We start from the raw sequence: 109,700 nt of genomic DNA, 5'->3' as shown, positions 1-109,700 counted from the left end.
CGACCACTTCAGATCAGAAGCGACACCCTGCAGATCGCGCTTCAGGTCCTGCACTGGTTTGTTGAGTCCCATCATCACCCCTTACAAGTCCCCACAACACTAATCCGATATTCAGTCCGCCAGAGCGATTCTCAGTGCTACCGCAGTTTCCAGCAGCTTATTCGCCTGGGCCGAGACGGCTACAGCCAGGTCTTCTTCCCCTGCATCTCTAAGCGTTGCTGCCAAATCGAGCAGCTTCCCTACCTCTGCCTCGATGGTACGGACGGATTCGCCTATCTGGTATCGAAGTGAGTGCGCCATGCCATCTACCCTCAAGCCAGATCTAGTACAAATCCACGCCGCGCCAAATTACTCCGGCTTCGCTCGCACAATCCTTCCAGCCTTCACTGCTCTTGGTTGGGTTTGGTGAGAGGCCTGGAGCCTCCTGAAAATCTTTGGCGTGTCAGATATTAGCTGCGGGAAAACCATTTCTTGATCGTCAGCAGCACTGAGGATCGGGATGGCTTGTGATCGCTCACCAATCTATCAAGTGCGACAGTAGCTTTCAGGGTTCGCTCCCTTAGCGTGCTGAGTCGAGTATGCAGCTCTTTCTTCAGGCGCTTTCGTTCGTCGGGCGGGGACAGCTCTATCAGCTTGTGAGCCATGAAAAAATTCAGCTCCATCTGCTGGTCTAGAGCATCGGTGATTTCCTTGATCGCATCTTTCATCCGAAGTCCACTCAGTCGCTACATTACTCACGCTTTGGGGCGTTACACCAGGTGAGCGTTCCACACCAGAAGCACTCTCGCCTGAATGTACGTTTCATCTCGCGGGATCGGTTCAGGCGGGTGGTTAGTGTTATCGGAGATCATCTTGAAATGATCGGTACCTTGCATCTGGAGACGCTTGATGTATAGGTGATCGCCCCATGAAAAGAGATAGATCCCATCCCCGACAAATTCCCGAATGCTCACGTCTACCAAAAGAGGATCGCGGTGCTTGATCGTTGGAGACATTGATTGACCCCATCCCGTGACAACCTTCAGGTGGTAGTGTTCACTGAACTCCACTCCCAATTCCCTGAGGTGCTTAGGGTTAACTCGCACATCCTGCAGCATCTCGGGGTAGTCATGCGGAACTTGCCCGCCACCCATTGCTGCTCGGACGTCGTAGTGGGCTATCCACACTTCGTCGCCGACCTGTCCGGGGCGAGAGAAGTCACCCGCGATGACATTTTCTGTTTCAACTACGCCGTTGTCCGTCTCTTCGGCGACTGCCAGAAGGCGACGGCGCGCCTGCTCCGTAAGGCTCTTTCCCTGCTTGGCAAGCATCTGGCGGACCAAGTCAGCAGCTGAATTAACCGGCGTTGAAGCATCCGCTTGATCTTCTCTTCTGGGAGGAGACACAAGAGCGCCCGCTGTAAGGCCGATTTTATCTTCGAGGTTAGCTGCAGCCTTTTCGCCAAGGTTCCTATGCCCATTGAGAATTTGGGAAAGGTACGAGGCGTCTAGGCCGTACTGATTGGCAAAGTCTTTTTGGGAAGCTCCCGCCATTACGGCTTTGAGAGCTTCGACCCTAATTTGGTTGATATCCATCAGGCAATCATCTCTTTCAGTTAGTAATCAGTAAATTACGCTCTGCTACTGCCTGATAGATTAGCAGTTGCTAATCTGCAAGGTGATTTAGGAGGTGCACTCATGAATCTGCACGACTACATCAAGTCTTTCGACAAACAAACCCTAGAAAGCTTTGCGGCTAGCTGCAGAACAACGGTGGGTTAACTCAAACAGGTTGCGTATGGCTACCGGCGTCCTGGCGCTGCTCTCGCTATCAGCATAGAGCGGGAGTCCTCTCGCTCGGTTACAGACCAACATCATGGTGAGCTGAACTGTTCAATGCTCTGGATTGATCTGTCAGTACCAGCTACTTTGAGATTTCACGCAAGGAGTTCGGACATGGCAGATAAATATGTTGGAAAAATAGTTGGGGTTGGTACGGATAACTTGGACTACGTGATTAACATCTATCAGGATGAGACCATTGAGCGCTCGCCAAACGGCATGGTTCGACATGAAGGCCTGAAGCATTTCGAAATGCAATCTGGTGGTGACGTGAAAAAGATTTCTGAGACTGAGTACGAGATTGTGGCTACGGGAGTGAGGGTGACCGTGCATGATGCTCAAAGCTAAGAAAGTCGGTTTGTCATGTGAGCACTTGAATGAGAGTGCCGCATGGTAGGTCGAAGCAATCTCCCGTTCGCCACCATATGAAAACAAGTGTGGCCAAGGGGGATCGGCTCTGAGGATTCGCCTAAACCTTTGCCTCAAACCACTGCGTTAATCCTTAACCTGCGGGGAATGAATCAGTTTTCCGTCATAGCTCTGACTCCTTCGTTGAATTAATCCCCGCCAGTATCCGTAGCCACGCCACCATTTCAAACATCTGAGTACACCCATGACAATCAAGCAACCCGACAGGGAGGCGATCGAACGAGCCTTCCGGGCCGGGTCGCTTTCGGTGCGAGCAATCGCCGAGCAGAACGACATCACCGATACAGCCATCCGCAAGCGGGCCAAGAAGGAAGGCTGGCTTGCTGGCTATCACAAGTCGCAACGCCGAGGCCGTGATACGCACCGCGATTCAGCACGTCGCCGGCCAGGCGCGAAATCAGTTCGCCAAACAAAACAGCGACATCCTGAGGGGCGTGAAGATCATCGCCACGCTGGATGGCCGAACCACAGCATATTGCCGAGCGGCGGACGGTACCGAATACGCACTGGGCGAGGGGCTGCGACCGCCATTCCACATCCGCTGCCGGACCAGCTTCATTCTGCTGCTCAAGGATGCACCCTCGCTGGGCGCGCTTGCTGACCGATCGAGCATGAACGGCCAGATCAAGGCGGACACCAGTTACTACGAATGGATCAAGACGCAGCCGGCATCCTTTCAGGACGCGGTCATCGGGAAGTCCCGGGCGAAGCTGTTTCGCGATGGCGGTATGACTCCCGAACAGTTCGCTGACCTGCAGATCGGCAACAACTTCAAGCCCCGCACGCTGGAGCAACCGGCGGTGCTACCCACTATTACGCGACCACTATGCCGAAACCACCGGCCTGGGTTAAAGGCGCCAAACAGACGCTGGCGCTCGGTCACCATGTGTTCTTCAAGGAGGTGCCATGACCGCCTTCAGCAGATTGTCTCGTGTATTGGCCACTGCCGAGGAGGGCAGCCTTTGGTTCGAATGCCTTGGCTGTAAGATGATGCATCGAGTCATGCACGGCTCAGGGCCAGGTCGATTGCATTCTGTAGCCACGCTGGCGCTTTCTCCCTGATGGCCTTCAGACCTTCGACGGTGTGGCGTTTGCGCTGTTTCTTCTCGATGCGGTTGATCGTGCTGGCCGCCGGGTTGTCCGGGCACAGCCCCTTTGTCGCGGCGTGGTTGAAAATGTCGATGAGCAGCGCACGACACTGGTTTGCCGTGCGCGGGGTGAGGGCGTCCAGCATTTCCGCGACCATGCGGATCGTGATCTGGTCGACAGCCTTGCCTTCGAAGTGCTTGCGAAAGCGCCGGAAATGCACGGCATACAAGCTGACCCGACCGAGCGCTACTCAATTTGCCAGCTACCTGCAGCGAAGAGGGCCGTTCGCAACAAGGGCTTGAAATTACTCCAAGAGCTTTCTCGTAATTTTCAACACATATTGCTCATTGAGGACGTGTGAAGGAAGAACGTTGAGGCGACTGTATTCGCCAAGGAACTCATTGGAGACGGCCGCGGCAGTGCGCTCAAGGATTTTTTCCTTAACGCTCACGGGGCAATTGGTTTTGTACTTGTAGCCAACGAAGTCGCGAATGTGATTCGTCATAACGATATCAAGTGCAGATGGCTTGTTTATCACAGCATTCCTTGGCATTCCAATCCCTATTAAGCACTCATTGAGAGCTCGTTACGTTGATGAAAATCCATTTAATTGTCTAATTCTACAAGAAATATACAAATGTGAGGGGCTCATGGTTTATGGAGGAGCGCGCCAGACTTGACCCAGCGAATGCTCAACGAATTACCGGAATCACCGACGCCGGCGATGAAGGACTGATTGCGTTGCAGGCGTGCCAGACCTACGTCAAAGCGCTCGCGCCTACACATTTCGAATGAGTTCGCGGGGATTTCGCGGAGATTACCGGGCGGGAATGGAAATCAGCTGTTGATTGGCTGGTGAATCTCTGTGGCCGATGTCTGTGCTGCTGCGTACTCGTCAGCCAAAAACCGAGTTGAGTCGGTATTGCCGAGCTGTACTTTCTCACGACGAACTCGCTCCTTTGCGCGGAGCGTCGAAAGCACAGGGAAGAAAAGCATCAGGCTGACCGGCCAAGCCAATATCGCGCAAATGATGAGCAGGCTATGAGTGAGCCTGTCACCGTAATTGAGGGCAAAAAAATCCAATACACGATCCAGAACTGGATTGTTCTGGATTGGATCAGCGCTATCGTTGATCCAGTTCCGGAGAATTTGAAGAAGCTGATGGCGGCTTCTAGGGCGAGTTGGTTTTCGTTGAGCTTGTATGGCAGGGAAGGGAGCAGATCAGAGTTTGGCATCGCGAAATACTCCGTGGAGATTTCAGCGTAGCAGTCGTCAATCGTAGGGGAGGGAAGAAAGGTAGGGGCTACAGGACGCCGGGGAGGGGCCGAAAATGGCACAGATCCTCTTGAGCGTCGGCAAGCACGCCGGCGTTTTTGCACCTGTCCTCAACACGGCCCTGCGCAGTTTTTTATGCCTGGCGCAAAGCATGGGAGAGCGACGCACTTAGCGTCGAAGACGTATTTTCTGCCAGTTGTCTTCACTGGTAAACGTTCCTGTATCGCCCCAAAAAATAAAGCGGGTCGCTCGATACAGTGCTGTTGGGCGCGAACAGTGCAGCCCGCGTAGTTTGTGATAAGCCCATTTCCATCCGTGCTTTGATGCGCTGCTCATATTTTTCCCTAGATCAATATGATCCATTTGCCTGATGGCATCCGGTAGATAATTAACGGCCAACAGTTGCTTTACGACGTAAAAAAAATGCTCATCCTGGGCGAGGGCGTTTCCCTCCTCCAAAATTGCTCCCCCTTAGTCAACATCAGAAAGATTTAGATCCCCCGACGCCGGTTTAATTGCCGGTTTTTTTTCGCCCGGAGAAAAGTGAATGCCCATCACCAATCAGCTGCTGCTGCAGATCCTCCCGAACGCCGGCCCAGTTGCCGGCGTTTTTGTGTCCGCGCTGAATGATGCGATGGCACGCTTCAAGATCGACACTCGCCTGCGCGTGGCGGCTTTTCTCGCTCAGGTCGGGCATGAGTCCGGCCAACTGCGCACTCTGGTCGAAAACCTGAACTACAGCGCTGAGGGCTTAATCCGGACCTGGCCGAAGCGCTTCAACCTGCTGACGGCTACCGCTGCCGCCCGCAAACCCGAGCAGATCGCGAACATCGTCTACGCCTCGTGCCTGGGCAACGGGCCGGCCGTGACGGGCGACGGCTGGCGGTACCGGGGCATGGGATTGATTCAGGTCACTGGCTGGGTCAACTATCAGGCATGTGGATCAGCCCTGAGCCTGGACCTGCTGACCAAGCCAGAATTGCCGGAGCAGCCGATCTATGCTGCGCTATCTGCCGTCTGGTTCTGGGCGAGCAATGGCCTGAGTGAGCTGGCGGACGCCGGAAGGTTCGGGGCGATCACCCGGAAGGTAAATGGTGGCTTGAATGGCCAGGCCGATCGGCTGGCTATTTATGAGCGTGCATTGAAAGTGTTGCCTATATAAAGGAAGGAATTGTGTTCGGTCGGCAGGGCGCCTCGGATGGGGGCGGTACTGTAGAAATATACAACGCTAAGTTATTGATTTTTATAGGGTGATGTTGCGGTTTTGCGGTCCATTAAAAACGCCATATATTCCTTGTAGATCAATTGCTTACGTCGGTTTCTGGATCACCTTGACATAGTGGGGGTCTAAGCGACCGGCGCCCAAGGATTAGGTGCAGGCAGACATTGCAATTACTTGCTTTTTGGAGGCCAACTGCTGCGGGCGCCGCCAGATTTTTCCCTGTGGCGCTGGGTCCATTTATGAGATCAGGGGCTTTAGCTCCGCCTGCTTCCAACACACTATAATTACTGCAATACCCTTAATCCCTAACCGCCCTCAGGGATTATCCTTTCAAAGGAGCATGATCGTGAAACAGCTCCTGGCCTTAGTCCTCGCGACCTCCATCAGCCTGCCTCTGATGGCTGCTGAGACCGCCCCTGCGGCCAGCGCCGCAGTGCCCAGCGCTACCTCAAGCCTGACGCTGTCGACTCCACTCGTCGGTGGCGTAACGGTTGGCACTGGCCTGGCAATTAGCGCCGGTGTTATCGCTGCTGGTGTCGCCATCTCCAGCGGCGGCGGTAGTGGTGGCAACGACGCCACCCCGGGCACCGGCGGCACTTCAGGTACCAGCGGAACTACTGGCACCACCGGCACCACCCGGTAACAGCCCCCTTGTTGATGTCGCATGGCGTTAACTGACTCGGTCAGTTGCAATTGGGGGTTCCAAAGGTCTGTATCGGTGGCGCGCAGAGCACATCATATGTGGCGAGGGGGATCGCGATCAGCTCGGCTCCTACGAAAATAACCTACTGCCGGCGCCCAAGGATTAGGCGCCGCATTGGGAGTCAGGTTGTTCGTTCGGCAGGACGCCGGAGAGGGGGAGGCACGCTGACATAAAGCTGTCATTGCATAGCCAAACTGAGCCATACAAACCCCAAAGAGGGTTTTTTGAGGGCCTGAAAGCCGTAGCCTGCGCGGCCCTCAGGGTTGCCCTTCAAGATGATGAACCTGGATCGCTTCGATCTGGCGTGATCCAAAAAGCCTGACATTGCCGCGACCTGAGTGAGATCGGGTCGCGGTCACTTCATCTGCACGTTGCGGTCAGTGTTCGATGTCCGCGTCTTCTACCGTTTTTTCGGCGCTGGCAGGCCAGGCATTAATCACCGATTGCAGGAACTGCTCCGATAATCGAGGGTTGTCCAAGGCTCTGGCGATCAGTATGGCCCCGGTGATCGATGACAGGATGCGCAAGGCTTCCTGGTGCTTTTCATCATCGGTTTCGCCGTCGACCAATGGCATCAGCGTTTCGATCAGGGTCTGCACGCCTTGGGTGAACGAGTGGCTGACGGCACCGCCGTTGCGCGCGACATCGGCCCCCAGGGCAGGGATCGGGCAGCCTTCGGTCCAGTTGCTCAAGTGGCTTTGAGTCAAGTAACCCTTGAGCAGTTCGGGGATGGATTTAGCCGCTCGCCAGTCTTCGATGTTGGTTTCGAACGTGCGGCTGACCGCCTCTGACGCCAACTGCTCCTTGCCACCGGGGAACTGGCCGTAGAAGCCGCCGTGGGTCAGGCCCACCGAGCGGGAAAGTTCGCCGATACCGATGCCATCAATGCCTTTTTCCCGGTACATCTTCGAGGCCGCGCCGAGGATCGCTTCCTTGTTGGCCGCAGCCTGGTCTTTCGTCACTTTCATGAGTGGGTCCTGTCATCCGATGAGCGCCCTGGCAAATTTTTGCCGGGGGGGTAGTAATTATGATGATCATAATATAAATTCGCGGCAATGGTTTTGCAGGCCCCGAGACCGTGGCTCAAGTCAAAACACCTCACAGGGTGCCGACCCATGAAACGTAATGATCTGCGCAATATCGACCTTAATTTGCTGGTGGTTTTCGAGGCGCTTATTCAGGAGCGCAATGTCACTCGGGCTGCAGAAAGGCTTGCCCTGGGCCAACCCGCGGTCAGCGGCGCATTGAGTCGATTGCGTACGCTGTTCAACGACCCTCTGTTTAAACGCATTGGCCACAAAATGGAACCGACCACCCGAGCCTTGCAGGTGGCGCAAACGCTTGGGCCCGCATTGGACTCCATTTGTTCCGTCGTCAGTCTGACGGACTCCAATAAAAACCCTGTTAATTCATAGGCCTGATCTGAACATTCGTTTTTTTTGCCCTTAAACATGATAGTCATCATTAATGATGATAGCCAAGTTCACTCCGTTCAATTCGTCGCTGCCCCCTGTGCGGCCGAGAATTATCCAACCCCTAAACCGTCAGGCGGACACTACCCATGGAACAGTCACTCAAACCTTTGCGTTATCCCCTTGCTGTCCTGACCCTGGCGGCCATCACGGCCTGCGGTCACGCACCCGATGCCGCCCAGGCTCCGGGTGCGCCGCCTGTCACGGTCGCCAAAGTGCTTGAGCAACCCATCACTGAATGGGATGAGGTCACCGCCCGTCTGGAAGCGCCGGAAACCGTCGTGGTTCGCCCGCGGGTTTCGGGGCAGATCGATCGTGTCGCTTTCACTGACGGCGAGTCGGTAAAGAAAGGGGATTTGCTGTTCCAGATTGATCCACGTCCGTTCGAACATGAAGTGCATCGCCTCGAAGCGCAGTTGCAGCAAACGCGCGCCACGCTGGTTCGAACTGGCAATGAAGCACAGCGTGGCCAGCGTCTGCTGAGCAGCAATGCCATCTCTGCAGAACTGGCCGACACGCGCACCACCACCGCCCAGGAAGCCAAGGCTGCCGTCGATGCCGTGCAGGCACAACTCGATCTGGCACGCCTGAACCTGAGTTTCACCCGCGTCACCGCGCCGATCAGCGGCCGGGTCAGCCGTGCCGAAATCACCGCCGGTAACATCGTCACCGCCGACACTTCGGCGCTGACCAGCGTGGTCTCCACCGACAAGGTCTACGCCTATTTCGACGCCGACGAACGCCTGTTCCTCAAGTACGGCCAGCTCTCCCGTCAAGGCCGGCGCAGTCAATCCACGCCGGTGTACATGGGCTTGTCGAACGAGGAGGGCAATAGCCACCTGGGGCAGATGAACTTCGTCGACAACCAGGTCAATCCCAAGACCGGCACCATCCGTGGCCGCGCGGTGTTCGATAACGCCGATGGCCAATACACCCCGGGGCTGTACGCCCGATTGAAACTGGTGGGCAGCGCAGCCTATGCCGGCCTGCTGATCAAGGACGAGGCCGTGGGCACCGACCTGGGCAAGAGGTTCGTGCTGGTGATCGACCAGGACAACAAGGCCGTGTACCGCAGCGTCGATCTGGGGCCGAAGCTCGAAGGCTTGCGCATCGTGCGCAGCGGTTTGCAGAAAGAAGACCGCATCGTCATCAACGGTCTGCAACGGGTTCGTCCCGGCGCGGTGGTCGCGCCTCAGGATGCGCCGATGGCCGATGCGCAAACCGTTGCCACCCTGGCCCGTCAACGTCAGGCCATCGAGGCGGGTAATCAGCCCGTCGCTCCGTCCCCGGCACTGGTGAAAACGGATGCAACCGTTTCGCCTCGCGGATAAAGGAACACCGTCATGAAGTTCTCCCAGTTCTTTATCACGCGGCCAATCTTCGCCGCAGTGCTGTCGCTGCTGATCCTGATCGCCGGTGCGATCGCGCTGTTCCAGTTGCCGATCAGCGAATACCCCGAGGTGGTGCCACCGACCGTCGTCATCCACGCCAACTACCCGGGTGCCAACCCCAAGGTGATTGGCGAAACCGTTGCCGCGCCACTCGAGCAAGCCATCACCGGCGTCGAGAACATGCTGTACATGTATTCGCAGTCCACCGCCGATGGCCGGCTCACGCTGACCGTGACCTTCGCCCTCGGCACCGACCTGGACAACGCCCAGGTGCAGGTGCAAAACCGTGTCACGCGCACCGAGCCGAAACTTCCCGAAGAAGTGACGCGCATCGGTATCACCGTGGACAAGGCGTCGCCCGAGTTGACGATGGTGGTGCACCTGACCTCGCCGGACAAGCGCTACGACATGCTGTACCTGTCCAACTACGCGATCCTCAACGTCAAGGATGAGCTGTCGCGCCTGAACGGTATCGGTGACGTGAAGATGTTCGGTATCGGCGACTACTCGCTGCGTATCTGGCTCGATCCGAACAAGACCGCTTCACGCAACCTGACCGCGACTGACGTGGTCAACGCGGTCCGTGAACAGAACCGTCAGGTCGCTGCTGGCCAACTGGGCGCACCGCCTGCGCCCAACGCCACGAGTTTCCAGATGTCGATCAACTCCCAGGGGCGACTGGTCACCGAGGAGGAGTTCGAGAACGTGATTGTCCGCAGTGGTCCGGACGGCGAGATCACTCGCCTCAAGGACATTGCGCGGATTGAACTCGGCTCCAACCAGTACGCCCTGCGTGCCTTGCTCAATAACCAGGAAGCGGTGGCGATGCCGATCTTCCAGCGCCCGGGTTCCAATGCGATCGACGTCTCCGATCAGGTGCGGGCGAAGATGGCCGAGCTGAAGAAGAACTTCCCGGAAGGCATGGACTACGAGATCGTCTACGACCCGACCATCTTCGTGCGCAGTTCGATCGAGGCGGTGGTTCACACGCTGTTCGAAGCGCTGATTCTGGTGGTGCTGGTGGTGATCCTGTTCCTGCAAACCTGGCGCGCTTCGATCATTCCACTGGTTGCCGTACCGGTGTCGTTGATCGGCACCTTTGCCGTGATGCACCTGTTCGGTTTCTCGCTCAATGCCCTGTCGCTGTTCGGTCTGGTGCTGGCCATCGGGATCGTGGTCGATGATGCGATCGTGGTGGTGGAGAACGTCGAGCGCAACATCGAATTGGGCCTCGAGCCGATCGAGGCCACCAAGAAAGCCATGGGCGAGGTGACCGGGCCGATCATCGCCACCGCGTTGGTGTTGTGCGCGGTGTTCGTGCCCGCAGCATTTATCTCCGGTTTGACGGGCCAGTTCTACAAGCAATTCGCCCTGACCATTGCCATCTCGACGGTGATCTCGGCGTTCAACTCCTTGACCCTGTCGCCGGCATTGGCCGCGGTATTGCTCAAGGCCCATGGCGCGCCGAAAGACCGGTTCTCCAAAGTGCTGGATCGCCTGTTCGGTGGCTGGCTGTTCAAACCCTTCAACCGCGTATTCGAAAAGGCCAGCCACGGCTATGTGGTTGCCGTCGCCAAGGTCATTCGTGGCAGCAGCGTGGCCTTGCTGGTGTATGCCGGGCTGATCGCCATGACGTACATGGGCTTCAGCACCACGCCGACCGGTTTCGTGCCGACCCAGGATAAAAAATACCTGGTGACCTTCGCGCAACTGCCGGACGCCGCCAGCCTTGATCGCTCGGAGTCGGTGATCCGGCGCATGAGCAGCATCGCCATGAACGAGCCAGGCTTTGACAGCGCGGTGGCATTCCCGGGGCTGTCGATCAATGGCTTCACCAACAGCCCGAACGCCGGTATCGCCTTCATCGGTTTGCGGCCCTTCGATGAGCGCAAAGACCCGAGTCTGTCGGCAAAGGCGATTTCCGCTTCACTGAACGCCAAGTTCGGCAGCATTCAGGACGCCTACATCGCCGTGTTCCCGCCACCGCCCGTTCAAGGCTTGGGCACCATCGGTGGTTTCAAACTGCAGATCGAAGACCGCGGCAACCTGGGCTATGAAGCCCTGTACAAAGAGACTATGAACGTCATCGCCAAGAGCCGCAGCGTTCCGGAGCTGGCCAATCTGTTCACCAGCTTCACGGTGAACGTACCGCAGGTCGACGCCGCTATCGACCGGGAAAAAGCCAAGACCCACGGCGTGGCCGTCAGCGATATTTTCGATACGTTACAGGTGTACCTGGGCTCGTTGTATGCCAACGACTTCAACCGTTTCGGCCGCACCTATCAGGTCAACGTTCAGGCTGACCAGCAATTCCGCCTGGAACCGGAGCAGATCGGCCAGTTGAAGGTGCGTAACGACCATGGAGAAATGATTCCGCTCGCCACGTTCATCAAGGTCAGCCCGACGTCGGGGCCTGATCGGGTCATGCACTACAACGGCTTCATCAGTGCGGAAATCAACGGTGCGGCGGCTCCCGGCTTCAGCTCCGGCCAGGCCCAGAAAGCCATCGAGAAACTGCTCAAGGAAGAACTGCCCAACGGCATGACCTACGAGTGGACCGACCTGACCTACCAGCAGATCTTGTCCGGCGACACCGCGTTGCTGGTGTTCCCGCTCTGCGTCCTGTTGGCGTTCCTGGTACTGGCCGCGTTGTATGAAAGCTGGAGCCTGCCACTGGCGGTGATCCTGATCGTACCGATGACCCTGTTGTCGGCAATTGCCGGGGTGATCCTTTCCAAGGGCGACAACAACATCTTCACCCAAATCGGCCTGATCGTGCTGGTGGGCCTGGCGTGCAAGAACGCGATCCTGATCGTCGAGTTCGCCAAGGACCGGCAGGACCAGGGCCTGTCACCGCTGGATGCGGTGCTCGACGCTTGCCGCATGCGTCTGCGACCGATCCTGATGACCTCGATCGCTTTCATCATGGGCGTGATTCCGTTGGTGACTTCCACCGGAGCCGGTTCGGAAATGCGTCGTGCCATGGGCGTCGCGGTGTTCTCCGGAATGCTCGGGGTGACCTTCTTCGGCTTGCTGCTGACGCCGGTGTTCTTCGTCCTCATTCGTCGCTACATCGAACGTAAAACCGCGCGCAAGGCGGCCCGGGTTCACGCGCTCAACGTTATTGATTCGGAGGCACACTGATGAACGCTTACAAGCTGTTTTTACCGAGTCTGTTGGTCACCGCGTTGGCGGCATGCACAGTCGGGCCGGATTATAAAACCCCGGACACGGCACCTGCCCATGTTGTCTCGGCACAAGGGGTCAACTACGATCGGACTCGTTTCGAAACGGTGTGGTGGCAGCAGTTCGATGACCCCACGCTGAACCAGTTGGTCGGCAAAGCGCTCAATGGCAACCGCGATTTGCGTGTGGCCTTCGCCCGCTGGAAAGCCGCCCGGGCCATCCGCGATGACATCAGCAACGACAATTTGCCGGTGGTCACCAGCCGGGTCAGCAGCCAGCAGGGCAAGGCTCAAGTGCCGGGGCAAACCGTGAATCGGGTCAACACCGAACGCTACGATCTGGGCCTGGACATGGCCTGGGAGATCGACCTGTTCGGGCGCATCCAGCGCGAACTGGAATCCAGCGATGCCCGGGAGGACGCCGCGGCGGCGGATCTGTATCAACTGCGGGTGACCATGATCGCCGAACTGGTGGATGCCTATGGTCAGCTGCGTGGTGCGCAACTGCGGGAAAAAATCGCCCTGGCCAACCTCAAGAACCAAAGCGAATCGCGCGCCGTGACGGTGAGCCTGCGTGACGCTGGCGTGGGCAACGAACTCGACGTGGTGCGTGCCGATGCCCGGTTGGCGGCCGTCGAGGCGAGCGTGCCACAACTGCAGGCGGAACAGGTACGCGACAAAAACCGCATCGCCACGCTGCTGGGCGAACGCCCGGACACGCTGAGCATCGACTTGAGTCCAAAGGATTTGCCGGCCATCGCCAAGTCGTTGCCGATTGGCGATCCCGGCGAACTGTTGCACCGGCGTCCGGATGTGCTCGCGGCGGAGCGCCGGTTGGCGGCTTCAACCGCCGATGTCGGCGTGGCCACCGCCGACCTGTTTCCACGGGTGAGTTTGAGTGGGTTCCTGGGGTTCATAGCGGGGCGTGGTTCGCAAATCGGTTCCAGTGCCGCCCGCGCCTGGAGCCTGGGGCCGAGCATCACCTGGGCCGCGTTTGACCTGGGCAGTGTGCGGGCGCGCATTCGTGGCGCGGATGCCGACGCCGAGGGTGCATTGGCGACCTATGAGCAACAGGTGTTGCTCGCCCTGGAAGAATCGGAAAACGCCTTCAGCGACTACGGCAAACGCCAGCAACGCCTGCTGTCGCTGATCAAGCAAAGTGAGTCGAGTCGAGCCGCGGCCGATCTGGCGGCGACGCAATACAAGGAAGGGGTGGTGGACTATCTGGTGTTGCTGGACGCACAACGTGAGCGCCTGAACGCCGAGGATGCCCAGGCGCTGGGTGAAACCGATCAGTACCGCGCCATTGTGGCGATCTACAAATCCTTGGGTGGCGGATGGGACAGCGGCGATACCCGGCTGGCGAAAAATAGCTGATGGACCCGGTGTTGTTGTAGGAGCGAGCTTGCTCGCGATGGTCGTTAACGAAAACGCGTGCTTGCTGGCTAAGCGCGGTGCCCTTGAGTCCATCGCGAGCAAGCTCGCTCCTACAGTTGTCGGTATGCCTTTTTTACTGCCCGTCCACAATGCACGGCAACCCCAAAGGATTACCCTCGCGCAGAGGCTCCGGCAGCAGGGCATCCGGAAATCCCTGGTAAGCCACCGGGCGCAGGAAGCGCTCGATGGCAGTCATGCCCACCGAAGTAAAACGACTGTCCGAAGTGGCCGGAAACGGTCCGCCATGCACGGTGGCGAAACACACTTCCTGCGGATGGGCGAAGGCATTGACCACGATGCGCCCGGTGCGTCGCTCCAGGGTTGGCAGCACGCGACGGGTCAGCGGCAAATCGTCCTGTTCAAGATGCAGGGTCGCGCTGAGTTGCCCCTTGAATGAGCGCGCGACCATCAACAATTCTTCTTCATCCCTGACCTTCACCAGCAGCGCGGACGGGCCGAATACCTCCTGTGCAAGCAACGGTTCGGCGAGAAAACGTTGGCCATCGACCTCGAACAGCGCCGAGCGGCCATCGACTTCTGCGGTGGATGTCGAGCCAATGGCGACGAGGCGGGCGCCGGCGTTTTCCATTGTGCACAGACCCTTCAGGTAAGCCCCATGGATGCCCGGTGTCAGCATCGTGCGTGCCGGTGCTTCGCTCACGCGTTTGCTCATGGCGTGGCGCAGTGCTTCAAACCCTGCACCTTCGACGGCAATCAGAATGGCCGGTTTGAGGCAGGCCTGCCCGACATTGACCAGCATGCGCTCAACAAAGCCATCGCCAATCTGCGCGCCGCGTTCGGCGAGTGCCTTTGGCAGGATGAAGGTCGGGTTGACGCTGGTCATTTCGGCGAAGACCGGAATCGGCTCGGGACGTAACTGCGCACGCCGATACAGCGCCATGCCACCTTGTTCGGAACCAGTGAAGGTCACAGCCTTGATCAGCGAATGATCGACCAGTGCTTCGCCAATGGCATTGCCGGAGCCACGCACCATCGAGAACACGCCTTCGGGCAATCCGCTGTCTTGCACCGCTTGGCGGATGGCGCGGGCCTGGATTTCCGAGGCGCCGGGATGCGCGTTGTGCGCCTTGAGAATCACGGTCGCGCCAGCCGCCAGCGCCGACGCGGTATCGCCGCCGGCCACCGAGTAGGCGATGGGGAAGTTGCTCGCGCCGAAGATCGCCACCGGGCCGATGGCGATTTTTTGCAGGCGATGGTCCATGCGCGGGCGTGGCTGGCGCTCCGGTTGTGCAGGATCGATGGCCAATTGCAGGAAACGCCCCGTGCGCACCACATCGGCGAATTGGCGAAACTGGGTGGCCGCTTTGATTGCCTCGCCTTCCAGTTGCGCTTGCGGCAGGCCGGTTTCCAGGGCCGCCCGTGCCGCCAGCGCTTCGCGAACGCTGTCGAGGTTGTCGGCGATGCGTTCGAGAAACGCCGCACGCACGGCGAGCGAGGTATGGCTGTAATCATCGATTGCTTCATCGGCCAGGGTCGCAGCCCGGTCGACGTCGGCCACGCTACCCAGCGCAAACGGCGGTTCAATCGCTTGGTTTGTCGCGGGATTGAGCGCCTTCAGGGTGCCTTCGCGGGCGGCGACATCGCTGGCGCCGATCAGCAGTTTGCCGGTCAACTGCATCACTCACCTCCCTGTGCCAGCGCGGCAACCAGTTCGTCGGTGGTCAGGATGGCATGAGCGAAAGTCGGGCCGTTCAACTCATGGGCCGAATGCATCATTTCCGGTTTGAAGGCGGCGGTCGCATCCCGTACCAGGGTGACGTGATAGCCGAGTTCCTGAGCGTAACGAGCGGTTGCCTCGATGCAGGTATTGGCCAGCAGGCCGACGATGATGACGTGGGTGATACCTTTCTGCTTGAGGCGGAAATCGAGGTCGGTATTGGCAAAACCGCTCGACCCCCAATGCTCCTGGACGACGATGTCGCCGTCCTTCGGCGCGAAGTCAGGGTGCCATTCACCGCCCCATTCCCCGCGTGCGAAGTGGTGCATATGCATGACCTTGCACTGGGTGGGACTCGGGTGATCCCAGTTTTCGTAGTCGCCTTTTTCCCAGCGGCGGTGCGGTACGATGACCACGGGGATGTTGAGCGCGCGAATGGTGCGATCAAGCGTACGCAGGTTGTCGAGCAGGCCGACTCGCTTGGCAATGGGCTCGATCAAGGGATAGATTTTTCCGCCATCCGACAGAAAGTCGTTGTAAGGGTCGACCAGCAGGTAGGCAGTCCGGTCAAGAGGGTAGGTGGCGTTGGGCATGGCGGTTCTCCGCAAGACAATCCGTGGATGGTGAAGTGTAGTTGCTCAGGATTTACGTTGATATGATAATCATAGTAACTAGGAAAGAGGCAATGCCGCATGTCGGTGAAAACAACCGTTTCTGAAACCCTGTGTCCGATTTCCCGGGCCGAAGCCGTCGTGGGCGACCGCTGGACGGTGTTGGTGCTGCGCGAGTTGTTCATGGGCAGTCATCGCTTTGACGACATCCAGGCGCAGACCGGCGGTACGCCGCAAATGGTCGCGGCGCGTTTGAAGAGCATGGAAGCGGACGGGCTCGTAGAGCGCCGCGCTTATAGCGAACGGCCAAAACGCTACGAATATCACCTCACGGAAAAAGGCGAGGCGTTCTACTCGGTGGTCCTGGCGCTGCGGGCCTGGGGTGAAACCTGGTGCAAGTCGCCTGAGGAAGGCCTGGCGGTGGTGTATACCCACCGCAGTTGTGGCGAGCCGGCCGGACTCGGGCCGCTTTGTGCGCATTGCGGGCAGCCCTTGCACCGCGCAGACCTGATCAGTGAACCGAGTGCCGCCTATGTCGCTGAACGCAGCGCCCGGCGCGACGCGTTCAAGGGCAGTCGCGGGGCGACGGGGGAATAAGGTCAACGACGTGCCCGCAGATGCGGGTTTGTATCCGCAGGTATCCGCAACGCCCGCCGTTACCCGGGCATACAAAACCGCCGTTTCCCGACACCCGGGCGATACACGGCGGCCTTCCAATGGAACCACCGGCATCGCGCCACTTTCGGCGCGGCCTGGCGTGGTTCAACTGGAGGAAAGACAATGTTGCGTACCCACACCCGTCACACCATCGGCAAGCTTGGTCTGGTTCTGGCCGCCGCCGGGCTCGCCACCTTCGCGAGCCTCTCTCAAGCCCAGGAAACACAGCCGGCCCCGGCAATGAAAAGCTGGCAGCAGGGCCTGCACCGCACGGACCTGGTACGCGAAGATTTGGGCGCCGCCGATCGCGAAGTCCTCCAGGTGCTCGTGGACTTCGATCCGGGTGTGACTTCGCCCAAACATGCTCACCCGGGTGTAGAGGTGGCGCACGTGATCAGCGGCACCTTTGAGTATCAGCTGGAAGGGCGGGCACCGGTGACGCTCAAGGCCGGCGATTCGTTGTACATCCCTGAAGGCGTCGCCCATGTGGCGAAGAACGTGGGCCAGGGCAAGGCCTCGGAGCTGGCGACCTACATCGTGAAGAAAGGCGAGTCGCTGCTGATCCTGAAGGAGTAGGCGAGGGCCGCCGGATCATTGCGAACTGCAAACCTCCCACACACAGCCGCGCAGCCAACGATGCGCCGGGTCGGCGTCCATGCGCGGGTGCCACAGCATCGAAACCGTGATCGGCGGCGTCGGGAACGGCAGGGCAAAGCAATGCATCCCCTGGCACAGGTTGCCGACGTGCCGCTGCGGTACGCTGGCGACCAGGTCTGAAGCCCGCGCCAATGCAATCGCCGAAGAGAAACCGGCGACGATGGTGATGATGTCCCGCTTCAGCCCCAGCTCATTCAAGGCGTCGTCCATGACGCCTTTTTCGTGGCCCCGGCGCGAAACCAGAATGTGCCGGGCCTCGGCATAACGAACAGGTGTCATCTCGCCTCGAGCCAGTGGATGGCCCTTGCGCACAACGCCAATGAACCGGTCACGAAACAGCATCCGGGTTCGCACTTCCGGGCTGGTCGATTCGCCGATCACACCGGTTTCCAGATCCACCGCGCCTTCGCGCAGCAGGGTGCTGTCCTTGTTCAGCTTCTGCACGAAATTCAGGCGGACACCGGGTGCCTCCTGGTGGATGCGGGCGATCAGTGGCGGTCCGAAATTTTCCACGAAGCCATCGCTGGTGCGCAGGGTGAAGGTGCGCGCCAGTTGATTGAGGTCGAGTGCCTCGGCGGGGCGCAGGATGGCTTCGGCGTCCTGCACGAGCACGCCGACCCGTTCACGCAGTTCCAGTGCCCGGGGCGTGGGAACGAGTCCGCGACCGGCACGCACCAAAAGTGGATCGCCCGTGGTTTCGCGCAACCGCGCCAGCGCCCGGCTCATGGCCGACGGGCTCAGGCGCAAACGCTGTGCGGCGCGGGCCACGCTGCCTTCTTCGAGCAACACGTTCAGGGTGATCAACAGATTCAGGTCTGGCATCAGAAATACCTGTGGGTAGATGGCGTTATATGCACGTATAAAGTGCAAATGCTGCGTCTTCCGCCATGTTATGGCTGGGCTTAGGCTCGGGACAACCTATTTGCGGAGTCGCGAGAAAATGAAGTCCATATCGATTCGGGGAGCCTTGGCCAGCCTGTCGTTATCCATGCTGCTGTCGTCCCTGGGCACCAGCATTGCCAATGTTGGGTTGCCGACACTGGCCGAGGCGTTTTCAGCGTCGTTCCAGGCTGTGCAGTGGGTGGTGCTCGCCTACTTGCTGAGCATCACGGCGCTGATCGTCAGCGTTGGCCGGCTCGGCGACCTAATGGGCCGGCGGCGATTGCTGCTGATCGGCATTGCCGTGTTTACCGTCGCCTCGATCCTGTGCGCCCTGGCCTCCAGTCTGTGGTTGCTGATTGCCGCCCGGGCCTTACAGGGCGTCGGCGCGGCCACCATGATGGCGCTGACCATGGCGCTGGTGAGCGAGGCGGTGCCCAAGGAAAAAATGGGCAGCGCGATGGGCGTGCTCGGCACGATGTCGGCGATGGGCACTTGCCTGGGGCCGACGCTTGGCGGCGTGTTGATTGCCCAGGTGGGCTGGCAGGGGATTTTTCTGCTCAACGTTCCGTTGGGTGTGTTGGCCATGGGACTGGCCTGGCACTTTTTGCCGGTTGATCGCCGCGAGATGAAAGCCACTCGGCCAGGCTTCGACGTACTCGGCACGCTGGTGTTGGTCCTGACGTTGTTGGCTTACGCACTGGCTATGACCCTCGGACGCGGCAGCTTCGGCCCGCTCAATACGGCGCTGCTGCTGGTCGCGGTGATCGGGCTGATTCTGTTCGTGTTCGTCGAGCAGACGGCCGCGTCGCCGCTGGTCAAACTGGCGATGTTGCGCACTCCGCTGCTGAGCGCAGGGTTCGCCATGAGCACCCTGGTGACCACGGTGGTCATGGCCACCCTGGTGGTCGGCCCGTTCTATCTGTCGGGTGCACTGGGTTTGAGCACGGCGAGTGTCGGACTGGCGATGTCGGCCGGCCCGCTGGTGGCGGCATTGGCCGGTGTGCCCTGCGGGCGGCTGGTCGACCGACTGGGAGCGCAGCGTTCAAGCGCTGTCGGGCTGATCGCCATGTTGACCGGCGCCTCCATCCTTCCTGCTGTGCCGATGAGCGTCGGCGTACTTGGCTACCTCATTCCGCTGGTGGTCCTCACGGCCGGATATGCGCTGTTCCAGGCGGCGAACAATACCGCCGTGATGGCAGATATTGAGTCGCAGCAGCGTGGTGTGGTTTCCGGGTTGCTCGGGTTGTCGCGCAATCTCGGGCTGATCACGGGCGCCTCGGTCATGGGCGCTGTGTTCGCCTTCGGCACGGCCAGCGACGATATTTTGCAGGCGCAACCTGAGGCCATCGCGCAGGGGATGCGGCTGACGTTCGCCGTTGCCGCCGGGTTGATCGTCATTGCGCTGGTGATTGGCGCGGTCAGCAAAATCGTTTCACGTCGCTTGATCGCGCCGTGCTGAAAAACGGCGCGACTGTCGTGAAAACGACCTGTTTGCGCTGAACGCGAAGCCTCGCGAGTTTTCTGTTGAACGAGTGTTCAGTCTGGACTATGTTGGGGGCCACCTTCCCCCGGCTGGTTGCGGGCTTGCGTTTCTTCAATTCGAACGAGGCACTGGCATGCGGTTTTCACCCTTTGTTGAACGGATCAGTGGCCAAGGCGTTGCCGCCTGGGATATCCACTACGCGGCCAGCGCGGCACAGCGCAAAGGCGAGGACGTGATCATCCTCAGCGTCGGCGACCCGGATTTCCCCACCCCTGATTTCATTACCGATGCCGCCATCCACGCCTTGCGTGAAGGGGATACCCACTACACCGAAATCGCCGGTCGCCAAGCCTTGCGCGAGGCCATTGCCGGCCGCTACAGCCAACTGATCGACCGCGAACTGCAGGCGTCGAACGTCATTCTCACGGCAGGTGCGCAGAACGCCTTGTTCGCCACCTCGATGTGCCTGCTCGGTGCCGGTGACGAAGTGATTGCCTTCGATCCGATGTACGTCACCTACGAAGCCACGCTCAAGGCATCCGGCGCCACGCTGGTGCGGGTGCCCTGCGCGGCGGACTCGGGTTTCCGCCTCGATGCCGCCGTGTTGGCCAAGGCCATTACCCCGCGCACCCGGGCGATTTTCTTCTCCAACCCGAACAATCCCACGGGCGTAGTGCTCAACCGCGAAGAGCTGCAAGCCATCGCCGACCTCGCCATCGCCCATGACCTGTGGGTGGTGGTGGACGAGGTCTACGAGAGCCTCGCCTACGAGCGTGAACACCAAAGCCTGGCGGCGTTGCCGGGCATGGCCGAGCGCTGCGTGGTGATCGGCAGCCTGTCGAAATCCCATGCCATGACCGGTTGGCGCACCGGCTGGGTCGTGGCCAATGAAGCCTTGGTCAATCATGTCGAAACCCTGGTGCTGAGCATGCTGTACGGCTTGCCCGGGTTTGTCATGGAAGCGGCGCTCAAGGCCGTGCAGTCCCATGACGAAGTCACCCACGGCATGCGCGAGATCTATCGTCGGCGCCGCGATCTGGTGGTGTCCGGCCTGGCGGATTGCCCGGGCATCAGCGTGCTCAACCCCGATGCCGGCATGTTCGTGCTGGTGGACGTGCGCGGCACCGGCCTGACCTCGCTGGAATTCGCCTGGCGCCTGCTGCGCGAAGCCGGTGTCTCGGTGCTGGATGCGGCGGCATTCGGCGAACCGGCCCAAGGGTTTGTACGGCTGTCGTTCACCCTCAGTGACGAGCGCCTGGCCCAGGCCTGTCAGCGCATTCGCGGCTTTGTCCAGGTGCTCAACGGTGAAGCGCCGCGGCCGGTGATCGGCACGGTGACCAGCACCGCGACCGTCGAACCGGTCGCCGCCAAAACCATGATTGAAGTCGATGGCCTGCACAAACGCTTCGGCAATATCGAAGTGCTCAAGGGCGTTTCCCTGACTGCCCGCGAGGGCGACGTGATCTCCCTGATCGGTGCCAGCGGCTCGGGCAAAAGTACCTTGCTGCGCTGCATCAACATGCTCGAAGTGCCGGACCAGGGGCGCATCCTGGTCGATGGCGAAAGCATTCACCTTAACCAGAATCGTCCCGGCGCACCGCTGGTGTCGGACGCCAAACAACTGGTGCGCATCCGTTCCAGCCTGGGCATGGTGTTTCAGAACTTCAACCTCTGGCCCCATCGCACGGTGCTGGAAAACCTTATCGAAGCGCCGACCCAGGTCCTGCGTGAAAGCCGTGCGGAGGCCACTGAACGGGCCGAAGCCCTGCTCGAACGCGTCGGGCTTGCGGCCAAGCGCAACGAGTACCCGGCGTTTCTCTCCGGGGGACAGCAACAACGGGTGGCCATCGCCCGGGCCCTGGCCATGCGGCCCAAGGTCATGCTGTTCGATGAACCCACCTCGGCACTCGACCCGGAACTGGTCGGGGAAGTGCTGCGGGTGATCCGCTCCCTCGCCGAAGAAGGCCGGACCATGATCCTGGTGACTCATGAAATGGCGTTCGCACGCGATGTCTCATCCAAAGTCGCCTTTTTGCATCAAGGGCTGATCGAGGAAACCGGTTCGCCGGACGAAGTGTTCGTACACCCACGCAGCGAGCGTTGCCGACAATTCGTCAACGCTCATCAGACTCGCTAACTCATCATAAAAAGACGGGAAAACAACATGGGAAATCGACGTTTTGCAAACTGGTTGACCGGTGCGGCCTGCGTATTGCTGGCCGGCATGAGTGCGGCGCAAGCACAGCCGATCAGGTTCGCGGTGGCAGCGGAACCCTATCCGCCGTACACCGAAAAGCAGGCCAACGGTGAGTGGAAGGGCTTCGAAGTCGACCTGATCCACAAGCTGTGCAGCGAAATGAAAGCCGATTGCGAGATCAAGGAAGTGGCGTGGGACGGCATCATTCCATCGTTGCTGGCGAAGAAGATCGACGTGATTTTCTCGTCGATGTCGGTGACCGAAGAACGGGAAAAACAGATCGCCTTCAGCAAGGCCTACTACGACTCGGTGATTGCTGTCGTCGGCCCGAAAGAGGCGTCGGTGAAGAAGTACCCGGATGACCTCAAGGGCAAGATCATCGGCGTGCAGAACTCGACAGTCAGCGCCAGCTACCTGAAGACCTACTACGAAAAAATTGCCGACGTTAAGTACTACGACACCCAGGACTCGGCCAACGCCGACCTGATTGCCGGGCGCATCGACCTGATGATGGCCGACGGCACCGCCATGGCCGCGTTCATCAAGACCCCGGATGCCAAGGACCTGGCCTACCTCGGCACCGTGCCTTATGACCCGATCTTCGGCAAAGGCGTGGGGGCCGGCCTGCGCAAGGACGACACCGAACTCAAGGCCAGACTCGACAAGGCCATCCAGCAATTGCTGGCGAGCAAGGACTACGACGACCTGTCCCAGAGCTACTTCGGCACCAGCGTGAAGCCAGCGTTCTGACCTGAACACAGGTCTTGAAGTAAATGCAAAACCTGTGGGAGCGAGCTTGCTCGCGATAGCGGTGGTTCAGTCACCATAGATATTGACTGGCATGGCCTCATTGCGAGCAAGCTCGCTCCCACAGGATCAGGGGAGACTGATATGCCGGCAATGTTCGATCTGATCAATTTCACCGAGCAGGGATGGGGCAGTGCGCTGTTGAAGGGGCTCTGGATGACCCTGCAGATTTCCGCCGGGGCCTTTGTGCTCGGGCTGGCCATCGGGCTGGTGGTGGCGTGCCTCAAGCTTGGCGCGCCGAAGCCGATTGCGGCGCTGATGCGCGGCTACACCACGTTGTTCCGGGCGGTTCCGGAATTGCTGCTGATTCTGTTGCTGTACTACGTCGGCTCCATGCTCCTCAACTCGCTGATGACCCAACTCGGCTACGGCGTGGTCAATGTCAGCGGTCCGCTGGCGGCCATCGTGGTGCTGGGGCTGGTGCAGGGTGCCTACGCCTCGGAGATTTTCCGCGCGGCGATCCAGGCGATTCCCTTCGGTCAGATCGAAGCGGCCAAGGCGTTCGGCCTCAACGGTTTCGGGCTGTTCCGTCGGGTCACGCTGCCGATCATGGCGCCTTACGCCATGGCCGGGATGGCCAACCTGTGGATCAACCTGATCAAGGACAGTGCGCTGATCAGCGTGGTCGGCACCAACGAGCTGCTGTACACCGCCAAGCAAGGCGCGGGGTCGACGCGCCACTATCTGTTGTTCTACCTCACGGCTGCGGCGTTGTATTACGCGGTGACGTTGGCGTCGAACTATCTTTCGGGACGGTTGGAGCGACGCATTCGTCGCTGGATGCCTCTTGTTGACTGAACCGGCAGAGAGAATGAAATGATTCCAGCGTGGATAGTTGAATACGCGGCACTGTTGGGCCGGGGGCTGCAAACGACCCTCGTCATTCTGTTGGTATCCAGTGTGTTCGGTTACCTGTTGGCGGTGCTGGTGGCACTGGCGCGGATCTCGAAAAACAAGGTGATCGCCAAGGTCAGCCTGTTCTACACCAGCGTGACGCGCGGTACGCCGTTGCTGATCCAGATCTATATCTACTACTACGGGCTGGGTAGCCTGTTTGCCCAGTTCCCGCTGATTCGCGGCAGCTTTCTCTGGCCTTATCTGCGTGATGGCTACTGGTACATCGTGTTCGCCCTGGTGGTGTCGGTGGGGGCCTATGTCGGCGAAGTGATTCGCGGTGGCCTGCTGGCGGTGCCCAAGGGTGAAATGGAAGCGGCCTCGGCCTTCGGCATGACCGCGCGCCAGTCGTTGTTGCGAGTGCGCTTGCCCCGGGCCCTGCGCCTGCTGTTGCCGACGCTGGCGGGGGAAACCGTGATGCTGCTCAAGTCCACGGCGCTGGCCTCGACCATTGCCGTGATCGATCTGCTCGGCGCCGCCAACGTTGTTCGCGCGCAGACCCTGCAGGTGTACGAACCCTTGTTGCTGGTAGCCGGCGTCTATGTTTGCCTGACCTTCCTGATCGAGGCGTTGTTTGCCTTTGCCGAACGGCGCGGGACGCCGGTACGCAGGTCGGCCTGATGAGTTCGCCACGGGTTGACCGGTCGTTGCAGGGCATTGGCCTGTGCACGTTGGGTTACGCATTCCTGTCGTTGCAGGATGCGGTCATCAAGTGGCTGGTGGCCGACTATTCGGTGGTCACCATTCTGTTCTGGCGCGCCGCCGTGGTGGTCGTGGCGGTGCTGCTGGCGGGGCGCCTGCGCCTGATCCAGCGGGCCTGGCGCTCACCGAGCCGGCACCTGCTGGTGGTGCGCGGTCTGTTGTCGATTGTCGCCTGGGTGCTGTACTACACGGCGGCCCGGGACCTGACCCTGGCCGAGATGACCACGTTGTACTTTTCCGCACCGATCATGGTCACGGTGCTGGCGGCGGTGATTCTCAAGGAGCGCGCCAGCGGCTGGCAGTGGTTCAGCCTGATCATCGGTTTTGTCGGGGTGGTCATTGCCTGTCGCCCCGACAACATGACCGATCCGTTGCCAATCGTCCTGACCCTGCTGGCGGCGATGTGCTGGGCGTTCACCTATATCCAGCTGCGCCAGGTGGATGAGCAGACCTCAGTGCTGGAGCAGATGCTGATCACCAACGTGGTGTTCGTGATTTGCATGGCGGTCGCACTGCCATGGACCCACACGCCATCACCGACGCCCGCCTGGCTAGGCATGCTCGGCGCCGGTCTGGTGGGCGGCATCGGTCAGTTCCTGCTGTTCGCCAGTTTCCGCCGCGCCACCGCGACCTTGCTCGCGCCGTTCGAATACACCGGGCTAATCTGGGCGTTTGCCCTGTCGAGCCTGGTCTGGGGCACGCTGATGGATACGTCGCTGATGATCGGTGCCGGGCTGATCGCAGTCAGTGGCACCCTGGCGATGATCTTCGGCCGGCATCCGTCACAGGACGTCGTCGGTGCTGAATGCTCCGTGACGCAGCCCCTTTATCCAGCAGCGGCAGATATGCAGTCCGTTGGCGGCGCTGAAGGTCTCGGGGTTCAGGCACCACTCGAGCCAGAGACCGTCGAGCATCGCCGATAAGCCGATGGCGGCCAGGCGCGTGTCGTGAATCACGAAGCCTTCGCTGGCGGCCAACCCGTCGAGCAACTGGCGGATCAGATCGAGGTAGGCGCGGTAGCTTTTTTCGTGGGACTGGCTGACGTGTTCGGAGTGACGAATCAGGCTCCAGAACACCACCCACACGCCGAGCAGTTGCGGGTCCATGACCCGGGGCGAGAACGAGCCTTCCAGGAAGGCATCGATCTTTTGCGCGGGTGTCTCGGCCTGCTCGATTTCCTGGAGCAGGGCCGTGGTCAGTTCACTCGCGAGCCGCTGGTAGGTGTCGGCGATCAGTACCTCGATGCTGCCGAAGTGATGGTTGAGCAACCCCACGGACACCCCGGCTTCGGTGGCGATGCGTCGCACGGAAATCCCGGCGTGACCGTCACGGCCCAGGCAGCGCAGGGTGGCGGCCACCAGCATTTCGCGACGGTCATCGGGTTCGGCGCGACGGTTTTTCGGGGCATCGGTTGTCACAAGGCTGTCCTTGGGTGAGGTTCCACGATGCCGAGCTTAGTTGAACGTCTGTTCAATCACCAGCCTCGGCAGCAGCGATACAACGTTTTTCAACGTTCATGACGGGAGGGAAAGCCAATGCCGCAGGATATTTCATTCAGTGTGCGCAACAACAATGGCGACGCCGTGCGGGTCGGTGCCCGGCGTTATGCAGGTGACGGCAGCGGGCCAAACGTGCACCTGCAAGCCGGCGTACATGCCGATGAAATCGCCGGGATGCTGGTCCTGCACCTGCTGATGCAACGACTGCAAACCGCCGAAACCCAGGGCCGGCTCAAGGGTAATGTGACCGTGGTGCCGCAGGCCAATCCGCTGGGCATCGGGCAGTTTCGCCAGGGGCGGATCCTTGGTCGCTATCACGACGCCACCGGGCATAACTTCAATCGCTCATTCGACCAGTCGGCGGCCATGGAACGACCTTCGACCTGCGTTCAGGAGTGGCAAAAGAAACTGGTGCAACTGGCCGCCCCGGCCGACGTGATGCTCGACCTGCACACCGATGACGAGGCCTTGCCGTACCTCTACGTACACCGCAGTTTCTGGCCCCGTGGCCGCGAACTGGCGGCGGCGATGAAGATGGATGTGGCGATCATCTGGGATGACGGCGGCGATGGCTCCTTCGAGGAAACCATCATTGCTCCGTGGATACGCGACGGAGTCACTGCGGGGCGCATGGCTGCGACCCTGGAGCTGCGCGGGCAGGGCGATGTCAGCGACCGTTTCGCCGAGTCTGATGCCGAAGGGCTGTACAACTGGCTGTGCGGTTGCGGTGTCATCGATGAGTCAGTGGCGCCTGCGGACTGGCCCGTCGAAGCCGTGGAAATGGGCCACATGGAAACCATCATCGCCCCGCAACCCGGGGTGCTGATCTTCGAAAAAGAACTGGGGGATTTCGTCGAAGAAGGCCAGAGGTTTGCCCGAATTCTCAGGACCCCGGGCGACCCATCCTCCGAAGTGGTGCTGCACGCCGAGCAAGCGGGGCGCCTGGTGACGCGCTATCGCGATCGTCTGATACCTCAGGGCATGGGGGTGGCGAAATTCACCGGCAGCCGGGTGTCACGCAACTGGAGCGGCGGGTTGCTGGACCCCAATTGATACGAAGGTGATTCAGCGCAGCGGCCGAAACGCCGCGCGCAGTTCCTCGGTAAAGAGCTCCGGCTGTTCCCAGGCTGCGAAATGGCCGCCCTTGGCCGCCTGATGGAAGTAGATCAGGTTGCGATAGGCGCGTCGGGCCCAGCTCTCCGGCGGGAAATAGACATCATCAGGGAATACCGTAACGGCTACCGGCAGTGTGATGTCGCCGGTCTTCTGTGCCGCAGAAAAAAGCGGGCTGCGACCTTTGTTTTCCCAATAGAACCGACTTGCCGAGGCACCGCTGTTCGTCAACCAGTACAAGGTGATGTCGTCCAGTACTTCATCCTTGCCTGGCGATTGCTGTGGGTCGGCGCCATAGGTCCACTTGGCAAATCCCGGGTGACCGAGCATGAATGCCGCGAGGAATGCCGGGGAGTCCGTTACGCCGTAGCCAATCAGTTGCGGCCGCGCGGCCATCATCGCGCTGTAGGCCAGGTTTCCCTGTTTAATCGACGCCGCCAACGCGTCGTAGGTCGCGCGTTCCTGCTCGGAATACCCCGCAGGTGCGGGACCGCCGACAGCGAGTGCGGCGGTCGCCTCCGGCGGGACCGTCGCCGGCAGGTTGAGGTGAATGCCCAGTAACCCGGGCACGGACTGGCGCGCCATGGCGCTGGTAATGGGGCCGCCCCAGTCGCCACCCTGGGCGACGTAGCGGGAGTACCCCAGCCGCTGCATCAATTGCCCCCAGACCCGCGCCACATGGTCCGGGTCCCATCCGGGTTCAGTCGGTTTGCCGGAGAAGCCGTAGCCGGGGATCGACGGAATCACCACGTCGAATGCATCCGCGCTATTGCCCCCGTGAGCGGCCGGATCGGTGAGCGGTCCGACCACCTTGATGAACTCCAGTACCGAGCCTGGCCAACCGTGGGTCAGGATCATCGGTAAAGCATTCGGCTGCGGCGAGCGCACCCAGATGAAATGGATAGCGACCCCATCGAGGGTGGTCGTGTACTGGGGCAAGGCATTGAGCTGCGCCTGAGCCTTGTGCCAGTCATAGTTCGTGCCCCAGTAGCGAACAAGCTCCTGCAGTTTCGCCAGCTGTGCACCTTGTGATCGATCACCCACCGTCTCCTTGTCCGGCCAGCGCGTTGCCGCGATGCGGTTACGCAGGTCAGTGAGTTGTTGATCCTGGATATCGACGTGGAAGGGCACAACAGCGTCGGCGGCGGGAGCGGCGCTCACGAGGGGCGAGTTGCACAGTGCGAGGGCCATTAGCAGGACGACGAAAGCAGATTTCATCTTCATTTCCTCGCTGGGAGGCATGCCTTCACCCGTGCCCGAAGAGCAGGGGCGAAGGTCGATACAGCTCTTGAGACTGATCTCGTTCAACGGGACGCGCAAGCAGGTTTATGCGAAGGACTGCACCGGAACGACCACCGGCGGGAAGGGGGGCGTCGATACTGGCTCAGCCCTTTTTAACTGACTACCCCAAATCCCTGTGGGAGCGAGCTTGCTCGCGATGGGCCGCGCAGCGGTCCCAAAAAAAGCTAGCCGCGCAGCCCAACGCGAACAACATCACTCGTCCCGGCAGGCGACATCTACTCAGGCGGATCAATCTGATCCAGCACCCGATTCGCCGTGATCTCCGCCAACATCACGCTATTGGAAATCCCCAACAGGGCATTGCGCGATCCGCCGTCCAGATGATCCACCAACTGATGCACCATCACATCGACCGAGGCCAGCGTCTCGACCAGATACACCATCAGGGTTTCGGTATCGACCTTGGGGTCCACGGTAAACAGGGAGCCAGGCGTGCGCGGCGTGGCTTTGATGTCTGCGGTCGAGGGGAAGTGAAAGGCGAGCGCACGCTCGGCGGCCTCGTTGAGCTTGTTTGAATCGGGTTCGTACGGGGATGTCGGATCGGTGTCCGGCGGGTTGGGGGTGACTTTGAACATAGCTGTCTCCGCTTCATGGTTGAAGCTGCCACGTTCGTTTCCAGACGAAGGGGTGGCAGCTGTACGCAGGCTGGAAACCCGGGGAAACGGCAACCCGGTAGACCCGAAGGTCTCCCGCGCACAGCCGCCATAACGGAGTGCACACTTAAAAGCGCGCAAGCATAGTTATGAAAGGCGCAGTCGCGCCATTTTCATTCCGGGGTTTCCAGACCCGACCACTGATGGGCAGTGGCGCAGAAACGATAGAGACCAGGGGCAAGGCGCACAAGCCGGCGGATTCTGGCGTAACCGTAGGCAACGACGCAAGGTGTCGTAGCTTTCAGGAAATAACCTACAGCCTTTTTAAACAAGTGCTATTGCTCAGATGCAGACGCTCTGCGCGCACCCCGTGATCAAGGCATGCTGAGGGTAATCAGGTAGTTTCCGGAACGGATCGGTGAGCCTGCATCATCCACCAACACAAACTGCTGATCGAAATAACGACTTTCCCGACCACTGTCAGCGAGCAGTTTGACGTTGATGCTGGTTTGACCGACAGCGCTCACACTGGCGGTTGGCGCGAGGGTGTTTGCCTCAATCCCCATCGCGCGGCTCTGGGCAGCGCATTGGTAAAGTTCGAATGTGCCATCCGTACCCACCCGTGACTGACAGCCCGGCTCCACAATGCTGCCTTGAAACCTGATGGTGCCCGGCGCCGCCAGGCATGCACCACTGAGTGCGAACAAAAGACTCAATCCCGCTGTTATACGTTTACCGTTCATGCCTGACGCTCCTTGAGTTGTAAGGTCTAGGTCGTCAATGAAGGGTAGTTGCTTGAGGCATTTGTTGTATCACCGTGTATCAAGGCACGACATCCTCGTACAGCCATACAAAACCAGCTCTCCACGGATACAGCCGGGATACACCACCGGGGCCAAATAGACCTGCCAAAGCGAGATGCACAACGCACCTCGCAACCAGGTTTATCAACCCTTGCGGTACGACCAATAGAGGTCCCGCCGCGCCATTGATCCGGAGTATCAACATGTCTCGTATCCAGTCGAACAAAACCCGTATTGGCCTGATCGCTGTAGCACTGGTCGGCGGTATCAACTTCGCGTCCTCGGCGTTTTCCGCCGAAGCCTTGCCTCAGGGCTATCAACTGGCTTCCGCGGAAAAGACCAGCGAAGGCAAGTGTGGCGAAGGCAAGTGCGGTGCCGAAGCCAGCGCCCAAAAGACCCAGGCCGAGGGTAAATGCGGTGAGGGCAAATGCGGCGATGCGTCTTTCGCGCGCACCGACGCCGATCATGACGGCCGCGTTTCGCTCAAGGAGCTGCTGGCCGTAGCGCCCAAGGGCGCAGAGGAATTCAAGGCGATGGACACCAACGGCGACGGTTTCCTGTCCGAGGGGGAGGTTTACAAGTACCGCACCAACCAGTTCACCTCCAACGGCAAGAAAGTACCGACCGAGCTGTTCACCAAGTTGAGCCAGGCTAAAGACTGATCGGCCGCAACGAAAAAAACCTTCCTGTGTTCTAGCGCAGGAAGGGTTTTTTGCGTGGGCAGTACTGGTTTGGTCGTCAGGCGCGAAATTGCACTCTACTTGACCACCGATTGCATCGGATTTGACCAGCAGGCTTTGTAACCATGACCGGCAGAGAACGGCCAAAAGCTGCCTCTCATCAAGGGCAGCCATCAGCCAAACGCGGTCGGTGGACACCCTACTCGCAAAACGGTTGCTTGCAGCTAGAAGTACTCAACAACAGATCTACCCTCTCTTACCCAGTCAGTTGCACACCAAGGAGTTTCATCGAAGCTATTCCCTGTCTGATTCGGAGATCGAATGGGTCAATAACACAGCCAAGAGTCCGGCCCTGTCGATTGGCCTGGCAGTCCAGCTAAAGGTCTTTCAGCAACTGCACTATTTCGTTCTTTTCGATGAACTTCTTCAGAAACTCAAGCCCAGGCACTAAAGCCTGAAGTTGCTCGGTATCCAACTCAAGTTCAGAGCCTTGGCGAATACCCGGCCAGTGAAACTTACCTTGATTCAATCGGCGAGCAGCCAGCCAGATGCCAAACCCGTCATGCACCAGGACTTTCATGCGAGTGGCGCGGCGGTTGGCGAATAGATAAGCGCAGTGCGGCTTCGCCGCACCGAACACCGCGATCACCCTGGCCAGCGCGGTCTCGGTGCCAGCACGCATGTCCATGGGCTCGGTGGCGAGCCAGATGGCATCGATGCGGATCATTGGGTGAGCCCACGAATGAATCGAGCGCACCCTTCAGGATCGGAAATTGGCCACTTCACCGTGAGCGTTTGCTGGCCAAGCGGTAATTTAATGATCGCCGGCGCTTCAGCCACTCGTTTTGATTCGACTTTCAAAGGGATCAAAGCTGGTAGCGCGGCAGCCTGCTGATCACGGTAAAGCGGTAGCCAACGGCGCACGACATTAGCGTTGATACCATGACTCATCGCGATGGCTGCCACGGAAATGCCGGGCTGCTCGCATTCATGGATGACTTGGGCCTTGAAGGATGTTGTGTAGGACTTACGTTCACGCATGGCGATCCTGACATTAAGGGTAATTGCGTCCGCATAAAATTACGCGGACACAATCGCCCTTATCGGCCGGGCTCGGAAGGTGTGTTCGCCGGCCCTTACCGTCAAAACGATCAAGCGCGACTACATCGCGCACATGCTCAAACCTGATCGGGAAACAGCGTTGCGCAACTTGGCAATTGCCTTCGAGCGTTACAACGAGGAGCAGCCGCACAGCGCGCTGAAATACCGCTCACCACGGGAGTTTAGGCGCTTGGCGGCGGCATCAATTTAACGGGGAGTTGGTGTCCGGTTTTATAGGGGCGAGTCCACGGAGAACTCCAGCAGCCTTATAGGATAGCCAGAGACTCAAGGCCAGAATCTGAAGGGTATTAGAAAGCACGAGTATCCATACTTTTGACATTGACTGATGGCTGTATGCTGCAATGTCGGGATTGTCACTAGAAGCGCCACACAGCCAAAAGTGGCAATGCACAATAGCGCGGCGATAAATAGTGTTCTTTTTGTTTTCATAATCATCCCTCGCTAAAGGTAACCCGTTTGATCGTGCGTGGCTGGCCGCTTAACCAAGGGTGGCGACGCTACGCAGAATCAAGCGCACCAGTAAGGTCTGGCTGGTGACCCCGGTTTTCGAAAAGATAGAACGCAGTTGCGCACGTGCCGTGTTGCGGCTGATGCCGAGCTCATCCGAGGCTTCATCAATGGTCTGGCCATTGGCCAACTGAAAGGCCAGGTGAGTTTCGGCAGGCGTCAGGTCGAACAGCGACCGGACGATCTCTTCAAGGGCGTTGGATTTCTGCGCGGGGTCGCTGATGAAAATGACCACTGCCGGGCAGTATCTGCCGTCGCTCCATTCGCTTTGCTGCACGCGGCGCACGATCAGGCCAAGGTTGACCCGCCCGGAAGGGCGTTGCACGCGCATGGCCTTGACAAGCGGGGGGTTCTTGCCCTTCTGCGAGAGCAAGGCCTGATCGATCAGTTTGTGGAACTCCTGGCAATCGCGCACCGTCCCAACTTGCAGACCGTCGTTGACCAGTTCGATACCGTCCCTTTCCGCCAGCAGGCGTTGGGCGAGTCGATTGCTCTGCAGGATCTTTCCTTCCTGGTCGAGGATGATGGTGCCCACGGCCAGTTTGTCGACGGCGCCAGCGTAAAGGTTGCGTTCGCTCTCGATGCGGTTGAGGTACATGTGCAGGATGAGGGTACGTTCAAGGTGCGGCAGGAACGAGGCAAGAAACTCCTTGTCTTGCTGATTGAATGGGCCGCTGGCGCGATCGCGGGAGATGCGGATCCGGCATTTGGAGCCAAGGCTGGTGTTGATGTCGGCTCCAAGGACATGGAACACATCCACAGGTTCCAGGAAACTCTTGTAAAACTCGGATTCCAGCCAGTCCTTCTCGGAAACGAATTCGGTGCAGATGACGACTTGGCGATTGGGCAGGTCGGTGAAGGGGTCGAGGGTGTAGAAGTACTGATTGTAGGACGCCGAGATCGCCGCCGAGGAGCCGGCAGTGTTGATACTCAGACCGTCCACGTGCTGGCTCGGCGGTCGCAGGGTGAGGGTGGCGTGCTTGGCCCCCATCGAGCATTTGAGCTGGTCGAGAAAGGTGCTCCAGGGAATATTTTCCAGCGGCCCCTGATAAAGGCTGCCGAGCATGCCGCTGAATTCTTCAAGGCTGAGGGGACGTAGCATATTGACCTCATGTCGTGTGAGCCTGATGCCCGACCGCGTGGCGTTCGGGCAGTGGCTCTGATTGTCAGCGTCCGAGTTTGCGCAGGTTGGTAGTGGTGAAGTAGTCTGCTTCGAAACTGCTGCTGTTCAGGCGAGCGGGGGGTTGACCATTGAGCAGGCGGTCGGTCAGGTAGGAACCGGCGATCAGGTCATGGAACATCGCGAGGCGCGCCTGGAAGCCCTGCATGTCGTAGGCGTACACCGTGGTCTGCATATTGCTGCGCCACAGGGCGCCCTTGCCGTCGTAGTTGTCGGCCAGCACGCCGATCCACGAGTCTTCGTCGATATAGAGCCTGCGCTTGCCATAGACGTGCCGTTTGCCGGGCTTGAGGTTGGCTTCCAAAACCCAGACACGGTGTAACTCGTAACGCATGTAATCGGGATTGACGTGGCCTTTGGTGGCCAGCAACTGGTCGAGCTTCAGGCCAGGATCGTCGAGCTTGTTGTTGTTATAGGGGATATACATCTCCTGTTTGCCGAGCAACTTCCACTCGTACCGATCCGGCGCACCGTTGAACAGGCGGTCTTCATCCATCACGCGAAAGCCACCGGCACCGAAGGGGGTATCGTAGGCCACGGTGGGGGCTCGACGTACCCGACGCATGCCAGGAACGTATTGCCAGGCCTGGGATGGAGAGGCCATGGGGTCGGTGAACGTGTGGGCAAGGATGATCTCGCCCTTTTTACGCGCAGGTTCCAGGGTGGACACCATGGCGTAGGCCTGCACGCCGCCGGAGCTACCGACGCTTTCCTTGGGGTCGTCCCAGACCGAGTAGATCTTGTAGTCCATGGACTCGAGCGAGCGCTCTCCGTTGGACAGGGTAAGGGCCATGGTGTAGACGGCGTCCTCCTTCCAGGCCCGGGCAGGCAGGTTGAGGTTCCACATCAGCTCGTAGCCATTTTTCGGGATGGGGAAGGGAGAGGCGCCAATGGCATTGCTCACGCCGTTGCCATCGCTGATCAGTTCGGCATCGACAGCATTTTTCGCAATGTTGCTCTCGACCCTTTCCGAGTAGCGGAAATCGCGATGGCTGGGGTAGATCGGCATCTTGAACGTCTGCGGGTAGTGCTGGAACAGGGCTTTCTGGCCGTCGGAAAGCTTGCCTTCGTATTGCGCCATGTTCTGTGCCGTGATGGTGAACAGCGGTTTCTCATCGGCGTAGGGATTCGGGTACTGGCTGCCGCTGCCGGCGTAGTTCAGGTTGGGCGGTGCACCGCGCCATTTCCCGCTCCAGGCGGGGATGCTGCCTTCGGCATTGCCGGCTTTTTCCGCACCCATGGGGGTGAGTTCGCGGCCCAGGCGGGCGGTCTCTTCAGGGCTTGATTTGGCCAGTGCGACGCTGCTGAAACTGCTGGCAAGCAACACGCTGAGCAATAGGGTCTTGTGCTGAATATGCATGTGGATTCTCCGGCGCACTGAGTTAGAAGCTGTACTTGGCGCTGATGGCGAGGTTGTCGCGATCGGCCAGCGGGGTGTCCTTGGCGTCGCCAAGGAAGGCGTTGTAACGAGTATCGAGGGTCAGGTTGTTGAGGTAGCTCCAGCTGACGCCAACACCCAGGCGGTTGTCTCCCTCACCCATGCCGAAACTGCCGAGCAGCGAGGAGTCGCCGTTGACCGCCTGGCTGAACACAAGGGGAATGCTCATGTCCCAGCCATTGATGAGGTTCAGGTAGGAAAAGGTGGCGCCGACGGTGTAGCCCCAAGACGACGTGTCGTTGAACAGCGTGTCGGTGTTCGGCGTGGTGAGGGAGGCGAACCCGCCCGTGCCATCGGCGACGAACACATTGAAACTTGGCGCCTTGTCGTTCTGTAGGACGCGGTTGTAGCCCACTTCACCGGTGAGGCTGACCGTGTCGGCCACCCAGGTGTTGCTCAGCATGTGGACGAAGGACGCCTGGGTCTGCAGGGTCTTGCCTCGTACCGAGTAAGGCACTAGGCCGGTATCCACCATTACGGGCGCACCGTCGCGGTAGCTGATCTCGCCACTGACGTTGGTTTCGCCAAGTACGGTGGAGAAGCTGGCGCCAAACAGGTCGACTTCATCGAAGTAACGCACCAGGTAAGCGGCTTCGTTCCAGTGGCTGAGGAAATCCAGCTGCGGTGCCTTGTCATGGAAGCGCGAGTAGTACAAACCGAATTCGGTATTGTTCAGTGCTTCGGCCATATAGGTCATGGCCACGCCGTACTGCCCTTTGTCGCTGGGCTTGTCGTCCTTCAGGCGGTGGGTCAGGCCGAAGGCATCGGTGAAGCCGCCCTCGTCGATCTGGTCGGTGACCGAGAAAAAGCTGCCGACGCCGTCGATCTCGGTCTTGCGCCATTCGTATTGGTAGTAAGCCTGCAGACCTATGTTATCGGTCACGCTGATCTGGCCGAACAGCTGGCCCACCGGCAGGAAGATCTCCTTGACCTCGACCCCGGGGGTATTGGCCTTGGTGGCGTCGGCCGGGCTTTGCGCGCCGGAGATGCCGTTGGCGATGTACAGGCTTTCACCCCAACTGACCACCTGGTCGCCCAGGCGCAGGTTGAGGTCATGCCCGCCCAGGTTCCAGCTGCCGTATACATAGGAGTCGAGCAGACGTACATCACGTCCGTGCTGGTCGATGGTCTCCTGGGAAAAGTGCTTGGGACTTGAGCATTCGCCGCCAACGAAGCAGTTCGAGGTGCCGGTGTCGTTGTCGTTGTCGCGGTTGTAGACGTCGTCGTAGAAGCCGCTGGCGCGCATGAACAGGCCGTAATCCTGTTGCCAGTTGAGGTTTATCTCGGTGAGGAAGCTGGATCGATTGCTGATCAGGCTACCGCGGTCGAAGGCATTGTTGCCGTCGTCGATGTTGGCGATCAAAGGGTTGGGGAAACCATCGGACAACTGCTTGTCGCGGGACTCGGTGCGCCAGGCCAGGCCATAGGTGAGGTTGGTGTTCCATTCGACCTTCAAGTCTTCGCTGGGCTGGAAGCTCAAGGCATGGGCTTGACCAGCCAGCCCACCGGCCAACATGGCCAGGGACAAGCGAGCGGCGGAACGCAGGGGTTGCTGGGCGATTATTGTTTTTATCATGTCGTCCTCTTACCTGAGCCAGGTATTGCCCGGTCGGTATGTGTCGGGGTGTGAACGCTGCGACATGACTATGGAGTTGACGCTTGTACGTCCTCATCGTCCTACAGGACTAGATGTCGAAAGACCGCCTTCTGCATGCCCGCACCGTCTGTTGCGGCTGTGCGCCCTTTAGATTCGAGGTAGTCCCCTAGGACGATGCCGCCCTGGTAGCGCCGGCAAACAATCGCCGAAACGACAAGCAGACGAGGGTAGCGGGATGATGGACTTCACAGGAAAAACAGTACTGGTCACTGGCGGTGGAGCAGGCATTGGCCGCGCGATTGTCGAAGCCTTTGCCCGGGCGGGCGCACGCCTGGTGGTCGCGGAGGTCGATGCCACGCGTGCAGCGGACGTTCGCAAGTTTCTCGATTGCAGCGCGACCGAGACCCTGGTGGTGAAGGCGGATGTCACCGTCAAGGAGCAGGTGGCAGACCTGGCCAAGCAGGTCCAGGCGCGTTTCGGCGGGCTTGATGTGCTGGTGAACAACGTCGGTGACTCGCTGATGATCGCCAAGCCCTTCGATGCCTACAGCGATGACGATATTGACCGGCTGTACGCCGTCAACCTGCAGCACATATTTCGCGTTACCCGCGCCATGCTGCCGCTGCTGCGACGTCAGGGCGCGGGCAGCAGCATTATCAGCCTGTCGTCGATCGAGGGCTTCCGCGGCATTCCCAATTGCAGCGTCTATGCCGCATTCAAGTCCGCCATCAGCGGTTTTACCAAGAGTCTGGCCCTGGAGCTTGGGCCTGTGGGCATCCGCGTCAACCAGATCGCGCCGGAATCCACCGAAACGGCGCAATTGCCAATGTCGATGATGATTGCGGCGGAGCATCAGGGGCAGATCCCGCAATGGATTCCCCTCGGCCGTTTCGGCAAGGCCGAGGACATGGCCGGTGCCGCGCTGTTTCTCGCAAGCTCGCTGTCGGGCTGGGTCACCGGCACCACGCTTCATGTGGACGGCGGTGCCTTGGCCGCCGCGGGTTGGTACCGCGCCCCGAACGGTACCTGGACCAACGTGCCGGTGATCAGCGGTAACGGTTTCAATTTCTGACCCCGCGCTGATGGGCTTCGAATCACCACCAACAATAATAAGGAAGCACAGATGAAATCGGATAATTCCAGGATCGCGGTTGTCACTGGCGCCAGCCGCGGCGTTGGCAAGGGCATTGCCATCGCCCTCGGTGCGGCGGGCATGACCGTCTACCTCAGTGCCCGCTCAGCGACCGCCAGCACCAGCCAGCTGCGCGGTCAGCCACTGCCTGGTAGTTTGGCGGAAACCGCCGAGGCAGTGACTCGCGCTGGTGGCAAGGGCATCGCTGTGTCCTGCGACCACCGCGACGATGAACAGGTACGCGAACTCTTCGCCCGCGTCGAACGCGAGCAGGGGCGGCTCGACCTTCTGGTAAACAACGCCGCCTTGCTCCACGAGAACCTGATAGATCCGGGGCCGTTCTGGGAGAAACCCCTGGAGTTGATGGACATCCTCGACGTCGGTCTGCGCTCGGCCTATGTCGCCAGCTACCTTGCCGCGCCCCTGCTGGTGCGTAACGGACACGGCCTGATTGCGTTTGTGTCCTCCTTCGGCGCCGGCTGCTACATGCACGGTCCGGCCTATGGTGCGCAGAAGGCCGGCTGCGACAAGCTGGCCGCGGATATGGCGGTGGACTTCGAGGGCACCGGCGTTGCCGCGATATCTCTCTGGCTCGGCCCGCAGCGTACCGAACGCACGGCTATTGCCGGAGCGGAGCGCACCGACCAATACGATGCCTTCATGGCCATGGCAGAAACTCCGGAATTCAACGGTCGAGTGATCCGCTCGCTGCTCGATGCCCCGGAACTGGCCAGCCTCTCCGGGCAGACCCTGATCAGCGCCGAGCTGGCCCTGGGCTATGGCATCAGCGATGAGGCCGGACGTCAGCCACCGTCCTATCGCGAGATGCTCGGTGCTCCTCGGCGACAGCACCCCGCGCGCGTTATCTGAGCTGTGCGCGTCCGGCGTTGGCCGGGCGCTTCCCCTCCCCCAAAAAAACGGCCCGACTTCGGGCTCAAGCAGGAGCGAATATTCGATGAAGATTCTCGTAATTGGCGGGACCGGCCTGATCGGTGGTCATGCTGCCCTCTATCTCAAGGACCTGGGTAACGACGTGACTATCGCCGGCCGCAAACCGGCGGCCGCAAGCAGCGCCCTCGCCGAGTTGAAACAACTGCAGTGCGACTACATCGCGGGTACCCTCAGCCGGGACGAGCTGGCCAGCTTCGATGCCCTGGTGTTCGCTGCCGGCAGCGACATCCGCCACGTTCCGCAGGAGGGTGATATCGATGCTCACTGGCAACGCGCGAATGTCGAGGCCATCCCGCGCTTTTTCGAGCTGGCTCGTAGCGCCGGGATCAAGCAGGCGGTGCTGGTGGGCAGCTTTTATCCTCAAGTGGCACCTGAGTTGATCGACAGCATCCCGTACGTGCGCTCGCGTCATCTATCGGATGAAGGTGCAAGAGCACTGTCCGGGCCGGACTTCAGAGTCTGCAGCGTCAACGCGCCCTTCGTTGTAGGGATGGTGCCGGGACTCAAGGTGGATATGTTCGAGGCCTACACCCGTTATGCTGAAGGCAAGTTCGCGCCAATGCCGTTCTACGGTCCGGCGGGTGGCAGCAACTTCATATCTACTCGCTCGCTATCCCAGGCAATCTGGGGTGCACTGCAGCGCGGCGAGTCGGGCAAGGCATACCTTGTGGGGGACGAGAATCTCAGTTACGCCCAATACTTCCAGGCCTTCCTGCGCGCTGTCGGCAACGACGCCGAGATGCCATCTCTGGACCAGGAGCACCCGCTGCTTCCGGACATGGCACTCTATACCGGGCGTGGCAACACCGTCAGCTACCAGCCCGACGCGCAGGACGCCGAATTGCTCGGTTACGTGCGCCAGGATATCCAGCGCGCGGTGTGCGAAGTGGTGAGTCAGTACCGCGGCTAGAGACAACCGACACCGGCCTTGTCCTGCATGGCCGGTGTCGGCAGGCGATTCACACTATTAAAAGTTCCCCCCGCTTGAAAGGCGGGGGATCGTCTGAGGCCAGCACGACATGCGGGTCTTTTTTTATTGGTGCCCCATGATTCAGATGGGCGAACCCGGCAAGCCTTCGTAGTAGAAACCAGCAGTCGCGCCGCCATCCACCGACAGTTCGCTGCCGTTGCAGTAGCTGGCGTCGTCGCTGGCGAGGAACAGCGTGGCGCGGGCAATTTCCTCCGGGGCGCCGATGCGCTGCAGCGGTACCTGACGGTATTGGTTGTTGAGCGAGTCGCGCGGGGCGCCGGTGGGGTTGGACATTTGCGTATCGACCCCGCCCGGATGCACCGAATTGACCCGCACGCCATGCGGGCCCAGCTCCAGCGCCGCAACCTTGGTCAGCCCGCGAACGCCCCACTTGCTGGAGACGTAGGCGGCCAGGGCGTTGACTCCGCGCAAGCCGTCCACCGACGAGATGTTGACGACCGAGCCGGCGCGCTGCTCACGCATGATCGGCGCCACGGTATGGATGCCAAGGAAGGTACCGGTCAGATTGATCGATAGCGCCCGCTCGAAGTCGGCCTTGGACAGTTGCTCCAGGGAGCCGAAGACCAGCACGGCGGCGTTGTTCACCAATACATCGATGCGTCCGAGGCGTTCTACCGTCTCGTTAACCAGTTGCTGCCAACTTCCCTCGTCGCTGACATCCAGGCGGCGAAAGCTGGCGGCGTCGCCCAGTTCACTGGCCAGGGCCTGGCCCTCGGCTTCCAGCAGGTCGGCGATGACCACCTGCGCGCCGTGCTCGACGAACAGTCGGCAGGTCTGTGCGCCCATGCCGCGGGCTCCGCCGGTGATAATGGCGACTTTGTTTGCTAAACGTTGCATACGGGTTCTCCTCGATTAACCCCAGTAAGCCTGGCCGCCATCCAACGGGATGGTCGCGCCAGTCAGGTAACGTGCGTTGTCGCTGACCAGGAAGGCGACGGTGCGACCGATGTCGGTCTCGCAATCGCCGACCCGGCGCAACGGGATGCTGCTGAAAAAGGCCTGGGCCTCTTGCGGGTTGTTTTCGACCCAACCGCGCAGGCCCGGTGATAGCGCATGCGGCGCAATGACGTTGACACGGATGCCATCCACACCCCATTCGCAAGCGGCGCCACGGCTCAGGGCTCGGATTGCTTCCTTGGTCGCGGCATAATGGCCGTAGCCCGATGCGTCCCAGCGTACCGCCGCCGAGGAGGCCAGGTTGATCACCGCGCCGTCGCCCTTGAGGTAGGGGTAGCAGGCCCGCATCAGGCGCAGGGTGGCCATGGGGCCCGAGTCGATGCCCTGCATGAAGGCTTCGTCGCTGACCTCGAGGATGCTGCCTAACGGCACGATATGGGCATTGTTGACCAGGATGTTCAGTCCGCCGAAGGCTTCTACTACCTGGGCGACGCAGCGATCGATGTCGGCCTGGCTCATCACGTTGCATTCCACGACCAGCGCGATGCCGCCACGGCGACGGATTTCTGTACAGGTTTGCTCCAGGGTGGCGCGCGTGCGGCCTGCCACTGCGACCGTTGCACCTTCATCCGCGAGGGCATAGGCAATACCCTGGCCGACCCCTTGGCCACCACCGGTGATCAGGGCTACTTTGCCTTTGAGCATGTTCATGTGTGGTACCTCTGTCAGAGACTTTTTTTGTTGGTGGAACATCAAGCGATACCGGAAATCAGCTGCGCGTTGTCGATGCGCAGTTCGGCGCCATTGATGAAGCGCGATTCATCCGAGGCGAGGAACAGCACCAGGTCGGCCACGTCCTCGGGCATGCACATGCGCGCCATGGGGTTGTCGCCGATGCCCAGGGCTACCGGGTCGAGGTCGGGGACCATGGCCTGGGTCATCGGGGTCCAGATGCCGTCCGGGTGCACCGAATTGCAGCGGATGCGGTAGCCCTGCTGCTTGCAATGGACGGCCACGCTGCGGGTCAGCGCGGTCACCGCGCCCTTGGAACTGCTGTAAGCGCACATCGGCGCCAGGCCGGCGAGGGCCGCGACCGAAGACATCATGATGATCGAGCCGCCCGCGGCATTATTTTTCATCGCCTCGACAGCGTACTTGCAGCCGAGAAAATAGCCGTCAGCGTTGACCCGCATGACGTTGCGCCACTGTTCCAGGCTGGCTTGCTCGATAGTCCCCAGCGGGCAGATCGCCGCATTGTTGACCAGCACGTCCAGGCGTCCGAAGTGGGCCAGGGTCTTGGCGATCGCTCGTTGCCAGTGTGTTTCGTCGGCCACATCCAGTTCGATGAACAGGGCATGTGCACCGATCTCATCGGCCACGGCCTGGCCGGCCTGGCAGTTGACGTCGGCAACCACCACGCGGGCGCCTTCGGCGGCCAGCAGCAGGGCATCGGCCTTGCCAACGCCGCTGGCGCCGCCGGTGATAAGCACGACCTTGTTTTCAACGCGTTTCATGTGGGGCTCCTCGCAGGGGCAGGTCCTGGCTCCAGTCGAGCAACAGCTCGCGGCACGTGAAGTGCCAGATGCCGTCCATGCAGGCGAAACGGTCGCGGTAGCGAATGCCCCAGTCGAGCTTGCGCTCGATACCCTCGGTCTCATAGAGATGGTTGGCCACGCAGTAGGTTTCCGCGCTGGCTTGCAAGTCATCCACTTCAGCCAGGTGGTTATGGATGTGATGCTGGGTCTTGCTGTAGTGGCCCAGGCCGTTCATGCCTTCGACGATGGCGGTGACGCCATCGAAGCTGAACCCCGGCCCCTTGAGCGTTGCCTCGGGGGTGAACAGGCGGGACAGCGCCGCCCAGTCGCGTTGGTCGACTGCCTGGGCATAACGACAGATGAGTTCGTAGAGCGCTTGCTGGTGCGATGCCTTGGACATTCTCGAGCCTCCTTATCTGCCCTGCGATGGTGCAGGTGCGGTCAAACTCGCATTCCGGAGGAGGGGGGGCATCGTCCGAGGAGACTACCGCAAGGGGCAGGGCGGTATCGTTCAAACAGGCTTCGGGCAGGCCGTAGTCTGGCCGGACGATGAGTGTCGCCCACCCCCTGCCTATCCTGCGCGAAGACCCACCCACAGGAGCACAACCGATGGCTATCACGATGGACACCTACCTCGAAATCGAGCAGATCAGACAGCTCAAGTACCGCTACTTTCGCGCGCTCGACTGCCACGACTGGACCTTGTTCGAAACCTGCCTGGCCGAAGATGTGAAAACCGCCCTGGACAGTGGCAAGTACAGCTTCGATGGCCGCGCTGCATTCGTAGAGGGGCTCAAGGCAATAATGGACAGGCCCGGCCTGCTGTCCAAGCACCAGGGCCATCATCCGGAGATCGAAATGCTGGCGCCCGACAAGGCCAGGGGCACCTGGTACCTGGAAGATCATGTCATTGATCTGGACGGGGGCTGGATGCTGCACGGTACGGCTTTTTACCAGGATGAATACGTCAAACGCGACGGGGCCTGGCAGATCCTTGCAACAGGGTACCGCCGCGTATTCGAGACCCTGACTTCACCGCTGCCCGAACAGTTCAAGCTGACTGCCAGCCTGTTCGATGCGGCCTGCCACGCGTAGACAAACCAATGAAAAAGCCCGGCGCAGTGCGTCGGGCGTTATGGCAGTTACCGAGAAATGCAGATCGACCTACAGGCAGTACTGACTGGTAGGCAGCACATCGATCTTGTCGAAATCGATAAAGCGATTGCAGCTGTCGATCATCGCGACCAGGTTGCGCTGGAATTTCGCCTCGTCGCCAACCGCATCGAAAAAGGCCTGGGGATCGGTCATGGCCGCTGGTGGGAAACACTCTTCGACAATAGCGTCGATCCGCGGAGCGCCGTGGGTCAATGCCAATACCACCAGGTTCTGCACGTATTGGAAGTTGTCCTGGGTGTCGATGGCCACCGGGGTGTGGTGATTGCGCCAGATGTCCAGCCAGGCCTCCGGTGTCAGGCGCGGCGGGCGGGTCAGCAGGGCCACCTGGGCGAAACCGTGGGTACGCTCGCCGGGTGTGGCGGGGAAGCGGGTGTTGCGGATCGCGACCGACTCGCAGACCAGATAGGCGGCCATGCGTGCCGTCGCGGCAACGATCAGGTTGTCAAATGGGCGACGCGAGGGGCCGTTGGCGCTGTCCAGCCACAGCGACAGGCTGGCGTCGGGCAACGGCCGGTTGTTCTCCTGGCGCAGGCCGGCTGCAGGTTCGACATCGGCGTCGGCCAGGTTCAATTGCAGACCCTGGGCGCCCAAGGCCTGCAGCTGTTCGGCGACCTCGCTTCGCAGGCGTCGGACGAAGGTTTCGCGACTGGTCTGCGTATCACGCCAGAGCAGGTAGATGACTTTTTCCATAGCGATAAAGATCCTCGTTTCAGTGAGTGGGTATCTTGGCCTGTGTCGACTTCCAGGTGAGGCCTTCAAACCATGGTCAGTCACGGGAAAGACCGTGGAATCCCTCAAACAGACTATTCGGGATCTGTCGTTCGCCCGCAGCCCAAGTCGTTCCCGGCGACTGCACGCACCAGGCGCAGTCACTTAGTCCAGCCGGACGAAGAACGTGGCCGCCGCTCACTTATAGGGTGACCTTTCAAATCCATACGAATAACAATAACTGGAGACATTGAAATGTTGCTACGAAACAAAGTCGTCGTGGTGTCCGGTATCGGTCCCGGCCTGGGTGTCAAGCTTGCCATCGAAGCCGCGCGCGAAGGCGCGCATGCGGTGATTCTCGCCGCACGCACAGCCGCAAAGCTGGACGATGCAGAGGCGCGGATTCGCGATCTGGGCACGCAATGCGAGGTACTCAAGGTGGTGACCGACATTAATGACAGGTCGCAATGCAAGCGCCTGGCAGACCAAACGATCGAGCGGTTCGGCCGGATCGATGCATTGGTGAACAGTGCCTACGTGCATGGCAATTTCCCTGAAGCGATCGAGCAGGCTGATCTCGATAGCTGGCGCTCGGTCTTCGACACCAATGTCATCGGCACCATGACGCTGACGCAGGAAATCCTGCCGCACATGAAAAAGCAGGGTAACGGCGCAATCGTCATGATCAACACCCAGGCCACGCGCAGACCGTTTCCAGGCGAATCGGGCTACGCGGCGTCCAAGGGCGCTCTGGCAGTGGCGGTCAAGTACCTGGCCAGGGAACTGGGATCTCATGGTGTGCGGGCCAACAATGTCCATATGGGCTGGATGTGGGGCGCGCCGGTACAGGGTTATGTCCAGCAGGCAGCGGCCGAATACCAGGTGCCGGAGGCCGATATCGTTGCACCGATCGCCGCTAATATCGCGCTCGGGCGCATACCGACCGACGATGAATGTGCCAGAGCCGCACTCTTTCTGGTATCCGATTACGCCAGCGCGATTACCGGCGCAACACTCGACGTCAATGGCGGCGACTTCATAGCGTGACATCACGGGACGCCACTTATGTCATTGAATTTTTCTTCTTCACGGCCCTGCCGGACCCATCAGGTTCCCAAATGGGACCTAGAGACAGATGTCATTGTCGTCGGTTTTGGCGCCGCAGGCGCTTGTGCCGCCATTGAAGCCGCCGGCGCGGGCGCGGCCGTGACGCTTCTGGAAGCCGCCTCCGGCCACGGCGGCACCAGCGCTCTGTCGGGGGGCGAAATCTATCTGGGTGGCAGCGGTGGCACGCCCGCTCAGCGGCAAGCTGGCTTCAGCGACGACACCGAAGACCTTTTCCGTTATTTGATGATGGCAGGCGGCGCCGACGCCGACGAGTCGAAGGTACGCCTATATGCGGAGAATAGTCTTGGTCACTATGAGTGGCTGGTCGCGCAAGGGGTCAAGTACAAGAACACGTTTTTGCCGGAAAAAATGCTAGAGCCAGTGACAGACGACTGCCTGATCTGGTCCGGCAGTGAAGAGGCATGGCCGTTCGTGGAGCACGCCAAGCCGTGCCCGCGCGGACACACGCCGCAGTGGACCGGCTGGGGCGGCGGGCGCATGTTGATGGACACACTGGCCGCGCGCGTCGAAACGCTCGGCGTGGAGGTTCGCTATGACAGCCGGGTGCTCGCCCTGATTGCCGATGAGGCCAATCATGTCCATGGCGTGGTGGTTCGGATCGCTGGCCAGATCTGTTTTGCCCGGGCCCGCAACGGCGTCATCCTGTGTGCCGGCGGCTTCGTGATGAATCGCGATATGGTCAAACGCCACGTGCCGCATTTGCTGCGCTCCGACAATCCCATCGGAACCCCTGGCGACAATGGCACGGGCATCCTCCTGGGGATGAGCGTGGGGGGCGCGGCGATCCACATGGGCGAGGCCTTCCTGAGCCTGCCGTTTTATGCGCCCGAATCGCTGATCAATGGGATTTTCATCAATGAGCGTGGCCAGCGATTCATCAATGAGGATTGCTATCACGGCCGCGTCGGCTATCACATCATGCAGCAGATGGGCGAGCGCATTTACCTGCTGGTCGATAACGCCACGTTCCAGCCGCCCGCGGACTTCACACGCATCCAGATTGCCGCGGCAGGCGAAACCTGGGAGGAGGTGGAAGGGGATCTTGGGCTCCCCGAGGGCGCCTTAGTCTCCACGGTAGCGCTGTACAACCGCCATGCCGCCGATGGCAGCGACCCGCTGTTCCACAAAGCCGCGAAATGGCTCAAACCACTCAACGAGCCGCCGTTCGTTGCGCTGGATTGCCGAGTCGATTATGCGTTCTACCCACACTTTACCCTGGGAGGGTTGGATACCCTGCCGACTGGCGAGGTCCTCACGGAAAAGCGTGAGCCGATAGGCGGCCTGTATGCGGCAGGGCGTACTGCGTGCGGGTTGCCCCGTTGGGGCGGCGGCTACAGTTCCGGCATGTCCCTGGCGGATGCGACCTTCTTCGGTCGCCAGGCTGGGTTGCATGCCGCGAAAGCGCGAAAGTAGGGCTAACGGGCCGCCACTGCGCACCCAACGCAGTGGCGGCGAACCGCAGCAGCATCCGCCGGGCTCAGAACCGCGTCGGTCGGATCTGGGCGTCGATGCCTCCATCGACGAACAGTTGGGCGCCATTGATGAAGCTGGCCTGGGTGCTGAGCAGGAACGCCACCGCCGGGGATATTTCGCTCTCCGGTTTCACCTGGGGTCCGAGACCTGCGCACAGCACCATGCTGTCGAGGCGACCGCCCAGGCGCTCATGCAACGCCTCCAACACCTGCTGGCGCCCCGCGTGGCCGGACAGATCGCCGTGGATGTCGGCATTGCGAAAATCCACCCCACGACCTCATGGCCGATGGACTGCAGCAACTGACGGGTAGCCGCGCCGATTCCTGACGCGGAACCGGTTATCAGAGTAGTAGGCATTGTTTTAGTCCTGGCTATGGGAAAGTGTGCGCCCGGAATCAGGACGCGGCGCCCTGGCTGTTGAGCTGCGGATCACCGGGTTGTCCCAGCACGCAGGAGGTGCCGCCCGGGGTGTACATCATCGCCACGCAGCGATTGCAGGCGGTGCAGATCGAGTCGCGACTGATACCCGACTGCAGCTTGTTGACATAGTCGTGCTCGGCGATCAGCACGCGCCCCATGGTCACGGCGTCGAAGCCCTCGGCCATCAGCCGCTCGATCCCGGCCAGGCTCTTGGCCCCGCCCAGGTAGGCCAGCGGCATCTTCACTGCCGTCCGGATCTTGCGGGCATGCTCGAGCAGGTACAGCTCGCGGAACTCCACCTTGGGTTCGATTAGGCTCTGGATGAACATGCCGGCGGCGATGATCGGGTTGCGGACGGTGACGCGGTTTTCCTTGGGAAAGGTGGAGCCGAACATGGTGGTCGTCGACTCGACGTTCATCCCCGCGCTCAACACCAGCAGGTGCGCGCCCTCACGTTCGAGGATACGGGCGATGGCGGCGCCGTCCTCGGCGGTATTGCCGGCCCGCACGCCCTCGGTGATGCTGAACTTGCATACCACCGCCAGGTCCTTGCCCACCGCATCGAGCACCTTGCGCAGCACCAGGCTGGGGAAGCGCAGGCGATTGTCCAGGCTGCCGCCATACTGGTCGCGGCGCTTGTTGTACAACGGCGAAATGAACTGGCTGAGCAGATAGCCGTGGCCCATGTGCAGTTCAACCGCATCGAAGCCGGCCTCGCGAACCAGCCGCGCGCCGCGCACGAACTCGTCGGCGACCCGCAGCATGTCGACCTCGGTCATCGCCTGCTTGCGGAACATGCCGCTGAGCATGCCAACCTTGTTGAAGCCGCCGCTGGCGGACAGCGGGCGCGCGGTCTGCCGCGGCGGCAAAAAGGTGAAGCAGCCGCCGTGGGTGATCTGTGCCGAGGCCGCGGCGCCATGGCGATGCACGGCGTCGGTGAGCACGCGCAGGTGCACAAGGTTATCCCGGCCGAGGACGATCTGGTTCGGCAGCGTACAGCCATCCGGGCTGACGGCACAGTAGGCCAGCGTGGTCATGCCCACGCCACCGGCAGCGATGTCGCCATGGAACCTGGCCATCTGTTTGCTTGGAACGCCGTTGGGGGACATGCCCTCGTTGGTGGCGGACTTGATGAAACGGTTGCGCAGTGTCAGCGGGCCAATGGTCAGCGGGCTGAAGGGTGACGGCGCAATGGCCTGAACGTTGTTGTTCTGCATGGCTAACCTTTTGTTGTTCTAATTGTCAGTGCAGCGGTTCCTGCCCAGGAACGGGCGGGATTGTTCTCCCTCCCTCCCGGCAGCAACATCGTCCGACAGGACTAGGGGTGAACGCGAAAGCGGGGCATTGGCGCCAAGCTTAATCGGGGCAGCCCGCGATCTGCAGCACCAGCTTTACCTTGGCATTGTATCGATCAGATAATTCGTGGAGTAAGCGTAGAACGCTGGGCCACCTGGAGCTGCGGTCCAGCGGGCTTGAGGATCAGTCAGCGATAGGCGCTTCGGTAGCGTTTCGGCCAGAGCCTCTTCATCGAGTGCCTCAAGATACTCACGCACGGCGCGGGTGCTCAGGGCCGGATCGCTCCAGTTGACCTGTTCATCACCCGGTACGCCACGTTGACGACTCGCATCCGCCTTAATGATGCTGGCGTCCACGGCAAATCCTTCGCTCTTGACCAAGCCGGCGTCCATGCAGCGGCGCAGCACCTCATTAAATAACCAACGAAACAGATCAATGTCCCGGAAACGGCCGTGTCGATTCTTAGAAAAGGTCGAGTGATTGGGTACCTCATCTTCAAGGCTCAACCGGCAGAACCAGCGATACGCCAGGTTCAGATGGGTTTCTTCGCACAGCCGCCGCTCGGAGCGAATACCGTAGCAGTAGCTCACGATCAGCATGCGGATCATCAACTCAGGATCAATCGAAGGACGCCCAATCGGGCTGTAGAAATCGGCGAGGTAATGGCGCAAGTCGCTCAGATCGAGACACCGATCAATGCTGCGCAGAAGGTGATTGGCTGGGATGTGATCTTCAAGGTTGAACGAGTAAAACAGTCGCTCCTGCCCACTCGATAACTGTCCCATCATGCTGCGTGCTTCCCTGCTGGCCAATGCAGATATGTTGCCGCAGGCCAGATAGGGGAGCTACTTTTTCAACAGAGTCGGCCGCTAGCTGCCTTTCGCGAAAGGCAGCTTCACGCCCTGAGGAAGTCAGTCAACCTAAATCGAGGTTCTTCAGGAGCGGTGAACCGCGCTTCCTCAAGGCATTCAAATAGGTGGTTTCATCGTAGAGCGGCCTGCCGCCAATACTGGAATCCCGGAAGTCCAACCAGGTTGAGGCGGGGTGATGGGCAATGAACTCAAGATGTACATGGCTCCTGAGCAAGCGCTGTTAGCCCGGTCGCAACATCGATTCAGTGTGAAGGGCCGCTTCTGGCTGATTGCTGACTGTCGTCACCTGCAGCTTTGGGATGGCTTCAGACGGCAAGGGTTTTACCCTGATTCGTGGGTTGAAGGACGGTAGAAACGAAAATTCGGGTCAAGCGCTGGAAGCCGCAAAACAAAAGGCCTGCAAGTCCCTCCAAGAATCAACCACAGTCGAGGAATAAACCCGTGGAAAAAGCCGATTGCAGAACAAGACAGGAGCAAGATGCCCGACAAGACCAAAAGCGCCGAAAGCAGCGCCGTGTCAGGCCGCGAGCCGAAAACCGAAATTAATCTTATAAGAGGATTCAAAGCGACAAAGCGTGTAAACCCAAGACAGACTCGGGCCTCAACGGGGGGCATTTCATCGGCAAACCTAGTCTCTGTTAGGCGCGACCAAAACTACGTTATGACCGTCAGCAATCGGCCAAAAGCGGTCTTTCACGACGGCCATTTAAGACGTGCGGACGACCCATCAATGCCAGAGCTCACGATTGTTCCAGTAAGGCAAACCATCTATTGATAGTGCACCCAAAAATGTTTTGGTCACTTCAACATCACAAGTACCCGGAAATATCAGCTTACGCCTCCGCTTACATCCGGTGATGTTCCAGCAAGAAGTCCACGAACAATCGCACCCGCGCCGGCATTGTCGCCCCGCCGACGAACACCGCATGAATCGGTTCCTGGTCCCCGGGGTTCCAGGCTTCCAACAGCGGAATCAGGTCGCCGCGCTGCAGATCCTCGCTCACGCTGAACTCACCGATACGTGCAATGCCGGCACCTACTCGCGCGAGTTGTGCCAGCGCTTCACCACTGCTGCATTCGATGTTGCCGCTGACCTTTAGGGAAAACTCCTTTCCATCGCGGATGAACGGCCAGTTGGGTTCGGCACGCCGGAAGTTGAAGCGCAGGCAGTTGTGCTGTAGCAGGTCTTCCGGTTCCTGGGGGATGCCGTGGCGCTGCAGATACTCGGGCGATGCCACCACTACCTGGCCGGTGTCGCCGATCCTGCGCGCGGTCAGCGGGCTGTCGGGCAGATGGCCAAAGCGGACCGCGACGTCGGCCTGCCCGCCGAGAATGTCGACCACTTCGTCGCCGAGGGTGAGGTCGACGACGATGTTCGGGTAACGGGCGCTGAATGCTGCGACCAAGGGAACGATGGCCAGCCGCCCATGGCCAAGGGCGGCACTGACCCGCAATCGCCCCCTGGGTACGCCCTGGTCGGCGATGGCTTCTTCGACCTCGTCCATGTCGGCCAGGATACGCCGAGCGCCGCGCAGGAACGCTTCGCCCTCGGCAGTGAAGGTGATCGCTCGGGTGGTGCGCAACAGCAGGCGGGTGCCAAGACGTTGCTCGGTACGCGCGATGATCCGACTGACTGCCGAGGGTGTCAGGCCCAGTGCACGCGCGGCGGCCGACAGGCTGCCTTCCTGCGCCACGGTGGTGAACACGCTCATTTCACCTGACCTGCCGTTGAAATCCACTTGTGCCTCCTGCGCAAAGGTGATTGCCAAAAATGCTATCTACCGCCTGAAAAGACTGGATCGTAGCATTAGCGGCATAGATAAGGAGCCTTCCATGCGTATCAACCCACCACTTGTCGCGCTCGCCATCGGTGCCTTTGGCATCGGCGTAACAGAGTTCGCCCCTATGGGCATGTTGCCGGGTATCGCTGCGGATCTGGGCGTTTCCATTCCCGCCGCCGGTTTGCTGGTCAGTGCTTATGCGCTGGGCGTATTGCTCGGCGCACCGCTGATGACCCTGACCACCGGCAGGATTCCCCGGCGCTATCTGCTGATCGGGCTTATGGCGATTTTCACCCTGGGTAATCTGATGTCAGCCCTGGCCACCGATTACTACAGCCTCATGGTCGCCAGGGTGGTGACCTCACTGAACCATGGTGCATTTTTTGGCGTTGGCTCCATCGTCGCCGCCAGCGTGGTCGCCCCGGAGAAACGTGCCGGGGCGGTTGCGGCGATGTTCATGGGCCTGACCCTGGCGACCATCGGCGGTGTGCCGCTGGCCGCCTGGTTTGGTGAACTGTTCGGTTGGCGCACCGCTTTCTGGGGAATTACCGGCCTCGGCGTGGTGACCATGGCCGCGTTGTGGTTCGCCCTGCCTAACCTGAAGACGCCGCAAAGCGTCGGTGTAATGGCCGAAATTCGGGTACTGGGGCGTGGTCCGGTGCTGGGCGCGTTGGCCCTGACCGTAGTCGGATCGAGCGCAATGTTTACCGTCTTCACCTACATCGCGCCGATCCTCAGCAGCGAGACCAATAGTTCCACCGCCTACATCACCGCCATGCTGGTGCTTTTTGGTGTGGGGTTGACGCTGGGCAATATGTGGGGCGGCAAGGCCGCCGACCGCTCGATAGATCGCACCTTGATCGTCTCGCTAAGCGTTCTGATTCTCGTCTTGCTGGCGTTCACCCTGCTGATGCGTTGGACGGTGCCGGCTGCTCTGGCCATCCTGATATGGGGTATCGCCAGTTTCGCCCTGGTGCCGCCGCTACAGATGCGCGTCATGGAAGCAGCGAAGGACGCGCCCAATCTTGCCTCTGCGGTGAACATTGGCGCCTTCAATTTTGGCAACGCGATTGGCGCAGCGCTGGGCGGAGCGGTGATCAACGCTGGTCTGGGTTATCCGGCGATTTCCCTGGCCGGAGCGGCGATGGCTGCTCTGGGGCTGCTGATGGTGTTGGCTTATGCCTGGCGTTCCAGAACGATTGAAGCAGCAGTGGTGTGACGAAGATGGGGGGAGTGGTTCGTTACCATCGATGAGTGGCGGCAAGTAGTAGAATTGCTGCCCTTGGCGAGGGGCGGCTCCAGATATTTACCCTGAGTGAGGGGGCCGAGCATGTCGGATTAGCCAGAAACCAGGTTAGAGTGTTCATCAATGTCTGTTCATAAGGGCCCTCCACTCGATTCGCGTAGTCGCGCCAAGCAATTCCAGCGAACGAACCGGGCAAAAAAACCGTATATCAATTGTTATTTGAAGAATGAATCGTCCGCTGTTTGTTTCTCTAGATGGGCCCAAGGGAACCGGCAAAACCACACTGTTGGAGGCCGTTACGAAAGTACTGAGGGCAGACAACAAAAAGGTGATCCGACTTTGCGAGCAAAAAAGCGATCCCTATAGGGGCGAAACAATGGCCCTCGTTAACAAACTCGTCAGAAATCCCACCCGGGATTTGGAGTTGAGGGTTTGTGAGCGCTTTGCTGATAGCCGTACTTGGATTTCCCAGCACGTGCTGGCTAAACAGCCACCAGGCAGCATCATCTTGATCGATCGCTGGTACCCGTCTGATGCCGTGTTTCGCCGGATAGTCCCGTTTGTAGAGATTCTACAGTTGAACATTGATCGAAACGTGCGAGTGCCAGACCTGCATGTCGGGGTTGTCACCGCCCCTGATATTTCATGGGCGAGGGCAGCGGCACGACGGCGTGGGCTGAGCAGTACTGTGATCCATAAGCTGGAAGAACATGTCGCTTGTACCAAGGCGTTCGAGCGAGCGATTGCAGATCACGGCTGGGTTTTATGCCGTAATGAAGGAACGATTGAAGACGCAACGATGCAGGTGACTTCTGAGATCTATAGAGTCCTCGATGCCCCTTAGGCGAAGTTCGCTGCGCCGGCCTTGATGCGGTTGAGATAGCCGTACCTTGCTCGCTTAACTTGGCTCGGCTTACCGACCGCTTTGGATCGTTTTCTGCCGAACATACCCATAAAACGCGGCAGTCAACTCCATACAAATGGTTGCTCAGGTCGATGCAATCAGGTGAGCAAGCCTATGCAACTCCGCATCACGCCTTAACCCAGCGCTGGCGACTCCAACTGCTCAGCCCGTCGACGGCAAACACCAATAGCAGCATGGCGAGGATCACCGTACTGGCCTGAGCCTCCTGAAACAGACTAAGACTCACATAGAGCATCTGCCCCAACCCCCCAGCACCAACAAAACCCAGCACGCTGGCCATGCGGATGTTGTTTTCCCAGCGGTACAGGATGTACGCCAACAGCTGCGGAAACAGGTTGGGCAGGGTGCCGTAGCAGAAGGCCCAGACGACGTTGCCGCCCTGCAAGCGGATCGCTTCTGCCGGTTGCGGCGGGGTGTTTTCCAATGCTTCGGCGAAGAGTCGACCGAGCACCCCTGTGGTGTGCATGGCCAGTGCCAGGGTCCCGGCGTTGGGGCCGAGTCCGGCAGCCAGCACCATCAGCGCGGCCCACACCAGTTCGGGAATGGCGCGCAGGGCGTTAAGCACCAGTCGCGACGCACTCTGCAACGGCCAGCCGAAACGCCCGGCCGCCGGCAATGCCAGCACCAGGCCGAATACCGCCGCGAGCAAGGTGCCAAGGGCCGACATGGCCATGGTTTCCACGGCGCCACGGCCGATGGCTTGCAGGTGGCCGGCGCTCAGGTCCGGGCTGAGAAAACGCAGCACGTAGGCGCCCATCTGCTTCAGGTTACCGCTGCCCGTCAGTTCACCGAGATCAATGCCCAGATAGCTGAACGAAGCGACGACCGCCACACCGATGCACAGGATCAGCAGCAGGTTGATCAGGCGATTCATGCGAACCTCCAGCGCAGCAGGCGGCTGATCTGATCGGCGAACAGCACCAGGACGAAAAAGGTCAGCAACATGCTCGCCACTTCACCGCCAGCGAACATGCGCAACGACAGGTCGATCTGCTGGCCCAGCCCACCGGCGCCGACGAAGCCCATCACCACCGACGCGCGGATGGCGCATTCCCAGCGATACACCGTGTACGACAGCAGCTCCGCGCCGACATTGGGCAGGGTGCCGTAGCAGAAAGCCGCCAACCGGCCACTGCCGGCCTGTAGCAGTGCATGGGCCGGACGCTGGTCGACCGACTCGAAAATTTCCGCATAGACCTTGCCCAGCATGCCGCTGTAGGTGATGGCAATCGCCAGCACCCCGGCCGTCGGGCCGAGGCCGACGGCGCGCACGAACAGCAAGGCCCAGACAATTTCCGGCACGCTGCGCAGGAAGATCAGCAACCCGCGCACCGGCCAGCGCAACAGCCGGCCCAAGGCGCTCGGGCGACCACTGCGCGAGGCCGCCGACAGCGACAACGCCCGGCTGGCCAGCAGGCTGGCGGGGATGGCCAACAGCAAGGCCAGGGCCATGCCGGCGGTGGCGATGGCCAGCGTTTGCAACGTCGCTTGCCATAACAGCTGCAAGAATTCTTCGCCATGGGCGGGCGGCCAGAAGGCCGAAACAAACCGGCCCATCTCACTCTGGCTGTCAGCCTGGAGCAGCACACCCAGGTCCAGTTCGCTGAAATGGATGCCGGGCCACAGCAGGGCAAGCGCCAACAGACTGAGCAACAGGCGAGGCAGGGTGGCCGGGTCTCGTGTATCGCGCGTCAGCATCGTGGAATCTGCAGGCTCAAGGGCGCCACCGGAACGGGCGGCGATAGCAGTTGCTCGTTGGCGTAGAGCTTGTCGAGCAAATCGTGGTCGACGTCGCTGGCGGGAAGATCGAACAGGACCTTGCCGTCGCGCAAACCGATGATGCGTGAAAAGTGCGTCAGGGCCAGTTCCACCGCATGCAGGCTGGCGACCAGGGTCACCTTGTGTTCCTGCGCATGGCGGCAGAGGACTGACAGGGTGTGCCCGGCCAGCACCGGGTCCATCGCCGACACCGGCTCATCGGCCAGCAGCACTTCGGGCGCCTGGTACAGCACGCGGGCAATTCCCACGCGCTGCAGTTGGCCGCCGGACAATTGCTGGCACTGGGCGAACAGCTTGTCACCCAGATCCAGCTTGACCAGTGCCGCCCGCGCGCCCGGAACATCCACCGGATGCAGCAGGCTCAGCAGGCTTTTGGCAAAACCCCATTGCCCCAGCTTGCCGGCCAGCACTGCGGTGACCACCCGTTGCCGCGGTGGCAGGGGTGGCGCCTGGTGAACCAGGCCGATGCGCGCCCGCAGCTGCTGACGCCGATGGGCGCCAAGCTGCCAGGCGTGCTCGCCGAGTACTTCGACCGCACCGTCGTCCGGGCGCAGGGCGGTGGCCAGCACGTTGAGCAGGCTCGACTTGCCGGCACCGGACGGACCGATGATTGCGACCTGCTCACCGGCAGCGATGTGCAGGTCGACCTCATGCAGCGCACGCACGCCGTTGCCGTGGGTGAGGCTGACCCGGTTCAGGTGCAAGGTCATTTCAGCAGGTCGGCAGCGCGCGCGGCTTCCTCGATGCCCTTGTAGTTCTCAGGCTTGGTCTCGATGAAGCGGCTGGCGGCTTGCAGATCCAGAATCGCTTTTTGCTCCGGGTTGGCCGGGTCGAGCGCGAGGAAGGCCGTCTTGATTTTGTTGGCGAGGGCCGGGTCGAGGGTGCCGCGCACGGTCCAGTTGTAGTCGAAGTAGGTCGGCGTGGTGGCGAAGACCTTGACCTTGTCGGTGTCGACCTTGCCGGCCTTGACCAGTTTTTCCCAGACGCTGGCATTGAGTACGCCGGCATCCACTTTGCCAGCCTGAACCCAGGCGACCGTGGCGTCATGGGCGCCGGAGTAACCGACGCGACTGAAATAGGTTTCAGGCTTGATGCCGTCCTGCAGCATGAAATAGCGCGGCATCAAACTGCCCGACGTCGACGAGACCGAACCGAAGGCAAAGGACTTGCCCTTGAGGTCGGCCAGCGACTTGACGGCCGGGTCGGCGGTGATGAATTTGCTGGTGAACTGCGCATCCTGCTCACGCTGTACCAATGGAATGGCATTGCCGGTTTTCAGTCGCGCCTGCACGAAGGTGAAGCCGCCCAGCCAGGCCATGTCGATACGGTCGGTTGCCAGGGCCTCGACCACTGCCGGGTAGTCGGACACCGGTACGAACTCGACCTTCATGCCCAGTTGCTTCTCCAGATACTCGCCAAGCGGCTTGAACTTGCGCAGCAGTTCGGTGGGGGCTTCGTCAGGAATGGCGCTGACTTTCAATGTGTCGGCAGCCTGTGCCAGCAGGGTGGAAAAGGACAGGGTAAGGCCAATGGCCAAGGCCAGGGTACGTTTGAGCATGGAAGTTCTCCGGTTCAATAGCGGAAAAATGTCGATGCGCCCCGCACAAGCTGATTGCTGCACGACGCTTCGTGAGGGTAGACGAAAACGCCGCGATTATAGGGACTCTTGCGTGCTTGACCAGCATGGCAACAGGGCTTCGGTCCAAAAAAAGACCTGTGGGAGCGAGCTTGCTCGCGATAGCGGTGGATCAGTTGGCAATGACGCTGACTGACACACTGCCATCGCGAGCAAGCTCGCTCCCACAGGTTTTGTTGTGTCCCACGACTCCGGTGATTTACATCCTTGCCAAAGCCTGCGCCAGATCCGCACGCAAGTCCTCGACATCCTCGACCCCCACCGACAACCGCACCAACCCGTCGCCAATCCCCAGCTCCGCCCGGGTAGCCGGTGGAATGGTGGCGTGGGTCATGATCGCCGGGTGTTCGATCAGGCTTTCCACGCCGCCCAGGCTCTCGGCCAGGGCGAAGATCTGCACGTTCTCAAGGAAACGTTTGGTGCCGGCCAGGTCGCTGTTGAGGTCGAGGGAAATCATCCCGCCGAAACCGCGCATTTGCCGTTGGGCCAGTTCGTGTTGCGGGTGCGAGGGCAGGCCCGGGTAGTAGACCCGTGAGACTTGAGGTTGGCGCTCCAGCCACTGCGCCAGCTCCATTGCGTTGCTGCAATGCCGCTCCATGCGCAGGGCCAGGGTCTTCACCCCGCGCAGGGTGAGGAAGGCATCGAACGGGCCGGCGATGGCGCCGACGGCGTTTTGCAGGAAACCCAGGCGCTCGGCCAGTTCGGCGTTCTGCCCGACCACGGCGATCCCGCCGATCACGTCGGAGTGACCGTTGAGGTATTTGGTGGTCGAGTGCAGCACGATGTCGAAGCCCAGCTCCAGCGGGCGCTGGATCCACGGGCTGGCGAAGGTGTTGTCGGCCACGCAGATGATGCCGCGGGCGCGGCAGGTGCGGGCGATGGCGGCGAGGTCGGTGAGGCGCAGCAGCGGATTGCTCGGAGTCTCGACCATGACCATCCGAGTGTCGTCTTGCAGGGACGCCTCGAACGCCGCCAGGTCGGTCAGGTCGACGAAGCTGAAACGGTGCCCGGCGCTGCGCTGGCGCACCTTGTCGAACAGGCGGAAGGTGCCGCCGTATAAGTCATTGCCCGAGACGATGTGCGAGCCGGCGTCGAGCAGTTCGAGCACCGTGGAAATGGTCGCCAGCCCCGAGGCGAAGGCAAAGCCCCGGGTGCCGCCTTCGAGGTCGGCCACGCAACGCTCAAGGGCCCAGCGCGTCGGGTTGTGCGAACGCCCGTAATCCAGGCCCTTGTGCACCCCGGGGCTCTGTTGCAGGTAGGTGGAGTTGGCGTAGATCGGCGGCATCAGCGCCCCGGTCGAAGGGTCCGGCGTTTGCCCGGCATGGATCACGCGGGTGGCGAAGCCCCGTGGCGGGGCATTTTCATCGTGCTGACTCATGGCAGGGATCTCCGCAAATGGTTGAGCATGTCGGTTCGGGTAATCAGGCCGTGGAAGCCCGAGGCGTCCTGGATGATCGCCACCAGTCCACGGCCCAGCTCGGCCTCCAGTTCAGCCAGTGAGGCGCCGGGGGACAGGGTTTGCAGTTTGTCGGTCATGGCGCTGGATACGGCCTTGCGAAAGTGCGCAACGTCTTCATGTACGCCCAGCAGGATGTCGGACTCGTCGATCACGCCGACCAGTTGTTTGCCGTTCACCAGCACCGGTAACTGCGATACATCCGCCAGGCGCATGCGTTGAAAAGCCGTCAGTAGCGTGTCATCCGGGCCGACGCTGATCACCCGGCCGTCCTCGAAGCGCCGTGCGATCAGGTCGCGCAGGTCGCCGTAGTGCTTGCGTTGCAGCAGGCCCTGATCGTTCATCCACTGGTCGTTGTAGACCTTCGACAGGTAACGCGTACCGGTGTCGCAGACGAAGCTCACCACCCGTTTCGGCTGGGTCTGTTCGCGGCAGTAACGCAACGCCGCCGCCAGCAAAGTGCCGGTCGACGAGCCGCCGAGAATGCCCTCGGCGCGCAGCAACTGGCGGGCGTGGTCGAAGCTTTCCTCGTCGCTGATCGAATAGGCGTGGCGCACGCTGGACAGGTCGGCAATCGATGGAATGAAGTCTTCGCCGATGCCTTCCACCGCCCAGGAACCGGGGGTGGGGAGGGTGCCATTGCGGCTGTATTCGGCCATCACCGAACCGACCGGGTCGGCCAGGACCATTTCCAGGTCCGGCTGCACGCGTTTGAAGAAGCGGGTCAGGCCGGTGAGGGTGCCGGCCGAACCGACACCGACGACGATCGCGTCCACATCGTGCTGGGTTTGTGCCCAGATCTCCGGCGCGGTGCTGCATTCGTGGGCCAGCGGGTTGGCCGGGTTGTTGAACTGGTCGGCGAAGAACGCATCGGGAATGTCCGCGGCCAGCCGCGCGGCGACGTCCTGGTAATACTCGGGATGGCCCTTGCCGACGTCGGAGCGGGTGATGTGCACCTCGGCGCCCATGGCCTTGAGGTGCAGGACCTTCTCGGTGGACATCTTGTCCGGCACCACCAGCACCACCCGGTAGCCCTTGGCGCGGCCGACCAGGGCCAGGCCGAGGCCGGTGTTGCCGGCGGTGGCTTCGACGATGGTGCCGCCGGGGCGCAGGCGGCCATCGCGTTCGGCGGCATCGATCATCGCCAGACCGATGCGGTCCTTGATCGAACCGCCGGGGTTCTGGGATTCGAGTTTGAGAAACAGCGTACACGGGCCGGTATCGAAACGGCTGACGCGCACCAGCGGGGTATTGCCAATCAGTTCTAGTACGGCAGGACGGGAATTGTCGGGCATGTCATCACTCCTTGCGTGAATCCGCACTGGATGGACAGCAATCCGCGCCGGGTCTTTGCGCCGGTCACGGGCATTGCATCGCTAGGACCATAGGCCGTGATCGGGTCCGCTGCAACCTCATGCGGCCAATCGGTCGCCTCGACGCTTTTTCCTCGCCAGCGACCACAAAAAACATAATTTCGCTATTTCCCGGCTCCGAACAGAATGCGGCCAACACCCTGACACCGATAGCCGCAGCAGAAGAACAACAGTGATCAGAATCGAGGCGGCAGCCATGACCGACCTGAATCAAACCACCTTTCAGAAGTGCACAGCCATGACAGTTGATAAAACCGCAATTGATACGCTTGTTGTTGGCGCCGGCCAGGCCGGCGTGGCCATGAGTGAACACCTGAGCAAGCTCGGCGTGCCTCACCTCGTTGTGGAGCGCAATCGTATCGCCGAAGCCTGGCGCACCGGCCGCTGGGATTCGCTGGTGGCCAACGGTCCGGTCTGGCACGACCGCTTCCCGGGGCTGGAGTTCGACGGTCTGGACCCGGATGCCTTTGCCGGGAAAGAGCAAGTGGCTGAGTACTTCGAAGCCTACGCCCGCAAATTCAACGCGCCGATCCGTACCGGCATTGAAGTCAAGAAAGTAGAACGCAACGCTGATCGTCCGGGCTTCACTGTTGAAACCTCTGATGGGGTGATCGAGGCCCGCCACGTAGTGGTCGCCACCGGTCCGTTCCAGCGTCCGGCCATTCCGCCAATTGCTCCCGAAATCGCCGGCATCACCCAGATTCACTCCGCCCAATACTACAACCCGCAGCAACTGGCCGAAGGCGCGGTGTTGGTGGTGGGCGCCGGTTCGTCGGGCGTGCAGATCGCCGATGAATTGCAACGTTCCGGCAAGCAGGTCTACCTGTCGGTGGGCGCCCATGACCGTCCGCCCCGTGCCTATCGCAACCGTGATTTCTGCTGGTGGCTGGGGGTGCTCGGCGAGTGGGATGCCGAAGCCATGCAACCGGGCAAGGAACACGTGACCATCGCCGTGAGCGGTGCCCGTGGCGGCCACACCGTGGACTTCCGCCGGCTGGCTCACCAAGGCATGACCCTGGTCGGCCTGACCCAGTCGTTCAACGGCGCTGTGGTGAGTTTCGAAGACAACCTCGCCGACAACATCCGCCGTGGCGATGAAAATTACCTGGCGCTGCTCGACAAGGCCGACGCCTATATCGAACGCAACGGCCTGGACCTGCCGCTGGAACCCGAAGCCCGGGCCATGCTGGCGGACCCGGATTGCGTGACAAATCCAATCCTGGAACTGGACCTGCTCAAGGCCGGCGTCACCACGATCATCTGGGCCACCGGTTACTCCACCGACTACAGCTGGCTGAAGGTCGATGCCTTCAAGGACAACGGCAAACCGCAGCACCAGCGCGGTGTGTCGGCCGAGCCGGGGGTGTATTTCGTCGGGTTGCCTTGGCAGTCCCGCCGCGGCTCCGCGTTTATCTGGGGCGTTTGGCACGACGCCAAGCACATCGCCGATCACATCGTTAAACAGCACACCTATCTCAACTATCGGGATGCGACCCAGCGTCAAGCCGAAGCCGCCCGTGCACCTATTCAGAAAGCCAGCCTCATGGGAGTTCGTTGATGCCTACTCATACCCGCATCCGCATGTTCAACACCAAAGACACCTACCCGAACCAGACGCTCGACAACGACCTGTGCCAGGCCGTGCGTGCCGGCAACACCGTGTATGTGCGTGGTCAGGTCGGCACCGATTTCAACGGCCAACTGGTGGGCCTCGGTGATCCGCGCGCCCAGGCCGAGCAGGCCATGCGCAACGTCAAGCAATTGCTGGAAGAGGCGGGCAGCGACCTGAGCCACATCGTCAAGACCACCACTTACCTGATCGACCCGCGCTACCGCGAGCCGGTGTACCAGGAAGTCGGCAAGTGGCTCAAGGGCGTGTTCCCGATTTCCACCGGACTGGTGGTCAGTGCCCTCGGCCAGCCGCAGTGGCTGATGGAAATCGATGTGATCGCTGTCATCCCTGAATAAGGAATTCGCCATGACTTTTTCCATCGTGGGTCGCTGCGCCGAGACCGGCCAGCTGGGCATTGCCATCAGCTCCTCGAGCATTGCCGTCGGCGCGCGCTGCCCGTGGCTGCGTGCCGGTGTCGGCGCGGTGTCGAGCCAGAACATCACGCTGCCGGCCCTCGGTCCGCAGATCCTCGATGAACTGGCCAACGGCTCGGCGCCACCCCAGGCGCTGGACCACTCATTGACCCGTAATGGTTACAGCCAGTACCGCCAGGTGGCGGTGGTCGATGCCCACGGGCGCACGGCGGTGTTCAGCGGCAACCATGCCCTGGGCATCAACAACGCCCTGGCCGGTGAGCAATGCGTGGCGGCCGGTAACCTGCTGGCCAACAGTGGGGTGATCGAAGCGATGGTCGCGGCGTTCGAAAACAGCGAAGGCTGCCTCGCCACCCGGCTGATGAACGCCTTGCAGGCCGGGCAGGATGCGGGGGGCGAAGCCGGCGCGGTGCACTCGGCGGCGCTGTCGGTGGTCGGTGACCTGACCTGGCCGATTGTCGACCTGCGGGTGGATTGGGCCGATGAAAACCCGATTGGCGAGTTGGGCAAACTGTGGACGGCCTACGAGCCGCAATTGCAGGACTACCTGACCCGCGCCCTCAATCCGACCCTGGCCCCCGCGTATGGAGTGCCCGGCGATGAGTGAGTTGCGCAGCCGCGCCATGCTCGCGCGATTGATCGGGTTCGCCACGGTCAGCCGCGATTCGAACCTGGAGCTGATCGAGTTCGTGCGCGACTACCTGCACGGACTGGGCGTGGATTGCGAACTGATCTACAACGCCGAGCGGACCAAAGCCAATCTGTTGGCCACGGTCGGCCCGCGCGTGGCCGGCGGCATCGTGCTGTCCGGGCACACCGACGTGGTGCCGGTGGACGGCCAGGCCTGGACGGTCGAACCGTTTTGCCTGAGCGAGGCGAACGGCAAGCTTTACGGTCGCGGCACCGCGGACATGAAAGGCTATCTGGCTTCTGTGCTGGCGGCCGTGCCGATGTTTCTCGCCAGCCCATTAAAGCGCCCGGTGCACCTGGCGTTTTCCTATGACGAAGAGGTCGGTTGCCTCGGCGTGCGCGGTTTGCTGGAGGTGCTGCCGCAACGCATCCCGGCTCCGGCGTTGTGCCTGATCGGCGAGCCGACCGAGCTCAAACCGGTGCTCGGCCACAAGGGCAAACTGGCGATGCGTTGCCACGTACGCGGCGCCGCCTGTCATTCGGCTTACGCGCCTTATGGGGTCAATGCCATCGAGCAGGCCGCGCGCCTGATCGGTCGGCTGGGCGACATCGGCGCCACCCTGGCCCGGCCGCCATTGCATGACCATCGCTTCGATCCGGCGTTCTCGACCGTGCAGGTCGGCCTGATCCAGGGCGGCACGGCGCTGAACATCGTTCCGGCGGACTGCCGTTTCGATTTCGAGATCCGCGCCTTGCCGGACTTCGCCCCGCAAGTGGTCGTCGATGAACTGAAGGACTACGCCGAGCAGACGTTGCTGCCGGCCATGCAGGCCGTGGACACCGATACCGGCATCCGCTTTGAAAAAATCTCGGCCTATCCCGGCCTGGCGACACCCACCGACAGCGCGGCGGCCCGGCTGATTGCCCAGCTGTGCGGCAGCGACGAGTTCAGCACCGTGGCCTTTGGCACCGAAGGCGGGCTGTTCGATCAGGCCGGCATTCCTTCGGTGGTCTGCGGTCCCGGCAGCATGGATCAGGGACACAAGCCCGATGAATTTGTCAGCGTTGATCAGATGGCGGCCTGTGACCGCTTGATGGATCGCCTGGCGGCGTACTTGAGTGAATCCGAACACCCATAACAACAACGGGCCGACAAGCCCCGAGGAAGCGTTCCATGTCCAGATCCTTGCGTTGCAGTGTTCCGTTTGCCCTGGCGTTGCTGAGTGCCAGTGTGTGGGCGGCCCCCCAGGACCTCACCGTGATTTCCTTCGGTGGTGCTACCAAACAGGCTCAGGATAAGGCCTATTTCCAGCCCTTCAACGCCAGCGGCGCGGGCAACATCATCGCCGGTGAGTACAACGGCGAACTGTCGAAGATCAAGGCCATGGTCTCGGCCGGTCACACCAGTTGGGACGTGGTCGAAGTCGAAAGCCCCGAGCTGTTGCGCGGCTGCGAGGAGGGTCTGTTCGAGAAGCTCGATCAAGGACGCTTCGGTGACTCGGCAAACTTTGTGCCCGGTGCGCTGACCGAGTGCGGGGTGGCCACTTACGTCTGGTCGATGGTCATGGCCTACGACCAGAGCAAGCAGGCCAAGGCCCCGCAATCGTGGGCGGACTTCTGGAATGTCGCCGACTTCCCGGGCAAGCGCGGCCTGCGCAAGAGCGCCAAGTACACCCTGGAAATCGCTTTGCTGGCCGACGGCGTCAAGGCGGACGACGTGTACAAGGTCTTGAATACACCGCAAGGCGTGACACGGGCCTTTGCCAAACTCGACCAGATCAAGCCGAACATCCAGTGGTGGGAGGCGGGCGCCCAACCGGCGCAATGGCTGGTCGCCGGCGACGTGGTAATGAGCGCGGCCTACAACGGGCGGATTGCTTCGGCGCAAAAGGAAGGCATGAAACTGAGCATCGTCTGGCCGCAAAGCCTGTACGACCCGGAATACTGGGCGGTGGTCAAAGGCACGCCGAACAAGGCGCTGGCGGAAAATTTCATCGCGTTCGCCAGCCAGCCGCAGGCGCAAAAAGTTTTCTCGGAAAACATCCCTTACGGACCGGTGCATCGCCAGACCCTGCCATTGCTGCCCAAGGACGTGCAGCAGCAACTGCCGACCGCCGAGGCCAACCTGGCCGGTGCCCGGGCAGTGGACGCGGAGTTCTGGGTCGACCATGGCGAGGAGCTTGAACAGCGCTTCAATGCCTGGGCTGCGCGGTAATACAGAAACCTGTGAACACCCAAAACCCTGTGTGTGGGGGCTTGCCCGCGATTGGGCCTTATCGGCCAACCGAAGGTACAGCGTTGCCTCCACGCCCAAACCGCTCCCGATACACCGACGGCGGCACGCCAACCACCGTGCGGAACGCGACCCGGAAGCTTTCCACCGAGCGATAGCCACAACGTTCGGCAATCTGCTCGGTGTTCTGGTCGCTGCTTTCCAGCAGTTCGCGGGCGCGGCCCAGACGTTCGTGCTGCAACCAGGTTTTCGGGGACTGGCCACTGGCTTCGGTGAAGCGGCGCAGGAACGTGCGTTCGCTCATTGCGGCTTCGCTGGCCAGGTCACGCACCTCCAGCGGCTCGTGCAATCGCTCGCGTGCCCACTGCATGACGCGGGAAAGATCGCTGCGCGGTGTAGGACTGACCGGCGTCGGAATGAATTGCGCCTGACCACCGCTACGTTGCGGCGACATGACCAGGCGTCGCGCTACGGCATTGGCCACCTGCGTGCCGAAATCCCGTGCCACCAGATGCAGACAGGCATCGATGCCTGCCGCGCTGCCGGCGGAGGTGATCATTTGGCCGGAATCGACATACAGCACGTCCGGGTCCACCAGGATGTCGGGAAACCGCTCGGCCAGTTCCGAGGTATAGCGCCAGTGCGTGGTCGCACCGTGCCCGTCGAGCAACCCGGTGGCGGCGAGAACGAAAACACCGGAGCAGATCGACAGCAACCGCGCACCCCGCGCATGGGCCTGGCGCAGGGCGGCGATCAGCTCCGCGGGCACTGCGGCGCTGCGGTCGCGCCAGCCGGGGATGATGATGGTCCGTGCGTCGGCGAGCATTTCCATGCCGCCATCGGCCAGGACCTGGATGCCGCCCATGGCACGCATCGGGCCTTGATCGACGGCGACGATACGATGCTCGTACCACGGGAAATCGAATTCGGGTCGTGGCAGGCCGAAGATCTCCACGGCAATGCCGAACTCGAACGTGCAGAGGCCATCGTAGGCCAGAATCGCGACCATTCCTGGGGTGGGGTGCATTTGGCGGAAAGTTCCCGGTGGGTGTCTTGTGCGCCACTGTAGCCGCAAGTGGCTGGCGGATAAAGTCTTGCCACACCCACTGCCTCTTTGGAGTACAGCCTATGACCAGTCTGGTTCGCGAAATTCCCGCCGCCCCATCGGCCATTGCCCTGATGCATTTCAGCAACCGTCTGACCTTCGAAACCGATTGTTCCGACGTCCACGGCAGCCAGATGGCTGGCGAAGTCGATTTCATTCTGGTGGATGTTCGTGGTCCGCTGGCGTTCGAGCGCGGGCATGTACCGGGAGCGATCAACATTCCCGGGCGCCTGCTGAGCGCCGAAGGGTTGGCGGGTTATCCGAACAACAGCCTGTTTGTGGTCTATTGCGCCGGGCCGCATTGCAACGGCGCCAACAAGGCGGCGGTGAAACTGGCGGTCCTGGGTTATCCGGTCAAGGAGATGATCGGCGGCGTGACCGGGTGGCTGGATGAAGGGTTTGAGTTGAGTGTCGGGGTGCAGCGGCAAGCCAGCAGCGTGGTCGGTTGCGAGTGTTGATGTAACCGAAAAAGATCTTTTTTATTCATTTCCGGCCGCCCACCACTCATCCAGTGTCGCCTGCAACCACGCCAACACATCGGCGTAGGCCGCATCGTCCTGCGGCCCTCGTGGCAACGGCGACTCATCGCCAAAATGCGCGTTGAGCAGGGCCACCGACTCGGCGTTCCACTCCGGATGAAACTGTAACCCCAGCCGCGTCGGCCCGGCGCGGTACATCTGCTGCACACAGTGCTCGCTGCTGGCCAACAGCTGCGCGGCAGGTGGCAGGTCGATGACGTCTTCGTGCCACTCCAGCACCTTCAGCGTTTGTCCATCGATAAAGGTCACGGTGGTCCATCCGGTTTCGGTCTGGTCCATGCGCCGTACATTCCCGCCAAGACTCAACGCCAGCAACTGTGCCCCCAGGCATATCGCGAAAACAGCCCCGCCCAGATCCAGGCTGCCTCTGAGCCATTGCCGTTCGGCTTCCAGCCAGGCCGGACCGGCATTGGATTCATAAGGCCCGCCCAACAGGATCACGGGGTCGGCGCTCACGGGCGGCAATTGGCCGAGGTCGGCGCGAAACACGTTCAGCATCAGCCCTCGGGATTCGGCCCAAATGGCGATGGCACCGGGACCTTCGGCGGGGTGGTGCTGGATCAGGTTCAACGTGGGCATCACGCTACTCTCGATGGGACGCAAGGGCGCTCAATGTGCCGTAAAACATCCGGCACCGCCAGTCGGTACATTCCGTCGGATGAATCCGGAAAACCTGTAGGTCTGGTCTGAAAACGCGGCTTGTCTGACGGACTTTGCACCGTCATGGCGCGTTCACCCCAACACCTCCAGTCTGGCGCCACTTTTCTATAAATATTTGTCGCCTCGGCGTAATTTGCCCTCCTGTAGCCGCTCTAGACTGCCGGCCACTTCGGTTCCCACTCACAAAGCGATGACCGAACGCTGCCAATCGAAGCTGCCAATAAAAGCCTCCGCACACAGGAGTTATAAATGAAGAAGCTAGTGATGTTCGGTGCCCTGGCACTGTCGATGTTGTCCCTGACCGCCGTGGCTGAAGACGCCAAGCCGATCCGCATCGGTATCGAAGCCGGCTACCCGCCATTCTCGATGAAGACCCCTGACGGCAAACTCACCGGTTTCGACGTGGACATCGGCGACGCGCTGTGCGAGCAGATGAAGGTCAAGTGCACCTGGGTCGAGCAGGAGTTCGACGGCCTGATCCCCGCGCTGAAGGTCAAGAAAATCGACGCCATCCTGTCGTCCATGACCATCACTGACGATCGCAAGAAGAACGTCGATTTCACCATCAAGTACTACCACACCCCGGCGCGCTTCGTGATGAAGGAAGGCAGCGACGTCAAAGACCCGCTGACCGAGCTCAAGGGCAAGAAAGTCGGTGTGCTGCGCGCCAGTACCCACGACCGCTTCGCCACTGAAGTGCTGCAACCGGCGGGGATTGTCCTGGTGCGCTACGGCTCCCAGCAGGAAGCCAACCTGGACATGGTCTCCGGTCGCATCGACGCGCTGCTGGCCGACTCGGTCAACCTGGACGACGGTTTCCTGAAAACCGACGCCGGTAAAGGTTTTGCCTTCGTCGGCCCTGAGTACAACGATCCGAAATACTTCGGTGGCGGCGCAGGCATTGCCGTGCGCAAGGGTGATAAAGAACTGGCGGACAAGTTCAACACCGCAATCACCGAAATCCGCGCCAACGGCAAGTACAAACAAGTGCAGGACAAGTACTTCAAGTTTGACGTTTACGGCGAGTAAGCGAGCGGGCTGAAAAAGTGGCAACCGTTGGCGCGGTTGCCATTTTTTTTGTGCAATCATTTTCAGCGCCCGCCGTACAGACATCAGGAGTTCTCCCATGCAACGCATCGACCACAAACTTCCCTGGAGCCACCTGGGCACCGAGCGCACCCTCAGCGTGTTTCGTTATGGCGCGGGCACGCGCAAGGTGTACATCCAGGCCAGCCTGCACGCCGACGAATTGCCGGGCATGCGCACGGCCTGGGAATTGAAAAAGCGCCTGACCGAACTTGAACAGCAAGGCCAATTGAACGGTGTGATCGAACTGGTGCCGGTGGCCAATCCCATTGGCCTCGACCAGCACTTGCAAGGCAGCCACTTGGGGCGTTTCGAACTCGGAAGCGGCAAGAACTTCAACCGCTCGTTCGTCGAACTCAGTGCGCCGGTGGCCGCCTTGATCGGTGATCGCCTGGGCACTGACGCCCAGGCCAACATCGCGCTGATTCGCCAGACCATGGGCCAGGTCCTCGACGGCTTGCCGGCAGCGCCATCGCAGCTGGAAGCCATGCACCGCCTGTTGCTGCGTCATGCCTGCGACGCCGACATCACCCTCGACCTGCATTGCGATTTCGACGCGGCCATCCACATCTACGCGTTGCCGCAGCACTGGCCGCAATGGCAATCCCTGGCGGCGCGCCTGAAGGCCGGCGTTGCGTTGTTGTGTGAAGACTCCGGCGGCAGCTCGTTCGATGAATCCTGTTCCTCGCCATGGTTGCGTCTGGCCAGGGCGTTCCCGGCGGCGGCGATTCCACCGGCCAACCTGGCAACCACCCTGGAGCTGGGCAGCATGGGCGACACCCGGGTCGACCAGGCCCAGGCCAATTGCGAGGCCATTCTCGGGTTCCTCGCCGAGCAGGGTTTGATCTCCGGCACCTGGCCGGCGGCACCGGCCGACTGCTGTGAAGGCATGCCATTCGAAGGCACCCAATACCTGTTCGCGCCGCATCACGGCGTGGTCAGTTTCCTGCGTGAGGCCGGAGAGTGGGTGGAGAAGGGTGATGCGCTGTTCGAGGTGGTCGACCCGTTGAACGACAAGGTCACCACCGTGCAGGCCGGCACCAGCGGCGTGCTGTTTGCCCTCGACCGTGGGCGCTACACCCAGCCAGGCAGCTGGCAGGCGAAAGTCGCCGGGCGCGAGCCGATTCGGGTGGGGAAGCATCGCGAGCAAGCTCGCTCCCACAGGGTATGCGAAATCCTTGTGGGAGCGAGCTTGCTCGCGATGACGGCATCAGCCACTCCTGAGATGTTCCTGCCTACTGACCAGTGTTAGGCTCTTCCCCGAATCCTGCATTCCGTGAAGGAAGACCCATGTTGAAGATTCTCGCGCTGCTCACGCTCTTGGTATCCACTGCCGTCCACGCCCAAGCCCCGCTGCAAACCGACTTGCCGCTCAAGTACCTGGAGCAGGCCAGCGCCGATTCGAACCATCAACCCCTGGTGATTTTCCTCCACGGTTACGGCAGTAACGAGCAGGACCTGTTCGGCATCAAGGATGACTTGCCCGCGTCCTACACCTACCTGTCGGTGCGGGCACCTTTGGTGATGGAGGCGGGCAGCTATCAGTGGTTTCGCAAGAAGGGCGAAGGGGCCTACAACGGCGAGACCGATGATCTGAAGTCCAGTGGCCAGTTGCTGCTGGACTTCGTCGCACAGGCCACGAAGAAATATCACACCGAACCCGAGAAGGTGTTCCTGGTCGGTTTCAGCCAGGGCGCGATCATGTCCTACGAAACAGGCCTGCGGCATCCCGAGGCGCTGGGCGGGATCGCTGCATTGAGCGGGCGGATTCTGCCGGTGCTCAAGTCCGAGCTCCAACCCGATGAAAAACGTCAGTCGCTGGCGATTTTCATCGGTCATGGCGAACAGGACAAACGCCTTCCCTACAGCGACGGCACCGAAGCCAACAGCCTGTTGCAGAGCGTGTCACTCGAACCGGAGTTTCACGGCTACCCCGGTGTCGGTCACAACATCAGCGCCGACGAGATACAGGACTTGAGCGCCTGGTTGCAGCGTCTCAACCCCTGAGCCTCATTTCCCGCTGACGATCTGTTTGATCAGGGTGTCGTGGGCCGCCATGTCGCCTGGGCGGGAAATCACCTGGATCACCGCCATGCGGGGGCCGGATGCGGCCATCAGCGTGGTGGTGAGGGTCATGCCACCGCCCTGCGTGGCGGTGCCGTCGACCTGGCGCAGGCCCAGCCCGGTTTTCCGGGTCAGGGCTTTCTCGCTGAGCTTGTTGTAGTCGGGCAGGGATTTGTGTTGCGCCGCATCGAAATCGGCCACGGTGCCGTCGAGGAACGCGCCGTCGTTGTCCTTGACGCTGATACCGTTGGGCAGGGTGTTTTCCGCGGCGATCACCACGGTCTTGGTGGTTTCATTGCTGTACAGGGTGCCACTGGCACCGTCCGGGCTGGCGGGCAGCGGGTTGGCGATGAAACCCTTGGGCAGGTTGAAGGTGAACTTGCCGCCGAGCATCGAGACTTTCTGGGCAGGTGCATCGCTGGAAGTGGCCTTGGCGGCCTGCGCATTCAAAGCCCCCAGGCCGGTAGCGGCTGCCAGCAGCAGGACAAGGGCTTTTTTACTCAACAATGACATCGGAATCTCCAGGGATGGGCGCGCGGTGGGGCGCGATCATCCCATGGAGGTTGTGATGGATTCCAGCGTGCTCTACCGAGCGGTCACTTGGGTGAGGTCGCTTTCCTGTGGCGAGGGGGCTCGCCACATTGATCACTCATTTCATCACCCTCGAAGGCTGGAACCGGCGGATTACGCCTGGTTTTGCGGGAACAGGTTGCGACGGGTTTCTTCGTCGAATTCGGCCTTGAGCACCAGTTTCTCTTTCAAACCGTGGGCGCGTTGGGCCGCCGGGCGGGCACTGATTTCATCGTACAGGCGCTTGACGTTCGGGTAGGCCGCCAGACCGCTCTCGCCGAGGATGTACGGCGCGTAGTTGGCCCAGCCCCACAAGGCCATGTCGGCGATGCTGTAGGTGTCGCCCGCCAGGTATTGATGTTGGGCCAGGCGCTCGTCGAGGATGCGGTAGTGACGTTCGACTTCCTTGAAGTAGCGGTTTTTCGCGTAAGGCAGATCTTCCGGTGCGTGGTGCAGGAAGTGCACGGCCTGGCCGGAGAACGGCGACAAGCCGGTGCCGATGAACATCAGCCACGACAGCATCTCGGCCTGGCTGGCAGCGGACGTCGGCACAAAGCGCTGATGTTTTTGCGCCAAGTGCAGCAGGATCGCCTGGGAGTCGAACACGGTGGCTTCGCCATCAACCAGTGCAGGCACCTTGGCGTTCGGGTTGATCGCCAAAAAGGTTGATTGGTGTTGCTCGCCCTTGAAGGTGTCGACGCCGATCAACTCGTAAGGCGTTTGCAGCTCTTCGAGCAACAGGGCAACTTTCATCGGGTTCGGCGAAGGGTGGAAAAAGAATTTCATGCTGTAGGCCTCAGTCGGGTAGGGGTTGGAACTGAGGCTGATGTTGAAGCAAACCCGTTCGATTGACGTGCGAGGTTTTTGTTCTACTCGTGCGAAATTATCGAATGGGTTGCTGGCGCTTTGACGGTTCCTTCAGCGCGTTGGGGCCAGCCGGCCGCGCCAGCAGACGCTTGGTCACGCCCAGCATGGCCACCGACACCGCGACGCCCAGCACAAAAGCGTTCATTCCCATCGTCGGCAGTGCCAGCGCCAACACCAGGCAGAAGGCGGCGAACGAATACATGCCGGTGGCGGTGGCGCGCAGCAGCGCGGCGGTAAAGGCCGGGCCACGGGTTTGCTGGGAGAACACCGCCATTACGCTGCCCAATACCGGGAACACCGCCAGCAGACCGCTCCAGCGGTCGCCGACGGTGCTGGCCAGCAGCGTCACGACCAACGTGAGCAATGCGCCGGCCAGCATGCGCAGCAGGAGCTTGTCGGATTTCGGCGCCGGGCCGCTGAGCACCGGTTGCACGGCGGGGAACAGGTATGGTGCGGCGAGCAGCGCGGTGGCGGCGGCGCACACTGAAAACACCAGGGATGCCGGGATCAGCGACAGGACAACCGCCACCAGCGCCCAGACCGACAGCGAGATCAGCAACGCCAGCGGCCATCCGGCCCGTTGTGCGACCTGAGCGTAGGTCACGCAAAACGCAATCATCGCGAACATCGCCGACAGCGCGGCGGTGGCCGAATGCGCGGCGAACGCCGGGCCTTGTTCAAGGGCGAGGAACAACAGGATCGGCCCGACCACCACCGGCAATCCCGACAACCAACCGGCCACGCTCGGCCCCCAGCGTTTGCCAGCCAGGGAAATCAGCAGCAGGAAGCCTGGAATCACCAGCAGTTTAAGGATCAACACGCGCACGTCTCCGACCTGAGTGAGGTAGCAACGGTAACATTGCATCGGATAGATTTCTTTATGTGCATGTGCATTTTGTATACAAAAATAGAGCCATTTTTGGAAATTGTACGAAAGGGTCTATCGCGCATACGTTTTGTTTGGGAATCCCGCAATGAGGCCAACCGCCATGAACCGCCAACGATCACCGCTGCGCCATGGCCTGTGGCTGCTTGTCTTGCTGAGCTGCCAGGCCCTGGCCAATTGGCAGGATTCGCTGCCCGGAGCGCAAATCCTCGGCAGCGGCGAGTTTCGCAAGTACGGTTTCGATGTCTACAGCGCACGGCTGTGGAGTACCTCGCGGCCCTTGGCGGGCGACCAGCCGTTTGCCCTGGAGCTGATCTATCAGCGCAGCATTTCCCGTGATGACCTGGTGAACGCCAGCGTCAGGGAAATCAAGCGACTCGCCGGCACCTCGATCAGTGCCGAGCAACTGGCCTCCTGGCAGACGCAGATGCAACAGTCGTTCGTCGATGTGCAGGCCGGCACGCGGCTGACCGGTGTGTATCTGCCGGGGCAGGGCGCGCGGTTTTTTCTCGGCCAGCAGTTGCTGCGTGAAGTGAAGGACCTGCAATTCGCCCAGGCGTTTTTTGCCATCTGGCTCGATCCGCGCACCAACAACCCTGAGTTGCGCCAGCAGTTGCTGGGCATGGCCCCGTAGACTTTGCGATGAACGATAACGCGGTCTACCTGAAAAAACGCAGGCAAAAAAGAACCCGGTGCGACTTGCATCGCACCGGGTGTTTTTCCAGACGGTCGCGGATCTTCGTGGGTCCCCGCGCCCTCTGTTGAACGCTGTGGGCTTACGCCCGCTCGAGCGCCAGTGCCACGCCCTGACCACCACCGATACACAGGGTGGCGAGGCCTTTTTTGGCGTCACGCTTGAGCATTTCATGCAGCAGGGTCACCAGCACGCGGCAACCCGAGGCACCGATCGGGTGACCCAGGGCAATGGCGCCGCCATTGACGTTGACCTTGTTCAAGTCCCATTCCAGGTCCTTGGCCACGGCCAGCGATTGCGCGGCGAAGGCTTCGTTGGCTTCGATCAGGTCCAGTTGGTCGATGTTCCAGCCGGCCTTGCCCAGGCAACGGCGGGTGGCCGACACCGGGCCGATGCCCATGATTGCCGGGTCGACGCCTGCGTTGGCGTAGGCGGCGATTTTCGCCAGTACCGGCAGGCCGAGGGCCTTGGCCTTTTCAGCGCTCATCAGGATCACAGCCGCGGCACCGTCGTTCAGCGATGAGGCGTTGCCAGCGGTCACCGAACCGTCCTTCTTGAAGGCTGGCTTGAGTTTGCCCAGGGATTCGGCGGTGGTGCCGGCCCGTGGCTGCTCGTCGGTGGCGAAGGACAGCGGATCGCCCTTGCGCTGCGGGATCAGGATCGGGGTGATTTCATCGACGAAGCGCCCGGCTTCGATGGCGGCCACGGCTTTCTGCTGCGAGGCGGCGGCGAACGCGTCCTGCTGCTCGCGGCTCAGGCTGTACTTCTCGGCCAGATTCTCGGCGGTGATGCCCATGTGGAAATCGTTGAACGCATCCCACAGGCCATCGCTGATCATGGTGTCGACGATTTGCGCGTGGCCCATGCGCAGGCCGGTGCGGGCACCGGGCATGACGTAGTTGGCCAGGCTCATGTTTTCCTGGCCGCCGGCGATGATCACCTCGGCATCGCCGCAGCGAATCGCCTGGGCGCCCAGGTGCAGGGCCTTGAGACCGGAGCCGCAGACCTTGTTCAGGGTCATGGCCGGCACCGAGAACGGCAGGCCGGCCTTGACCGCGGCCTGGCGCGCAGGGTTTTGCCCGGTGCCGGCGGTCAGCACCTGGCCCATGATCACTTCATCGACTTCTGCGGGGTTCAGGCCGGTTTGCGCCAGCAACTGGCGGATCACCGCAGCGCCCAGGTCCACCGCGGACACATTGGCCAGGGATCCCTGGAAGCTGCCGATCGCGGTGCGCGTGGCGGCAACAATGACGACTTCTTGCATGGAATGATTCCTCACTGGGCAGCGAACTGCATTTCCGGCACGTGGTCCGGCACGATCAGTTTACCGGCAGTCTTGGCGACGATCTCCTCGACGCTGACACCCGGTGCACGCTCTTTCAAAATGAACGCGCCGTTTTCGATTTCCAGGTAGGCCAGGTCAGTCAGCACGCGCTTGATGCACCCGGCGCCGGTCAGCGGCAGGCTGCATTGGGACAACAGCTTGGATTCACCATCCTTGGACGCGTGGGTCATGATGACGATGATGTTGTCTGCGCCGGCGACCAGGTCCATCGCGCCGCCCATGCCCTTGACCAGTTTGCCGGGGATCATCCACGAGGCGATGTTGCCTTGCACGTCCACCTCAAAGGCGCCCAGTACGGTCAGGTCGACATGACCACCGCGGATCATCGCGAAGGACTCGGCCGAGGAAAAAATCGAAGCACCGATACGTGCGGTCACCGTTTGTTTGCCGGCGTTGATCATGTCGGCATCGATGGTTTCTTCAGTAGGAAACGGACCCATGCCCAGCAGGCCGTTTTCCGACTGCAGCATGACTTCCATGCCTTCAGGGATGTAGTTGGCGACCAGGGTCGGGATGCCGATGCCCAGGTTCACGTAGAAGCCGTCCTGCATTTCGCGGGCGACGCGTTGAGCCATTTGTTCGCGGGAAAGTGCCATTGTTGTTATTCCTTCATTCGGTCCGGGGGCAGGGGATCACTTACGCACGGTGCGCTGTTCGATGCGCTTCTCGAACGTGCCGCAGATGATCCGGTCGACGTAGATGCCAGGGGTGTGGATCTGCGCCGGGTCCAGCTCGCCGGGTTCGACGATTTCTTCGACTTCGACCACGGTGATCTTGCCGGCGGTGGCCGCCAGCGGGTTGAAGTTCTGGGCGGTGTGGCGATAGATCACGTTACCGAAATGGTCGGCTTTCCAGCCTTTGACGATGGCGAAGTCGCCGGTGATGGATTCTTCCATCAGGTACTTGCGGCCATGGAATTCGCGGACTTCCTTGCCGTCGGCGACAGGCGTGCCAACCCCGGTGGCGGTGAAGAAGGCCGGGATGCCGGCGCCGCCTGCGCGCATTTTTTCGGCGAGGGTGCCTTGCGGGGTCAGGGTGACCTCGATTTCGCCCTTCAGCAGTTGCTCTTCGAACAGCTTGTTTTCGCCGACGTAGGACGCCACCACTTTGCTGATCTGGCGGTCGGTCAGCAGTACGCCGAGGCCGAAACCGTCGACGCCGCAGTTGTTGGAAACCACGGTGAGATCGCGGGTGCCCTTGCGTTTGATCTCGTTGATCAGGTTTTCCGGGATCCCGCACAGGCCGAAGCCGCCGGCGATCACGGTCATGCCGTCTTCAAGACCTGCCAGAGCTTCCTCGTAGGAACTCACACGCTTGTCGAAACCTGCCATATGCACCTCTTTTATTCTTTGTGGGCGGCTGGCTAGCCGAATGGGATGGAGTGTCTCGCTGGAGTATTCATTTGTTAAGTTGTTTTTTAGAGCGGATTGATTGATAAAGCTCAATAATGTGCTGCCCCGTCCTTTTCAGCTTAGAACCTGTAGCTTACAACTGGAGCCTTGCCCCATGACCGTCAAGCAGATCCGCGCCTTTCTGGCTGTGGCCCAGAGCCTGAGCTTTGCCGTGGCCTGCGAGCGCCTGCACCTGTCGCAATCGGCCCTGAGCCTGACCATCAAGGCGCTGGAGGAAGGCCTGGGCGGGCGCCTGTTCACCCGCACCACGCGTAACGTGGCGCTCACCGCCGAAGGCGAATCCCTGGTGCCGCTGGCGCGCCGGCTGATCGCCGACTGGGACAATGCCGAGGATGAGTTGCGCCAGCGCTTCACCCTGCAACGCGGTCGCGTGACTCTGGCGGCGATGCCGTCGTTCGCCGGCAACCTGCTGCCGCCGATCCTCAAGACCTTCCGCGCCCGTTATCCGAACGTCAACGTGACGGTCAATGACGTGATCAACGAGCAAGTGCTGGAAATGGTCCGTGACCGCCAGGTGGAGCTGGGGGTGGCGTTCGAGCCGACCCAGAGTTCGTCGCTGCAATTCACGCCGCTGTACATCGACCGTTTCGTCGCGGTGGTGCCCCTGGATTCGGCGCTGGCCGAACTCGATGACATCGACTGGCAGACCTTGCTCAAGGAGCCGTTCATTACCTTGCAGCGTCCGTCGACGGTGCGGGTGATGCTGGAAGAGCACTTGCAGGCCCGCGGCATGAAGCTGCCGGTGGAGTTTGAAAGCCATCAACTGGCGACAGTCGGGCGCATGGTCGCCAGTGGCCTGGGCGTCAGCGCGGTGCCGGCCTTGTGTGCCGGGCAGATGCGGGAGCTGGGCGCGCGTTGCATCACTTTGCGTGACCCGGTGGTGGAGCGGGCGCTCGGGGTGTTGACTTTGCCTGGGGGAGAGCTGTCGGCGGCGGCGCAGGCGTTGTTTGATGTGCTGAAGGAGGAAAACCTTGGGCAGCGATTTTCTTGAATGTGCGCCGGACCCTGTGGGAGCGAGCTTGCTCGCGATGGCGGTGGATCAGTCAGTAGATGTGTTGGATGTGCTGCCCTCATCGCGAGCAGGCTCGCTCCCACAGGGGGCTGGTTTCGTCAGTTGCCAAGTAGCTTCGCCAATATTGGCAACAACCGCTCGCACGCCCCCTCAATCTTCAAATCCAGAATCTCATCCGCCCGGGTCTTGCCCAGGTTGATCGCGATCAGCGGCTTGCCCTGATCCACCACCGCCCGGCACAGGCGAAACGCCGAATAGGCCATCAACGACGAGCCGACCACCAACAGCCCGGCAGCCTGTTCGACGGCCGCCATGGCCTTGGCCGCCGTGGCCTGCGCGACGTTCTCACCAAAAAACACCACATCCGGCTTCATCCGTTCCCCGGCGCAATGCGGGCAGCGCGGGACCTGGAAGCGTGCCTCGAAGGCCGGGTCGAGCAAGGTGTCGCCGTCCGGCGCCTGCATCGCGTCGACGCCGGCCAGGTACGGGTTCTGTGTTTCCATCAAGCGCTGGATCGAATCGCGCTCGCTGCGCTGGCCGCAATCCAGGCATAACACCCGGTGCAAACTGCCGTGGAGTTCGATCACGTCACGGCTGCCGGCCTGGTCGTGCAGGGTGTCGACGTTCTGGGTGATCAACCCGCTGATCTGTCGCGTGCCTTGCAAACGGGCCAGGGTGTCGTGGGCCACGTTCGGCTGTGCCAGACGCACCCTCGGCCAGCCGAGCATCGCCCGCGCCCAATAGCGCCGCCGGGACTCAGGGGCGGAGAGAAACTCCTGGTACATCATCGGCTGTCGGCCCCGGCGCACGCCCTGGTTGTCGCGATAGTCCGGGATGCCCGAGGGCGTGCTGATACCGGCACCGGTCAGCACGGCAAACGGCGCGTCGGCCATGAACTGATGGAGGCGATCGAGTTGGTCACGGGTCTGGCGATCGAGCATGCCGGGAAACCTGTAGGAGCGAGCCTGCTCGCGATGGAGTGTCAGTCGACATCAATATAGCTGACACACCATCGTCGGATCGCCGCCCGGACCAAGCTCGCTCCTACAGAGATGGCGGCGGGGATTATTTACGTGCCTCCAGGATCAGGTTGAACGGCGTTTCAGTCGCCCGGCGGAATTGAGTGAAACCCGCTTCGGTGAATACCTTGCGCAACCGCGTTTCACCGGCCTGGGCACCCAGGCCGAGGCCGACTTCCTGGGACAGCGAGTTGGGCGTGCAAATAAAGGTCGACGCCGCGTAGAACAGGCGACCTACCGGGTTGACGTTGTCGTCGAGCAAGTCGTTGGCGTAGGGCTCGACCAGCAGCACGGTGCCGTCGTCTTTCAATGATTCATAAGCATGTTTGGCCGCGCCTACCGGGTCGCCCATGTCGTGCAGACAGTCGAAGTAGCAGATCAGGTCGTAGTCGTTGCCGGGGTAGCTTTTGGCCGTGCCCTGGAAGAACCGGGCCCGATCGGACACACCACCTTCTTCGGCCCGTTGCGTGGCGACGGTAACGGAGGGCGCGTGGTAGTCGAAACCGACGAAGCGCGAATCCGGATACGCCTGGGCCATGATCACCGTCGAGGCGCCATGACCGCAGCCGATGTCCGCCACTTTGGCCCCGGCTTCCAGTTTGGCCACGACGCCGTCGAGGGCCGGCAACCATTCGGCGACCAAATGGGCTTTGTAGCCTGGGCGAAAGAAGCGTTCAGTACCGCTGAACATGCACGGATGGTGATCGCCCCAGGGCAGGGCGCCGTCGCCGCGCATGGCTTTGACCAGCTTGTCCTTGTCGTGGAAAAACGACGCGACCACGCTGATCCCGCCCGCCACATAAACCGGTGAGTCTTCGTTTGCCAAGGCCATGGCTTGCTCTTCGGGCAGGCTGAACTGGCCGTCACGGTGTTCCATATAGCCGGAGGCGGCGTGGGCGCTGAGCCATTCGCGCAGCAGGCGGGTGTTGCAGCCGGTTTTCTCGGCGAGGATTTCGGGGGTGATTGGCTGACTGTCGGCCATCGCCCGGTACAGGCCGAGCTCTTCACCGAGGATCACGTTGGCGAGCATCGCCGCACCGCCCATGTCATTTACCAGTTTGCCCATGAAATCGTTGAGTCTGGCCTCGTCCATCATGTGTGCTCCTTCAGCAGGATCACGGTCCAGGGGCATTGTCTGGCGAGGTGTTCGCCGCTGGGCGGTGGTCGTGGGAATGTGCAGGGCACCAAGCGGGTCCTGCGTGCATTTAGTTTAGCTGGCAGGCCATACAGCGCCGCCTTGAGTGACGAAAGCTACATTTCCCCGACTGACACTGGATTCTGTGGGAGCGATGTATCTCACTGTATCTAACCCGCCTTCCGATACAGTCCCGCGCAACTCCAGGCCCCAGCCGAACACAGACCCGATACAAACCTGCGATGAACTGTGAAGGTCGTTTTGGCACCGTTAAACCGTGGCGGCCAAGACTCTTTCCCTGGCCGTCGCAACCGGCGGCCGTACGCTCCTGACTCTGTTCCGCGCCTGATGCGGTCAAGGGGACTTCCATGACAACGCTTGTGTCTCAACCCGATCCCAACGTCACACCCGTGGATCGCCTGCGGGTCGATCACTACACCAACGGCATCATCGGTCCGAGCCAGCCGATGCTCGGGCCATTGGCCGACGGCGGCACGCTGATCACCGGTACGCCACCGGGCTGTTGGGGACCGATGATTACGCCCGCCTTCGAGGGCGGGCATGAAGTGACGCAACCGGTGGCGATCGCCGGTGCGCAAATCGGTGATGCGGTGGCCATCAAAATCAAAAGCATGCGTGTGACGTCGTTAGCGACTTCATCCGGGGTCATGAGCTTTGTTGAGGGGCGGTACAACGGCGATCCGTTCGTCTCGAAATTTTGCTCCACGTGCGGCACCGATCATCCCGCCAGCCATGTCGACGGCATCGGTGCCGAGGCCATTCGCTGTAACCACTGTGGTGCCGAGGTCAGCGCGTTTCGTTTCAGCCACGGTTATGTGATTGTGTTCGATGCGCAGAACCAGGTCAGCCTGACGGTCAACCAGGACGTCGCCAATCGGCTGGCAGGTAACGCATCAGAGATGTCGGCGTTGCCGGAATTCGCTGCCCAGCATTCGATCCTGTCCCTGGCCCGTGCCGATATTCCTGGCGTTGCTGCGCATATGCGGCCGTTTCTCGGCAACATCGGCACCCTGCCATCCCGGGACTTGCCCGACTCCCACAACTGCGCCGACTTCGGCCAGTACCTGATCAATGCACCGCACCGTTTCGGCATGACCCGCGAAGAACTGCACGCGGCGAAAACCGACGGCCACATGGACACCAACTCGATCCGCGAAGGCTGCGTACTGATTTGCCCGGTTAAAGTGCCCGGTGCCGGGGTGTACATGGGCGACATGCATGCGCAGCAGGGCAACGGCGAAATCGCCGGGCATGCCACCGATTGTTCCGGGGAAACCGAAGTGGTGGTGCAGGTGGTGAAGAACCTGACACTGGAGGGGCCGATCCTGTTGCAAAATCTCGATGACCTGCCGCCGATGGCCCGGCCAATGGACGCCGAACAATGGGAAAGAGTCCGTGAGCTGGGCGAGCGCTGGGGCCAGCACGAGATCGAACAGAGCGGCCCGATCACCTTCATAGGCAGCGGCGAGAACCTCAATCTCGCGGTGGAAAGCGGTCTGCAACGCGCCGCTTCCGTCACCGGCCTGCCTTATGACGAAGTCCTCAACCGCGCCACCATCACCGGATCGATCGACATCAGTCGCCTGCCGGGCACCGTGCGTGTGACGTTCCTGTGCCCGATGAATGTGCTCGATCGCATGGGCATCGGCCATCTGGTGCGTGAGAAATACGACCTGGCCTGACAGCCAATGGCGGGTCTGTACCACAGTGTGTATGGACTTGCTGGCGATACACACGCTGGCATTTTCCGGCACAAGTGAACACAGGCCCGATACACCGCTTCGATTAACTATGTCTGACGGCGGGCATCCATTCGGCGCCCGCGCCCCCAGACACCGTTTGAGATCGACATCATGCAAACCCCCGTCACTCCTGTAACGAAGGCCAGCGTCGGCCTTGGCCTGCGCCGCGGTTTAATGAAAGACCTCCAGGCCGCACCGGCAGGCGATTTCGACTTTCTGGAAGTCGCCCCGGAAAACTGGATCGGCATCGGCGGCGCCCATGGTGCGGCATTGCGGGCACTGGCCGAGCGCTATCCGTTGTCCTGTCACGGCCTGTCCCTGTCCCTGGGCGGGCCCTCGCCGCTGGACGTCGGGTTTTTGCAGGAAGTCCGGGGGTTTCTCGATCACTACAAGGTGCCGCTGTACAGCGAGCATTTGAGCTATTGCAGCGATGACGGTCACCTGTACGACCTGTTGCCGCTGCCGTTTACCGAAGAAGCGGTGCACCACGTCGCGGCGCGTATCCGTCAGGCCCAGGACATCCTCGGCCGACGTCTGGCGGTGGAAAACGTTTCCTATTACGCCGCGCCCCAGCAGGACATGGACGAGGTGACGTTCACCAATGCGGTGTTGCGCGAGGCCGATTGCGACCTGTTGCTGGACGTCAACAATGTCTACGTCAATTCGATCAATCACGGCTTCGATCCGCAGGCGTTTCTGGCAGGCATCGATGCGGGCCGGGTGGTGGCGATGCACATTGCCGGGCATTTCGATGAATCCGACACCTTGAAAATCGACACCCATGGCGCTTCGGTGAAACCGGCGGTGTGGTCGTTGCTGGCCCAGGCTTATGCCAGGTTTGATGCGCAACCGACCTTGCTGGAACGCGATTTCAATTTTCCGGCATTCGCTGAACTGGTGGCGGAATTGCAGACCATTCGCCGCCTGCAACAGGAGGTTTGAACCGTGAGCAAGCAATTGTTGCATCAACAGCAAAGCAGCATGGGCCAGTACCTGCGTGATCCCGAGCATTGTGTGCCTCCCGCGGAAATGGACCCGGCGCGGGCTCAGGTTTACCGCGATCTGGTGTTCGCCAACCTGTCTTCGCTGCTCAGTGGCACCTTTCCGGTGTTGGTGAGGATTCTTGGGGATGAGGATTGGCGTTCGCTGGTACGGATTTTTCTGCGGGACTACCGCGCCCGCACGCCGAAATTTGGTGAGATTGCTCAGGAGTTTGTCGAGTTTCTCGCGGCCGAGCCTCGGGCGTTGAGCGATGGGCCGTGGCCGCCGTTCATGGTGGAGTTGGCGCATTACGAGTGGGTGGAAATGGCGCTGCAACAGTCTGATGCCGAGCCCTTGGTTGGTGGTGATGCGACGTTGCTGGCGGATCGGCCCTTGCAGGTGTCGCCGCTGGCCTGGCCGTTGGCTTATGCATGGCCGGTGCAATTGCTGGGGCCGGATTACCAGCCGGATGCTTTACCTGATCAGCCGACGTTGTTGCTGGTGCGTCGCGCCGAGGACTGGAGCGTGAAGTTTTCCGGATTGAGTCCGTTGGCGTGGCGGTTGTTGCAACGAATTGGCGAGTTTCCCGGGCTGACCGGGCTTGCGCAGTTGCAGGGGTTGGCGGTGGAGGCGGGGGCGGTGGGGGCTTTGGAGTTTCTGGAGGGTGGGTTGGCGTTGTTGCGGCAGATGCATGAGGAGGGGGTTGTTGGGGTTGTTTGATCTTCTTTGACCTTGGCGGCCTTTGGGCCGACCAGGTTTCTGGGTGGTCGAGTACATATCCGTTTCTTCGGTAACGGCGGCTTATGGTTTCGCCCTTACGGCGAGTCCCTTTGGCAAACGCCCCAAAGGAACCAAAAGTCTCGCCCCGAACGTCCGGCCCCTCGCTTAGGCTCGGGGTTCCTTCGCTCCGGTATTCATCCGGGGGCATTGCCCTCCGGTCGGCTTCGCTTCGACCTACATGCAATGTGTTCGACTGCGTCGAACGGCGCTACGCGCCAATCCCCGGATGAACACCTCCACTCAGCCTCCCGAGGGGGCGGGTGGATCAAGATCAAAAGCTGCAGGCGAGCTAACGCTCGGCCTGATGAGTGGTGAAGAGCGAGGGTGTACGCCGCTCTGCCTTTGCTCTTCTGTGGGAGCGAGCTTGCTCGCGATGGCGGCCTGCCAGCCGACCAATTTCTTTCGAATGTACCCAGCCCAACTGTAGGAGCGAGCCTGCTCGCGAWRGCGKCCTACCGGCCGGCCTGATTCTTTGGTCCGTACGCACTTCAAAACTGTGGGAGCGAGCTTGCTCGCGATGGTGGCCTGCCAGCCGACCAATTTCTTTCGAATGTACCCAGCCCAACTGTAGGAGCGAGCCTGCTCGCGATAGCGTCCTGCCAGTCGACCAGGTACCTCACAGACGGACGAACCCCGCGAACAGGCCGGCCGGTAGGCCGCCTCGGTTGCTGTTGCGGTACACGCCCCCTCGTGAGGCCGAACGTGGCAAGAGCCCTTGGTTACTTGGGGCTTTTCCAAGTGACCCGCTGTAAGAGCGGAACCCTAAGCGGCCGTGACCGCAGAAATGGATATGTACACCCGTAAAAATCCATGCCGCCTGACACAAAGCCATCGCGAGCAAGCTCGCTCCCACAGGGATCTTCAGTGGCCACAATTCCCGAGTAAACCCGGGAACCCGAACCGAAAACATCTACACCGGTAATCGCAACTCCGCACACAGCCCGCCACCCTCTCGATTGCTCAAGGTCAACGCCCCGCCAATCGCAATCGCCAGTTGCTGGGCAATCGCCAGCCCCAGCCCGGTGCCGCCGGTGCTGCGGTTGCGGGAGTTTTCCACGCGGTAGAACGGCTCCATCACTTGCTTGAGTTCCTCCTCGGCGATCCCCGGACCACGGTCGAGGATCCTGATCGACAGGTTGCCATCGGCCTGCTTTTCCACTCGCAATTCGGCAGCCCCGGCAAACTTCAACGCGTTGTCCGTCAGGTTGACCAGCACCCGGCGCAGGGCGTGTGGGCGGGTGTCGATGACGGCGGCACTCTTGCCGGTGAGTTGAACGTCCTTGCCCATGTCCTGGTAGTCGAACACCAGGCTGTCGAGGAACGAGTCGAGGTCGGTTCGGCGGCTTTCTTCGGTGGCGCCGTGGATGCTGCGGGCGTAGGCCACGCCTTCGCGGACCAGGTGTTCCATCTCGCCCAGGTCGTTCCACAGTTTGTCTTTTTCGCTGGAGTCGTCCATGAACTCGGCGCGCAGTTTCATGCGGGTGATCGGGGTTTGCAGGTCGTGGGAGATCGCCGCGAGCAGCTGCATGCGTTCCTTCAGATAGGCCGCGATGCGTGCCTGCATCGAGTTGAAGGCCTTGGCGGCGTGGGCGACTTCGGTCGGGCCTTTTTCGTCCAGGAGCACGGGATGGGCATTGGGGTCCAGGTTCTCCACGGCGTCGGCAAGGCGGGTGAGGGGGCGGATGGCGATTCTGACCGCCAGCCAGGAGCAGGCAAGCATCAGCGCCAGTTGCCCGAGCAATACGATGGGTAGCCAGGGCGACAACGGGACCATTGTCGGACGGACGTCGATGGTCAGCGGGCTGTCATCCGCCAGGTTCAAGTGCACTTGAAAATGTTTTTTCGGCCCGGGGATGTCGGTAAAGGTCATCGGGTAATCGTGACCGATGGCGTCTTTGATCGAGGCGATGGCAATGGGCGCATCGGGCATGTCAGTGCGTATGGGCGTGCCCGGCGAACCCTCATTGAGCATGTAACTGTAATTGCGCCGCTCGAGTTGTTTGAGCCAACCGGCTCGCTCGTCGGCGGGCAAGCGGTCGAGGATGGCAACGGACGTGGAAACGTCGGTTTCCAGGTTGCCGAGCATGGTGTTTTTCGAGGATTCGTAGCGTTCGTAGTACTGCGCACCGAAGGACAATGCCTGGGCGAGGATCAGGCCGATCAGGAAAATCAGCGACAGCCGCGAGGCCAGGGTCCGCGGCCAATGCAGCGCCTGCGTCATGATTGATCGCCCAGGATTTCCACCGGCAGGGAAAACACATAGCCTTCGCTGCGCACGGTCTTGATGTAGGCCGGTTCGCGGGCGTCGTCGAGCAAGCGCTGGCGCAGGCGACTGACCAGCAGATCGATGGAACGGTCGAACAGGTCGGCGTCGCGGCCCTGGGTCAGGTTGAGCAATTGATCGCGGTTGAGCACTCGTTGTGGATGGTCGAGAAACACCCGCAGCAATCGATATTCGGCACCGCTCAGGGCCACCATGGTGCCGTCTTCATCGAGCAGGTGACGGGCCGAGGTGTCCAGGCGCCAGCGGCCGAAGGCCAGCAGGCGGCTGGCTTCGGTCACCACCAGGTTCGGCGGCAGCATGCGGGTGCGTCGCAGCACCGCGTTGATCCGCGCCAGCAGTTCACGGGCAGCGAACGGCTTGACCAGATAGTCGTCGGCGCCCATTTCCAGGCCGAGGATGCGATCGGTTTCATCGTTGCGGGCGGTGAGCATCAGCACCGGCGTGGCCTTGTGTTTGCCGGCGCGCAATTCGCGGCAGAGCACCAGGCCATCGTCCCCCGGCATCATGATGTCCAGCACGATCAAATCCACCGGGGTGGTTTCCAGGAAAGCGCGCATCTGCCGTCCATCCGCCACGACCGTGGTGCGCAGGCCGTTCTTCTTCAGGTAGTTGCCAACCAGTTCGCGGATTTCGCGGTCATCGTCAACGATGAGGATGTGATCAACGTGATCCATTGGGCCAAACCTCTGATAAATGGGGAATGCCACACAGTCTATCGAGCCTGGGCGGGGTCGCCTGCCGCCCTTTGTATTGCAGTGTATCTGGCTTGCCTGTGGATACACACGAAAGCAAAAAAGCCGATTTTCAGCGGTTTTGTATTGCTCTGTATCTGCGCCCGGCTCTGATACGTACCGATTGATTCGCGCCGATTCCCGACACAGACGAGATACCTCGCAGGCTTTTAATAGGTTCCATCGAGGCAAACCAGACTGCCTCGGCCCAACGAACCAACGACCTGTTGAAACCTTGAGGAGTCCGCCATGAACACCAAAGCCATCTACACCGCTTGCCTGTTTGCCGCCCTGAACATCTGCACCTTGTCGGCCCGTGCCGAAGCCGATGTCGCGCCTAAAACCTACACCTACGGCAGCCAACTTGACATCAGGAAAGTGGTGTCGCTGACCGAGGCCGCTACGCCTTCCTGCGGCGTGGTGAATGCACGGCTGACCTACCTCGACTCCCAGTCCAGAACCCAGGTGCTGGATTACAGCAAGTTCGCCGACAACTGCAACTCGGAAAACTGAGTGTTGCGATCAACCACCGCTCAATCCATTTGAAACAGGAAGGACATCATGAACAACGTTTCCCGCATTTTGACCGCCATCGCCTTTTCCGTCGCCGGTGCGGCAGCCCATGCCAACGCCGCTGTCGAGCAAAGTGCCTGCGCCAGCAACACCTGCTTCCAGCTCACGCCGGTGGCAGAGAAGGGCACCCAGGGATTCCTTGCACAGGACGGTTCCAGCCGTACGCCGCAAGGTCAGATGCTCGCCGAGAACGGTTCCAGCCGCACGCCTCAGGGGCAGTTACTGGATGAGCAGACGGCTTGAGAACCCCCCAATCCACTGTGGGAGCGAGCTTGCTCGCGATAGCGATGGTTCAGTCAACGATGTGCCGCCTGACCCGACGCCATCGCGAGCAGGCTCGCTCCCACATTGGCCAATGTGTCGCCCTCTAATGTTTATCAGGTGATCCCATGTTACTCATCGCTTTCCTGGGCGGCATATTGACCGTCCTCAGCCCGTGCATCCTGCCGGTCGTGCCATTCCTGTTCGCCGGGGCTGACCGCACACGCTCCTCGATCCTGCTCACCCTCGGCGGCATGGTCCTGACCTTTGCCCTGGTCTCCAGCCTGGCCGTGGTCAGCACTGAGTGGGTGATCCAGGCCAGCAACACCGGCCGCCACGTCGCGCTGGTGGTGATGGTGCTGTTCGCCCTGTCGCTGATCTCCGCCCGGGTCGGTGACTGGCTGGCGCGGCCTTTCGTGCTGCTGGGCAATCGCATCGACCCGAACTCGCGCAAGATGTCCGGGCCGCTGGCGTCGATCATGATCGGTGTCGCCACCGGGCTGCTCTGGGCACCCTGCGCCGGGCCGATCCTCGGGGTGATTCTCACCAGCGCGATGCTGCAGGGCGCGAACGCCGGCACCAGTCTGTTGTTGGTGGCCTATGGCGCGGGCAGTGCGCTGTCCCTGGGCACCTTGATCTTTGCCGGTTGCGGCCTGGTCAATCGCTTGAAACCGTCGATTCCGGTTACTGGCTGGTTGCGTCGTGGCGCCGGGGTTGCGGTGCTGGCCGGTGCGGCAGTGATTGCAACCGGGGCCAATGACCTGTTGCTGGCCAATACCTCATCGGAAGGTGTCAGCAGTGTGGAGAAAGGCGTGCTGGAGGCCGTGCCGAAAGTCGTCGATTACCTGGTCAGCAAGGTCAAGGCCGACAGCACCATGGGCGATGCTCAGGGCGCCATGCCGTCGCTGTCCGGCGCAGTGGAATGGCTCAACTCGCCAGCCCTGAGCAACGAGGCCCTGAAAGGCAAAGTGGTGCTGGTGGACTTCTGGACCTTCGACTGCATCAACTGCAAGCACACCCTGCCGTACGTGAAGGACTGGGCGAAGAAGTATGAAAAGGACGGGCTGGTGGTGATCGGCGTGCACACGCCTGAATACGGCTTTGAACGCATCATCGACAACGTCAGGACCAAAGTGAAGGAATACGGCATCACCTACCCGGTGGCGATCGATAACAACTACGCGATCTGGCGCAACTTCGACAACCAGTACTGGCCGGCGCACTACCTGATCGATGCCAAGGGCCAGGTGCGTTACACCCACTTCGGTGAAGGCAGCTACGACACGCAGGAACAAATGATTCAGCAGTTGCTGCAGGAGGCCAAGGCCAGCGCGCCAGCGGCGTGATCCGCTCGATCAATGGCTCACAGGTCCCGCGCCATGAGCCATTGATCTTTTTCCCATGCCTGAAAACGCTCTTGCACCACCCAGCCACGCTTGGCGTAATAAGCGCTCTGGTCCTGGGTGTGCAGGTAGATTCTCTTCTCGCCGCTGACTTTGGCTTGCGCGCAAATCCCTTCTATCAACTGCTCCGCCAGGCCCTTGCCGCGTGCCTCGGGGGTGATAAACACGCAAGCGAGCCAAGGTCCCAGATCCGGGCGATGGGCCAGGTCGGCCCTGGCCAGTGCCGCGCCACCCAGCAGTTCGTCGTGGTCGAGGGCGATCAGACATTTCCAGTCGCTGTTGTTCTGGCCTTCGGCGAACTCTCGTTGCCAGTCGGGCAGGGGCTGTCCGGCATATTCGTAGTGGAACTGCCGGTGGATCCACGAAGTGAATGTATTGCTGTGCTGCATATGTCGAGCAAGCCAGTCCAGGCGGGGTGCCATGTTGTGAGTCCTTTCAGAGGTTGGTCGCTGAGTAGCGAGAGTAGCGGGCCTGGGCGGTGCTGTCGCCCCCGCCGGTTCAGCGACTGCTCAAGTGATTCGAGGCGGCCTGACCGCGCCGCCACGCCGCCGGCGGCGCACCGTACTCGCGACGGAAGGCGCGGCTGAAGGCGGTATCGGTTTGGTAACCCACTTCTTCGGCGATGCGCGTCAATGAGCTATTGCTGCTGCGCAACAGGTTGGCGGCGAGCAACATCCGCCATTGCGTCAGGTACTGCATCGGCGACACCCCCACCAGTTGCTGGAAGCGTTCGGCCAACACCGATCTTGAGGTGCTGGCGGTGCGCGCCAGTTCGTCCAGCGTCCAGGCGTGGCAGGGTTTTTTGTGCAAGGCGTTGAGGGCTGCGCCGACGATGCGGTCGCGCACACCGGCCAGCCAGCCGGTGCGGCCTTCGCCCTGTTCGTTCATGTACAGGCGCAGCACTTCGATGAACAGCACTTCGGCGAGTTTGGCCAATACCCCTTCGCCACCGGGGCGGGGCGAGCGGGCTTCGGCGAGGGCATAGCGCACGGAAGATTCCAGCCAGATACCGGCATTCGAACCGCGCACATTGACCCGCACCACAGCCGGCAATCCCCTGAGCAACATGCCCGCCAGGCGCGTATCGCACGCCAGGTAGCCGCACACCAATCGGGTGACCGCGCCACCTCCGCCATAGCTCAATTGCCTGGGGCGGCGCGCCAGCACCGCATCCAGTCGCGCACCCGTGGCCGGGGGCAATCCGGGACGTGAACACATGCGATGGGCATCGCCCTGGGGGAAGATCACCACGTCGCCCGCACTCAGCAGCAGCGGCGGGTCATCGCCCAGTTCGACGTAGCATTCGCCCTCGGTGATCAGGTGAAAGATCACCACCCGTTCCGCATCGGGCTCCAGAAACGGCGCTGCCGTATCAGCGCTGGGCGACTGGTAGCACCAGGGCGCGGTGAACCGGGCGTTGATGAAGATCGCGCCGACCAGGTGCACGACGCGCAGGGTCTGTGACAGAGCGTCCATTGGGGTTTCCCCGTGGGAGGTTCCTGATTGTGAAGGCGCCTGCGCGCTACGTGGAATCTCCGGACGATCGGGCAGGGCTGACCGACGATCGGACAGGACGCCGGCGCCCGTCAGGACGATAGTTGGTTCACAGGGTGATTGCCGCCCTGCCATCCAGAACAATAAAGAGAGGTTGCCATGCCTAAGTACGTTATTGAACGTGAGATCCAGGGCGCCGGAGCTCTGTCGGAAAGGGATTTGAAAGCCGCTTCGCTAAAGTCCTGCCAGGCGTTGCGTGAGTTGCCAGAGGTGCAGTGGCTGCAGAGCTATGTCACCGGTGACAAGCTCTACTGCGTGTACATCTCGCCGAACGAGGAGCAGATCCAGGAGCACGCCAGGATCAGTGGTTTTCCCGCCAACCGCATTTCCCAGGTCATGAACATCATCGATCCGACGACGGCGGAGTAACCGCGACCGGACCCGATTCGTGTTTCAACCCAGAGACCGTCTCCATGAGTACACCCATTGATCTGACTGCCTTGAAAAACCGCCAGATGGCCTCCTGGGCCAGCGGCGACTACGCCGTGATCGGCACCACCCTGCAGATCGTCGGCGAGCAACTGGCCGAAGCCTGCGACCTGTTGTGCGATGAACGCGTGCTCGACGTTGCCGCTGGCAACGGCAACGCGACCCTCGCTGCGGCGCGCCGTGGCTGCCAGGTGACGTCCACCGATTATGTCGCTGCCTTGCTCGAACGCGGCGAAGAGCGGGCCCGGGCAGAGCGCCTGAGCGTCTCCTTCCAGGTCGCCGATGCCGAAGCCTTGCCCTTTGCCGACGGCAGTTTTGATGCCGTGCTGTCGACCTTCGGCGTGATGTTCACGCCGGACCAGCCCAAAGCCGCCGCGGAACTGGCGCGGGTTTGTCGCCCGGGCGGGCGGATCGGCCTGGCCAACTGGACGCCGGAAGGTTTCGTCGGCCAGATGTTCAAGACCCTGGGCCAGCACCTGCCACCCCCTCCAGGTGCGAGTCCACCCTCACGCTGGGGCAGCGAAGCCTGGTTGCACGAGCATTTCGACGAGCGTGAATTCCTGCTCCAGGTGACGCGCCGCACGTTCAATTTCCGCTATCGCTCGGCGGCGCATTTCATCGACACCTTCCGCGAGTGGTACGGGCCGGTGCACAAGGCCTTCGCCGCGCTGCCCGCGGACGGCGCCAAGGCCCTGGAGTCGGACCTGACCGAGTTGATCAACCGGATGAACCGGGCGGGCGACAAGTCGCTGGTGGTGCCGAGTGAATACCTGGAGGTGGTGATTACGCGGCGGTAGCTGAAAACCCTGCAAAAAACTGTGGGAGCGAGCTTGCTCGCGATAGCGGTCTTCCAGTCACAGATGCTGTGTCTGATACACCGCCATCGCGAGCAAGCTCGCTCCCACAGGGGTTGTGTGGTGGTCAATGGTATCTAAATCACTACGGCACCCCGCGCCTCCAGCAACTCGCGCAACACCGACCGATGACAATGCGCTTCATCCTCGCAATAACAGCCCACGGCCAGGGACGTCTGATGGGACAGCGCGGCCAGCAGGTCCAGCATCTGACTGGCAGCGGGCTGGCTCATCTCGGCCTTGAATTTGCGTCTGAACACCTCCCAGGTCTTGGCGTCTTGTGCAGCCTTGGCCTCGGCCACCAGCTCTGCGCTGGGCGACAGCAGCGGCTGCCAGACATCATAAAAATCCCGCCGGGCGAATTCGGTTTTCGGTACGCCACGGGGAGGGCGGCGTACCGTGCCCAGGCGCAAACCTTCGTCGGGGCGACGGGGCGATCCGAGTTGAACGATATGGACCGGCATGGCTACTTGAGCCGCGATTCGTCGAGCCACTCCAGCACCGTGCGCCACAAGCAGATGCCCAGGAAGTACGCCGACATCAGCAGCCACAGCCCCATCACCAACGGGTTGATCACCGGGTGGTTGAGTACCAGCGACAAGCTGCACAGCAACCAGATGGCCGTCACTGCAATGTTGATCGGCATGAACCGGCGCACGCGAAACGGGTGCAGAAATTTCATCCGGGTCACGGTCAGCAGCGCCAGGCCAATGACTGTAACGAAGGTGATCCATGGCGACGGGGCGATGATGTACAGGCACAGGGCAACCACGTTCCAGGCGGCGGGGAACCCCTGAAAGTAGTTGTCCTTGCTCTTCATGTTGACGTTGCAGAAGCAGAACAGCGACGACACCAGAATCAGCGACACGCTCAGCAGCAAGGTGTAGTCCGGCAGCGGGATGTAGCGATAGATGAACAGTGCCGGGATAAACACGTACGTCAGGTAATCGATCACCAGATCGAGGATCGAGCCATCGAAGCTCGGCAACACCGACTGCACGTTGACCTTGCGTGCCAGCGCACCGTCCAGTCCGTCGACGATCAGGGCGACACCCAGCCACAGCAGGCAATGGGTCGGCTGGTTATCCAGCAGGGACAGGGTGGCGAGGAAAGCGGTGACCACGCCAGTGGCGGTAAAACCATGGGCGCCCCATGCTTTGAGCCTGGCGATGTACAGGGTTGAAATCACGGGGGCGTTCTCCAGTGAATGAAGCAAGCCAGTTGTCACCCCGCGTACGGGGCGGTGGCAAACCGGGTCGGGTTGCAGGTATCGACCGGGTATCCGGGAATAAGGTTCACCACCTATGAATCTTAGCTGTGCCGAAAAAAATACTCCGGACAAATCCGCGGTAGCGTCGGCGCGTCAGCCCAACGGTGCTGGCACATTCACCTGCGAGGTCTATCGTTGCCTGACTGGATAAAACCCTGCCAAAGAGGACAAACGGCATGAACACCAGCGATCTGCTCGAACAATTATTGCGCGCCGGCCAGGGCTCGATGGCGCAACAGGGTGGCGGTGGCGGGTCGGCCCAAGGCGGGCTCGGCGACCTGGGTGGATTGCTCGGCGGCTTGTTGGGTGGTGGCGCCGGTGCCGGTGCTGGCGGCGGTGGCGCAGGGCTGGGCGGTTTGCTCGGTGGTTTGCTTGGCGGCGGTTCGCCGATGGGCGGTGCACCGCAAAGTCGTTCCGCTGGCGGCACCAATTATGCGGCGCTGGCGTCCCTGGGCATGATGGCGTTCCAGGCGTACCAGGCCTGGCAGCGCAGTCAGGCGTCGGCACCGCAAGAAGCGCCACGGACCGTGGACTTGCTGGCCGGCCCGGAGGCCGAGGAACACAGCCATGCGATCCTGCGGGCATTGATTGCCGCGGCCAAGGCCGATGGCCGGATCGATGAAGCAGAGAAACAGATGATCAGCACTGAAATCGGCCGTCACACTGACGATCCTCAATTGCAGCAATGGCTGGACGACGAGGTCGCCAAGCCACTGGACCCCAATGAAGTCGCGCAATCGGCCACCGACCCCGGCATGGCCTCGGAGATGTACCTGGCCAGCGTGATGCTGGTGGACGACCAGCAGGACGCCGAGCGCAACTATCTGGATGAACTGGCCGCCGCGTTGCAGATCGACCCGCAGTTGCAATTGCATCTGGAGCAGCAGGCCAAGGGCGGTGCGGTCTAAATTGCCTTCGGCGGCAGAAGCGTGGGGATGAAGGAGTGACCGCAAGAGTCAGGAAGGAACTCCATGTAGCGAGGGAGCAGACTCCCTCGCCACAAGAGTGTGTTACTTGAGGAACGCCTGGAAGTCGGTACCCAGTTTGTCGATCGCCGCCTTGAAGTCCTTGGCGGTAATCTTCTGGCTTTCATTTTCCAGGGCAGTGCCGAACACCTTGCGCACCACTTTGGCCACAGTCTGGTTGCTCTTCGCGTCGACGAACTCGGCTTCGATGAACAGGGTGGTGTCCTGGTCACGGTGACCGGTGGCGGCCTGAGTCGCGCCGACAACGGCTGCGATCGGTACCACTTCATACCACTTCATGCCTTCGTTCTCGGCGTTCACCCCGGTAATCGCCGCACGCATGATCAGAGGACGGGAACCGGCCGGAGCGGACGAGGTGTTGGACACTACGCGGTACTTCTGACCCAGCGACGCCTTGGCCTTGCTGGTCATGTAGTTCTGAATGTCGGTCAGGGTCTGCTGGTTGACTCGTTCATCGGGTTTTGGCGCAGGGTAGAGTTCCAGTTTGTTGAACACTACGGTGTCATAGGCATTCGGGTTCCACGAAGGGCTGACCCAACGCATCGCGGTACCGCCGCTCGGCGTCTGGACTTCCTGCAGGTTGTTGTAGTTGGACAGGAAGCCTGAGTATTGCTCCTTCTCAGTCACTTTCGAGGTGCAACCGCCTAGCAGCAGACTGGCCAGCGTGGCGCCGACAAGCAGTTTTCGGGATAGATTCATAGTGGTGTTTACTCCTTGGAAGAAATCTTCGTTCTTTTGTTTACAAGACATCAAAATCGCCAGGTCATGTTCCCGGCCAAAGCTTGAATCCAGGCATTGTCGAATTGACCGGATACTCGATTGCCCGATACTGATTTGGTCTGCTCGACCGGCATGTCGCCGAGCCAGACCATGGCCCAACTGACGTTGACATCGGTGTCCTTGTTCAGAGCATAGGTGGCTCCTGTGGCAATGCGCCAGGATTCGTTCATCGGCACCACCACACTGCGGTTGCTGTCCGAGACGGCGCTGCTGTCGTAGGCCACGCCGAAGTTCCACAACCACTGCTCGGTGGCCTGGTATTGCGCGCCAAGGGAGAGGTGCCAGGTGTCCTTGAAGCCGGCGTCGACCGTTTTCGATTGCGCTCCAAACGCGGTGGTGTCGACCTCTACGGCGATGTCGCCGAACTCCGACCAGTCCTGCCAGTTGGCCGAGGCCAGCAGCGCCCATTGCCGGTCCAGTTGCTGGAAAAGGCTCAGGGTGACAGTTTGCGGCACCTTCATGTCGAGTTCGGTGTTGGTGTTGTTGACGCGCTCGAGCAGACGTCCATCGCCCTTCACATCGAGCCGGTCCTCGAAGTCCAGGTCGACCTGGCTGGTGTAGGTCAGGCCGATGCGCGTGCCGGGTTGCGGGGCGTAGATCACTCCCACGTTGGCGCCATAGCCCCAGGTGTTGTCCCGGTACTTGTATTGGCCGTCAGCGCGGTCAGTGAAGCCGAAAGGGGAGCGGTCGATGGCGGTGTCGGCCTTCAACATGCCGTACATGGCCTTGATGCCCAGGCCGACCGACCACTGCTCGTTGAAGCGATACGCCACGCTCGGTACCAGCGACAGTCCGAGCAGGCTGGAGTTCTGTGCGAAGTAGCGGCCGGACCAATCGTTGTCGTAATTGACCGCCAGCCCGAAGTCTCCGTACTGGCCGAAACCGACGCTCCAGTGCTCGTCCAGTTCATGGCTGATGAAGAAGCTGCCACCGGGAATCGGATCAAGGGCATTGCCACTGCCGCTGCCCGGGGTGTTGGTGCCGGAGTCGCGGTCGAAGCTAAGGTCGCCATACAGAACCTGCAAGCCGGCGGTGATTTGTGTGCCCGGCAAGTAACTCATGCCTGCCGGGTTACTGGCGATGGTTGAAGGGCCTTGGGCACGGGCGGCGGCACCGGCGTTGGCCAGGCCGGCGTTATCGGTGCCGATTTCATAGAGCATGATGCCGCCGGCCCAGGCTTGTTGGCAGCACAGGGCAAGTAGCGCAGAGGCGGGCAAGGTAGCTGTTTTTGTCGGCATTGAAATCCCTCAGCAATTGTCCATTTCGAATACGGGTGGACTGCACCAGCCACCCGTGGATTCGGCTGTTACTTGGCCATCTCTGCCCGAGCCTTGGCGATCTTGGCTTTAACCGAGTCGAGGTTGAAACTCGCGCCTTTTTGCATCGGCGGGAACTCGATCGCTGTTTCAGCCAGTTTGGCCACCTGCTGCTGGACGAACACGAAACGCCAGAATTGGAACTTGAACCAGTCGAAGTATTGTTGCGAACCCTGCGCGGCCTGATTTTCCGGCCAGCCCATGCGCTCGAACGGGTCGAGTCGAAGATTGGTCAGGTTCGGCACGTCCACATCAACTTTAGCCCCCAACCAGCCACCCGGTTGGTCAATGAAGCGATATTTGTAGTCGTCTATGCGCACTGCACCCAAGGAGCTTTCTCCGAAGTAGAAGACTTCATGCCGGTTCGACGGACCTTTTCCGGTGATCATTGGAGTTTGATCATAGCCGTCCAGGTGAACTTTGTAGGTGGTGTCGCCCAATTGTTTGCCTTTGAGCAGTTCGGCGGTGATGTTCGGGTTACCCGCCGCCGCGACCAGGGTCGGGAACCAGTCCATGCCGGACATGATGCCGTTGGCGATCTGGTTGGCCGGCACCTTGCCCGGCCAGCGAATGATCGCCGGCACCCGGAAGCCACCTTCCATGACCGTACCTTTGCCCATGGCGAACGGGGTGGTGCCGCCATCGGGCCAGGTGAAGTTTTCTGCCCCATTGTCGGTGGTGAAAATGACGATGGTGTTGTCGTCCATGCCGTCTTTCTTCAGCTTCGCCATGACGTCGCCAACGATGTCATCGAGCTGCGCCATGCCGGCCTCCTGTTCCGACCAGCCATTCTGCGAGTTGCGCATGGCTTCGTACTTGTCGGACAGGTGCGTGACGATGTGCATGCGGGTCGGGTTGAGCCAGACGAAGAACGGTTTGTTGTCCTGTTTGGCCTTGTCGATGAACGAGAAGGCCTTGTCGCGAATCTCCTCGTCGACGGTTTTCATCCGCTCCGGATAGAGCGTGCCGGCGTCTTCGATTTTCTGCTTGCCGACCTTGCCCCAGCGCGGCATCACGGTCGTGTCATCGGTGGTGGAGGCCCAGCTGTGGACCATGTTGCGTGGGCCCACGGTCGCGAGCAGTTCCTGCGGATAATTGGGGTGTGCCGGATCTTCCATGGCGTCGAGGTGATAGAGGTAGCCGAAGAATTCATCGAAACCATGGACGGTGGGCAGGAACTGGTTCAGGTCGCCCAAGTGGTTCTTGCCGAACTGGCCGGTGGCATAACCCATGGCCTTGAGTGCGGTCGCGATGGTGACGGCTTCGGCGGGAATACCCACGGGCGAGCCGGCCTGGCCGACGGTGGTCATGCCTGTCCGAATCGGCAGTTCGCCGGTGATGAAATTGGCGCGCCCGGCGGTGCAACTGGCCTCGGCGTAGTAGTCGGTGAAACGCATGCCTTCGTTCGCTAGCTGATCAAGGTTGGGGGTTCTGCCGGCCATCATGCCCTGGTTGTAGACGCCGATATTCGACCAGCCAATATCGTCGCCCATGATCACCAGGATGTTGGGGGCCTTGTCGGCGGCCAGGGTCAGGCCGGGAAACGCCATTGCAGACAACAACAGGGGTAGCGCAAACATCGTGGATAAGGTTGTTCGGTTCATATCGAGCTCCTGCGTACTAGCGTGAGTACATCGAGACGAGCCCCCAACCGTCGTTGAATTTCGTAACCCCCCGCGAAGAGCGTAGGTTTGAATGGCGAAATATCCAGCAATGAATAGTCAGAAAGCATTGTTTTCGGCGCTTTGCATCGAAATGGCGTTCCGTTAAAGGCGCCGGTCAAATCAGGCGGCGAGCGATACTCGCCGCCTCAATCGTCATTACCGGGCGCTAGTGGCGGCCAGCAAGGGTGCGATTTGCTCGTCGGTCAATGCGGCGTGCACGTCCATGCTCATCAGGTCGTTCCACTCCAGCACCCATTTTTGAATCGGCACCAAATCGCTCGCCTCGGCAATGCCGAAACCGGCTGAACTCCCTACCGCGTGCCAGCGTCCGTGCATGGTGACGCCTGCGGGCGGCGCGCCACCGGTCTTGAGAAAACGTGCGATTGCGGCATCACGGTTGTCCGGGCTGATTGTCCAACTGACGATGAATAACATCGGCCACCTCCTGTTACGGATTGGCACCGGTCTTTATGCGCGTACCTGGCTGGCGCCGGGGCCGTGGCCGCGCTGTGGTTTCCAGTTCCGTCCTGGCTGGCTTGCGGCAAAATCTCCCATGGAAGGCATAGCAGTGCACCGCGATTCCTGTACGACCGCTGATCCTGTTCCGGTGACTATTCGAGGGGGTAACAGATGCTTGTTTCACCAGCGAAACATCGGCAGCGGCCGCAGCGGCGAGCGGATGAATTGCCGGGCTGAAAGCTTCATCAGCATCGAGTGAAAACCGTGATCGGGAAAGGTCGCATGCACGGTTTTGATGAAGCTTCGGGGCAAACCGAAACGCACCAGGCCCAGCGACACATCCACCAGATCAGCCTGGCGGAAAGGTTCGACGCTGTCGGCGTAAGCGCCGCGATACCGACGCAGCTTGTGATGCTCAAGTATCAACGCACTGACTTCATCCTTCAGTTCCGGTCGTTGCTGGTTGTCGAGGTACTCAGTGGCCAGGGCAATGGATGGCGGCAGGTAGTCAAGGGTGTCATCGGTCCAGATACCCAAGTCATGAAACGCCGCCGCGATTTGTACGGCTTCCGCGGGCAGGCCTTCGGCACCGCTGAGGGCACCATGGAAATTCAGCACCCGGTAAATGTGGTTGCGGTAGCCCTGCAGGTCGGCACCGATGGCCAGGGCGTACGTGGTGAGAATCTTGTCGGTGAGGGGGAATTCGAGAAGAGGTTTCATCAGGCGTCACGCAACAGGTCGTTGGCATTGAGCAGTTCGTAGGCAATCTCCGGGCGCTTTTCCATGGCTCGGCGAATGGCGGCGGGTATGTTGGCGCGGGTCTTGCGGCACAGCCCCGGCAGTTCGCCAATCTGGATACCGATGCCGCGCATGGTGCGCACTTCATTGAAGCCGGGGGCGATGTCCACGCGGATACCCAACTGTTCGAACATGCGCCGTTGCACGTGCGCAAGATCGCTCAGGCTCTGCAGGTTTTCCAGGCGTTCGATCAGGCGTTTTTCTTCGTTGCGGGTCAGAAACAGAATGCGCAGGTCCGCCCCCGGTGTTTCCAGCAACGGGTCACGCCCGCAGTCGCAGGCGCCGGGCGGGCAGGGTGAGCGGATCGCAGCGGTGGTGGTCATGGGGATCAATCATAGAGCGCTATGATCGAATTTGCCCATAGGGATTTTTGGGGGATGCAAAGCAATGTGGGAGCGAGCTTGCTCGCGATGGCGTCTTGTCAGGCACAGTGATGTTGACTGCAAAAACGCTATCGCGAGCAAGCTCGCTCCCACAGGTGTTGCGGTGAACCTGCGTGACTTATTTCAGTACCAGCATCCGATAAACGCCATCTTCGACTTCGATCCCGTGGGTGTCATGGGTGAAGCCGGGGAAGGATTTGTCGAAGGCTTCCAGTGCCTTGAGATACGCCAGCAACGGACCGTCCGCAGGCCCCGCGTTCTCACCCGGCATGAGCAGCGGGATGCCTGGTGGATACGGCACGATACCGGTCGCGGCAAGACGCCCGGCGGCTTCGTTGAGCGTCACCAGCTCAATGTCGTTGCGCACCAGTTTTTCGTAGGCCTCCACCGGGCTGAATTCGGCTTTTGGCAGGGTGCCGAAGGCCTGGGACATGTTGGCGGTGGTCTTGTGTTTCTTCATGGCGGCGAAGATTTCGTCGGCCAGATCCTTGAGGCCCATGCCGGCATAGCGTTGCTGATTGGCGTTGTACAGATCGGGCAGGCACAGCTCGAGCTCGGCGTTGTCGTCGTAATCGCGCTTGAAGTCGAGCAAGGCATTGAGCAGCGTGCCCCATTTGCCTTTGGTGATACCGATGGAGAACAGGAACAGGATGGTGAAGTCGGTGGTTTTCTCGACCACGATACCCTGACGACCCAGGTACGCGGTGACTACGCAGGCGGGGATGCCGTTGGCGAGCAGGTTGCCGTCGTCGCCCATGCCCGGGGCAAGTACCGAAACCTTGATCGGGTCCAGCATGCAGTAGCCGTCTTCGATGTCACCGAAACCGTGCCATACCGCGTTCGGGTGCAGGACCCAGCAGTCCGGGTCGGTTTTAAGTGTAGCCGGGTCGACCTCATGGAACGGTACGGTCGCTGCGCCAACCTGTACGGTCGGCGGCTGCCAGCAGTTGAAGAACCAGTCATCCTTGCTCAGCATCTCGTTGTGCATGCGCGAGAGCACCTGGCGGAAGCTGATGGCTTCTTCAATCGATTCGCTGGTGAGAATCTGCCCGCTCGGCGCTTCCATCATCGCCGAGCTGACGTCGCAGGACGCCATGATCGCGTAGTTCGGCGAGGTCGAGGCGTGCATCATGTACGACTCGTTGAAGCGCGCATGTTCGATCGGGTTACGGCCGTTGCGCACGTGGATCATCGAGGCCTGGGACAGGGCGGCCAGCAACTTGTGGGTTGACTGGGTGGCGAACACGGTCGGCTTGGACTTGTCGTGATCGGCCGGGTCGCCGTGCATGGCATGGCGTCCGCTGTACAGCGGGTTGAAGCGCGCATAACCGTACCAGGCTTCGTCGAAGTGCAGGCGGTCAACGCTTTCGCCCAGCAGCTCTTCGACGCGGGTGACGTTGTAGGTCAGGCCGTCGTAGGTGGAGTTGGTGACAATGGCGTGCACCGGCGTCGGGTCGATGCCTTGCTTGACCAGCGGGTTGTTGGCGATGGCGGCTTTCACGCCTTCGGCGCTCAGGGTCTGCGGCAGGATCGGGCCGATGATGCCGTAGCGGTTGCGGGTCGGCACCAGGTAGGTCGGAATTGCCCCGGACAGGGTCATCGCATGCTCGGCGGACTTGTGGCAATTGCGGTCACACAGGGCGATCTGGTTGCGCGTGACGCTGGCCATGAGGATGACGCGGTTGGACATCGACGAACCGTTGGTCACGTAGTACGTGCGGTGCGCGCCGAAGACCTTGGCGGCATAGCGTTCGCCTTGGCCGATAGGGCCACTGTGATCCAGCAGGGAGCCCAGTTCGCCGACCGAGATCGACAGGTCGGAGCGCAGCAGGTTCTCGCCGAAGAACTCGTAGAAGGCCCGGCCTGCGGTGCTTTTCAGGAATGCCGTGCCACCGGCATGCCCCGGGGTGTGCCACGAGTACTCATAGGTGCGGGCAAACTTCACCAGCGCGCCGAACATCGGCGGCAGGGCGGCCTGGCGATAGCGTTCGATGGCCGCCAGGATGCGCCCGCTGAGGAAACGGGAGGTGTCCTCGGGCAGCCAGATAAAGTCGTCGGCGTGTTGCATGACCAGCAACGGAATGCTCGACGCGGTGGTACGGTCACTGATCAGGAACACCGGCACACGTGTGTTGCGCTCGCGCAGTTTGACCAGCAGTTTGATGCAGTCGGCATGGCCTTCGCTGGTGTCCATTTCCCAGCGGATGAGCACGCATTGAACGGCAGGGTCCGAACGCAGGATCGATGCGGCATCACTGAGGCTTTCCGAGGCCAGAACACTGACACCACGTCCCTCTACGTCGTGGACCAGTTGGTCCAGGGCGCGGCCGAACACAGTTCGCTTGTCCGGCGGACTGCTGACCAGTAGCGCCAGCATGCCCAGCGAGTGTTTATATTCCGTCATGCTTGAACCTCCATAGTGGCTGTATTCAGATTATTCACCGGCACTGGCTCGGCAGTGAGGTGCTGCGCGCTGACGGTTTGCGTCGGTACGCTGTTGTTGAGTGCTTCGAGGCGGATCAGGCGATTGTTGACGAAGCCGAACAGGGTGTAGCCGACGATGGTCGCCACGCCGCCCAGCATCAGGGCCTGCTCACCGGAACTGTACAGCGCCAGGTAGCTGTAGGCCGCCGCGATCAGGGCAATGACGTTGGTCACCAATGCCTTGCCTTCCGGCACGTTGGAGACTTTCTGCATGGTCATCAGCGCGGCCATGGACAGGATGTAAGGCACCAGGTTGGTCACCACCGCGAGATTGACCAGGGTATCGAACTGCTTGCTCAAGTCGGGGCTGATGGTGAGCAGGGCCAGTGCGGTCTGTGCGGCGAGCAGTACCAGCATGCCGACAATCGGGGTTCCCGCCTTGTTGGCCTTGGCGAAGATCGACAGGAAGTAACCGGTGTCCGCCGAGCTTTTGTACACCTGGGCGATGGTGAACTGCCAACCCAGCAGCGAACCGATGCAGGCGAGCACCATGGCCGCCATCACAATGTCGCCGACCATCGGGGTGAACATCTTGGCGAACACCAGGCCGAAAGGCGCGGTGGACGCGACCAGTTCTTCGTTGCCGACGATACCGAAGATGACGTTGGTGGAGACGATGTAGATCACCGCCGCACCCAGGGTGCCGCCCAGCACGGCAATCGGTACGTTGCGCTCAGGGTTTTCCACCGCGTCGGTGTTGGCGCAAGCCGATTCCAGACCGAGGAAGGCCCACAGGGTGATTGCCACCGAGGCACCTGCCGCTTCGAACCAGCCCTTGTCGTGGGGGTTCCAGCCAGCGGCGTAAACGCTGCTGTCGAACCAGAACCAGCCCACCGTGGATACCAGCACTACCGGTGCAATCACACCCCAGACCGTGATCGCACCGATCCGGCCGGTAATGCGGGCGCCGCCAAAGTTGGCGAAGGTGGTGATCCATAACAAGGCAATAGTCGCCAGGCCTACTTGCAGCGAATCCAGTTTTATCCCGAACAACACCTGGATATAGCCGACCGCAGTAATACTGATCGCCACATTGGCAATCAACAGCGAGAGACCGTAGGTGTAGTTGGTGATGTAGTTACCCGCTTTACCGAACGTGTATTCGGCATAACCGCCCATGCCGCCGGTCTTGCGGCTGAGCATCCCGCATCGCGCAAAGGCGTAGGCCAGAGCGAGGGAACCGGTGGCCGTCACAAGCCAGGAGAGGATCGAAATTGCACCGACTTCCGCGAGTTTCGTCGGTAGAAGCACAATGCCGGAGCCCAACATGTTGACGGCGGTCAACATTGTCAGTTGCCCCACACTCATTTTCTTTGCGACTGACATTCCGTTGCCTCACTTAGTTGGCGATTGAGAGTCTTAGCTATAGCAAAGGATTGAAAACTCGCAAGAAATGACATTACCCATCTCGTTTTCGCATTAATTTGCAGAAAAGGCACGATGCTGGCCCCCAAGTTTAAAAATCCTCAGCAAAATTAGTTCATTTTCAGCTAGTTAAATAGGTCAAGATGCGCAAGACATGGATCGCGTTAATTCCGCTAGTTGCTGCGGGTATAGCCTGTTCGGCTCAAGCCAAAGAACTGGGCAGCAATGATCAGTACATGTGCAGTTGGGGTGCAGGCACCGCTGCAAGGGCACAGGAACTCAAGCTTTCAGGCGTTTCTCTGTATGCCGCCCGCCAGAAAATCCAGGTCTACAAGTTCGCCAAAACCTGGATGCGCATGATGGCACTTGGCATTACAGAGCAAACTTATGACAGTCCGTCGCGATTCAAACCGACTGCTGTACGGCAGAGCTTTTATGAGGACTGCGTCAGGTACAAGTTGGCGCGTAAATAAAGAAGAAACGGGCGCCGGTCGGATCGACCACGGTGTGGGCGTGTGACGTCTATATTGATTGACCATCCCTGCGTCCAGATGGGGTGTTAAAACCGGTTTCTTACAACTCAATCAGGAGGTCACCATGAGCCAGATCGATAAAGTGTTGTACACCGCCAAAACCCACACCACGGGCGGGCGCGACGGCGCGTCCCGCAGCTCCGACGGGATCCTCGATGTGAAGCTGTCGTCGCCAGGTGCGGGCGGTGGCGGCACTAACCCCGAGCAACTGTTCTCTGCCGGCTGGTCAGCCTGTTTTATCGGCGCCATGCAGGTTGCGGCCAGGGAAATGAAAGTGGCGCTGCCCAAGGATGTGGCCGTCGATGCCGAAGTCGACCTGGGCACCAATGAAGGCGGCTACCTGCTCCAGGCGCGGCTCAATGTCAGCCTGCCAGGTCTGGATCGCGAAACCGCACAAAAAATCGTCGACACCGGGCACCAGTACTGCCCGTACTCGAAAGCCACGCGCAACAACATCAATGTCGTGCTCAAGCTTGTTTGAGTTGACATGAAAAGGTCTTGATCAAAAAAAGATCGCAGCCTGCGGCAGCTCCTACGGAATCGGTGTAGGAGCTGCCGCAGGCTGCGATCTTTTTTGTGTTGCGATACTGCGAGAAAATCAATTCATCTTGCTGTGATCATGCATCATCGAGCCGTGATCCATGGTGCCAATCGCCTTGGCAACGGCTTCAACCTGAATCGACTCTTTCTCACCCCTGGCGTCTTCCACGGTCAAGGTCAGCGGTACCTTATCGCCTTCCTTGATCTGGCCCGTCAGGTTCATGAGCATGATGTGGTAGCCGTGGGGATCGAAGCTCACCGCTTTACCGGCCGGCAGTGCGACAGACTGCACTTGCTGCATTTTCATCACGTCGTCTTTCATGCTCATTTCATGAATCTGCACAAGCTTGGCAACGGGCGTTTGCACGCTCAGCAGTTTACTGTCGCTGCTCGCGGTGACGGTCATGAAGGCACCGCTCGACGGTTGACCGGCCACGGTGGCGCGGACCCAGGCGTCTTCGACCCGGGTTTGTGCCGACACCTGAAAGGCCAGGCTGATCAGGGACAAACCCAGTGCCAGTTGCTTGCAGCGTTGTGCGAAACGGTTTTCCGCCTGCGGGGCATTCATTTCAGCAAACCTCCATCACGGTGAGCAGGTCTTCTGCGCACTCTTGGGCCGTCAGGGACGTGGACAGTCCCAGGCGCAGAGTGCCCCGGGAGTCGAAGACATAGCTGGTCGCGGTATGGGAGAGGGTATAGGTATCGCCGCTCGGGACTTTTTCAAAGAACACGCCGAATTCCTTGGCGGTGGCGGCGGTTTCTTCCAGGGTGCCGTACAGCGCTTCGAAACTCGGGTCGAAGGCTTTTACGTATTTATCGATCATCTCTGGCGTGTCGCGCTCAGGGTCCAGGGTGATGAAGATCACCTGCAGCCTTTCGCCATCGCGGCCCATCAGTTTTTTGGCCTGCGCCGCGCGGGCCAGGGTGGTGGGGCACACGGCCGGGCACTGGGTGAAACCGAAGAACACCATCGGCATCAGGCCGCGATAGCTGCCCAGCATCCGGGTTTCGCCCTGAGCGTTCTTGAGCTTGAAGTTGCGCCCCATGATCTTGTCGCTGAGGTCTTTGCCGTACTTGAACGACAGCTTGCTGCTGTCGTCGCAACCGGCGAGCAGGCCCAGGCTCAACAGGCCCATGCCTTGCAGGACGGTTCGGCGGGTATACAAAGTACTCATGGAAAAAAGCATCCTGTTGAACAGGCTGAACTGACAGCGTGATGGCTGTACAGACGAAAAAATCGCGGGGATGTTAACAAACTGTGCCGGTGCTGGAGGGGCGGATACGACCATTGGACCGACGCAGAGGCGTGACATAGTGTCGCGCCGTCTGGGTGAAAGTGCTCTTGTGGCGAGGGCGCTCGCCACAGGCAAGCCCCCCTTGCCACAATGTTTCGTCTGGGTTTAACGACGCAGCTTCGCGCAATGATCCTGTTCCGGTTGCGCAGCCGTGTACCACACGTAATCCGCACTCTCGGCGGTCACGGTCTTGCCTGCTTCGGCCAGGATCAGCACCGCATTCCCTTCACCGGCACCGAGGTCCTTCAGGTGCAGTGGCACCCCCAGGTCCTTGCTCACGTGGAAGGCGCCGGCCAGCAACAGCGCCGGTGTCGGCGCAGCCATCAGGCGCTCGGCCATGCGCCGGTCACGCTGTTGCTGCACGGCGAGCATCGCTGGCATCTGCGCTTCCGGCAGCAGGCCGCAGTGGGACTTGCGAATGTCATCCAGCAAGGTCGCCTGCACCTGTTCAGTGGTGGACGCTTGCCCCGTGAGTACCGGGCGCTGTTTGTAGATCTGCATGATCTGCGCGCGGTCCAGGTTCGCCGCCAGCAGTGGATAGGGTTGGCGCAGCGCGTAGGTGACGAGTGCGCCATAGACGCTCCAGTCCCAGTTGGCCTGCCAGGCCAGCGCCTTGAACGCATCGGCCGGTGGCTGGCCGGCGCGGGTTTCTGATTGCGCGGCATCGACCCTGGCCTGTTGATCGGGATTGAGCATTTCCATCAGCAGGCTGCCCTGGGCGCGTTGTGCCCCCAGTTCGCGGAGCAACCACAATTGCAGAGCGTGGTGGTCCGGGTTGTCGTGCTGTTCTCCGACCAGAACACGCGGCGCAGTAGCCAGGCGTTCGACCAGTTCTTGCGGGGTCAGCGTGCGACCGCTGGCGAGTTCGCGGATGACGCCGAGGTCGGCGTGATCGCGCCCCAGCGGGGCAATCGGCGCCGGGGGCGGCGTTACAGAATGGGATTGGCAGGCAGCCAACAGGCTGAACGCACACAGCAACAGAAAGCGCATCGTTTTTCCTTAATAGATAGAAGCCCCCTCGATCAAGGAAGGAGGGGAGCGGTATCAGCGCGCGATGATCAACGGGTGGCCACGTTCCGGATGTTGGTGAATCAGCACTTCCAACCCATACACCGCCGCCAGCGCTTCGGCGGTCAGCACCTCTGCCGGTGGACCGTAGGCGTGGGGCAGGCCCTCTTGCAACAACAGCAGTTGATCGCAGTACCGCGCGGCCAGGTTGAGGTCGTGCAGGATCACCAGCACCGCGGCTCTACGCTCGGCGAAGTCGCGCACGGCTTGCAAAATGGTGTGCTGGTGCAGCGGATCGAGCATCGACGTCGGTTCATCGAGCAGCAGGGTTTGCCCTTCGGCACCCGGCCAGAGTTGAGCGAGCACCCGCGCCAGATGCACGCGCTGGCGTTCACCGCCGGACAGGGCCAGGTAGCTGCGTCCGGCCAGATGAAGGGCGTCGGCGGCTTTGAGCGCCTCGGCGACGATTTCGGCATCGCGCACGCGGCCGCTGGCGTGGGGCAAGCGACCCATGCCGACGACTTCATTGACTGAAAACGCAAAGTTCAGGCTCGAACTCTGCGGCAGTACGGCCAGGCGTTTGGCCCGTTCCTGACCCGGCCAGTCGGCGAGTGGACGCTCGTCGAGGCTGACCGTGCCTTCGCTGGTCGCCAGTTCGCCGCATAAAGCGTTGAGCAGGGTGCTTTTGCCGGCGCCATTCGGTCCCAGCACACCCAGCACTTCACCGGGGCGCAACTCGATATCGATATTCGCCAGTACCGTGCGGTTGCCACGACGTACCAGCAAGTTGGTTGCCCGCAGCATCAGGAACGCCCTCGCACCAGCAGATAAAGAAAGAACGGAGCGCCGATCAGTGCCGTCACGATGCCAATGGGTAATTCGGCCGGCGCCAACAACAGGCGCGCCGCCAGATCGGCCAGCAACAGCAGGCTGGCACCGGCCAGCAACGACGCGGGCAGCAACACCCGGTGATCCGGACCGACCAGCAGGCGCATCAGATGCGGCACCACCAGGCCGATAAAACCGATCAGGCCGGCCGCCGCGACTGCCGCGCCGACGCCGAGCGCCGTGCACAGCACCAGCTCAAGTTTGATCCGCTCGATGTCGAAGCCCAGGTGACGGGCCTCCGACTCGCCCAGCAGCATTGCATTGAGTGCCGCCGCCCGCCGTGGCAACCACAACGCCACGCCCACGGTGACGATCAGCAACGGCCACAGGCGCGGGTAACTGGCACCGTTGAGGCTGCCCAGGTTCCAGAACGTCAGGGTGCGCAGGGTCGCGTCATCGGCCAGGTAGGTGAACAGCCCGACCCCGGCACCGGACATGGCCGTCATCGCCACACCCGCCAAGAGCATGGTGGCAACGTCGGTTTGCCCGTTGCGACGACCAAAGCGATACACCACCGCCGTGACGATCAAGCCCCCGGCGAAGGCGCTGACCGACAGCAGGTAGGGTTCGATCGCAGGCGGCAAGCCACCGAGCAGGCTGCCGCCGACGATGGCAAGGGCGGCACCGAGCGCCGCACCGCCGGAAACACCGACCAGACCCGGATCGGCCAAGGGGTTGCGGAACAACCCCTGCATTGCCACGCCGGACAGCGCCAGTACCGAACCCACGGCGATGCCGAGCAAGCTGCGCGGCAGGCGAATCTGCCCGAGGATCAGCTCCGCCTGTTGCGTGTCGCCGCCGTCCAGCGGCAACCCGAGCAGGCGCATCCCGGCCAGCAAGGTATCGCCCAGCGGCAGGCTGACCGGCCCGAGGGCCAGGGACAACCAGAACACCAGCACCAACAACAGCGTTAGAAAGATCAGCGTCGGACGCGGCCGAAAAATGGCCGTCATTGGCTGATCCCGGCGGTCTGCGCTGTGGCGTCCGGGTAGAACGCCGTGGCACAGGCCAGGAGTGTTTTGATACGCATCGGGACTATTCCTTAGCCGATCAGAGGGGGGGGGGGCGGGCATCGAAACCTTCGTAGCGGGTGATGATGCCATCGACGCCCGGCTTACGCACACGCCACAGTTCGGTCACACCAGTGGTTTTTTCAGGTGCAGGTTGAACATCGGGGCGAGCGCGTTGAGCCAGTTGTTCATCCAGCGCCGGTGGCGCAGCACCTCCGATCATGAGAAGAACTTGTGATCATCACGATTAAAATGAGTTTGTCTCACTCGCTAGCACTGTCGACAATGGCCCCATTGAACGCATTGGAGTTATTTGACATGGCTGTGGCCCATTCCCTTGGATTTCCGCGCATTGGTCGCAACCGCGAACTGAAAAAAGCCCAAGAGGCGTTCTGGAAGGGCGAGCTCGACGAAGCCGGTCTGCGCGCCGTTGGCCGTGACCTGCGCAAGACCCACTGGGACTTGCAGAAAAAGGCCGGCATCGAGCTGCTGCCGGTCGGCGACTTCGCCTGGTACGACCAGGTCCTGACCCACTCGTTGATGTTCGGTGTGATCCCTGAGCGTTTCCGCCCGCACGATGGCAAGGCCAGCCTGCAAACCCTGTTCGGCATGGCTCGCGGTGTGAGCGACAGCTGCTGCGGTGGCGCGCACGCCCAGGAAATGACCAAGTGGTTCGACACCAACTATCACTACCTCGTGCCTGAATTCAGCGCCGATCAACAGTTCCAGCTCGGTTGGGATCAACTGTTCGAAGAAGTCGAAGAAGCCCGCGCACTGGGCCATAACGTCAAGCCGGTGATCATCGGCCCGCTGACTTACCTGTGGCTGGGCAAGGCCAAGGGCGCCGAATTCGACAAGCTGGAGCTGCTGGATCGTCTGCTGCCGTTGTACGGTCAAATCTTCCAGCGCCTCGCGGCACAAGGCGTTGAATGGGTACAAATCGACGAGCCGATCCTGGTCCTCGATCTGCCGCAGGACTGGAAAAACGCCTTTGAGCGGGCCTACAACCTGATTCAGCGCGACCCGCTGAAGAAGCTGGTCGCCACTTACTTCGGTGGCCTGGAAGAGAATCTGGGCCTGGCCGCCAATCTGCCGGTGGACGGCCTGCACATCGACCTGGTCCGCGCACCTGAGCAGTTCCCGACCATCCTCGATCGCCTGCCGGCCTACAAAGTGCTGTCGCTGGGTGTGGTCAACGGCCGTAACGTCTGGCGCTGCGACCTGGAAAACGCCCTGGCCACGTTGCAGTATGCTCACGAGCGTCTGGGTGATCGCCTGTGGGTCGCGCCATCCTGCTCGCTGCTGCACAGCCCGGTCGACCTGGGGCGTGAAGACAAGCTCGATGTCGTACTGAAAAGCTGGCTGGCGTTTGCCGTGCAGAAGTGTGAAGAAGTCGCGGTGCTGGCTCAGGCTGTGAATGAACCGGAAGCGCCGAAGGTGCTTGAAGCGCTGACTCAAAGCCGCGCCGTGCAGGCCAGTCGTGCCGCATCGCCACGCATCCACAAACCGGCCGTGCAGGCGCGGGTTGCCGCCATCACCGCCAGGGACAGCCAGCGTCACTCGCCGTTTGCCCAGCGTATCGAGAAACAGCGCGCTGGCCTGAACCTGCCGCTGTTCCCGACCACCACCATCGGTTCGTTCCCGCAAACCGCGTCGATCCGTCTGGCTCGCCAGTCGTTCAAGCAAGGCAAGCTGACCGAAGCCGAATACACCGAAGCGATGCACAGCGAGATCCGTCATGCCGTGCAAGTGCAGGAACACCTGGGCCTGGACGTGCTGGTGCACGGTGAAGCCGAGCGTAACGACATGGTCGAATACTTCGCCGAGCAACTCGACGGTTATGTGTTCACCCGTTTCGGCTGGGTCCAGAGCTACGGCTCGCGCTGCGTGAAACCGGCGGTGATCTACGGTGACCTGAGCCGTCCGAAAGCCATGACCGTGGAGTGGATCCGCTACGCCCAAGGCCTCACCGACAAAGTGATGAAGGGCATGCTGACCGGTCCTGTGACCATGCTGATGTGGTCGTTCCCGCGCGAAGACGTGACTCGCGAAGTGCAGGCCCGCCAACTGGCCCTGGCGATTCGCGACGAAGTGGTCGACCTGGAAGCCGCCGGGATCAAGATCGTGCAGATCGACGAAGCCGCGTTCCGCGAAGGCTTGCCGTTGCGCCAGGCGCAGTGGCAGCACTACCTGGACTGGGCGACTGAAGTGTTCCGCCTGTGCGCCTGCGGTGTGCGTGACGAAACCCAGATTCACACCCACATGTGCTACAGCGAGTTCAACGATGTGATCGAGTCCATCGCCGCCATGGATGCCGACGTGATCACCATCGAAACCTCGCGCTCGGACATGGAACTGCTGGACGCGTTCGAAGCCTTTGCCTACCCGAACGAAATCGGCCCGGGCGTGTATGACATCCATTCACCACGGGTGCCGGACTCCTCGGAAATGGCCAACCTGCTGCGCAAGGCCGCCAAGCGTATTCCCGCCGACCGCCTGTGGGTCAACCCGGACTGCGGCCTGAAAACCCGCGGCTGGCCGGAAACCGAAGCGGCACTGGTGCACATGGTCAATGCGGCGCGTCAACTGCGTAAAGAATGGGCCTGACGCTTTAGTGGGGGCGCCACTGAAACCTGTAGGAGCGAGCCTGCTCGCGAAGGCGGAGTGTCAGGCGACACCGATGCTGAATGTGCCGGCCTCATCGCGAGCAAGCTCGCTCCCACAGTAATTTGGGTGGTTCGCAGATTTTGCGTACAGCCGCTGAACCTGTGGGAGCGAGCTTGCTCCTGTGGGAGCGAGCTTGCT

107 protein-coding genes and 8 pseudogenes (1 of these 115 running past the window's edge) are annotated in these 109,700 nt (G+C 61.0%); 52 read left to right on the top strand and 63 right to left on the bottom strand.

Going from position 1 to position 109,700, the window contains the following annotated elements:
* The 3 genes from AC1D1M_RS14120 to AC1D1M_RS14110 form a co-directional block, all read right to left on the bottom strand.
* A protein-coding gene (locus AC1D1M_RS14120) for a hypothetical protein (protein ID WP_477776094.1) crosses the window boundary here: on the bottom strand, positions 1-72 show its 5' portion. It extends 180 nt beyond the left edge of the window; only the first 72 of its 252 coding nucleotides appear in the window; its start codon is at positions 70-72; its stop codon lies beyond the left edge, outside the window.
* A 377-nt stretch (positions 73-449) separates the two neighbouring features.
* Positions 450-707 carry a hypothetical protein gene (locus tag AC1D1M_RS14115; protein WP_223458207.1) on the bottom strand — a complete coding sequence of 86 codons (258 nt, stop codon included), beginning with the start codon at positions 705-707 and terminating at the stop codon, positions 450-452.
* Between the two features lie 42 nt (positions 708-749).
* Positions 750-1,574: a S24 family peptidase gene (locus tag AC1D1M_RS14110; protein ID WP_477776093.1), complete on the bottom strand. Its 825-nt coding sequence runs from the start codon at positions 1,572-1,574 to the stop codon at positions 750-752.
* Positions 1,575-1,934: 360 nt separating this feature from the next.
* Here AC1D1M_RS14110 and AC1D1M_RS14105 point away from each other — a divergent pair, with 360 nt between their 5' ends.
* Entirely contained in the window at positions 1,935-2,168 is a 234-nt protein-coding gene (locus AC1D1M_RS14105) for a hypothetical protein (protein WP_477776092.1), read from the top strand.
* Between the two features lie 874 nt (positions 2,169-3,042).
* Positions 3,043-3,159, top strand: a pseudogene (locus AC1D1M_RS14100) (cell wall hydrolase); the annotation flags it as partial.
* 93 nt (positions 3,160-3,252) lie between these two features.
* Here AC1D1M_RS14100 and AC1D1M_RS14095 read toward each other — a convergent pair.
* A pseudogene (locus tag AC1D1M_RS14095) lies at positions 3,253-3,579 on the bottom strand (integrase); the annotation flags it as partial.
* 425 nt (positions 3,580-4,004) lie between these two features.
* Between AC1D1M_RS14095 and AC1D1M_RS14090 the strand changes: the two are divergent.
* Positions 4,005-4,133, top strand: a pseudogene (locus AC1D1M_RS14090) (lysis protein); the annotation flags it as partial.
* A gap of 42 nt (positions 4,134-4,175) precedes the next feature.
* Here AC1D1M_RS14090 and AC1D1M_RS14085 read toward each other — a convergent pair.
* The gene (locus AC1D1M_RS14085; protein ID WP_477776188.1) at positions 4,176-4,421 is read right to left on the bottom strand and encodes a hypothetical protein; all 246 of its coding nucleotides are present in this window, start codon (positions 4,419-4,421) and stop codon (positions 4,176-4,178) included.
* A 739-nt stretch (positions 4,422-5,160) separates the two neighbouring features.
* Between AC1D1M_RS14085 and AC1D1M_RS14080 the strand changes: the two genes are divergently transcribed.
* Together AC1D1M_RS14080 and AC1D1M_RS14075 are read left to right on the top strand one after the other, a co-directional pair.
* The gene (locus AC1D1M_RS14080; RefSeq protein ID WP_477776091.1) at positions 5,161-5,775 is read left to right on the top strand and encodes a glycoside hydrolase family 19 protein; all 615 of its coding nucleotides are present in this window, start codon (positions 5,161-5,163) and stop codon (positions 5,773-5,775) included.
* Between the two features lie 400 nt (positions 5,776-6,175).
* On the top strand, positions 6,176-6,478 hold the full coding sequence (locus tag AC1D1M_RS14075) for a hypothetical protein (protein WP_477776090.1): 303 nt from the start codon (positions 6,176-6,178) through the stop codon (positions 6,476-6,478).
* A 437-nt stretch (positions 6,479-6,915) separates the two neighbouring features.
* Here AC1D1M_RS14075 and AC1D1M_RS14070 read toward each other — a convergent pair whose 3' ends face one another.
* Complete coding sequence (locus AC1D1M_RS14070; protein ID WP_477776089.1) at positions 6,916-7,506, bottom strand: TetR/AcrR family transcriptional regulator; 591 nt, start codon at positions 7,504-7,506, stop codon at positions 6,916-6,918.
* Positions 7,507-7,653: 147 nt separating this feature from the next.
* On the opposite strand from AC1D1M_RS14070, the gene AC1D1M_RS14065 reads away from it, so the two are divergent.
* From AC1D1M_RS14065 to AC1D1M_RS14050, 4 genes are all read left to right on the top strand, one after another.
* Entirely contained in the window at positions 7,654-7,953 is a 300-nt protein-coding gene (locus AC1D1M_RS14065; protein ID WP_477776088.1) for a LysR family transcriptional regulator, read from the top strand.
* Between the two features lie 146 nt (positions 7,954-8,099).
* Positions 8,100-9,341 (top strand): multidrug efflux RND transporter periplasmic adaptor subunit MexE, encoded by a 1,242-nt coding sequence (mexE, locus tag AC1D1M_RS14060; protein WP_477776087.1) that lies wholly within the window; start codon positions 8,100-8,102, stop codon positions 9,339-9,341.
* A gap of 12 nt (positions 9,342-9,353) precedes the next feature.
* Entirely contained in the window at positions 9,354-12,545 is a 3,192-nt protein-coding gene (locus tag AC1D1M_RS14055; RefSeq protein WP_477776086.1) for an efflux RND transporter permease subunit, read from the top strand.
* Positions 12,545-13,963: an efflux transporter outer membrane subunit gene (locus AC1D1M_RS14050; RefSeq protein WP_477776085.1), complete on the top strand. Its 1,419-nt coding sequence runs from the start codon at positions 12,545-12,547 to the stop codon at positions 13,961-13,963. The genes AC1D1M_RS14055 and AC1D1M_RS14050 overlap by 1 nt, the downstream gene beginning before the upstream one ends.
* A gap of 133 nt (positions 13,964-14,096) precedes the next feature.
* On the opposite strand, the gene AC1D1M_RS14045 is transcribed toward AC1D1M_RS14050, so the two are convergent.
* Together AC1D1M_RS14045 and AC1D1M_RS14040 are read right to left on the bottom strand one after the other, a co-directional pair.
* Entirely contained in the window at positions 14,097-15,662 is a 1,566-nt protein-coding gene (locus AC1D1M_RS14045; protein ID WP_477776084.1) for an aldehyde dehydrogenase (NADP(+)), read from the bottom strand.
* Positions 15,662-16,294 carry a cysteine hydrolase family protein gene (locus AC1D1M_RS14040; RefSeq protein WP_477776083.1) on the bottom strand — a complete coding sequence of 211 codons (633 nt, stop codon included), beginning with the start codon at positions 16,292-16,294 and terminating at the stop codon, positions 15,662-15,664. The genes AC1D1M_RS14045 and AC1D1M_RS14040 overlap by 1 nt, the downstream gene beginning before the upstream one ends.
* A 99-nt stretch (positions 16,295-16,393) precedes the next feature.
* On the opposite strand from AC1D1M_RS14040, the gene AC1D1M_RS14035 reads away from it, so the two are divergent.
* Positions 16,394-16,909 (top strand): winged helix-turn-helix transcriptional regulator, encoded by a 516-nt coding sequence (locus tag AC1D1M_RS14035; RefSeq protein WP_477776082.1) that lies wholly within the window; start codon positions 16,394-16,396, stop codon positions 16,907-16,909.
* 183 nt (positions 16,910-17,092) lie between these two features.
* Positions 17,093-17,545, top strand: a complete 453-nt coding sequence (locus AC1D1M_RS14030; RefSeq protein WP_477776081.1) for a cupin domain-containing protein — start codon at positions 17,093-17,095, stop codon at positions 17,543-17,545.
* Positions 17,546-17,560: 15 nt separating this feature from the next.
* Here AC1D1M_RS14030 and AC1D1M_RS14025 read toward each other — a convergent pair whose 3' ends face one another.
* Positions 17,561-18,448, bottom strand: coding sequence for a LysR family transcriptional regulator (locus tag AC1D1M_RS14025; protein WP_477776080.1), 888 nt, complete (start codon positions 18,446-18,448; stop codon positions 17,561-17,563).
* A gap of 70 nt (positions 18,449-18,518) precedes the next feature.
* Here AC1D1M_RS14025 and AC1D1M_RS14020 point away from each other — a divergent pair, with 70 nt between their 5' ends.
* The 6 genes from AC1D1M_RS14020 to AC1D1M_RS13995 all read left to right on the top strand — a co-directional run bounded on the left by AC1D1M_RS14020 (position 18,519) and on the right by AC1D1M_RS13995 (position 25,514).
* A complete protein-coding gene (locus AC1D1M_RS14020) occupies positions 18,519-19,967 on the top strand; it encodes an MFS transporter (RefSeq protein ID WP_477776079.1) in 1,449 nt (482 codons plus the stop codon).
* A 157-nt stretch (positions 19,968-20,124) separates the two neighbouring features.
* Positions 20,125-22,128: an aminotransferase class I/II-fold pyridoxal phosphate-dependent enzyme gene (locus tag AC1D1M_RS14015; RefSeq protein WP_477776078.1), complete on the top strand. Its 2,004-nt coding sequence runs from the start codon at positions 20,125-20,127 to the stop codon at positions 22,126-22,128.
* A gap of 27 nt (positions 22,129-22,155) precedes the next feature.
* The gene (locus AC1D1M_RS14010; protein ID WP_477776077.1) at positions 22,156-22,938 is read left to right on the top strand and encodes a transporter substrate-binding domain-containing protein; all 783 of its coding nucleotides are present in this window, start codon (positions 22,156-22,158) and stop codon (positions 22,936-22,938) included.
* A 141-nt stretch (positions 22,939-23,079) separates the two neighbouring features.
* Positions 23,080-23,793 (top strand): ABC transporter permease, encoded by a 714-nt coding sequence (locus AC1D1M_RS14005; protein WP_103397408.1) that lies wholly within the window; start codon positions 23,080-23,082, stop codon positions 23,791-23,793.
* An 18-nt stretch (positions 23,794-23,811) separates the two neighbouring features.
* Positions 23,812-24,510, top strand: coding sequence for an ABC transporter permease subunit (locus AC1D1M_RS14000; RefSeq protein WP_477776076.1), 699 nt, complete (start codon positions 23,812-23,814; stop codon positions 24,508-24,510).
* Positions 24,510-25,514, top strand: coding sequence for a DMT family transporter (locus tag AC1D1M_RS13995; protein ID WP_477776075.1), 1,005 nt, complete (start codon positions 24,510-24,512; stop codon positions 25,512-25,514). The genes AC1D1M_RS14000 and AC1D1M_RS13995 overlap by 1 nt, the downstream gene beginning before the upstream one ends.
* Here AC1D1M_RS13995 and AC1D1M_RS13990 read toward each other — a convergent pair.
* Positions 25,470-25,955 (bottom strand): annotated as a pseudogene (locus AC1D1M_RS13990) (TetR family transcriptional regulator C-terminal domain-containing protein); the annotation flags it as partial. The gene AC1D1M_RS13995 and the pseudogene AC1D1M_RS13990 overlap by 45 nt on opposite strands.
* Positions 25,956-26,126: 171 nt before the next feature.
* On the opposite strand from AC1D1M_RS13990, the gene AC1D1M_RS13985 reads away from it, so the two are divergent.
* On the top strand, positions 26,127-27,143 hold the full coding sequence (locus AC1D1M_RS13985) for a M14 family zinc carboxypeptidase (protein ID WP_477776074.1): 1,017 nt from the start codon (positions 26,127-26,129) through the stop codon (positions 27,141-27,143).
* Positions 27,144-27,155: 12 nt separating this feature from the next.
* On the opposite strand, the gene AC1D1M_RS13980 is transcribed toward AC1D1M_RS13985, so the two are convergent.
* The 3 genes from AC1D1M_RS13980 to AC1D1M_RS13970 form a co-directional block, all read right to left on the bottom strand.
* Positions 27,156-28,421: an epoxide hydrolase family protein gene (locus tag AC1D1M_RS13980; RefSeq protein WP_477776073.1), complete on the bottom strand. Its 1,266-nt coding sequence runs from the start codon at positions 28,419-28,421 to the stop codon at positions 27,156-27,158.
* A 299-nt stretch (positions 28,422-28,720) separates the two neighbouring features.
* Positions 28,721-29,080: a DUF6124 family protein gene (locus AC1D1M_RS13975; protein WP_477776072.1), complete on the bottom strand. Its 360-nt coding sequence runs from the start codon at positions 29,078-29,080 to the stop codon at positions 28,721-28,723.
* A 392-nt stretch (positions 29,081-29,472) separates the two neighbouring features.
* A complete protein-coding gene (locus AC1D1M_RS13970) occupies positions 29,473-29,841 on the bottom strand; it encodes a type 1 fimbrial protein (RefSeq protein WP_477776071.1) in 369 nt (122 codons plus the stop codon).
* A gap of 263 nt (positions 29,842-30,104) precedes the next feature.
* On the opposite strand from AC1D1M_RS13970, the gene AC1D1M_RS13965 reads away from it, so the two are divergent.
* Positions 30,105-30,563 carry an HvfA family oxazolone/thioamide-modified RiPP metallophore gene (locus tag AC1D1M_RS13965; RefSeq protein WP_477776070.1) on the top strand — a complete coding sequence of 153 codons (459 nt, stop codon included), beginning with the start codon at positions 30,105-30,107 and terminating at the stop codon, positions 30,561-30,563.
* Between the two features lie 208 nt (positions 30,564-30,771).
* The gene (locus tag AC1D1M_RS13960) at positions 30,772-31,032 is read left to right on the top strand and encodes a DUF4158 domain-containing protein (protein WP_477776069.1); all 261 of its coding nucleotides are present in this window, start codon (positions 30,772-30,774) and stop codon (positions 31,030-31,032) included.
* Here AC1D1M_RS13960 and tnpB read toward each other — a convergent pair.
* Both tnpB and tnpA read right to left on the bottom strand, forming a co-directional pair.
* Positions 30,958-31,308 (bottom strand): IS66 family insertion sequence element accessory protein TnpB, encoded by a 351-nt coding sequence (gene tnpB / locus AC1D1M_RS13955; RefSeq protein ID WP_477776068.1) that lies wholly within the window; start codon positions 31,306-31,308, stop codon positions 30,958-30,960. The two genes, AC1D1M_RS13960 and tnpB, sit on opposite strands and share 75 nt — an antisense overlap.
* Complete coding sequence (gene tnpA / locus AC1D1M_RS13950) at positions 31,305-31,622, bottom strand: IS66-like element accessory protein TnpA (protein WP_477776067.1); 318 nt, start codon at positions 31,620-31,622, stop codon at positions 31,305-31,307. Before tnpA ends, tnpB begins: the two co-directional genes overlap by 4 nt.
* A gap of 100 nt (positions 31,623-31,722) precedes the next feature.
* Here tnpA and AC1D1M_RS13945 point away from each other — a divergent pair.
* Positions 31,723-31,893: pseudogene (locus tag AC1D1M_RS13945) on the top strand (integrase core domain-containing protein); the annotation flags it as partial.
* A gap of 288 nt (positions 31,894-32,181) precedes the next feature.
* Here the strand turns inward: AC1D1M_RS13945 and AC1D1M_RS13940 are convergent.
* From AC1D1M_RS13940 to AC1D1M_RS13930, 3 genes are all read right to left on the bottom strand, one after another.
* Positions 32,182-33,312 carry a helix-turn-helix transcriptional regulator gene (locus tag AC1D1M_RS13940; protein ID WP_150724764.1) on the bottom strand — a complete coding sequence of 377 codons (1,131 nt, stop codon included), beginning with the start codon at positions 33,310-33,312 and terminating at the stop codon, positions 32,182-32,184.
* 64 nt (positions 33,313-33,376) lie between these two features.
* A complete protein-coding gene (locus AC1D1M_RS13935) occupies positions 33,377-34,750 on the bottom strand; it encodes a DUF1329 domain-containing protein (protein ID WP_477776066.1) in 1,374 nt (457 codons plus the stop codon).
* A gap of 22 nt (positions 34,751-34,772) precedes the next feature.
* Positions 34,773-36,404, bottom strand: coding sequence for a DUF1302 domain-containing protein (locus AC1D1M_RS13930; protein WP_477776065.1), 1,632 nt, complete (start codon positions 36,402-36,404; stop codon positions 34,773-34,775).
* A gap of 256 nt (positions 36,405-36,660) precedes the next feature.
* Between AC1D1M_RS13930 and AC1D1M_RS13925 the strand changes: the two genes are divergently transcribed.
* The 3 genes from AC1D1M_RS13925 to AC1D1M_RS13915 all read left to right on the top strand — a co-directional run bounded on the left by AC1D1M_RS13925 (position 36,661) and on the right by AC1D1M_RS13915 (position 39,418).
* Positions 36,661-37,497: an SDR family NAD(P)-dependent oxidoreductase gene (locus AC1D1M_RS13925; RefSeq protein ID WP_477776064.1), complete on the top strand. Its 837-nt coding sequence runs from the start codon at positions 36,661-36,663 to the stop codon at positions 37,495-37,497.
* Between the two features lie 51 nt (positions 37,498-37,548).
* Positions 37,549-38,427, top strand: a complete 879-nt coding sequence (locus tag AC1D1M_RS13920) for an SDR family NAD(P)-dependent oxidoreductase (RefSeq protein ID WP_477776063.1) — start codon at positions 37,549-37,551, stop codon at positions 38,425-38,427.
* A gap of 85 nt (positions 38,428-38,512) precedes the next feature.
* Positions 38,513-39,418, top strand: coding sequence for an NAD-dependent epimerase/dehydratase family protein (locus tag AC1D1M_RS13915; RefSeq protein ID WP_477776062.1), 906 nt, complete (start codon positions 38,513-38,515; stop codon positions 39,416-39,418).
* A 141-nt stretch (positions 39,419-39,559) separates the two neighbouring features.
* On the opposite strand, the gene AC1D1M_RS13910 is transcribed toward AC1D1M_RS13915, so the two are convergent.
* Genes AC1D1M_RS13910 through AC1D1M_RS13895 form a run of 4 tightly spaced genes read right to left on the bottom strand, consistent with a single transcriptional unit; the run spans position 39,560 to position 42,331 of the window.
* Positions 39,560-40,336, bottom strand: coding sequence for an SDR family NAD(P)-dependent oxidoreductase (locus AC1D1M_RS13910; RefSeq protein ID WP_150724770.1), 777 nt, complete (start codon positions 40,334-40,336; stop codon positions 39,560-39,562).
* A gap of 15 nt (positions 40,337-40,351) precedes the next feature.
* Complete coding sequence (locus AC1D1M_RS13905) at positions 40,352-41,107, bottom strand: SDR family NAD(P)-dependent oxidoreductase (protein ID WP_477776061.1); 756 nt, start codon at positions 41,105-41,107, stop codon at positions 40,352-40,354.
* Between the two features lie 41 nt (positions 41,108-41,148).
* Positions 41,149-41,910 (bottom strand): SDR family oxidoreductase, encoded by a 762-nt coding sequence (locus AC1D1M_RS13900; protein ID WP_347908020.1) that lies wholly within the window; start codon positions 41,908-41,910, stop codon positions 41,149-41,151.
* On the bottom strand, positions 41,897-42,331 hold the full coding sequence (locus tag AC1D1M_RS13895) for a nuclear transport factor 2 family protein (RefSeq protein WP_150724773.1): 435 nt from the start codon (positions 42,329-42,331) through the stop codon (positions 41,897-41,899). The genes AC1D1M_RS13900 and AC1D1M_RS13895 overlap by 14 nt, the downstream gene beginning before the upstream one ends.
* Before the next feature lie 209 nt (positions 42,332-42,540).
* Between AC1D1M_RS13895 and AC1D1M_RS13890 the strand changes: the two genes are divergently transcribed.
* A complete protein-coding gene (locus tag AC1D1M_RS13890; protein ID WP_150724774.1) occupies positions 42,541-43,026 on the top strand; it encodes a nuclear transport factor 2 family protein in 486 nt (161 codons plus the stop codon).
* Between the two features lie 69 nt (positions 43,027-43,095).
* Here AC1D1M_RS13890 and AC1D1M_RS13885 read toward each other — a convergent pair whose 3' ends face one another.
* Entirely contained in the window at positions 43,096-43,797 is a 702-nt protein-coding gene (locus AC1D1M_RS13885; protein WP_477776060.1) for an EthD domain-containing protein, read from the bottom strand.
* A 273-nt stretch (positions 43,798-44,070) separates the two neighbouring features.
* Between AC1D1M_RS13885 and AC1D1M_RS13880 the strand changes: the two genes are divergently transcribed.
* Entirely contained in the window at positions 44,071-44,862 is a 792-nt protein-coding gene (locus tag AC1D1M_RS13880) for an SDR family oxidoreductase (RefSeq protein ID WP_477776059.1), read from the top strand.
* Between the two features lie 18 nt (positions 44,863-44,880).
* On the top strand, positions 44,881-46,356 hold the full coding sequence (locus tag AC1D1M_RS13875) for an FAD-dependent oxidoreductase (RefSeq protein WP_477776058.1): 1,476 nt from the start codon (positions 44,881-44,883) through the stop codon (positions 46,354-46,356).
* Between the two features lie 64 nt (positions 46,357-46,420).
* On the opposite strand, the gene AC1D1M_RS13870 is transcribed toward AC1D1M_RS13875, so the two are convergent.
* From AC1D1M_RS13870 to AC1D1M_RS13855, 4 genes and pseudogenes are all read right to left on the bottom strand, one after another.
* A complete protein-coding gene (locus AC1D1M_RS13870; RefSeq protein WP_477776057.1) occupies positions 46,421-46,684 on the bottom strand; it encodes a hypothetical protein in 264 nt (87 codons plus the stop codon).
* Between the two features lie 127 nt (positions 46,685-46,811).
* Positions 46,812-48,053: an NADH:flavin oxidoreductase gene (locus AC1D1M_RS13865; protein ID WP_477776056.1), complete on the bottom strand. Its 1,242-nt coding sequence runs from the start codon at positions 48,051-48,053 to the stop codon at positions 46,812-46,814.
* Between the two features lie 186 nt (positions 48,054-48,239).
* Positions 48,240-48,920, bottom strand: a pseudogene (locus AC1D1M_RS13860) (transposase); the annotation flags it as partial.
* 929 nt (positions 48,921-49,849) lie between these two features.
* Entirely contained in the window at positions 49,850-50,743 is an 894-nt protein-coding gene (locus AC1D1M_RS13855; protein ID WP_367371874.1) for a LysR family transcriptional regulator, read from the bottom strand.
* 94 nt (positions 50,744-50,837) lie between these two features.
* On the opposite strand from AC1D1M_RS13855, the gene AC1D1M_RS13850 reads away from it, so the two are divergent.
* Together AC1D1M_RS13850 and AC1D1M_RS13845 are read left to right on the top strand one after the other, a co-directional pair.
* Positions 50,838-52,004 carry an MFS transporter gene (locus tag AC1D1M_RS13850; RefSeq protein WP_048392538.1) on the top strand — a complete coding sequence of 389 codons (1,167 nt, stop codon included), beginning with the start codon at positions 50,838-50,840 and terminating at the stop codon, positions 52,002-52,004.
* Positions 52,005-52,257: 253 nt separating this feature from the next.
* Complete coding sequence (locus AC1D1M_RS13845) at positions 52,258-52,875, top strand: dTMP kinase (RefSeq protein ID WP_477776055.1); 618 nt, start codon at positions 52,258-52,260, stop codon at positions 52,873-52,875.
* 187 nt (positions 52,876-53,062) lie between these two features.
* On the opposite strand, the gene phnE is transcribed toward AC1D1M_RS13845, so the two are convergent.
* The 6 genes from phnE to AC1D1M_RS13815 all read right to left on the bottom strand — a co-directional run bounded on the left by phnE (position 53,063) and on the right by AC1D1M_RS13815 (position 59,122).
* Positions 53,063-53,830, bottom strand: a complete 768-nt coding sequence (gene phnE / locus AC1D1M_RS13840) for a phosphonate ABC transporter, permease protein PhnE (RefSeq protein WP_477776054.1) — start codon at positions 53,828-53,830, stop codon at positions 53,063-53,065.
* The gene (locus AC1D1M_RS13835; RefSeq protein WP_477776053.1) at positions 53,827-54,654 is read right to left on the bottom strand and encodes a PhnE/PtxC family ABC transporter permease; all 828 of its coding nucleotides are present in this window, start codon (positions 54,652-54,654) and stop codon (positions 53,827-53,829) included. Before AC1D1M_RS13835 ends, phnE begins: the two co-directional genes overlap by 4 nt.
* Complete coding sequence (locus tag AC1D1M_RS13830; RefSeq protein ID WP_477776052.1) at positions 54,648-55,445, bottom strand: phosphonate ABC transporter ATP-binding protein; 798 nt, start codon at positions 55,443-55,445, stop codon at positions 54,648-54,650. Before AC1D1M_RS13830 ends, AC1D1M_RS13835 begins: the two co-directional genes overlap by 7 nt.
* Positions 55,442-56,293: a putative selenate ABC transporter substrate-binding protein gene (locus AC1D1M_RS13825; protein WP_477776051.1), complete on the bottom strand. Its 852-nt coding sequence runs from the start codon at positions 56,291-56,293 to the stop codon at positions 55,442-55,444. Before AC1D1M_RS13825 ends, AC1D1M_RS13830 begins: the two co-directional genes overlap by 4 nt.
* A gap of 277 nt (positions 56,294-56,570) precedes the next feature.
* The gene (locus AC1D1M_RS13820; RefSeq protein WP_477776050.1) at positions 56,571-57,749 is read right to left on the bottom strand and encodes a trans-sulfuration enzyme family protein; all 1,179 of its coding nucleotides are present in this window, start codon (positions 57,747-57,749) and stop codon (positions 56,571-56,573) included.
* Entirely contained in the window at positions 57,746-59,122 is a 1,377-nt protein-coding gene (locus tag AC1D1M_RS13815) for a pyridoxal-phosphate dependent enzyme (protein WP_477776049.1), read from the bottom strand. Before AC1D1M_RS13815 ends, AC1D1M_RS13820 begins: the two co-directional genes overlap by 4 nt.
* Positions 59,123-59,396: 274 nt before the next feature.
* Here AC1D1M_RS13815 and AC1D1M_RS13810 point away from each other — a divergent pair, with 274 nt between their 5' ends.
* The 5 genes from AC1D1M_RS13810 to AC1D1M_RS13790 are packed head-to-tail and all read left to right on the top strand — an operon-like array spanning position 59,397 to position 64,091.
* Positions 59,397-60,758, top strand: coding sequence for a flavin-containing monooxygenase (locus AC1D1M_RS13810; RefSeq protein WP_477776048.1), 1,362 nt, complete (start codon positions 59,397-59,399; stop codon positions 60,756-60,758).
* Entirely contained in the window at positions 60,758-61,168 is a 411-nt protein-coding gene (locus AC1D1M_RS13805) for a RidA family protein (protein WP_003201555.1), read from the top strand. The genes AC1D1M_RS13810 and AC1D1M_RS13805 overlap by 1 nt, the downstream gene beginning before the upstream one ends.
* A gap of 10 nt (positions 61,169-61,178) precedes the next feature.
* Positions 61,179-61,853: a DUF1028 domain-containing protein gene (locus AC1D1M_RS13800; RefSeq protein ID WP_477776047.1), complete on the top strand. Its 675-nt coding sequence runs from the start codon at positions 61,179-61,181 to the stop codon at positions 61,851-61,853.
* The gene (gene argE / locus AC1D1M_RS13795) at positions 61,846-63,015 is read left to right on the top strand and encodes an acetylornithine deacetylase (protein WP_477776046.1); all 1,170 of its coding nucleotides are present in this window, start codon (positions 61,846-61,848) and stop codon (positions 63,013-63,015) included. The genes AC1D1M_RS13800 and argE overlap by 8 nt, the downstream gene beginning before the upstream one ends.
* A 35-nt stretch (positions 63,016-63,050) precedes the next feature.
* Positions 63,051-64,091 (top strand): ABC transporter substrate-binding protein, encoded by a 1,041-nt coding sequence (locus AC1D1M_RS13790; protein ID WP_477776045.1) that lies wholly within the window; start codon positions 63,051-63,053, stop codon positions 64,089-64,091.
* A gap of 58 nt (positions 64,092-64,149) precedes the next feature.
* On the opposite strand, the gene ftrA is transcribed toward AC1D1M_RS13790, so the two are convergent.
* Positions 64,150-65,136: a transcriptional regulator FtrA gene (gene ftrA, locus AC1D1M_RS13785; protein ID WP_477776044.1), complete on the bottom strand. Its 987-nt coding sequence runs from the start codon at positions 65,134-65,136 to the stop codon at positions 64,150-64,152.
* A 101-nt stretch (positions 65,137-65,237) separates the two neighbouring features.
* Between ftrA and AC1D1M_RS13780 the strand changes: the two genes are divergently transcribed.
* The gene (locus AC1D1M_RS13780) at positions 65,238-65,672 is read left to right on the top strand and encodes a rhodanese-like domain-containing protein (protein ID WP_477776043.1); all 435 of its coding nucleotides are present in this window, start codon (positions 65,238-65,240) and stop codon (positions 65,670-65,672) included.
* A gap of 21 nt (positions 65,673-65,693) precedes the next feature.
* Here AC1D1M_RS13780 and AC1D1M_RS13775 read toward each other — a convergent pair whose 3' ends face one another.
* A complete protein-coding gene (locus AC1D1M_RS13775) occupies positions 65,694-66,332 on the bottom strand; it encodes a type 1 glutamine amidotransferase (protein ID WP_477776042.1) in 639 nt (212 codons plus the stop codon).
* A 330-nt stretch (positions 66,333-66,662) separates the two neighbouring features.
* Here AC1D1M_RS13775 and AC1D1M_RS13770 point away from each other — a divergent pair, with 330 nt between their 5' ends.
* The 3 genes and pseudogenes from AC1D1M_RS13770 to AC1D1M_RS13760 all read left to right on the top strand — a co-directional run bounded on the left by AC1D1M_RS13770 (position 66,663) and on the right by AC1D1M_RS13760 (position 69,506).
* Positions 66,663-67,442, top strand: coding sequence for an ABC transporter substrate-binding protein (locus AC1D1M_RS13770; RefSeq protein WP_102672653.1), 780 nt, complete (start codon positions 66,663-66,665; stop codon positions 67,440-67,442).
* 97 nt (positions 67,443-67,539) lie between these two features.
* Positions 67,540-68,637 (top strand): annotated as a pseudogene (locus tag AC1D1M_RS13765) (succinylglutamate desuccinylase/aspartoacylase family protein); the annotation flags it as partial.
* A 152-nt stretch (positions 68,638-68,789) separates the two neighbouring features.
* A complete protein-coding gene (locus tag AC1D1M_RS13760; protein WP_477776041.1) occupies positions 68,790-69,506 on the top strand; it encodes an alpha/beta hydrolase in 717 nt (238 codons plus the stop codon).
* Between the two features lie 3 nt (positions 69,507-69,509).
* Here AC1D1M_RS13760 and AC1D1M_RS13755 read toward each other — a convergent pair whose 3' ends face one another.
* The 3 genes from AC1D1M_RS13755 to AC1D1M_RS13745 all read right to left on the bottom strand — a co-directional run bounded on the left by AC1D1M_RS13755 (position 69,510) and on the right by AC1D1M_RS13745 (position 71,820).
* Positions 69,510-70,076, bottom strand: a complete 567-nt coding sequence (locus AC1D1M_RS13755; RefSeq protein WP_477776040.1) for a DcrB/PsbP domain-containing protein — start codon at positions 70,074-70,076, stop codon at positions 69,510-69,512.
* Between the two features lie 171 nt (positions 70,077-70,247).
* On the bottom strand, positions 70,248-70,919 hold the full coding sequence (locus AC1D1M_RS13750; protein ID WP_477776039.1) for a glutathione S-transferase family protein: 672 nt from the start codon (positions 70,917-70,919) through the stop codon (positions 70,248-70,250).
* A gap of 97 nt (positions 70,920-71,016) precedes the next feature.
* Positions 71,017-71,820 (bottom strand): hypothetical protein, encoded by an 804-nt coding sequence (locus AC1D1M_RS13745; RefSeq protein WP_477776186.1) that lies wholly within the window; start codon positions 71,818-71,820, stop codon positions 71,017-71,019.
* A 169-nt stretch (positions 71,821-71,989) separates the two neighbouring features.
* On the opposite strand from AC1D1M_RS13745, the gene AC1D1M_RS13740 reads away from it, so the two are divergent.
* Positions 71,990-72,520: a chalcone isomerase family protein gene (locus AC1D1M_RS13740; protein ID WP_477776038.1), complete on the top strand. Its 531-nt coding sequence runs from the start codon at positions 71,990-71,992 to the stop codon at positions 72,518-72,520.
* Positions 72,521-72,662: 142 nt separating this feature from the next.
* On the opposite strand, the gene AC1D1M_RS13735 is transcribed toward AC1D1M_RS13740, so the two are convergent.
* Genes AC1D1M_RS13735 through AC1D1M_RS13725 form a run of 3 tightly spaced genes read right to left on the bottom strand, consistent with a single transcriptional unit; the run spans position 72,663 to position 75,256 of the window.
* Positions 72,663-73,844: an acetyl-CoA C-acetyltransferase gene (locus AC1D1M_RS13735; RefSeq protein WP_477776037.1), complete on the bottom strand. Its 1,182-nt coding sequence runs from the start codon at positions 73,842-73,844 to the stop codon at positions 72,663-72,665.
* 11 nt (positions 73,845-73,855) lie between these two features.
* Positions 73,856-74,521: a CoA transferase subunit B gene (locus AC1D1M_RS13730; RefSeq protein ID WP_057399619.1), complete on the bottom strand. Its 666-nt coding sequence runs from the start codon at positions 74,519-74,521 to the stop codon at positions 73,856-73,858.
* Between the two features lie 36 nt (positions 74,522-74,557).
* Positions 74,558-75,256 carry a CoA transferase subunit A gene (locus AC1D1M_RS13725; RefSeq protein ID WP_034150336.1) on the bottom strand — a complete coding sequence of 233 codons (699 nt, stop codon included), beginning with the start codon at positions 75,254-75,256 and terminating at the stop codon, positions 74,558-74,560.
* Positions 75,257-75,431: 175 nt separating this feature from the next.
* Here AC1D1M_RS13725 and AC1D1M_RS13720 point away from each other — a divergent pair, with 175 nt between their 5' ends.
* The gene (locus tag AC1D1M_RS13720; RefSeq protein ID WP_477776036.1) at positions 75,432-76,328 is read left to right on the top strand and encodes a LysR substrate-binding domain-containing protein; all 897 of its coding nucleotides are present in this window, start codon (positions 75,432-75,434) and stop codon (positions 76,326-76,328) included.
* 119 nt (positions 76,329-76,447) lie between these two features.
* Here the strand turns inward: AC1D1M_RS13720 and AC1D1M_RS13715 are convergent, their stop codons facing one another.
* Together AC1D1M_RS13715 and AC1D1M_RS13710 are read right to left on the bottom strand one after the other, a co-directional pair.
* Complete coding sequence (locus AC1D1M_RS13715) at positions 76,448-77,290, bottom strand: NAD-dependent protein deacetylase (RefSeq protein WP_477776035.1); 843 nt, start codon at positions 77,288-77,290, stop codon at positions 76,448-76,450.
* A 124-nt stretch (positions 77,291-77,414) separates the two neighbouring features.
* Entirely contained in the window at positions 77,415-78,461 is a 1,047-nt protein-coding gene (locus AC1D1M_RS13710) for a class I SAM-dependent methyltransferase (RefSeq protein ID WP_477776185.1), read from the bottom strand.
* A 410-nt stretch (positions 78,462-78,871) separates the two neighbouring features.
* On the opposite strand from AC1D1M_RS13710, the gene AC1D1M_RS13705 reads away from it, so the two are divergent.
* The 3 genes from AC1D1M_RS13705 (at position 78,872) to AC1D1M_RS13695 (ending at position 81,967) form a co-directional block, all read left to right on the top strand.
* On the top strand, positions 78,872-80,206 hold the full coding sequence (locus tag AC1D1M_RS13705) for an acetamidase/formamidase family protein (RefSeq protein WP_477776034.1): 1,335 nt from the start codon (positions 78,872-78,874) through the stop codon (positions 80,204-80,206).
* A gap of 171 nt (positions 80,207-80,377) precedes the next feature.
* Positions 80,378-81,208: an HvfB family MNIO-type RiPP peptide maturase gene (locus AC1D1M_RS13700; protein WP_477776033.1), complete on the top strand. Its 831-nt coding sequence runs from the start codon at positions 80,378-80,380 to the stop codon at positions 81,206-81,208.
* A gap of 3 nt (positions 81,209-81,211) precedes the next feature.
* Positions 81,212-81,967, top strand: a complete 756-nt coding sequence (locus AC1D1M_RS13695; RefSeq protein ID WP_477776032.1) for an HvfC family RiPP maturation protein — start codon at positions 81,212-81,214, stop codon at positions 81,965-81,967.
* 970 nt (positions 81,968-82,937) lie between these two features.
* Here AC1D1M_RS13695 and AC1D1M_RS13690 read toward each other — a convergent pair.
* Both AC1D1M_RS13690 and AC1D1M_RS13685 read right to left on the bottom strand, forming a co-directional pair.
* The gene (locus tag AC1D1M_RS13690) at positions 82,938-84,248 is read right to left on the bottom strand and encodes an ATP-binding protein (RefSeq protein WP_477776031.1); all 1,311 of its coding nucleotides are present in this window, start codon (positions 84,246-84,248) and stop codon (positions 82,938-82,940) included.
* Positions 84,245-84,985, bottom strand: coding sequence for a response regulator (locus AC1D1M_RS13685; RefSeq protein WP_095946382.1), 741 nt, complete (start codon positions 84,983-84,985; stop codon positions 84,245-84,247). The genes AC1D1M_RS13690 and AC1D1M_RS13685 overlap by 4 nt, the downstream gene beginning before the upstream one ends.
* A 306-nt stretch (positions 84,986-85,291) precedes the next feature.
* Between AC1D1M_RS13685 and AC1D1M_RS13680 the strand changes: the two genes are divergently transcribed.
* The 3 genes from AC1D1M_RS13680 (at position 85,292) to AC1D1M_RS13670 (ending at position 87,222) form a co-directional block, all read left to right on the top strand.
* A complete protein-coding gene (locus AC1D1M_RS13680; RefSeq protein ID WP_056723659.1) occupies positions 85,292-85,555 on the top strand; it encodes a DUF2790 domain-containing protein in 264 nt (87 codons plus the stop codon).
* 48 nt (positions 85,556-85,603) lie between these two features.
* The gene (locus AC1D1M_RS13675; protein WP_056723660.1) at positions 85,604-85,858 is read left to right on the top strand and encodes a hypothetical protein; all 255 of its coding nucleotides are present in this window, start codon (positions 85,604-85,606) and stop codon (positions 85,856-85,858) included.
* Between the two features lie 146 nt (positions 85,859-86,004).
* Positions 86,005-87,222: a cytochrome c biogenesis protein DipZ gene (locus tag AC1D1M_RS13670; RefSeq protein WP_477776030.1), complete on the top strand. Its 1,218-nt coding sequence runs from the start codon at positions 86,005-86,007 to the stop codon at positions 87,220-87,222.
* A gap of 17 nt (positions 87,223-87,239) precedes the next feature.
* Here AC1D1M_RS13670 and AC1D1M_RS13665 read toward each other — a convergent pair whose 3' ends face one another.
* Together AC1D1M_RS13665 and AC1D1M_RS13660 are read right to left on the bottom strand one after the other, a co-directional pair.
* Positions 87,240-87,701, bottom strand: coding sequence for a GNAT family N-acetyltransferase (locus AC1D1M_RS13665; RefSeq protein WP_477776029.1), 462 nt, complete (start codon positions 87,699-87,701; stop codon positions 87,240-87,242).
* Positions 87,702-87,777: 76 nt separating this feature from the next.
* On the bottom strand, positions 87,778-88,755 hold the full coding sequence (locus AC1D1M_RS13660; RefSeq protein WP_477776028.1) for an AraC family transcriptional regulator: 978 nt from the start codon (positions 88,753-88,755) through the stop codon (positions 87,778-87,780).
* 177 nt (positions 88,756-88,932) lie between these two features.
* Here AC1D1M_RS13660 and AC1D1M_RS13655 point away from each other — a divergent pair, with 177 nt between their 5' ends.
* Both AC1D1M_RS13655 and AC1D1M_RS13650 read left to right on the top strand, forming a co-directional pair.
* The gene (locus tag AC1D1M_RS13655; RefSeq protein ID WP_477776027.1) at positions 88,933-89,202 is read left to right on the top strand and encodes a DUF4242 domain-containing protein; all 270 of its coding nucleotides are present in this window, start codon (positions 88,933-88,935) and stop codon (positions 89,200-89,202) included.
* A 44-nt stretch (positions 89,203-89,246) separates the two neighbouring features.
* On the top strand, positions 89,247-90,059 hold the full coding sequence (locus AC1D1M_RS13650; RefSeq protein ID WP_477776026.1) for a class I SAM-dependent methyltransferase: 813 nt from the start codon (positions 89,247-89,249) through the stop codon (positions 90,057-90,059).
* 134 nt (positions 90,060-90,193) lie between these two features.
* Here AC1D1M_RS13650 and AC1D1M_RS13645 read toward each other — a convergent pair whose 3' ends face one another.
* On the bottom strand, positions 90,194-90,580 hold the full coding sequence (locus AC1D1M_RS13645) for a DUF488 domain-containing protein (RefSeq protein ID WP_477776025.1): 387 nt from the start codon (positions 90,578-90,580) through the stop codon (positions 90,194-90,196).
* A gap of 2 nt (positions 90,581-90,582) precedes the next feature.
* Positions 90,583-91,305 carry a phosphatidylcholine synthase gene (pcsA, locus tag AC1D1M_RS13640; RefSeq protein WP_477776024.1) on the bottom strand — a complete coding sequence of 241 codons (723 nt, stop codon included), beginning with the start codon at positions 91,303-91,305 and terminating at the stop codon, positions 90,583-90,585.
* 257 nt (positions 91,306-91,562) lie between these two features.
* Here pcsA and AC1D1M_RS13635 point away from each other — a divergent pair, with 257 nt between their 5' ends.
* On the top strand, positions 91,563-92,294 hold the full coding sequence (locus AC1D1M_RS13635) for a tellurite resistance TerB family protein (protein WP_477776023.1): 732 nt from the start codon (positions 91,563-91,565) through the stop codon (positions 92,292-92,294).
* A 102-nt stretch (positions 92,295-92,396) separates the two neighbouring features.
* Here AC1D1M_RS13635 and AC1D1M_RS13630 read toward each other — a convergent pair whose 3' ends face one another.
* The 8 genes from AC1D1M_RS13630 to potE form a co-directional block, all read right to left on the bottom strand.
* Complete coding sequence (locus AC1D1M_RS13630; RefSeq protein ID WP_477776022.1) at positions 92,397-93,071, bottom strand: DUF3313 domain-containing protein; 675 nt, start codon at positions 93,069-93,071, stop codon at positions 92,397-92,399.
* 50 nt (positions 93,072-93,121) lie between these two features.
* Positions 93,122-94,390 (bottom strand): OmpP1/FadL family transporter, encoded by a 1,269-nt coding sequence (locus AC1D1M_RS13625; RefSeq protein WP_477776021.1) that lies wholly within the window; start codon positions 94,388-94,390, stop codon positions 93,122-93,124.
* Positions 94,391-94,458: 68 nt separating this feature from the next.
* Positions 94,459-96,072, bottom strand: coding sequence for an arylsulfatase (locus AC1D1M_RS13620; RefSeq protein WP_477776020.1), 1,614 nt, complete (start codon positions 96,070-96,072; stop codon positions 94,459-94,461).
* 216 nt (positions 96,073-96,288) lie between these two features.
* Complete coding sequence (locus tag AC1D1M_RS13615; RefSeq protein WP_477776019.1) at positions 96,289-96,567, bottom strand: DUF3303 domain-containing protein; 279 nt, start codon at positions 96,565-96,567, stop codon at positions 96,289-96,291.
* A 204-nt stretch (positions 96,568-96,771) separates the two neighbouring features.
* Positions 96,772-97,311, bottom strand: a complete 540-nt coding sequence (locus AC1D1M_RS13610) for an HD domain-containing protein (RefSeq protein ID WP_477776018.1) — start codon at positions 97,309-97,311, stop codon at positions 96,772-96,774.
* Positions 97,311-97,712 (bottom strand): hypothetical protein, encoded by a 402-nt coding sequence (locus AC1D1M_RS13605; RefSeq protein WP_477776017.1) that lies wholly within the window; start codon positions 97,710-97,712, stop codon positions 97,311-97,313. Before AC1D1M_RS13605 ends, AC1D1M_RS13610 begins: the two co-directional genes overlap by 1 nt.
* A gap of 178 nt (positions 97,713-97,890) precedes the next feature.
* Positions 97,891-100,176 (bottom strand): Orn/Lys/Arg family decarboxylase, encoded by a 2,286-nt coding sequence (locus AC1D1M_RS13600; RefSeq protein ID WP_477776016.1) that lies wholly within the window; start codon positions 100,174-100,176, stop codon positions 97,891-97,893.
* Complete coding sequence (gene potE, locus AC1D1M_RS13595; protein WP_477776015.1) at positions 100,173-101,582, bottom strand: putrescine-ornithine antiporter; 1,410 nt, start codon at positions 101,580-101,582, stop codon at positions 100,173-100,175. Before potE ends, AC1D1M_RS13600 begins: the two co-directional genes overlap by 4 nt.
* Before the next feature lie 182 nt (positions 101,583-101,764).
* Between potE and AC1D1M_RS13590 the strand changes: the two genes are divergently transcribed.
* Positions 101,765-102,094: a hypothetical protein gene (locus tag AC1D1M_RS13590; protein ID WP_477776014.1), complete on the top strand. Its 330-nt coding sequence runs from the start codon at positions 101,765-101,767 to the stop codon at positions 102,092-102,094.
* 124 nt (positions 102,095-102,218) lie between these two features.
* A complete protein-coding gene (locus AC1D1M_RS13585; RefSeq protein WP_477776013.1) occupies positions 102,219-102,635 on the top strand; it encodes an organic hydroperoxide resistance protein in 417 nt (138 codons plus the stop codon).
* 117 nt (positions 102,636-102,752) lie between these two features.
* Here the strand turns inward: AC1D1M_RS13585 and AC1D1M_RS13580 are convergent, their stop codons facing one another.
* From AC1D1M_RS13580 to AC1D1M_RS13555, 6 genes and pseudogenes are all read right to left on the bottom strand, one after another.
* Positions 102,753-103,262, bottom strand: coding sequence for a copper chaperone PCu(A)C (locus AC1D1M_RS13580; RefSeq protein ID WP_477776012.1), 510 nt, complete (start codon positions 103,260-103,262; stop codon positions 102,753-102,755).
* Between the two features lies 1 nt (position 103,263).
* Positions 103,264-103,869, bottom strand: a complete 606-nt coding sequence (locus AC1D1M_RS13575; protein ID WP_095945888.1) for an SCO family protein — start codon at positions 103,867-103,869, stop codon at positions 103,264-103,266.
* A gap of 225 nt (positions 103,870-104,094) precedes the next feature.
* Positions 104,095-104,979, bottom strand: coding sequence for a ChaN family lipoprotein (locus tag AC1D1M_RS13570; RefSeq protein WP_477776011.1), 885 nt, complete (start codon positions 104,977-104,979; stop codon positions 104,095-104,097).
* A 54-nt stretch (positions 104,980-105,033) separates the two neighbouring features.
* Positions 105,034-105,801: a heme ABC transporter ATP-binding protein gene (locus AC1D1M_RS13565; protein WP_477776010.1), complete on the bottom strand. Its 768-nt coding sequence runs from the start codon at positions 105,799-105,801 to the stop codon at positions 105,034-105,036.
* On the bottom strand, positions 105,801-106,784 hold the full coding sequence (locus tag AC1D1M_RS13560) for a FecCD family ABC transporter permease (RefSeq protein WP_477776184.1): 984 nt from the start codon (positions 106,782-106,784) through the stop codon (positions 105,801-105,803). Before AC1D1M_RS13560 ends, AC1D1M_RS13565 begins: the two co-directional genes overlap by 1 nt.
* Positions 106,785-106,953: 169 nt before the next feature.
* Positions 106,954-107,078 (bottom strand): annotated as a pseudogene (locus AC1D1M_RS13555) (hemin-degrading factor); the annotation flags it as partial.
* A gap of 135 nt (positions 107,079-107,213) precedes the next feature.
* On the opposite strand from AC1D1M_RS13555, the gene metE reads away from it, so the two are divergent.
* Positions 107,214-109,502 (top strand): 5-methyltetrahydropteroyltriglutamate--homocysteine S-methyltransferase, encoded by a 2,289-nt coding sequence (gene metE, locus AC1D1M_RS13550; RefSeq protein WP_477776009.1) that lies wholly within the window; start codon positions 107,214-107,216, stop codon positions 109,500-109,502.
* The last annotated feature ends 198 nt before the right edge of the window (positions 109,503-109,700 follow it).

The sequence above is a fragment of the Pseudomonas sp. P1_F7 genome, assembly GCF_056405655.1.
Note: the sequence above shows the minus strand (reverse complement) of the source record. Positions and strands in the feature narration are given on the sequence as shown.

Coding starts and splice junctions, on each gene's coding strand:
- AC1D1M_RS14115 (WP_223458207.1), bottom strand. CDS start 707: ATGAAAGATGCGATCAAGGAAATCACCGATGCTCTAGACCAGCAGATG.
- AC1D1M_RS14110 (WP_477776093.1), bottom strand. CDS start 1,574: ATGGATATCAACCAAATTAGGGTCGAAGCTCTCAAAGCCGTAATGGCG.
- AC1D1M_RS14105 (WP_477776092.1), top strand. CDS start 1,935: ATGGCAGATAAATATGTTGGAAAAATAGTTGGGGTTGGTACGGATAAC.
- AC1D1M_RS14080 (WP_477776091.1), top strand. CDS start 5,161: ATGCCCATCACCAATCAGCTGCTGCTGCAGATCCTCCCGAACGCCGGC.
- AC1D1M_RS14075 (WP_477776090.1), top strand. CDS start 6,176: ATGATCGTGAAACAGCTCCTGGCCTTAGTCCTCGCGACCTCCATCAGC.
- AC1D1M_RS14070 (WP_477776089.1), bottom strand. CDS start 7,506: ATGAAAGTGACGAAAGACCAGGCTGCGGCCAACAAGGAAGCGATCCTC.
- AC1D1M_RS14065 (WP_477776088.1), top strand. CDS start 7,654: ATGAAACGTAATGATCTGCGCAATATCGACCTTAATTTGCTGGTGGTT.
- mexE (WP_477776087.1), top strand. CDS start 8,100: ATGGAACAGTCACTCAAACCTTTGCGTTATCCCCTTGCTGTCCTGACC.
- AC1D1M_RS14055 (WP_477776086.1), top strand. CDS start 9,354: ATGAAGTTCTCCCAGTTCTTTATCACGCGGCCAATCTTCGCCGCAGTG.
- AC1D1M_RS14050 (WP_477776085.1), top strand. CDS start 12,545: ATGAACGCTTACAAGCTGTTTTTACCGAGTCTGTTGGTCACCGCGTTG.
- AC1D1M_RS14045 (WP_477776084.1), bottom strand. CDS start 15,662: ATGCAGTTGACCGGCAAACTGCTGATCGGCGCCAGCGATGTCGCCGCC.
- AC1D1M_RS14040 (WP_477776083.1), bottom strand. CDS start 16,294: ATGCCCAACGCCACCTACCCTCTTGACCGGACTGCCTACCTGCTGGTC.
- AC1D1M_RS14035 (WP_477776082.1), top strand. CDS start 16,394: ATGTCGGTGAAAACAACCGTTTCTGAAACCCTGTGTCCGATTTCCCGG.
- AC1D1M_RS14030 (WP_477776081.1), top strand. CDS start 17,093: ATGTTGCGTACCCACACCCGTCACACCATCGGCAAGCTTGGTCTGGTT.
- AC1D1M_RS14025 (WP_477776080.1), bottom strand. CDS start 18,448: ATGCCAGACCTGAATCTGTTGATCACCCTGAACGTGTTGCTCGAAGAA.
- AC1D1M_RS14020 (WP_477776079.1), top strand. CDS start 18,519: ATGGCTGGGCTTAGGCTCGGGACAACCTATTTGCGGAGTCGCGAGAAA.
- AC1D1M_RS14015 (WP_477776078.1), top strand. CDS start 20,125: ATGCGGTTTTCACCCTTTGTTGAACGGATCAGTGGCCAAGGCGTTGCC.
- AC1D1M_RS14010 (WP_477776077.1), top strand. CDS start 22,156: ATGGGAAATCGACGTTTTGCAAACTGGTTGACCGGTGCGGCCTGCGTA.
- AC1D1M_RS14005 (WP_103397408.1), top strand. CDS start 23,080: ATGCCGGCAATGTTCGATCTGATCAATTTCACCGAGCAGGGATGGGGC.
- AC1D1M_RS14000 (WP_477776076.1), top strand. CDS start 23,812: ATGATTCCAGCGTGGATAGTTGAATACGCGGCACTGTTGGGCCGGGGG.
- AC1D1M_RS13995 (WP_477776075.1), top strand. CDS start 24,510: ATGAGTTCGCCACGGGTTGACCGGTCGTTGCAGGGCATTGGCCTGTGC.
- AC1D1M_RS13985 (WP_477776074.1), top strand. CDS start 26,127: ATGCCGCAGGATATTTCATTCAGTGTGCGCAACAACAATGGCGACGCC.
- AC1D1M_RS13980 (WP_477776073.1), bottom strand. CDS start 28,421: ATGAAATCTGCTTTCGTCGTCCTGCTAATGGCCCTCGCACTGTGCAAC.
- AC1D1M_RS13975 (WP_477776072.1), bottom strand. CDS start 29,080: ATGTTCAAAGTCACCCCCAACCCGCCGGACACCGATCCGACATCCCCG.
- AC1D1M_RS13970 (WP_477776071.1), bottom strand. CDS start 29,841: ATGAACGGTAAACGTATAACAGCGGGATTGAGTCTTTTGTTCGCACTC.
- AC1D1M_RS13965 (WP_477776070.1), top strand. CDS start 30,105: ATGTCTCGTATCCAGTCGAACAAAACCCGTATTGGCCTGATCGCTGTA.
- tnpB (WP_477776068.1), bottom strand. CDS start 31,308: ATGATCCGCATCGATGCCATCTGGCTCGCCACCGAGCCCATGGACATG.
- tnpA (WP_477776067.1), bottom strand. CDS start 31,622: ATGCGTGAACGTAAGTCCTACACAACATCCTTCAAGGCCCAAGTCATC.
- AC1D1M_RS13940 (WP_150724764.1), bottom strand. CDS start 33,312: ATGCTACGTCCCCTCAGCCTTGAAGAATTCAGCGGCATGCTCGGCAGC.
- AC1D1M_RS13935 (WP_477776066.1), bottom strand. CDS start 34,750: ATGCATATTCAGCACAAGACCCTATTGCTCAGCGTGTTGCTTGCCAGC.
- AC1D1M_RS13930 (WP_477776065.1), bottom strand. CDS start 36,404: ATGATAAAAACAATAATCGCCCAGCAACCCCTGCGTTCCGCCGCTCGC.
- AC1D1M_RS13925 (WP_477776064.1), top strand. CDS start 36,661: ATGATGGACTTCACAGGAAAAACAGTACTGGTCACTGGCGGTGGAGCA.
- AC1D1M_RS13920 (WP_477776063.1), top strand. CDS start 37,549: ATGAAATCGGATAATTCCAGGATCGCGGTTGTCACTGGCGCCAGCCGC.
- AC1D1M_RS13915 (WP_477776062.1), top strand. CDS start 38,513: ATGAAGATTCTCGTAATTGGCGGGACCGGCCTGATCGGTGGTCATGCT.
- AC1D1M_RS13910 (WP_150724770.1), bottom strand. CDS start 40,336: ATGCAACGTTTAGCAAACAAAGTCGCCATTATCACCGGCGGAGCCCGC.
- AC1D1M_RS13905 (WP_477776061.1), bottom strand. CDS start 41,107: ATGAACATGCTCAAAGGCAAAGTAGCCCTGATCACCGGTGGTGGCCAA.
- AC1D1M_RS13900 (WP_347908020.1), bottom strand. CDS start 41,910: ATGAAACGCGTTGAAAACAAGGTCGTGCTTATCACCGGCGGCGCCAGC.
- AC1D1M_RS13895 (WP_150724773.1), bottom strand. CDS start 42,331: ATGTCCAAGGCATCGCACCAGCAAGCGCTCTACGAACTCATCTGTCGT.
- AC1D1M_RS13890 (WP_150724774.1), top strand. CDS start 42,541: ATGGCTATCACGATGGACACCTACCTCGAAATCGAGCAGATCAGACAG.
- AC1D1M_RS13885 (WP_477776060.1), bottom strand. CDS start 43,797: ATGGAAAAAGTCATCTACCTGCTCTGGCGTGATACGCAGACCAGTCGC.
- AC1D1M_RS13880 (WP_477776059.1), top strand. CDS start 44,071: ATGTTGCTACGAAACAAAGTCGTCGTGGTGTCCGGTATCGGTCCCGGC.
- AC1D1M_RS13875 (WP_477776058.1), top strand. CDS start 44,881: ATGTCATTGAATTTTTCTTCTTCACGGCCCTGCCGGACCCATCAGGTT.
- AC1D1M_RS13865 (WP_477776056.1), bottom strand. CDS start 48,053: ATGCAGAACAACAACGTTCAGGCCATTGCGCCGTCACCCTTCAGCCCG.
- AC1D1M_RS13850 (WP_048392538.1), top strand. CDS start 50,838: ATGCGTATCAACCCACCACTTGTCGCGCTCGCCATCGGTGCCTTTGGC.
- AC1D1M_RS13845 (WP_477776055.1), top strand. CDS start 52,258: ATGAATCGTCCGCTGTTTGTTTCTCTAGATGGGCCCAAGGGAACCGGC.
- phnE (WP_477776054.1), bottom strand. CDS start 53,830: ATGAATCGCCTGATCAACCTGCTGCTGATCCTGTGCATCGGTGTGGCG.
- AC1D1M_RS13835 (WP_477776053.1), bottom strand. CDS start 54,654: ATGCTGACGCGCGATACACGAGACCCGGCCACCCTGCCTCGCCTGTTG.
- AC1D1M_RS13830 (WP_477776052.1), bottom strand. CDS start 55,445: ATGACCTTGCACCTGAACCGGGTCAGCCTCACCCACGGCAACGGCGTG.
- AC1D1M_RS13825 (WP_477776051.1), bottom strand. CDS start 56,293: ATGCTCAAACGTACCCTGGCCTTGGCCATTGGCCTTACCCTGTCCTTT.
- AC1D1M_RS13820 (WP_477776050.1), bottom strand. CDS start 57,749: ATGAGTCAGCACGATGAAAATGCCCCGCCACGGGGCTTCGCCACCCGC.
- AC1D1M_RS13815 (WP_477776049.1), bottom strand. CDS start 59,122: ATGCCCGACAATTCCCGTCCTGCCGTACTAGAACTGATTGGCAATACC.
- AC1D1M_RS13810 (WP_477776048.1), top strand. CDS start 59,397: ATGACCGACCTGAATCAAACCACCTTTCAGAAGTGCACAGCCATGACA.
- AC1D1M_RS13805 (WP_003201555.1), top strand. CDS start 60,758: ATGCCTACTCATACCCGCATCCGCATGTTCAACACCAAAGACACCTAC.
- AC1D1M_RS13800 (WP_477776047.1), top strand. CDS start 61,179: ATGACTTTTTCCATCGTGGGTCGCTGCGCCGAGACCGGCCAGCTGGGC.
- argE (WP_477776046.1), top strand. CDS start 61,846: ATGAGTGAGTTGCGCAGCCGCGCCATGCTCGCGCGATTGATCGGGTTC.
- AC1D1M_RS13790 (WP_477776045.1), top strand. CDS start 63,051: ATGTCCAGATCCTTGCGTTGCAGTGTTCCGTTTGCCCTGGCGTTGCTG.
- ftrA (WP_477776044.1), bottom strand. CDS start 65,136: ATGCACCCCACCCCAGGAATGGTCGCGATTCTGGCCTACGATGGCCTC.
- AC1D1M_RS13780 (WP_477776043.1), top strand. CDS start 65,238: ATGACCAGTCTGGTTCGCGAAATTCCCGCCGCCCCATCGGCCATTGCC.
- AC1D1M_RS13775 (WP_477776042.1), bottom strand. CDS start 66,332: ATGCCCACGTTGAACCTGATCCAGCACCACCCCGCCGAAGGTCCCGGT.
- AC1D1M_RS13770 (WP_102672653.1), top strand. CDS start 66,663: ATGAAGAAGCTAGTGATGTTCGGTGCCCTGGCACTGTCGATGTTGTCC.
- AC1D1M_RS13760 (WP_477776041.1), top strand. CDS start 68,790: ATGTTGAAGATTCTCGCGCTGCTCACGCTCTTGGTATCCACTGCCGTC.
- AC1D1M_RS13755 (WP_477776040.1), bottom strand. CDS start 70,076: ATGTCATTGTTGAGTAAAAAAGCCCTTGTCCTGCTGCTGGCAGCCGCT.
- AC1D1M_RS13750 (WP_477776039.1), bottom strand. CDS start 70,919: ATGAAATTCTTTTTCCACCCTTCGCCGAACCCGATGAAAGTTGCCCTG.
- AC1D1M_RS13740 (WP_477776038.1), top strand. CDS start 71,990: ATGAACCGCCAACGATCACCGCTGCGCCATGGCCTGTGGCTGCTTGTC.
- AC1D1M_RS13735 (WP_477776037.1), bottom strand. CDS start 73,844: ATGCAAGAAGTCGTCATTGTTGCCGCCACGCGCACCGCGATCGGCAGC.
- AC1D1M_RS13730 (WP_057399619.1), bottom strand. CDS start 74,521: ATGGCACTTTCCCGCGAACAAATGGCTCAACGCGTCGCCCGCGAAATG.
- AC1D1M_RS13725 (WP_034150336.1), bottom strand. CDS start 75,256: ATGGCAGGTTTCGACAAGCGTGTGAGTTCCTACGAGGAAGCTCTGGCA.
- AC1D1M_RS13720 (WP_477776036.1), top strand. CDS start 75,432: ATGACCGTCAAGCAGATCCGCGCCTTTCTGGCTGTGGCCCAGAGCCTG.
- AC1D1M_RS13715 (WP_477776035.1), bottom strand. CDS start 77,290: ATGCTCGATCGCCAGACCCGTGACCAACTCGATCGCCTCCATCAGTTC.
- AC1D1M_RS13710 (WP_477776185.1), bottom strand. CDS start 78,461: ATGGACGAGGCCAGACTCAACGATTTCATGGGCAAACTGGTAAATGAC.
- AC1D1M_RS13705 (WP_477776034.1), top strand. CDS start 78,872: ATGACAACGCTTGTGTCTCAACCCGATCCCAACGTCACACCCGTGGAT.
- AC1D1M_RS13700 (WP_477776033.1), top strand. CDS start 80,378: ATGCAAACCCCCGTCACTCCTGTAACGAAGGCCAGCGTCGGCCTTGGC.
- AC1D1M_RS13690 (WP_477776031.1), bottom strand. CDS start 84,248: ATGACGCAGGCGCTGCATTGGCCGCGGACCCTGGCCTCGCGGCTGTCG.
- AC1D1M_RS13685 (WP_095946382.1), bottom strand. CDS start 84,985: ATGGATCACGTTGATCACATCCTCATCGTTGACGATGACCGCGAAATC.
- AC1D1M_RS13680 (WP_056723659.1), top strand. CDS start 85,292: ATGAACACCAAAGCCATCTACACCGCTTGCCTGTTTGCCGCCCTGAAC.
- AC1D1M_RS13675 (WP_056723660.1), top strand. CDS start 85,604: ATGAACAACGTTTCCCGCATTTTGACCGCCATCGCCTTTTCCGTCGCC.
- AC1D1M_RS13670 (WP_477776030.1), top strand. CDS start 86,005: ATGTTACTCATCGCTTTCCTGGGCGGCATATTGACCGTCCTCAGCCCG.
- AC1D1M_RS13665 (WP_477776029.1), bottom strand. CDS start 87,701: ATGGCACCCCGCCTGGACTGGCTTGCTCGACATATGCAGCACAGCAAT.
- AC1D1M_RS13660 (WP_477776028.1), bottom strand. CDS start 88,755: ATGGACGCTCTGTCACAGACCCTGCGCGTCGTGCACCTGGTCGGCGCG.
- AC1D1M_RS13655 (WP_477776027.1), top strand. CDS start 88,933: ATGCCTAAGTACGTTATTGAACGTGAGATCCAGGGCGCCGGAGCTCTG.
- AC1D1M_RS13650 (WP_477776026.1), top strand. CDS start 89,247: ATGAGTACACCCATTGATCTGACTGCCTTGAAAAACCGCCAGATGGCC.
- AC1D1M_RS13645 (WP_477776025.1), bottom strand. CDS start 90,580: ATGCCGGTCCATATCGTTCAACTCGGATCGCCCCGTCGCCCCGACGAA.
- AC1D1M_RS13635 (WP_477776023.1), top strand. CDS start 91,563: ATGAACACCAGCGATCTGCTCGAACAATTATTGCGCGCCGGCCAGGGC.
- AC1D1M_RS13630 (WP_477776022.1), bottom strand. CDS start 93,071: ATGAATCTATCCCGAAAACTGCTTGTCGGCGCCACGCTGGCCAGTCTG.
- AC1D1M_RS13625 (WP_477776021.1), bottom strand. CDS start 94,390: ATGCCGACAAAAACAGCTACCTTGCCCGCCTCTGCGCTACTTGCCCTG.
- AC1D1M_RS13620 (WP_477776020.1), bottom strand. CDS start 96,072: ATGAACCGAACAACCTTATCCACGATGTTTGCGCTACCCCTGTTGTTG.
- AC1D1M_RS13615 (WP_477776019.1), bottom strand. CDS start 96,567: ATGTTATTCATCGTCAGTTGGACAATCAGCCCGGACAACCGTGATGCC.
- AC1D1M_RS13610 (WP_477776018.1), bottom strand. CDS start 97,311: ATGAAACCTCTTCTCGAATTCCCCCTCACCGACAAGATTCTCACCACG.
- AC1D1M_RS13605 (WP_477776017.1), bottom strand. CDS start 97,712: ATGACCACCACCGCTGCGATCCGCTCACCCTGCCCGCCCGGCGCCTGC.
- AC1D1M_RS13600 (WP_477776016.1), bottom strand. CDS start 100,176: ATGACGGAATATAAACACTCGCTGGGCATGCTGGCGCTACTGGTCAGC.
- potE (WP_477776015.1), bottom strand. CDS start 101,582: ATGTCAGTCGCAAAGAAAATGAGTGTGGGGCAACTGACAATGTTGACC.
- AC1D1M_RS13590 (WP_477776014.1), top strand. CDS start 101,765: ATGCGCAAGACATGGATCGCGTTAATTCCGCTAGTTGCTGCGGGTATA.
- AC1D1M_RS13585 (WP_477776013.1), top strand. CDS start 102,219: ATGAGCCAGATCGATAAAGTGTTGTACACCGCCAAAACCCACACCACG.
- AC1D1M_RS13580 (WP_477776012.1), bottom strand. CDS start 103,262: ATGAATGCCCCGCAGGCGGAAAACCGTTTCGCACAACGCTGCAAGCAA.
- AC1D1M_RS13575 (WP_095945888.1), bottom strand. CDS start 103,869: ATGAGTACTTTGTATACCCGCCGAACCGTCCTGCAAGGCATGGGCCTG.
- AC1D1M_RS13570 (WP_477776011.1), bottom strand. CDS start 104,979: ATGCGCTTTCTGTTGCTGTGTGCGTTCAGCCTGTTGGCTGCCTGCCAA.
- AC1D1M_RS13565 (WP_477776010.1), bottom strand. CDS start 105,801: ATGCTGCGGGCAACCAACTTGCTGGTACGTCGTGGCAACCGCACGGTA.
- metE (WP_477776009.1), top strand. CDS start 107,214: ATGGCTGTGGCCCATTCCCTTGGATTTCCGCGCATTGGTCGCAACCGC.